This window comes from Simplicispira piscis (assembly GCF_054783455.1).
Genome location: NZ_BAAGQN010000013.1, coordinates 107,151 through 209,075 on the forward strand (window position 1 = coordinate 107,151; position 101,925 = coordinate 209,075).

Here is a 101,925-nt window from a genome sequence, read left to right on the forward strand (position 1 = left end):
CGCAGATCGAAACCCAGGTCAATGCGGTAAGCGCGTTGCATGCGCAGTTGCAAGGCGCTCAATTCCGTGGCTTCTTCGAGCGATGCCATGGCGCTGTGCACAGCGGCATCGTCGTGCCCCGTCATCACGAACCACAGGTTGTTGCGGTGCTCGCGCTGGTAGTTGTGGTTGACGCCTGGGTGGCTGGAAACGAGGGCTGCCACAGCGTCCAGCCGCTCGGGCGGCACGGCCATGGCGGCCAGCAGGGCGGCGCCGCCGGCATTGCCCGCGAACACGCCGCCGATGCGGCTCAGTGCGCCTTCTTTCTGCAGCCGGGCGTAGCTGTCCAGTACTTCCACAGCGGAGAGATTCAGCGTGGCGCCGATGTGCGCAAAAGGCTCGCGCACCAGCGGAAAGCCGCGCTGCCAGGGGTTGAGCAGCGCGAGGCGCTGTGCCGCGTGGGCTTGCATGTCAAAAGCCCAGCCGCGCGGCGCGCGACGTGAAGAAAATGCCGCTGGGCGAATCGATGGTCATGGTCGCTTGGGTGGCGAAGGTCTGTGTGTCGATCACGCTGACGCGGTGGTCGTCGCGCGAGCTGATCCACACCGATTCACCGCGCGGCGTGAACTCCATGTGCAGCACGGCCTTGCCGGGCTCCAGCGTGCGCACGATCTGCTGCGTGGTGGTGTCGATGACCTGCACGCGGTGGTAGTCGGGCACAGAAAAGTTCACCCACACCTGGCGGCCGTCGGGCCGCGCCATCACGAACACGGGCTGGCCCGCCACCGGGATGCGGCCCACCTCCTGCCAGGTGTCGGTGTCCACCACCAGCACCTCGTGGCGGCCGATGGCAGGCAGGTAGGCGCGGCGCCCGGCCACGGCCCAGCCGCGCAGGTGCGGCATCTTGTAGACCGGCAGCGGCTCCTGGCCCCGGCCGTAGCCGCCCAGGATGCGGCGCACCTGGGGCTTTTCCTCCCACAGGTCCACCATGGCGAGGCCGTCTTCGCCAAACAGCCCGGCGATGTAGTGGCGGCCATTGGGGGTGACGAGCGCGTCGTACGGCTGGTGGCCGATGTTGCGCAGCCGCGTGGTGCGCGGCTGCGCGGGGGTAGACAGGTCACTGATCCAGATTTCGTCGGCATCGAACAGGCTGTAGGCAAAGCGGCGCCCTGGCAGGTCCACCAGGCCGACCACGCGCGAGAGCTTGCCCGGTGCATATTCGGCCGGAATGTCTGCCAACAGGGTCAGCGTTGCGGCATCAAACGCCTTGATACCCCCTGGGGTGTAGTTTTGCGCTACGACCATGCTGCCGTCGGCGCTGATGGCGCCGCCAATCGAATTGCCCGCCTGCATCACACGGCCAACGGTGCGGCGGGTGAGCAGATCCACCTTGGTGAGTGCGCCGTCGCGCCCAAACACATAGGCGTAACGGCCGTCGCGAGAGAACACCACCGAGGCGTGCGAGAGGTCGCCCAGCCCTTGTACCTCGGCCAGCACCTTGCGTTCGCTGGTGTTGACGATGGCCAGCGTTCCCGTGGCGCGGGCAACGACCACGCCCAGGTCGCCCGTACCGGTGGCGGCAGGCAGACCGGCGCAGCCGGCGAGCAAAGAAGATGCGCCCATCAGGGCAAGGCAGTCGCGGCGTTTCATTGGGGGGCTTTCGAGGGTTCAGGGAAACCGGCGAGCAATTGCCCGGCGATCCACAGGGCATCCGCCTCGCTCAGCATGGCCTTCCAGGGGGCCATGGGCGTACCGGGGCGTCCACCGTAAATGGTGGCAGCCAGAAATTCGAGTGGCTTGTCTGCCAGCGCAGCACGGGTCAGGGCCGGGCCCAGGCCGCCGGTCAGGTACAGGCCATGGCACGAACCGCAGTCCTGGCGCACCATGCGCACCAGTGCGCCCTGGCGGGCGGCATCAGGGGCGGGTGCCTGCGCCTGGGCACTACTGGCAGCCAGCAGCGCCAGACCCAGCAGCGGCTTCCACAGTGCGCTGCGTTTGCGGGGAGCGGGGCCGTGCAGGCGGAAGGGGTGGAGGGACAATAGTGGCACCATGGAGGGATGTTCACCGCATTGGCTGGATGCGTCCTTGATGTGCATCAAGGACACTTGGGCAAGGGCTTTTGACAATGGCCCCACCTACAGTCTGCCTTTTTGTTCCGGAGTTTTGATGGATTTTCCCCACCCCCCAGTCCACAGTACCGTCCCGCGCGGTGCGGACGCACCGTCCGTCGCATTGGCCCCCGTGCCCCGCTCCGCCTGGGGCCGCGTGACGCTGGTCGGCGCCGGGCCGGGCGATGCAGAGCTGTTGACGCTCAAGGCCGCACGGGTACTGGCCAGTGCTAGCCTGGTGCTGTACGACCACCTGGTGTCCAAGGATGTGCTGCAGCACGTACCCGCCAGCGCAGAGCTGATCTATGTAGGCAAGCAAAGCAGTAACCACAGCCTTCCGCAAGAAGGCATCATCGACCTCATGGTGCGACTGGCACAGGCGGGCCGGTCGCTGGTGCGCCTCAAGGGGGGCGACCCCTATATTTTTGGCCGTGGCGGCGAAGAAGCCCAGGCCCTGGCCGCCGTAGGCATCGCCTGTGAAACCGTGCCCGGCATCAGTGCCGCACAAGGTGCTGCGGCTGCTACGGGTATTCCGCTCACCCACCGCGACCATGCAGGCATGCTGGTGTTTGCCACCGGCCATTTGCAGGGCGAAGGCGAGGAGCGCAGTGTCGCCCTGGACTGGGCCGCGCTGGCACGGCCCCGGCAGACCGTCGTGATCTACATGGGTGTGGGTACCTTGCCGCTCATCTGCGCCAAGCTCATCGAGCATGGTTTGCCGCCCGGTACGCCCGCAGCGTTGATCGAACGCGCCACCCTGCCCGACCAGCGCAGCATCATCGGCACGCTGCAAAGCCTGCCGGCCTTGGGCGTGGCACACCAGGTGTGCCCGCCGGCGCTGATCATGATTGGTGAAACCGTCTCGCTGCAGGCACGCATTGGCAGCCAGGCGACGGTGGTGGCAGCTCCCTAATCGGCTTGCTTTTGCGGTGCGTTCCAGCCGTGAGAGGCAACGTAAGCGAACAGAAATTCCATGAACTTTTCCACGGCAGGCGAGGGCGAGGTATTGCTGCGCACATAGACCTGGAAAGTGCGCCGCAGTTCGGGCTCGTGCAAGGGGCGCATCTGCAACTGGTACAGCCGCACCAGTGACGTGGCGTAGGGCAGGCAGGCGGTGATGCCCAGCCGCGCGCTGACCATGCTCAGTGCCGTGGTCATGAAGGCCACCTCGTTGCTCGGCTGCAGCGTCAATTTTTGCAGTGCCACATGCAGATCGAGCGCCAGGCGTTCGGTGAACTGGCCCTGCAGCGCAATGAAGGGGTGCTGCACTACATCGCTCCAGCAGATACGCGGCAGGGCTTCCAGTGCGTGGCCCTGGGGGAAAACCACCATGAAGGGCATCTCGAACAGTGGCTGGGCGGTGATGTCTGCGCTGGTAGCGCGTTCGGGGCCAATGCCGAAATCCACTTCGCCAGCGGCCACACGCATCAGCACGTTCTCGACGGCGCAGTCGGTCAGGCGCACCTGCACGCCAGGGTGCTCGGCGCGGTAGGCCGCAATCACATCGGGCAGCAGGGTGCAAGCCATCAACTGGGGCGCGGCGATGCGCACCATGCCTTTGCGCAAGGCTTTGAGATCGTCAATGCTGGCCAGGGCTCCATCGAGGTCCTGCAGGGTTTTTTCCACCAGGGGCACAAAGCTGCGACCCACCTCGGTGAGGCTGATGCTGCGGGTGTTGCGGTCCACCAGGCGCACGCCCAGCCCCAACTCCAGTTCTTTGATCAGGCCGCTGAGCGCCGATTGCGTGATGTGCAAGGAACCCGCCGCCTGGGTAAAACTGCCCGTGCGGGCCAGCGCCACCAAGGCGCGCAACTGGCGCAAGCTGACATTCATTGGAAAATCTTATGAGTGAATCAATTAATACCGTTTGAATGATAGATGGCAAAGGCTTTTAATGGCAAGCATCGCCAGACAGCCCAGGCGCGGCTGGCGAACCGCCCCGCAGCACGCAGTGTCCGTGCTGCCGCTGCGGCGGAATCTGGTTCAGGCACTGGTTCACCGACTGGAGACAAGGCATGAAGATCAAGAAGTTTCACCATGTGGCTTATCGCTGCATCGACGCCAAGCAAACCGTGGAGTGGTACGCCAAGTACCTGAACATGAATTTCATCCTCGCGATTGCCGAAGACGAAGTACCTTCGACCAAAGAGCCCGATCCCTACATGCATATCTTCCTGGATGCCGGGGGCGGCAACATCCTGGCATTCTTCGAGCTGCCGACCAAGCCGCCGATGGACCGCGACCGCAATACGCCCACCTGGACGCAGCACCTGGCCATGGAAGTGGGCAGCATGGAAGAGATGATGGAGGCCAAGGCGCGCATGGAGGCCGATGGCATCGAGGTGATTGGCCCGACGGAGCACACCATCTTCAAGTCCATCTACTTCCGCGACCCCAGCGGCCACCGCCTGGAGCTGGCCGTGAACACCGGCACGCCGGAGATGATGAAGAAACTCGACGATGTGAAGTGGGACATGCTCAACGAATGGGCACAGACCAAGAAAGCACCCAAGCACGCCGCCTGGATGCACGACGGCAGCTACGCCAAGTAACCGCCCCTCCCCCCGACGCAGCACCGAAAAGGACCCAACCATGGCCCAACGCTTTGGGCGCGCCTGCGTGCGTGCACTGGAGATCGTCATCGTCGCCTGCCTGGCGGTGATGGCGGTGCTGGTGTTTGGCAACGTGGTGCTGCGCTACGCCTTCGATTCGGGCATTGCGGTGTCCGAAGAACTCTCGCGCCTGCTCTTTGTCTGGCTGATTTTTTTGGGCGCCATCCTGGCGTCGGTGCAGCGTGCGCACATCGGTTTTGATGCACTGGTGGAGCGCCTGCCGCTGGCCGGACGCAAACTCCTGGTGGTGCTCACGGGCAGCCTGATGTTGTGGGCGTGCGGCATGTTCCTGGTGGGCGGCTGGAAGCAGATGCAGATCAACCTGGGCAACAGCTACCCGGTGCTCGGTATTTCCTACGGCTGGCTGTATGGCGTGGCGATCGTGTTTGGCGGCGGCATGGCGCTGGCCATCGCCAACAACATCTGGCAAACGCTGCGCAGCACTGGCAGCCCGGCACTGACCAAAGACCTGGGCGATCGCATTCTCGAGAAGATGCCCGAGGTAGCCGCCAGTGATAAGAAGGGAGAGCCACGGTGAGCGCCGCCATCTTCTTGGGAGCGCTGCTGTCGCTCATCGCATTGGGCATGCCGATTGCCTTTGCGCTGCTGCTTTCGGGCGTGGCCGTCATGTTCCAGATGGGCCAGTTCGATTCGCAAATCGTGGTGCAGAACGCGATCGGCGGGGCCGATAACTTCGTGCTCATGGCCGTGCCCTTCTTCATCCTGGCCGGTGAATTCATGAACGCCGGCGGGCTGTCGCGTCGCATCGTCGAAATGGCCGGTGCCTTCGTCGGCCACTTGCGCGGCGGGCTGGGCTACGTGGCGATTTTTGCCGCCATCCTGCTCGCCAGTCTCTCGGGCTCGGCCGTGGCAGATACCGCCGCACTCGCCGCCATCCTGGTGCCCATGATGCGCCAGGCCGGCTACGACCCGGCGCGCGCCTGCGGACTGATGGCGGCGGGCGGCATCATTGCGCCGGTCATTCCGCCGTCCATTGGCTTCCTGCTCTTTGGCGTGGTGGCCAATGTGTCGATCACGCGGCTTTTTCTCGCGGGCATCGTGCCGGGCGTGATGATGGGCGGCGCGCTCGTCGTCGCCTGGTGGCTGGTGTCGCGCCGCACGAGCGTGCTGGTGGCGCCGCGCAAACCCTGGAAAGAGCGCCTCGCGCTGCTGGGCAAAGGCTTCTGGGCGTTGATGCTGCCGGTGATCATCATCGGCGGCCTGAAATTCGGTATCTTCACACCGACCGAGGCGGCTGTGGTGGCGGCTGTCTATGCGCTGTTTGTCGGTGCGGTGATTTACCGCGAACTCACGATGGCCGCCATGTACCACTGCTTGCTGGTGACGGCGCGCACCACGGCCGTGGTGCTGTTGCTCGCTGCTCTGGCCATGGTGGCGTCTTACATGATCACTATTGCCGATGTGCCCGGCCAGGTGGGCGGCTGGCTCGGCGGATTGAGTGAGCATCCACTTGCACTCACTGCGGCAATGATGGCGGTGGTGTTCCTTGCCGGCATGGTGCTCGACTTCATTCCCATCGTGCTCATCTTTACGCCGGTCTTCTTGCCCATCGTGCAGCAGGCCGGTATCGACCCGGTGTACTTCGGCGTCATCTTCATCATCAACTGCTCGCTCGGCATGATCACGCCGCCCGTGGGCGTGGTGCTCAACGTCGTCAGCTCGATTGGCAAGGTGACGCTGGGCCAGGCGGCGCGCGGGGTTTTGCCCTTCCTGATGGCCGAGCTGGCCGTGTTGGTGGCGTTGGTGCTCTGGCCAGCGCTGGTCATGGTGCCCGCCAGCTGGTGGCGCTGATTCTTTGTGTTCTTTCCCTTTTTCAACCCAGGAGACAACCCCATGAAAGCCCTTTCCCAACTGATGGCTCTGACGCTTGCCGGCAGCTTTGCGGTGGTGGCCCCATTGACCGCGGTGGCCCAGGTGACGGCCAAGTTCGCTGTCACGCTGCCTGAAAAATCGCACCAAGGCCAGGGTGTGGCCAAGTTCATTGAACTGGTGGACGCCAAGAGCGGCGGCAAGATCAAGATCAAGGGTTTTTACGCCGGAGCACTGGGCAACGACGTGCAGGTCACCTCGGCGCTGCAGGGCGGCACCATTGAATTTACCGTGCCGCAAACCACCACCCTGACCGGCATGGTCAAGGAATACGAAATCCTCGACTTCCCGTTCCTGTTTGCCAATGTGCAGCAGGCCGAGAAGGTACTCGATGGCCCGGTGGGCGACAAGCTCCTGGCCATGCTGCCCGAGAAGGGCCTGATCGGCCTGGCGTACTGGGAAAACGGTTTCTTCAATGCCACCAACAGCAAGCACCCGATCAACAAGGTAGAAGATTTCGCAGGCCTGAAATTCCGCGCGGTGCAGGCCAAGATTTCGCAGGAAACGGTGAAGGCGCTGGGCGCCAATCCGGTGCCGCTGGCTGTGCCCGAGCTCTACACCGCGCTGGAGACGCGCACGGTGGATGGCCAGGGCACGCCCACGGCGGTGATCGCCGCGCTCAAGCTGGGCGAAGTGCAGAAGTACCTCTCGCTCACCCGCCACAGCTACGGCGCCTTCATTCCGCTGGTGTCGAAGAAGTTCTGGGACAAGCTGAGCGAAGGCGACCGCAAGATCCTGAAGGACGCCGCCATCGAGGCGCGTGCTTTCCAGCGTGGCGTGGCGCGTGAGCAAGAGAAGTCGGCCCAGGCGGCCATGGCCGCCAAGGGTCTGATCGTCAATGACGTGACCGAAGCCGAGCACGCCCGCATGCGCGAGAAGGTGCAGCCCGTGTGGAAGATGTTCATCCCCAGCGTGGGTGAGGGTCTCTACAAGGAAGTAACCGACCAGCTCGCTGCCAAGTAATTCCATTTCTAAACCATCCGTGTCGTTGTTGCTTCGCCTTGCCGTGCTGCAGCACTGATCGTAGGCTTCGCGCCTAGACACGAATGATTTGGAAACGGAATCAACCCCGCTAAACCAGCCCGCGCGCTGCGCGCCTGAACCGGCAGGGTGCTGTGCACCTGCTGGTTGGGCTGCTGCATGTTGGCGTGCACGGTTTCAGCACCCTGATTTTTCCAAGGTTTGCACCATGAAACTCGCCACCCTTAAAGCCGGAGGCCGCGACGGCACGCTCGTCGTCGTGCGCCGCGATCTTTCCCAATGCGTCGCCGTACCCCAGGTGGCGCCCACGCTGCAGGCCGCGCTGGACGACTGGGACCGCTGCGCACCGCTGTTGCAGGCGGTCTCTGACACCCTGAACGCCGGGAACGCCGCAGGGGCCCAGCCGTTTGACCCGGCGCAATGCCATTCCCCCCTGCCGCGCGCGTACCAGTGGGCCGACGGTTCGGCCTATCTCAACCATGTGGAGCTGGTGCGCAAGGCCCGGGGCAGCGAGGTGCCGCCGTCCTTCTGGACCGACCCGCTGATGTACCAGGGCGGATCGGACTCGTTTGTCGGCCCGCGCGATCCCATTGACGCACTTACCGAGGACTGGGGCATTGACCTGGAGGCCGAGGTCGCCGTCGTCATGGGAGACCTGCCCATGGGGGCCAGTGTGGCGCAGTGCGGCCAGGCCATTCGGCTGGTGATGCTGGTCAATGACGTGTCTCTGCGCAACCTGATTCCGACCGAGCTGGCCAAGGGCTTCGGCTTCTTCCAGTCCAAACCTGCCAGCAGCTTCTCACCCGTGGCCGTCACGCCCGACGAGCTGGGCAACGCCTGGCAAGACGCCAAGCTGCACCTGCCGCTGCGGGTCGCGCTCAACGGCCAGCCCTTCGGCTGTCCCAACGCGGGGGAGGATATGACTTTCAGCTTTGCGCAACTGGTAGCGCATGCGACCAAGACCCGCGCCATGGCGGCGGGCTCCATCGTCGGCTCGGGCACGGTATCGAACAAGCAGGGCGGTCTGCATGGCTCGAGCATTGCCAATGGCGGCGTGGGCTACTGCTGCCTGGCCGAGGTGCGCATGTACGAAGCCATCGAGGGCGGCGCGCCCGCCACGCCTTTCCTGCACTTTGGCGACCGCGTGCACATCGAGATGCTCGACGCCAGCGGTCAGAGCATCTTTGGCGCCATCGACCAAACCGTGCGCCGCGTACAGGCCCCGGTCTGAAGGGGGTTGTGGCCATGCTCCGGCTCTACACCTACTTTCGCAGTTCGGCGGCCTACCGCGTGCGCATTGCGCTGGCCCTCAAGGGGCTGGCGTACGACTCTGTGCCGGTGCACCTGCTGCGCGAGGGTGGCGAACAGCACCAGAGCGCCTACCGCGCCGTGAACCCCGCCGGATTGGTGCCCACCCTGCAGGACGATGGCGCTACGCTCACGCAATCGCTGGCCATTCTGGAATACCTGGAAGAGAGGCACCCGCAACCCCCGCTGCTGCCATTGGCCGCGCTGGACCGGGCGCGCGTGCGGGCGCTGGCGCTGGCGGTAGCCTGTGACATCCATCCGCTGAACAACCTGCGCGTGCTCAACTACCTCACGGGCCCGCTCGAGGCCAGCGATGCACAGCGCACTGCCTGGATACACCACTGGATGGCCCTGGGGTTGGAGGCCATTGAGCAGCAACTCGCACACAGCCCGCAGACCGGAGTGTTCTGCCATGGCGACAACCCTACGCTGGCCGATTGCTGCCTGGTGCCGCAGGTGTTCAATGCGCAGCGTTTCCAGGTGGACATGGCACCGTATCCCACCGTGCAGCGCATTGCGGCGCACTGCGACAGTTTGGCTCCCTTTCAAGCGGCCCATCCGGCCCAGCAGGCCGACGCTGGCTGAGTCAAGCGTTCAAACGCTCTGGCGCCCCGCCAGCAAACCGCGCACCGTGCCATGCACGATGAAGGCCTGGGCGGCGTAATAGGTGACCAGTACGCCCACCTGGGCCAGGGGCAGCGGCAGTACAAAGCGGTTGGTGGCCAGCAGCGCATCGCTCAGCATGAAAATGCAGGCCCCCAGCGCGACCTGGTGCGCTGCACGGTCGCCCAGCGCGCGGGCCCGGCCCAGGGCCTGCGCCGCCATGAGGGCAATCACCAGCACATACACCGCCACCGGCACGCGCAACGCCGGCGGCAGGCCCCCTTGCCAGAGGAACAGATACATTGCGGCGCCCACGCCCACGGTGGCCACCAGCGCGCCGCGGTGGGAAAACCAGGGCACGCCCTGTTTGAACAGGGCGATATAGGCCAAGTGCGCCAGCAGAAAACTCACCAACCCGGGGATGAAGAAACCCTCCACCATGAGAAAGGCGTCGCCCGCCAGCGAACCCACCAACGCCGCCACCAGCAGCCCCCAGGAATTTGAGAGAAATTGGCCTCTAGCGCTTATCTGGTGAGCGCTGTAAGCTGCAAAAATAATAGCGATCACCATGGTCAGTGGTTTGAACAGCCAATGCCAGTGCAGCAGTCCCATGGCGCTGGTGGCCGTGGCCAGCGCCCCGGCCTGCACCATCAGCGCCTGCAGGCAGCCGATGCGCCTGCGCAGTGCCGCCCACAGCGCCCATGCGGACGCCAGCAGCGTGACCGTCCACAGGGTGCTGTGCAGGGGTGGTGCGCTGGAGGCCTGCACGCCCAGGGCCACCAGACCGGCCAGCAGAAGGACGCTTTGCACGGCGGCAAAACCGCGCAGACCGTGAGAAAAGGGTGCAGCGACAAGAGGCATGGCAAGGTGGTTCCAGTAGAAGGAAAAAACGGCCCCGGCACCGAAGCACTCAGGTCAATGCGCCCCGGGCGTCCACGCGGAAGATGCGCTCGACCGTGCCATGCTCCAGCCCGCCGCGCACCCCGATCATGTAGTCGTGCAGATTCACCGTAGGGTCGCAGTGCCCGGGTATCAGCCACAGCATGCGCCCGATGGCAGGCAGCAGCGCCTTGGGGCCTTCGGTGGTCAGCAGCCCGTGCTCGTCGCCCCCATTGCTATAGCGCAGCGCTCGCTCGGGCGGCAGCAGCGCCACGCGGGGCATGCCCGAGTCGATGGCGTGGCTCTTGTGACCGGCGTCGCACACGGCGCGGTCGCCCTGGCGTGAGATCACCTGGGTTTTGATGAACAGCGCGTGCTCGAAGCCTGGTTGCGCGGGTTCGCGCTCGTTTTGCGCATAGCTTTCGTCCATGAACAAAAAGGAGCCAGCCTGCAACTCGCCATACAAGCCGCTGGCAGCTTCGTGCACCAGCGTGCCGGTGCCCGCGCCTGTGACCAGCGGCACCGCCAGGCCCGAGGCCACGATGAGGTCGCGCGTGTGGCGTGCCGCCTGTACCGCGGCGGCAATGGCGTCGCGGCGCCCGGCGGCGCTGCGCAGGTGCTGGGCGCCCCCGTGGTAGGCGTGCAGGCCGGCAAAGTGCAACCGTGGCTGGCGCGCCACCGTGTGGGCCAGGGCCCGTGCGGGTTCGCCGGGTGGTACGCCGCAGCGCCCCTGGCCCACGTCGATTTCCACCAGCACCCCAACATGGGCGTTGGGCGCTGCCTGGGCCATGGCTTCGGCCAGGCGGTGGATGCCGTCGGCGCTGTCCACCGCCAGCGTCAGTTGCCCGCCCTGGGCCTGCAAGCGCTCGGCCAGGCGGGCCACGCGCATCAGTTTGGGCAGGGCAATCACCTGGTTGGTGATGGTGATGTCGTGCACGCCCGCGGCGGCCAGCGCTTCGGCCTCCGCCGTTTTTTGCACGCAGGCGCCCGTGGCACCGGCGCGCTGCAGCCACAGGGCCAGTTCGGCGCACTTGTGCGCTTTGGCGTGGGGGCGCCAGCGCATCTGGTGCTTGCGTGCAAAGTCGGCCATGCGGGTGATGTTGCGCTCCATGGCGTCGAGGTCGATCACCAGTGCGGGCGTGTCGATCTGGTCTACGCGCAGGCCCATGCTGGCGCGCAGCGCTTCAGGCAGAGGTTTCATCGCGGGAGGCTGCGTTCAGGTGCAAAGTGTCGGCCCAGCCGATCAGGGTCAGGCCGTCGGGCGTCCAGAGCAGGCGGTTGATGGCGGTGTTGGTCAGTTGCCAGGTGCGCGGTGCCTGCAGCTCCTGGCCTGTGGCCAGGCGGTAGAGCACGTCGAGCACGCCGCCATGCGCTACCAGCACGATCAGCCCGCCGCTGTGCTGCGCTGCCAGGCGGTGCGTGGTGGCCTGGATGCGTTCGCGCAGCGCGGTCAGCGTTTCGCCGCCCTCGGGGGCAAAGTGCGGGTCGCGCTGGCGCCAGCGGCGCGCCTGCTCGGGTAGCTCGGTTTCGATCTCGGCGAAGGTGCGCCCTTCCAGTTGGCCAAAGCTGCGCTCGCGCAGGCCAGGTTCGACCACCAGGGGCGCGCCGGTGGCATCAGCCACGGCCTGGCCGGTGGCATGGGCGCGCTGCAGGTCGCTGGCGTAGATGATGCTGGGCGGCTCGACGGCCAGCGCGCGTGCCAGCCGGCGCGCCTGCCACTGGCCGGTGCTGTTGAGGGGAATGTCCAGGTGCCCCTGGATGCGGGTGTCCACGTTCCAGGCGGTTTCGCCGTGGCGCACGGCAATGATGCGGGTGGCTTGCATTTCAGCGGGCCGGTGGCACAAGGGGCAAGCGCACCTGGCGCGGTCCACCGGGCGGCTGCGGGAAGCCGCTCAGGGCGGCGTCGAACAGCACGCCAAAAATGGCGGGGTCGTCCGTCCACACTTCTTCGAAAAGGGCCGAGCTTTCATACACCACCTGCTGCGTGGCGGTGTCACGCAGCACCAGGCTGGCTTCGCGGCGCTGCAGCGTGGGCGGCATTTCGCGCAGCATCATCCCGGCGCGCAAGGGGTAACGCCCGCCCCAACCGGGGCCCCAGCCCCACAGGGGCGGGTAGTGGGGCCAGTCGGGCAGGGCCTGGCTGGCGCGCACGCTGACTTGCACCGCCAGGCGCGCGGCGGCATCGTCACGCTGCAAGCCGGCGCGCTGCAATGCCTGGTGCGCCAGTGCCTCGATGGAGGCAAAAGCCTTGTCGGTCGATTGCTGCGATGGAAGCTTTTCCAGCCGGTAGGTGGGGGGCACAGGCAGCGCACGCAGGGTGGACCAGCTTTGCACCTGGCTGTCCACCTCGCGCACCGTGGCGCAGCCCGCCGCCAGCACGGCGGCCAGGCCCAGCACCAGCATCTGAAACCAGCGTGAAACCATGGCGTGTCTCCTGTCTGTAGGGATAGCGGTGTGGGTGCCTTACTGTGCCAGTGTCAGGAGAGGCGCACCACCTGCAGGCCTGGTAGACCGGGCGGGGCGGGGAATTCTTCCTGGTCAAAGGCCTTGTCGCCGTCTTCGCTGGCAACGCCGGTGGCCTGGGCGCTCTTGAAATCGTACAGCGCACCGTCGAGCAGGTGGCTGGGCACCACGTTTTGCAGTGCACTGAACATGCTCTCCACGCGGCCCGGAAACTTCTTTTCCCATTCGCGCAGCATCTCACCCACCTGTTTGCGCTGCAGGTTTTCCTGGCTGCCGCAGAGGTTGCAGGGAATGATGGGGAAATTGCGCTGCGCGGCCCAGCGCGTCGTGTCCTTCTCGCTCACGAACGCCAGCGGGCGAATGACGACGTGCTTGCCGTCATCGCTGACCAGCTTGGGCGGCATGCTTTTGAGCTTGCCGCCAAAGAACATGTTGAGCAGCAGGGTTTGCAGGATGTCGTCGCGGTGGTGGCCCAGGGCAATTTTGGTTGCGCCCAGCTCGTCGGCCACGCGGTACAAAATGCCGCGGCGCAGGCGGCTGCACAGGCTGCAGGTGGTCTTGCCCTCGGGGATCAGTCGCTTGACGATGCTGTAGGTGTCTTCGTTCTCGATGTGGAAGGGCACGCCCGTGCTCTTCAAATAGTCGGGCAGCACATGCTCTGGAAACCCCGGCTGCTTCTGGTCGAGGTTGACGGCCACCAGGTCGAAGTGGATGGGTGCGCGCGCCTTGAGCTTGATGAGAATGTCGAGCAGGGCATAGCTGTCTTTGCCGCCCGACATGCAGACCATGACCTTGTCGCCTTCTTCGATCATGTTGTATTGCACGATGGCTTTGCCGACCTCGCGGCACAGGCGCTTTTCCAGCTTGTGCGCTTCGCGCTCAATCTTGAAATCGGCCGGGGCGCGGGCTGGCGCCGCCGCCATAGTGTCTTCGCCCGCCCAAGCGCTGGTATCCATTGCATTCATTGCGTTCACCACTGTCCTGTGTCCATGCGGATGGCGACCTCGCAGTCGCCAAAAATTTCGAGTTTGGCAATTTTCACGCGTACGCCCAGCACGCCGGGCAGTTGCATGAGCCGGTGCGAGAGCTTGCCGATCAGCGTCTCCAGCAGATTCACATGCTCGGCCGTGCACTCGTCGATGATGATCTGGCGCACGCGCCGGTAGTCGAGCACATGCAGGATGTCGTCGTCGCGCGGCGCCAGGGGTTGCTCGCCCAGGCTCAGTTCTGCGTCCACCTGGATGGGCTGGGGCGCATTCTTTTCGTGCGCCAGGATGCCGACGTTGGCGTTGAAACGCAAGCCGGTGAGAGAGAGGGTCTGCTGGCCCGATGCCGGAGAAGTCATGGTGCGGGTGTGGTCGGTAAAAAGGGGGCCATGGGCTTGGCCTTGAAGGCCTCGACGCCTACCGCTTCGCAGTCGTCGTACACATCGGGCTTGCGCGTGGACACACGCGCCGCCGAGACTTGTGGGTGCGCCAGCAGGGCGTCGAGCACGGCGTCGCACAGGGTTTCCTGCAGATCAATGTGGCCGCGCTCGATGATGCGGGTGACTTCGCGGCGGACAAAATCGTAGTCCACCACTTCGTCGATCTGGTCGTGCTGTGGGGTGTTGTCGCTCAGAGGCACGTACATATCGATGTCGAACAGGATGCGCTGGGCCGCAGCGCGCTCGAAATCGTGGATACCAATGCGCACCGTGCGGCACAGGCCACGCAGAAAAATACGCCGGTAGTGTGTGAGCAGCGGGTCGATCAGGAGGGGAGAGGTCATGGCTTGCCTGGGGGCGCAGTTTGCGCCAGTTGCTCGGCCACGAACATGATGTCGCGCTCCAGGGGCACCAGGTGTTGACCCTTGTCCACCGTGATGGTGATGCCGGTCATGGATGCATTTTCAGCCATAAACACCGCGGTGCGCGCCACATCGTCCGGGTCTGTCGGGCTTTGCAGCAGGTTTACGCGGCTGGCGCGATGGAAGTTATCGCCCGTTTGTGGACCGCTCACGTAAACCAGGCCCGGGGCCAGGCCGCAGACCCGCACATGCGGCGCCAGCGCCTGCGCCTGCAGCGCTACGGCGCGCTCCAGCGCCAGTTTGGTGAGCGTGTAGGAAAAATAGTCGGGGTTGAGGTTGAACACCTTTTGGTCCAGCACATGTACCACGATCGGCACCGCGCCCCCTGCAGAGGCCTGCTGCACTGCCCGCGCCAGCAGGCTGCCCAGGTGCAGCGGCGCTGCCAGGTTCACTTGCATCTGCTGCTGTAGCAGGGCGGGTGAAAAATGGACGCCCGTGTCGGCCTCGAACAGCGAGGCGTTGTTCACGATCGCATCGGGCCAGCGGCCCAGGGCTTGCACGGTGCCATCAAAAACGTGCTGCTGCGCTGCGGTATCGGCCAGCGTGCCGCCAATGGCCCAGGCCTGGCGGCCCAACGCCTCGATTTCGGCGCAGGTCTGCAGGGCTTCGTCGCGCGAGTGCTGGTAGTGGCAAGCCACATCCCAGCCGGCCCGGGCAAAGGCCAGACTGAAAGCACGGCCCAGGCGCCGGGCGGCGCCGGTGACCAGAACGGTGCGTGGAGGAAGCGGGGAGGACATTCGGGGACAATGCAGGCCGTGACAAAAGAACCCACAAGTTTAACGACCGCCCTGCAAGCCCATATCGCGCAGGCCATTGCATCGGCTGGTGGCTGGATCGGCTTTGACCGCTTCATGGAGCTGGCCCTGTATGCGCCTGGCCTGGGCTATTACGCCGGCCCCTTGCCCAAGTTTGGCACCCTGCCCAGTTCGGGCAGCGATTTTGTGACCGCTCCCGAGATGACGCCGCTGTTTGGCCAGACGCTGGCCGTGCAGGTCGAAGAAGCCCTGGAGCGCACCGGCACTGACGAAGTGTGGGAGTTTGGCGCGGGCTCGGGCGCTTTGGCGCTGCAATTGCTGGACGCCCTGGGCGCGCGCGTGCGCCGCTACACCATCGTCGATCTTTCGGGCAGCTTGCGTGCGCGCCAGCAAGCGCTGTTGGCAGGGCACGCGGAAACGGTGCGCTGGGTCGATGTGCTGCCCCCGTCTTTTGAGGGCGTGGTCGTGGGCAACGAGGTGCTGGATGCCATGCCTGTCAAACTGCTGGCGCGCCATGGCGGGGCGCAGAACGGCGTGTGGCATGAGCGCGGCGTGGTCCTGCACGATGGCGCGTTTGTCTGGGCCGACCAGCCTACGGCGCTGCGCCCACCGGTCGAAATCGAAGGCCCCCACGACTACCTGACCGAGGTGCACCCGCAGGCCGAGGCCTTTCTGCAGACCCTGGGCGACCGCCTGGTGCGCGGTGCGGCCTTCTTTGTTGACTATGGTTTTGGCGAGAGTGAGTACTACCATCCACAGCGCCACATGGGCACGGTGATGTGCCACCGTGCGCACCAGGCGGACGACAACCCGCTGGTGGACGTGGGCCTCAAGGACATTACCGCGCATGTCAACTTCACGGCCATGGCGCTGGCCGCGCAAGACCAGCTTTTGCCGCCAGGCCAGGGCTGGAGCGTGCTGGGCTACACCACGCAGGCGCACTTCCTTATCAACTGTGGGTTGCTCTCAAAAATGGAGCTGCAACCGCTGGAGGGTAGGGTGATTGCGGCCAAATTGATCATGGAGCACGAAATGGGCGAGCTGTTCAAGGTGCTGGCCCTGTGCAAGGGCGAACCGTGGGACGCCCTGGGTTTTGTGCAGGGTGACCGCACGCATCGGCTCTGACAACGATTCTCCATCGCCATGATCCGCTGGCTCATCGTTGTCTTTCTGGCGCTGGTCTTGATTAATGGCCTGTCGCCGTGGCTGCAGCGCATGGGCCTGGGGCGTTTGCCGGGGGATTTTCGGTTCCGGCTGTTCGGGCGGGAATGGTTCATTCCGCTGGCCAGCACGGTGTTGCTGAGCTTTGTATTAAGCCTGGCCGTCAAGTGGTTGTGATCGGAGCCCGGGCGCTTGAATTTCGCAGCCTGTGGCCCGATGTCGGAATGAGAACGTTCTGAAAGCACCCACCATGACCGAAGCCCTGCACATCGTCTGCCCCCATTGCCACACCACCAACCGCGTGCAAGCCGCGCAACTGGGTAGCGCACCGGATTGCGGCAATTGCCACCAGCCGCTGTTTGCGGGTGCGCCGCTGGAGCTGGATGCCACCAGCTTTGGCAAGCATGTGCAGCGCAGCCATATCCCGGTGCTGGTGGACTTCTGGGCGCCCTGGTGCGGCCCGTGTCGCCAGATGGCGCCGGCCTTTGCCCAGGCAGCGCGTGCGCTGGAGCCGCAGGTGCGCCTGGCCAAGCTCGACACCGAGGCGCATCCGCAGGTGGCGGCGCCCTACAACATCCGCAGCATCCCGACCATGGTGCTGTTCAAGGGCGGGCGCGAGGCGGCACGCATCTCGGGTGCCCTGGGCGCGGCGGACATTGAGCGCTGGGTGCGTTCGGTGCTGTGAAGCAGCGTGAGGGCAATGCTGAACCAGTCCCTCACGCGCCTTGCATCCCATCCCGATGCACGGCGCGCATCATCGCGGTGATTTATTCAGCATCGCCTTAGCGCATATTGCCCGTGTGCCCCAGCGAGTAACGCCCCGGCTGCGGCCAGACGGTCAAGCCGTGGGGCTCGGCGCCCACGCGCACCTTGGTCACTGCGCCGGTCACCGTATCGAACCGGTACACCACATCGTCATACCGACCCGACAGCCAGAGCCACTTGCCGTCGGCACTCACGTTGCCCATGTCGGGGCTGCCGCCCCCGGGGACGGGCCATTGCGCGACGACGGTCTGGGTGGCGAAATCGATCACGCTCACCCCGCCCGGGCCCTTTTTGGTGCCGTGGATCTTGTGCGTTCCGCGGTTCGCCACATACAGGCGCTTGCCGTCGCGGCTCGGGTACAGCCCGTGCGCGCCCAGCCCGGTAGAAATGAAGCCAACTTCCGTGAACGCATCACCATCCAGCACATGCACGCCATCGGCGTCCATGTCGGCCACAAAGAAGCGCTTGCCATCAGGGGATATGCGGATGTCCTGCGGCATGCCCTTGGTCGATGTGCAAATCTCGGTTTCCAGAGGGTTGAGCATGGCCTTCGACTCTGCAAAGCGCACAGCGGGCATCTTCAGCTTCAGGTAGCCCAGCACCACCCGGTTGATGAGGTCGATTTTTGCCACCGTGCCGTCAAACTCACAGGTGAAGAGCGCGAACCGGCCGTCGATCGAGAATTCGCCGTGGTTGATGCCTCCACATCGGGGCGTGCTGATCGAGTACTGCATGGCCAGCGTCTTCGGGTCTCGAAAATCCAGTCTGCGCCGGTCTTCGGCGACGACGATGAGTGAGGCGCCATCGGGCGTGAAATACACGTTGTAGGGGTCGTCCACAGGCACCGGTTTGCCGGCCTGGCCGGTTCGCGGGTCGATGGGTGTCAGGCTGCCCTCGTTGCTGCGCTCGGCGTTGTTGGCCACCCAAAGAGTCGACAAATCCCATGACGGAACAACGTGTTGCGGGCTTTTCTGCACGCGCAGGGTGTCTACCACTTTCATGGTGTGGGGGTCGATCACGGACACGGACTTGGAGCGCAGGTTGGGTACGTAGATCCGCTCAAGGTGGTCTTTCACGGCAGAACCCATGTGGTTCGGCGTGGTTTCGCTGTAGATATTTCTCGCGTCGGGCACTGGCGGCATGCCAGGTACGGTCTTGATGGGGGGCGTCTGTGCCATCGTCGCTGCCGTGCCTTGCGCCTGCGCCTGCGCCGGTGCGCTGGCCTCCTGGCGGGGGGCTGCGCTGGCGCCTAGCACGCTGAACGCAGTCAGAAAAAGGAGCGTGGCTTTCATGGGAGCAAATCTCATTTTTGGGGGATGGTTGGCGAAGGGCCAGAATTGGTAGGCGCCTGCATGAGCGCATGCAAAGCGGCCACGCTGCTGTCCAAGATCAGATCCACGCCGATGTGCCCCAGTGCAGCCGTCGCGCGGCGCGGGTCGCCGTAGACGCCGCCTCGCTTGCCGGCCTGCGCTGCGGTGGTCAGTGCACCAGCGCGCACCAGCGCGGGGTCCACCGCCAGCGCCAGCGCCGTGTCGGCCAGGCCGGCATGGGTGCCGATTTCAGCACGGGTGAAGCCTTTGTCCAGCAAACCGGCCACGTAGAGCGATTGCGTGACCTGGTAATACTCGGCCAGCGCATGCACGCGGCAGCTGGGGTCGCTCGCCCACGCGCGGTTGAGGCGGTTGGCCACCCGCGCTTCGAGCGGCTGGTAGCCGCCGTGGTCACCCAGGAACACGACATGGCGAAAGCCGTGCTGTTTGAATGAGCGCGCAGCGCCCTCCAGCACGGCTTCAAAGGCGGCATCGGGAATCGAAATCGTGCCTGCAAAGCGCATGTGTGCCTGTGGCGGGTCAATGGAACCCTCCGGCACATAGGCCAGCACGGGCGCCACCAGCACACCCCCGGCGCGCTGCGCGATCTGCCCGGCCAGGAAGTGGACGCGCGCATTGTGTTTGCCCAGCACCATGTGTGGCCCACTCTGCTCGGTGCCGCCAATCGGCACCAACACGGTGGTGCTGCCCGCGGCGATGCGGCCCTGTAGCTCGGTCCACGTCAGGTCTTCGAGGTAGACGCTGGCCGATGGCACGTCAGCCGCCATCGCAGCACCAACGCCCAGGCTGCTGCAGGCCAGCACGATGAGCCAGGCGGCGTGCCGACATCCTGGCGCAGGCCTAGTACCGCCAGTGCGGACCGCTTTGGGGGAACCGAAAGGCAGGCAAAACCGGACAACGCGAAAGAAAAGCTGAGCGAGAAGGCGCATAAGTGCTTGATGGTACAAGCCCGCAGCGTGGGATCAGGCGCCTTTTTTGCACTCGCCACAGCGGCTGTGGTAGTTTTTTGGAATCGTTCAGGCCGCAAATACGGCGGCGATGGCGCGTACCCGCGCCGCGTGAATCTGCTCCCCTACCTGCGGCCCCTTGAAGCCGCGCGCTGCGGCTTCGGTCGCGATGGGGGCCGTGTCTACCGCGCGTGCTGCGGCCAAAGCGGCTAGCAGCCGTTCGCGCTGGGGGTAGGCCGACTCTTCGAAACCCAGCCGCCCGCGCGCATCGCATTCGCAGGCCAGCAGCACGTCTTCGAAGCGCGCTGGTTTGCGGATGGCATCGCAGCGCTCCAGCAAGCGCAAAAGCGCAGCAGGTGCCAGCTCGCCACTGCGGTGGATGTTGCCGTGCTCGCGCGCCACCACGTCGGCCAGCTCGCGGCAGTCGGTGGGTATGCGCAAGCGTTCGCACAGGCCCTTGAGCAGCTTTGCGCTGCGCTGTTCGTGGCCAATGTGGCGTGGCAGCATGTCCTGGGGCGTGGTGCCCTTGCCCAGGTCGTGCGTCAGGCAGGCAAAGCGCACGGCCAGCGGTGCCTGCAGACGCGCTGCCATGTCCAGCACCATCATCAGGTGGATGCCGGTGTCGATCTCGGGGTGGTATTCAGGGCGCTGGGGAACGCCCCACAGCCGGTCCACCTCGGGCAGTACCACCCTGAGCGCCCCGCAGGCGCGCAGTACGTCGAACATGCGTGAGGGCTTGTCTTCCATCAGCCCGCGCGCCAGCTCTTGCCACACACGCTCGGGCACCAGGTGGTCTGCCTCGCCGTTGTGCACCATGGAGCGCATCAGGGCCAGGGTTTCGGACGCCACGGTGAAGTCGGTGAACCGCGCCGCAAAACGTGCCACGCGCAGGATGCGCACCGGGTCGTCATGGAAGGCGCCGGTCACATGGCGCAGTACCTTGTCGCGCAGGTCGCGCGCACCGTTATAGGGGTCAAAAATGCCTGTAACGCCCGTCCATTCTGCGCTGGAAGCTATTGCATTGATAGTGAGATCGCGCCGCGAGAGGTCCTCTTCGAGCGTGACCTCGGGCGAGCTTTGCACTACAAACCCCCGGTAGCCGCGCCCGCTCTTGCGCTCGGTGCGCGCTAGCGCGTATTCCTCGTGCGTCTCGGGGTGCAGAAAAACCGGAAAGTCGCGCCCCACGGGCAGGTAGCCCAGGTCCAGCATCTGCTGCGGCGTGGCGCCTACCACCACCCAATCGTGGTCGTTCACGGGGCGGCCCAGCAGCCGGTCGCGCACAGCGCCCCCCACCATGTAGATTTGCATGCGGGCAGTGTAGTTACTATTCACGGCCCTTCAAGGCACCCATTGTCTCTGGAGTCCGCCCATGTCCTCATCGCCCCACATCACCATCGTTCAGCCCAACCTGGACGGCAGCCTGCCCATTCCCGTGCCGGCAGCGCCCTCGGCCACCGAGGCGGCTGCCGCGCAACTGCAGCAGCGCGCCGAGGCGCTGCAGGAGCAGCTCGAAGGTTTGCAGGAATTGCTGGCCAAACCCCTGAACGAAATCCTGGCCGATCGGGACAAGGCCCTGGAGGCCGCCAGCGCGTGGGACGCCTTCGGTGCCATGTGGATGCTGTCGCAGCGCGCCATGCGCCGCGTCGCCATGGACCTGGCCGCGCAGCAGGGCGTGAGCGAGGCCGACGTGGTGGCGCGCGCCATGCAGCACGCCAACGCAGTGCTCAACACCGAGGACGAAACCCTGGGCGGCTCCATCGCCCCCGCGCAGCTGGCGCATATCGCGCGGCACAAGCCGTTTTTGCGCAAGCAGTTCCGGCCGGGGTGAGTGGCGTTTCAGCGCTGGAGCCGATAAGGCTCCTCGAACGCCCGGAAGTCCTGCTCGGCCAGGGCGCCGTCGATCCAGGCCTTGGCACCGGGCAGTTTGCGCACGCGCTGCACGTAATCCTGGATGTGCGCAGGCAAGGGTAGACCGTAGCTGTGCAGGCGCATGCACACCGGGGCGTAGAAGGCGTCGGCGATGGTGAATGCGCCGAACAGCATCGGGCCGCCATGCTCTTCCAGCAGGCCACTCCACATGTCGACCAGGCGTTGCACATCGGCGCGCACGGCAGGCTTGTCGCGCCAGATCAGTGCGCCTTGCTGGGCCAGGTCGGCCTCGATGTTCATCGGGCAGGCACCGCGCAGGGCGGCAAAGCCGCTGTGCATTTCGGCGGTGATGCTGCGGGCCTGGGCGCGGGCCGCCTTGTCCTGGGGCCAGAGCTGTTTTTCGGGATAGGTTTCGGCCAAGTATTCGGCAATGGCCAGGGTGTCCCACACCGTCAGGTCGCCGTCGACCAGTACGGGTACCTTGCCGGTGGGCGAAATACCAGCCAGCGTGGCCTTGAATTGCGAGCTGGCGTCAAAGCTGTCAAAGCGGGCCAGCACTTCCTCGAAAGGGATGCCGGCCTGGCGCAGCAGCACCCAGGGGCGCATGGACCAGGAGGAGTAGTTCTTGTTGCCGATGTAGAGCTTGAGCATGGGGCACCTGCTGAAGAAAAAATGGACCGCGAAGGAGCGGCCCATTGTGCGGCAAGGTAGGCGGGGTGCGGCGCGCAGGGGACGGATGCCGCTGACCCGGCCAGGGTCTTCAGTCCAGCCGTGGCGTGGCGCGCTCGATGATGGCGGCCACATCCACCCCGCGCGGCAATGCGCCGTAGTTGAAGCTGCCTTGCGGCGCCAAGCGCGAGGCGCAGAACGCGTCGGCCACGAAGGCCGGGGCGCTGCGCACCAGCAGGGACGCCTGCAGCGCCAGGGCCATGCGCTCGACGACGTGGCGGGCGCGGTATTGCAGGTCGGCGGTGTCGGCAAATTCCTTGCCCAGATCGCGTACATGTTCGTCCAGCAAGCGGTTCTGGCCCTGGGTGTGGCGCAGTTCGGTGAAGAAGGCCTCCACCACTTCGGGGGTCTTGCCCATGGCGCGCAGCACGTCCAGGCACTGGATGTTGCCGCTGCCTTCCCAGATGGCGTTGACCGGCGATTCGCGGAACAGGCGCGGGAACATGCTGTCTTCCATCACGCCGCTGCCGCCGATGCACTCCATGGCCTCGTAGGCGTGGCCCGGCGTGCGCTTGCAGATCCAGTATTTGCCCACGGCGGTCACCAGGCGCACCAGCAAGTCTTCGTGGCGTTCTTCGCGGTGGTCGAGCGCGCGCGCCACGCGCATGGAGAGCGTCATTGCGGCCTCGCTCTCCAGCGCCAGGTCGGCCAGCACGTTCTGCATCAGCGGCTGTTGGTTGAGGCGCGCGCCAAAGGCGCTGCGGTGCGCGCAGTGGTGCAGCGCCTGCGACAGCGCCATGCGCATGCCCGCGCTCGAACCCACCATGCAGTCAAAGCGCGTCATGGCCACCATTTCGATGATGTTGCGCACGCCGCGCCCTTCCTCGCCCACCATCCAGGCCAGCGCGCCGCGCAGTTCGGTTTCGCTCGACGCATTGGAGGCGTTGCCCATCTTTTTCTTCAGGCGCAGCACCTGCATGGGGTTCTTGCTGCCGTCCGGGCGCCAGCGCGGCAGCAGGAAGCACGACAGGCCCTTGTCGGTGTGCGCCAGCACCAGGAAGGCGTCGCACATGGGGGCCGAGACGAAGTATTTGTGGCCCACCAGCTCATAAGCCTGGCCGGGGCCGCCTTGCGCCACGGGGTAGGCGCGTGTGCTGTTGGCCTGCACGTCCGATCCGCCCTGCTTCTCGGTCATGGCCATGCCAATGGTCACGCCCTGCTTTTGCTCGACCGGAATATTGCGCGGGTCGTACACGCGGGCGGTGATTTTGGGTTCCCACAAGGCAGCCAGATCGGGTTGGAGGCGCAGCGCCGGAATGGCGGCAAAGGTCATGGTGATGGGGCAGCCGTGGCCGGCCTCCACCTGGGCTTGCAGGTAGTTGCCAGCGGCACGCGCCACGTGGGCGCCGCCCTTGGGGTCGGTCCAGGGCGAGGAATGCAAACCGTGCTCGATCGCCGTGCCCATGAACTGGTGGTAGGCCGGGTGGAATTTGACCAGGTCGATGCGGTTGCCAAAGCGGTCGTGTGTTTCCAGCTCGGGTTGGAACTTGTTGGCTAGGTTGCCCTGCTCCAGGTAGTCGGCCGAACCGGTGAGCTGGCCGAACCGGTGCAGCTCGGCGTCGGCCCAGGCCGCGCCCTCGCGCTGCACGGCTTCGCGCAGCGCGGTGTCCTGGGCGTACATGTTGTAGTTGGCGAGCTCGCAGGAGACGTTCTCGACCACATGGGTGTTGGCCAGGTAGCGGGTGTTCAGGGTGGTGTCGTCAAGGGCGTTCATGGTGTTGTCTCCGGAGTGAAATCATGTCGGTTGTCTATCGCGCCGCAAGCCACCCGCAGCCGCGCCTTGCGGGGCGCTGTGTCGGGGGTGGGCAGGGTGTCGTAGAAGCGGTTCCAGATAGCGCGGCCCGCCGCGTCGAAGGCGTGCACGCTGTGGATGAAAGCCTGGCGCAGCGCACCGTCCACCATGGGCTCGGGCAGCAGCGGGTCGTAGACGAGCTGGCGGATGGCCGCACCGCCGAGAAAGAAGGATTCGCGTGCGGCCTGTGGCGTGGGCAGGTGCGCCGCACCGGCCAGCCAGGCCTCGAGGCGCTGTTGCGTGGCGCGGTAGGCGCGGTTGAGGGCGGCGCCGTCCCACAGCAAGTCCACCGCGGCTTCGGTCGCCGCGTCGAGCGAGGTGCAGCCGCAGACCACGGCCTGTGGCTCCAGCCCCAGCGTGTGCAGACGCTCGCGGATGGCGGCTATGTCCTGCTCGATGTTGTCAGGGCGCAGGTAAAGGTCGCGCTGCAGCTCGGCAAATCCCAGCAGGTGCAGGGCGCGCTCGCGCTGTTGGGTGGCGCTGCGGTCGCTGCGTGCCAGTGCGCCGCAGTGCACGGCCACGTATTGCCCGTTCCAGGGGCGCAGGCGCTGTTCGGCGTGGCGCCAGTTCGCCACATCCCGCGCCAGGCTGCGCGCCGCCGGGCCCAGGCGGTAGGCGCCGCGCTCGGTGGTCAGCACCATGTCCTGCGCGGCCAACCGCGCCAGGGTTACGCGCACATGGTTTTCGCTGAGACCGAACACCGCGCATGCGGCCACGGCATGGCTGACGGGCAGCGGCTCGTCGCCGCTGGCCAACAGCAACTCGAGCAGCAGGTGCTTGGGCTGTACCTTGGGTTCGGGTGTGCGGCAGGAAGGCATGGCGGTAAATATTACACAAATAATATGAAATTGCAATTATGTGTAATGAAGCAGCACAAACCTCAGCGGTCCATCCTCCGGCGCGGTGCTGTCTGCTCTGTCCGAAGCGACGGCAGCCGCGCCAAAACCACCATCACCTGCGTGAACCCATCGGGTGCATGCGGGCTGCAGAAGCTGCAGGCAAACTACTGTCGGCCGCTAGCAACCGGCCTTCACGGAAGCTGGGATGGTTCCATTGCCGCTTCGCCTGCCATGGCTCTGCTAACTTCAGGCTTTTTTGGCCTCTGGCGCTTTCGCAGTAAGCGTAGCAAGCTATTATTTTGAAAGCGTTGCGCAGCCTCTCTTGCGTAGCGAGAGCGTAGGAATCGGAAATGTTGGAAGAGATACTGACCTTTTGGTTTAAGGAAATTGATCAAGACCAGTGGAGGTGTTTTGATCCGTCCTTCGATGCCTTGTTAAGGAAGCGCTTTGGGGATGTCCTGCAACAAGCCGCTGCTGGCGAGTTGTTCGTCTGGCGTGGAACCGCCAGAGGGCGTTTGGCCGAAATTGTCGTGTTGGACCAGTTCTCACGGAATATTTACCGCGGCACGCCGTTGGCCTTTGCCCAGGACTCGATGGCGCTGGCCTTGGCGCAGGAAGCAGTGTCGGCAGGCCTTCTGTTCAAACTCGGTGCAGAGGAATGCGGCTTCCTCCTCATGCCTTACATGCACAGCGAGTCCCGGGTCATTCACGTACAGGCTGAAACTTTGTTCCAACAGCATGCGCCGTCTCGGTACGAACCTGAACTGCGGCACAAGGCCATCGTCGATCGCTTTGGGCGCTATCCCCACCGGAACAAGATACTGGGCCGCGTCTCTACGGCAGAAGAAATTGAATTCCTCAAATTACCGGGGTCCAGCTTCTAGCTCTGAATAACCCAAAGCGCAAGACCGTGCCAGCTTGCCGCAGCAGCCCAGCGGGCGCCCTACACAGGCCACACCACCCCGTTGTCGTTGAGGATGCCGTCCAGCGGCAGGTCGTGTGGCTCGGGCTCAAAGTCGTCCAGATAGCCTTGGGTGTAGCCCAGCCCCACCGTAAAGGGGCGGGGCTGCAGCGTGGCCAGGGTGCGGTCGTAGAAGCCACCGCCGTAGCCCAGCCGGTAGCCGCCTGGCCCATAGCCCACGCAGGGCACGAAGAGCAGTGTGGGCACGATCAGCTCGGTGCCCTTGGGTTTGGGGATGCCGTAGGCGTCCTCTTCCATCTCGCAACCGGGGTACCAGGCGTGGAAGGTCAGCGTCTTGTGCTGCTTGTTCACCACCGGCAGGCCAATGCGGCGCAACTGCGATTCATCGAGCAGTTCTCCGTCTTCCTTCCAGCGGTGCAATGCGGGCAGGGGGTCGAATTCGCCCTTGATCGGCCAGTAGGCACCGATCACGCTATCGGGGCGCCCGATCAGCCAGATGCGCATGGCCTGTTGTAACAAGTCGGCGCGCTGTAGGCGGTCGGGCATGTTCAAGCGTTGTTCCACCAGAGTGCGCCGCAGGGCTGCTTTGTCCATCACATAATCCCCCAATGTATTCACTGAAGATTCTGACACCGCTTCTGGCCTGTGCGTGGCTGGCATTGGGAACGCCCCCGGCGCAGGCACAAAACCGTGCCGATGATGCCGTGCTGGAGATGCAGCAGGCCTTTCGCAAGGGTGACCGCAAAAAGCTCGAACAGCTCCTGCCCACCGTGCGCGGCCATGCGCTGGAACCCTGGGCGGCCTACTGGACGCTCAAGGCCCGGCTGAACGAGGCCACCGACGCCGAGGTGCAGGCCTTTCTGCAGCGCTACGCTGGCTCCTACCAGGAAGACCGCCTGCGCAACGACTGGCTGCTGCTGCTGGGCCAGCGTCGCGACTGGGCGCAGTTTGCCGCTTACCACCCCCAGTACCGCATGCAGGACGACCGCGAGGTGCGCTGCTATGCCTTGCTGGTCGATCAGATCAAAGGCACAGCCCCGGCCAACGCCGGTGACGATGTGCAGAAAGCCTGGTTTGCGCTGCGCGATGCCGACGATGGCTGCACCCATGCGGCCAGCCAGTTCTATACCGACCGCAAGATCAGCGCCCTGGATGTCTGGCGCAAGGCCCGCCTGGCGGTCGAGGCCAACCGCCCCCGCGCCGCGCGCAATGCCGTCGAAATTGTGGCGCCCGAGTCGTTGGACAAGATGCGCGAACTGCTCGATGCGCCGACCAAATACCTGCGCGCCCATTCCACGGCGGGCGGCAAGGTGCGCCAGGAACTGGTGTTGCTCGCGCTCATCAAGCTGGCCACCAGCGATGTCGATGCCGCAGTCGCGCAGCTTGACAGCAAATGGGGCGTGCACCTCTCACCCGAAGAACGCAACTGGGCCTGGGGCGTGATGGGCAAGGCGGCGGCGCAGCGGCTCTCCTCCGACGCGCCCGGCTACTTTGCCAATGTGACCCGTGACACCGACTTGAGCGACGACCAGCTCGCCTGGAAGGTGCGCGCTGCGCTGCGCGCAGGGCAGTGGACCGTGGTGCGCAAGGCAGTCGACGCCATGAGCGAAGAAGCCCGCCAGGACAGCACCTGGGTGTACTGGAAAGCCCGCGCCCTGCTGGCTGGCCGGCCCCAGGAGGCCGAGCGCGCACAGGCGCAGCGGCTGCTGCAGAACATTGCCGGAACGCGTGGTTTTTATGAGCAGCTGGCGCTCGAAGAATTGGGCCAGCGCGTCACGCTGCCCCCCGCGCCCGCGCCCCTGACCGACGAGGAAAAGGCCGCCGCCAAAGCCAACCTGGGCCTGAACCGGGGGCTGTACGCGATCTTGATGGGCTTGCGATCCGAGGGCGTGCGCGAGTGGAACTACACCACCAACCTGCACGACAACGGCGGCATGTCCGACCGCGCCCTGCTGGCCGCCGCCGACTTCGCCTGCCAGCAGCAGGTGTGGGACCGCTGCATCAACACCAGCGAACGCACGCGCAGCCTGATCGACATGCAGCAGCGCTTTCCCATGCCGTTCCAGAGCGCCGTGGTCGAGCGTGCCCAGGCCATCGGGCTGGATCCGGCCTATGTGTACGGCCTGATCCGGCAGGAAAGCCGCTTCATCATGGACGCGCGCTCGCACGTCGGTGCCTCAGGCCTGATGCAGGTGATGCCGGCCACCGCCCGCTGGACCGCCAAAAAGATCGGCCTGACCGATTTCCGGCCCGAGCAGCTCAACCAGCGCGACACCAACATCGCCATCGGCACGGCCTACCTCAAGCTGGCGCTGGACGACTTTGCCGGCTCCATGCCCCTGGCTGCCGCCGCCTACAACGCAGGCCCTGGCCGTCCGCGCAACTGGCGCAACGGCGCCGTGCTCGACGCCGCCATCTGGGCCGAGAACGTGCCCTTTGCCGAGACGCGCGACTACGTGAAGAAGGTGCTGGCCAACACCACCAACTACGCGGCGCTCATCACGGGCCAGCCCCAGTCGCTCAAAAGCCGCCTGGGCACCATCGGTCCGCGCAAAACGGCGGAGCCCGAGGCGAACAAGGACTTGCCTTGAGGTTTTGATGTTTTTGGCCTCTAGCGCTTATGGGGTAAGCGCTAGCAGCTATTTTTAGCATAGCAAATGCATTGCAGCGCAGGCCAGCGCCTTGCCGGGTTTCTGCCTAAGATGGCGACCATGCTCACCGTTCACCACCTTGAAACCTCGCGCTCGCAGCGCATCCTCTGGCTTTTGGAAGAACTGGGCGTGCCCTACGAGCTCAAGGTCTATGCGCGCGACCCGCGCACCCGCCTCGCGCCGGCGGCGCTGCGCAAGGTGCACCCGCTGGGCAAGTCGCCCGTCATTACGGACAAGGGCGAGACGATTGCCGAGTCGGGCGCCATCATCGAATACCTGGTGGAAACCTATGGCGCCAGCGCCACGGGGGACATGGCCCACCTGCAGCCCGCGCCCGGCACGCCCGAGCACCGGCGCAGCCGCTTCTGGATGCACTACGCCGAGGGCTCGCTGATGAATTGGCTGGTGATGAAGCTGGTGTTTGTCAGCATTCCGGGCCAGCCCATGCCCTTTTTCGCCAAGCCGATTGCACGGGCCTTGTGCGCCAAAGTGCAGCAGCAGCTCATCGATCCCAATGTTGAAGCAGGCCTGGCCTATATGGAAGACCACCTGGGCCGCCACCGCTGGTTTGCGGGTGAGCACCTGAGCATGGCGGATTTTCAGATGAGTTTTGCCGTCGAGGCAGCGCTCTCACGCGGCGCCAAGGCGGCCGAACGCCCCCATTTGCAGGCCTACTGCGCGCGCATGCAAGCCCGGCCTGCGTACCAGCGCGCCATCCAGAAAGGCGGGCCGGTGGTGATGGCAATGTGAGCCTGGCCTTGGTACCCAGCGACTTGCCGGGTCAGAGGTTGATGAGCAGATCGCCCTCGCGCCGTGCCGCGCCGGAGCGCACCAGTTCATTCATCAGCCCTTCCAGCCATTCGCTCTGGCTGCGATCACTGAAATGCCGTTCGTGCATAGCGCCGAAGTAGGGTGTGGCATCGGTCCAGGCGCGCAGGTCCGTCACCGAGATTTCTTGCCATTCGAGCAGCTTGTACTTGAGCAGCACCTTGGCCGCGTAGAGCGCGTGTTTGAGCGGTTGCTGCACAAAACCATCGAGCCGCTTGCGCGCTACGCCCAGAGCACGCGGGGCGTCGTGGAACACCGGGCCGTGGCCGGGGATGACGGTGCATGGCGCCAACTTCTCGATCAGGTCGAGGGTGTCTGACACCTCGGCGAAGGCCTGCGCACCCTCCAGTTCAGGGAAGACCACGCCAAAGCCGTTTTCCCACAGCGCATCGGCCGAGATCAGGATGCGGTCTTGCGGCTCGAACAACACGACCGAATGCGGGTCGTGCCCCGGGGCGGCATGCACCTGCCAGGGTGTGTCGCCCAGCAGCACCTCGGTGTCCGGCTCCAGCACCGCGTCGCAGCGGAACTGCGGGCATTCCTGGCCCGTGGGGGTGTAGCTCAGAGCGTAGGGGTCCCAATGGCGCACATGCTCGGCCTGCCCGGGAGGGATGGCGGTCTGCACACCAGGCCAGGCCGCCTGCAGCGCGGCGTTGCCGCCGCAGTGGTCGCTGTGCAGGTGGGTGTTGAGGATGCGCGTGAGCGGTTGCTCGCCCAGGGCTGAATGCACCAGTGCCACGGTTTGCGCAGCATGGCTGCAGTAGCCCGTATCCACCAGCGCATTGCCCGAACGTTTTCCCATGAACAGGATGTTGTTGGACGACAGCCAGCCGCGTTCAAAAACAGTGATTTCGGGCGGTAGCGTAGGAACAGTATGCGTCATAGGCTATTGAATAGAGAGTGAATCCATGGGCGCGGCCCAGGCCAGCGACCGCCGCGCAAGGGCCGCCAAGCCGTTCAAGCGGCGCAGCCGCTTAGGGGGTTGTCCTCAGCTCGCGCCGCAGGATTTTGCCGACATTGGTCTTGGGCAGGTCGTCGCGGAATTCGATGTACTTGGGCCGCTTGTAGCCGGTGAGGTTGTCGTGGCAGTAGCGCACCACATCGTCCTCGGTCAGTGCCGGGTCGCTGCGCACCACAAACACCTTCACGGCCTCGCCTTGCTTCTCATCGGCGATGCCCACGGCAGCGCATTCGAGCACGCCGGGGCAGGTAGAGATGACGTTCTCGATTTCGTTCGGGAAGACGTTGAAACCGCTGACCAGGATCATGTCCTTCTTGCGGTCGATGATGCGGGTGAAGCCCTCGGCGTCCATGATGCCGATATCTCCCGTGCGCATGAAGCCGTCTTGCGTGAAGGCCTTGGCATTCTCTTCGGGCTGGTTGTAATAGCCCGGGGTGACGTTGGGGCCGCGGATGCAGATTTCGCCCGATTCGCCCTGGGGCACGCTGTTGCCAGCGTCGTCCTTGATGGCGATGTCGATGCCAGGCAGCGGCAAGCCAATGTTGCCGCTGAACTCGGTGTTGTTCACCGGGTTGTTGGTGCCGATGGCGCAGGTCTCGCTCATGCCCCAGCCTTCGATCATGGTGTGGCCGGTCACCTTTTGCCACTGCTGCGCCGTGCCCTCGGACGCTGCCATGCCGCCGGCCTGCGAGACGCACAGGTGCGAGAAGTCGAGCGCCCGGAATTGGGCGTTCTGCAGCAGCGCGTTGAACAGCGTGTTCACTGCGGGCAGCATGTGGAAGGGGCGTTTTTTCAGTGTTTCGACAAACTTTGGGATGTCGCGCGGGTTGGGGATCAATGTCAGGTGGGAGCCCTGGCGGATGGCCAGCAGGCACAGCGTGAGCGCGAAGATGTGGTACAGCGGCAGCGCCGCGATATTGTTGGCCTTGGACAGGTCGCCCATCTTTGCCAGCGCCGGGGTGAACCAGGCCTCGGCCTGCAGCGTGGCGGCAACGATGTTGCGGTGCGTGAGCACCGCGCCCTTGGACAGGCCCGTGGTGCCGCCGGTGTATTGCAAAAATGCGATGGAGTCGAGGTTGGCCGGGCTGGGCTGCAGGCTGCGGCGCGCGCCCAGGGCCAGCGCCTTCTTGAAGCTGACCACCTTGCGCCCCTGGGACAGGGGCAGGCCGTAGGCCGGGACCATCTTGGCCAGGTGGCGCACGGCAAAGGTAATCCATTGGCCATACCAAAAGCCCAGCAGGTCGCCCATGGAGGCCATGACCACATGCTGCACGCCGGTGCGGTCGATGACCTCGGACAGCGTGTGGGCGAAGTTCTCCAGGATGACGATGGCAGTGGAGCCCGAGTCCTTGAGCTGGTGCTCCAGCTCGCGCGCGGTGTAGAGCGGGTTGACGTTGACGCAGGTGTAGCCCGCGCGCAGCACGGCGGCCATGGTCACGGCGAACTGCGGGATATTGGGCAGCATGATGGCCACGCGCGCACCGGGCTCCAGCCCCTGGCCTTGCAGCCAGGCCCCCAGCGCGGCGCTGAGGCGGTCGAGCTCGCGGTACGACATCCAGCGCTCCATGCACACCGAGAAGGGGTTGGCTGCATGCGTACGCATCGCCTCTTCCAGCAGGTGTGCGGCCGAGCGGTACTGCTCGGGTTGCACGTCGTGGGGTACGCCTGCGGGGTAATTCTTCAGCCAGATCTTGTCCATGCGTGGTTCAACCGTCAAAAAGGGTGAGAGAGGTGGGGCACCATTGTTCAAGCAAGCGGATGCTTGCCGTTATCGGGCTTGTCCTAGGGTGGTGGCCAGTTCGGTCGCGCAGGCGACAGCGGGGGCGTCGAACATGGTCTGCATCAGTTGTGCCTCGCGCTCGTGCACCGTGGACAAAAATTGCTCGACCGCGCCGCGCTGGCGTGCCAGGGCGCCAAAGGTGTCAAAGCCTGTTTCCAGAAAATGCTGCAGCGCGCCCAGGCCCGCCGCCTGCGCGGGCTTGCGCATCATGCGCAGCATGGTGCGCAGGCCGGGCATGCGCGTGAGGCGTGTCAGGTCTTTGCCGATGGCGAGCACGCTATCGAGTTGCTGGTGGCGCGCATGGCGCTCGCCCACGGCGCGCCAGGCTGCCACATAGCGTGCGGCATCGGGCGTGCTGGCAAGGGTGAGCCAGACGCGCCCCATGGCCTGGTCGAGATGCTCCGTTTGAGCATGCAGCACGCCCAGCGAGACGGCGGTCTGCACCACGGGCTTGGGGAACACCGTCTGCAGCGTGCCCGCGATGCGGCCAAACTGGTCGTCGCGGGCGGTGAAGTCGCCCGGGCTGTACAGCTCATCGAGAAAAAAGCGCGTGGCCGGCTCCACCATGGGGTTGGCCATGAGGTCGGCATAGGTGCCCATGAAGCGGCGGGACTGCAGTTGCTTGACCTCCAGCACCGCCTGGGCGAGTGCCGGGTCGCTCTGGCGGCTCAGGCGCAGGGCGGTCACGTCGGCGATGCAATTGCGGATGGTTTCAGCAGCGTCCATGGGCTCGGGTCAGGTTGCACAATGTGTCTTTCATTAGACCACTGCGCCACGCCATGATTGCCCGCCTGCAAACCCTTCTGACCCTGGGCATCGTGCTCGGCAACCTGGCCTGGCTGCTTGTCGTCTGGCCGCATTCGCCCGCATGGGCCTTGGGCGGCTTGGCGCTGGGCTGGCTGTTCTTTGGCCTGGTGATGGGCCTGCAGTTCATGCTGATGCACCACACCAACCGCGACGACCCGGCCCCGCGCGCCCGTGTGACCCAGGTCTGGCGTGCCTGGTGGCGCGAGCTGGGTGTGGCGCTGGCGGTGTTTTGCTGGCGCCAGCCGTTTCGTAGCCAGTCGGTGCCCGACTGGCTACCGGGCGCGCCCACCGGGCGGCGTGGCGTGGTGCTGGTGCACGGCTTTGTGTGCAACCGGGGCCTGTGGCTGCCGTGGATGGAGCGCCTGCGCGCCAGCGGCCACGCTTACGTGGCCGTCAACCTGGAGCCGGTATTCGGCTCGATCGACGACTATGCGCCCCTGGTGGAGGACGCTGTGCGCCGCGTGACCGCAGCCACCGGCATGGCGCCGCTGCTCATCGGGCACAGCATGGGGGGCTTGGCCATCCGTGCCTGGCTGCGCACGTACCAGTCCGACACACGCATGCACCACGCCATCACCCTGGGTACGCCGCATGGGGGCACCTGGGCCGGACGTTTCTCGCGTGCGGTCAATGGCCGGCAGATGGCGCTGTATGGCGATTGGGTGGGTGCGCTGGGCGGCGCCGAGCCGCCGGGGCGTGCGGCGCTGTTTACCTGCTGGTATTCCAACTGCGACAACATCGTCTTCCCGGCCAGCACAGCAGCGCTGCCGGGCGCCAGCCACCGCTTGATCGAGGGTGTGCCCCATGTAGAAATGGCCTGCCATCCCACGGTGGTGCAGGCTTGCCTGGAGGCACTGGCGTAGCTGGAGACGAAGATTGTGAGGATCAAATCACAGTTTTGTGCAGCCACTCGGCAAAGGCAGCGCATTCCCAGCGGTCCATGGTGCCGGTGCGCCAGCACAGGTAGTGCGCGTGGGGGCTGGGCACGTCGGTGTCGAACAGGCGCACCAGGGTGCCGTTCTCGATCCAGGGCGCACCCAGCTTGAGCCGTACCAGGGCCACGCCCATGCCGGCGGCGGCGGCGTCGCACATCAGGCCTACGTCGTTGAACTGCGAGCCCTCGCGCGGTTCGGGCCAGTCCAGGCCCACGGCCGAAAACCAGGTGCGCCAGGGCTCCAGGGGGCTGCGCAGCAGGGTGCCCACGTCCAGTTCATCGGGCCGCTCGAACGGGCCGTGCTCGCGCAGCCAGGCCGGTGATGCCAGGGGCGTGACCACATCGCGTGCGATTTCGGCGTGCTCCAGGTCGGCGTAGTGGCCGGTGCCAAAGCGCACGGTCAGGTCGGCATCTTCGGCGACCACGTCCAGCAGGGGGATGGAGATCTGCAGCGCCAGGTCGATCTCGGGGTACACCTCGGTGAACTGGCGCAGCCGGGGGATCAGGATGACGCGCGCAAACGTGGGCGTCACGGCCAGCTTCAGGCGCCGTTTGCCGGGGGTGCCGGTCATGCCTGGAAACCGCTGCAGCGCGCCCAGGCCTTCGCGCACATGGGCCAGGTAGGCAATGCCGTCGGTGGTGAGGGAGAAATCAGCCCGGCCAAACAGCTGCGTGCCCAGGATTTGCTCCAGCTGCTTGACACGGTGGCTGACCGCGCTTGGCGTGACGCACAACTCGTCGGCTGTGAGCGTGACGCTGCGCAGACGGGCCAGGGCCTCGAAGGTCAGCAGGCACTGGATGGGCGGAATGCGCCGTGCCCCGCTGCTGGTTGTCATGGGAGAAGAGCCCATGGTGGCAGACGGCCTTAGCGGAAGACCACGGTCTTATGGCCGTTGAGCAGCACGCGGTGCTCGCTGTGCCACTTCACGGCGCGGGCCAGCACCTGGCTTTCAGTGTCGCGGCCCCGGGCGGTCAGGTCCTCCACGGTGTCGGTGTGGTCGGCGCGGGCTACGTCTTGCTCAATGATCGGGCCTTCGTCCAGGTCGGCCGTCACGTAGTGCGCTGTGGCGCCGATCAGTTTGACGCCCCGGTCATGCGCCTGGTAGTAGGGTTTGGCGCCCTTGAAGCTGGGCAGAAAGCTGTGGTGGATGTTGATGGCACGACCCGCCAATTTGGTGCACAGGTCATTGGACAGCACCTGCATGTAGCGCGCCAGCACCACCAGTCCGGCATCCTCGGCTTCGATGATGTCGTACTGCCGTGCCTCGGCCTGGGCCTTGGTGGCTGCCGTCACGGGGATGTGGTGGAAGGGGATGTTGTAGCTGGCAGCGAGCTGGTAGAAGTCGCGGTGGTTGCTGACGATGGCGCGAATGTCCACCGGCAGCAGGCCTGACTTCCAGCGGAACAGCAGGTCGTTGAGGCAATGGCCTTCGCGGCTGACCATGATCACGGTGCGCAGCGGTTCGGCTGTGGCGTGCAGGTTCCAGCGCATCTGGTGTGGTTCGGCAAAGGCCTGCAGGCGCTCGCGCAGCGTGGCCTGGTCGTGGCGGTCGCAGGCAAATTGCACGCGCATGAAGAACAGGCCGGTGTCGTGGTCGTTGAACTGGGCGGCTTCTTCGATGTTGCCGCCGTGCTCCAGCAAAAAGCCGGAAACAGCGTGCACCAGCCCCAGTCGGTCGGGGCAGGAGAGGGTGAGAACGTAGGCGGGGAGTTTCATAGCAGCGCCATTGTCGCAGCACCGCCCGAGCGTGCGTGCTCAGCGTGCTGGCGCGGGTTGCCAGCGCTCGCGCAGGGTGGCGCAGGCATCGTCGGGCGGCAGGCTGGGCGTCTGCTGTACCAGATGCGCTGCGTTTTTGATAGCTGGTTCCGCTGTTCCAGCATGCGCTATGACCACTTTTTGCTTGATATTTTCAGGCAGGTGCAGCGGCACACCCAGGCCGCGCTCGACATGGCCTGCGCCCGCCACCAGCAGCACCACTTGGCCGCTGTGCAGGGCAGATGCGACGGTGCGGGCCATGTTCAGGTCGCGTGCCACTTGTACGCGCACCATGCCCGGGATACGGCTCTCGGGCAGCAGGCCGCAGTGGCCGTCGCGCACGGCCTGCTGCTGGCGTGCCCGCTGGGCGGGGGTGAGCAAGGCGTCGAGTGGGGTCTGGTCCAGCGTGGCGCGCAATGTGCTGCGGGGCAGGTTGCCGCCCAGCACGGGCACTCCGGCGCGTACGGCTGCCATGACCACGGGGCCATACGCAGACCAGGGCCAGGCGTTTGTGTCCCAGGCGAGGGCCGTTTGCACCTGCGCTTCGTCAGCGCCGGACGCCAGCGCACGGGTGTCGTGGCCTTGTTCGGCCATCTCGATGACCAGGGCGGCCAGCAGTCCGCGTTCGGCCAGCCAGGCCACAGCCTGCCGCTCCAATTGCTGGTGCTGCGGAGCATCGTGTTTTTCGCCCAGCAGCAGCACATCTGTGGGCAGCAGGGTCTGCAGAACGCCGGGCCAGGGGGGTGTGGGCGGCGAAGCCGTGCGCAGTGCGCAGCCGGAGGCCAACACCAGCAGCGCCAGGAGGGCGGTGTGGCGGCGCCAGCGAGGGAGAAGCGGAAGAGACAGCATGGCTGCGCATGCTACGCGCACCGGGCCGGGCCTGGCGTTTAAAACCCCATCTCTTACACTGCGCCCATGCGCGCGAAAACCACCCTCACCACCAAGCTGCTGGCGACCGGGTGCGGCTTTTTGCTGCTGGCGCTGACGTCCATCGGCCTGACGCTGTGGATCACCTGGAAGCTCGAAGGGGGCGCCGCCGCAGTGAACGAGGCGGGACGCCTGCGCATGCTCACGGTGCGCATGGCGTTGGCCATACAGACGAACGTCCCCGACGAACTGCGCGTGCTGGCGCAGCGCTTTGACACCAGTCTGGAACTGCTGCGCACAGGTGACTCGTCGCGCCCGCTCTTCGTGCCCTGGAGCGACGATGCGCGTGGGCACTTTGCAGAGATTAACGATGACTGGCAACTCACGCGGGCGCAGTGGTTGGGTGCGACGCTCCCGCCTGCGGCCGAGGCCGTAACGCACGCTGACGCAGTCGTTTCGCGCATGGACCGGTTCGTGGAGGCGATTGAAGTGCAGATCGCCCGCTGGACAGCGGCGCTGCATGTGTTTCAGCTGTTCATGATGGGGCTGGCCATCTTTGCCGCTGTGGCTTTCATGGCGGTGAGTTTTTTGGTGGTGCTGATACCGGTGGCACGGCTGCAGCAGGCATTGGCAATGGTGCGCCAGGGTGACCTGGGCACCCGCCTGCCGGTGGACACGGAAGACGAGTTTGGCCAGCTGGCTGCCGGGTTCAATTTGATGGCGCATGCCCTGCAAACCTCGCACGACGACCTGGAGGGCAAGGTGCGCGAGAAGACGGCCAGCGTCGAAATCAAGAACCAGCGGCTGGCCGCGTTGTACGAGGTGAGCGCCCAGGCCGCTGAGGCGGGCAGCCTGTCCGTGCTGGCCAATGGTTTTGTGCAGCAGGTGCGCCGTGTGGTAGGCGCTGATGCGGCGGTGGTGCGCTGGTCCGACGAGGGCAATGAGCGTTATGTGATTTTGGCGGCGGACGGCATGCCCGAGTCCATGGTGGAGCAGGAGCATTGCCTGCACGCGGGCAACTGCCTGTGCGGGCCTACGGCCGAACGGGCGCACACCCGGGTCATTCCCATCACCCCTCAGCAGACCATGGTGCTGCCGCATTGCCAGGAGGCTGGCTACCAGACCATGGTGGCCATTCCCGTGGTGCTGCAGCACCGCTTGTTGGGCGAGATCAACCTGTTCTTCCGTACGGCCGTGGAATTGACGACAGAGATGCGCGAATTGGTGGAAGCCATGGTGCGCCACCTGGCCAGCTCCATGGAGAGCTTGCGCGCCGCCGCGCTGGAGCGTGAGGCCGCCGTGTCCGAGGAGCGCAGCCTGCTGGCACGCGAACTGCATGATTCGATTGCCCAGTCGCTGGCTTTTCTCAAAATACAGACCCAGCTGTTGCGCGATGCCGTGGCCAAGGGCAACATCCAGGCGCGTGACCGCAGCATGGCCGAGCTGGACGTGGGGGTGCGTGAATGCTATTCCGACGTGCGCGAACTCCTGGTGCACTTTCGCACCCGCACCAGCGAGGAAGATATCGAGGCGGCCCTGCGCTCAACGCTGTCCAAGTTCGAGCACCAGACCGGCGTGGCCACGTCACTGAGCATGTCGGGCCATGGCCTGCCACTGGCGCCGGATGTACAGATCCAGGTGCTGCACATGCTGCAGGAATCGCTCTCCAACGTGCGCAAGCACTCGGGCGCCAGCCGCGTTGAGCTGCGCGTGTACAGGCACCCCCGTTGGCGCTTCGAGGTGCAGGACAACGGCACAGGTTTCGAGGTAGCCGAGCACTCGCCCGACTCCTTGCACGTCGGCCTGGGCATCATGCGTGAGCGCGCCCAGGGTATTGGCGCCCAGGTGCAGGTGCGGTCTGCCGTGGGCGACGGAACCACCGTGGTCATCGAATTGCCCGAGATGCCGGGCCACACCCGCCCGGTGGTGGCGCCGCTCGCCATGCCCAACCCCGAAGCCCATGCCTGACATGCAGAATGTTTCCATTTTGGTGGTGGATGACCACACCCTTTTCCGCCGCGGTCTCATTGCCCTGCTGGAGCAGTACCCGGGCCTGCAGGTGGTGGGCGAGGCGGGAGACGCCGCGCAGGCACTGCGGCTGGCACCCGCGCTGCAGCCCGACATCATCTTGCTGGACAACCATCTTCCCGGGGTGGCCGGGATCGATGCGGTGCAGGATCTGCGCAAACTCGCGCCCGCTGCCCGCGTGCTGATGCTCACGGTGAGCGAGGACGCGCAGGATCTGGCTACGGCCCTGCGCAATGGCGCGCAGGGTTATCTGCTCAAGACCATCGATGGCGACCTGCTGGCGCAGGCAATCCGCCGCGCCGCGTGCGGCGAGCCGGTGGTCAGCCCGGAGCTTATGGGCAAGCTCGTGGCGGCCTTCCAGTCCCAGGGTGAGCCGGTGCCAACGCTGCCTGCCGTGCAGGTGCCCGTGCCCGAGGATTCCACGCCACTGTCGCCGCGCGAGGAAGAGGTGCTGCGCGAAATCGCCCGGGGCGCCAGCAACAAGGAAATTGCCCGCACGCTGGACATCGCCGAGACCACCGTCAAGATCCATGTCCAGCACATCCTGCGCAAATTGGGCTTGTCGTCGCGCGTCCAGGCGGCGGTGTATGCGTCGGATCGGGGGCGTGTCGAATAACCCACTGGTGCGGCCATAGTTCTTTCGAACGATGGTCTTGGGTATCCCCCTAGTTCTTTTGCCCTGCCTGAACCTCCCAGGCGAAGGATAGGCAAACCTTGGGTGATGCATCACGATACAAGCACTCATATTTGAGAGGTATCGTGCACATGGCAAAAACACCGCTTCCCGCGGGCGACAGTCCGCAAAGAACCCGCCAGGCGTGGTCCGTGCTGATCGTCAGCACCCTGTCCTTCACAGTCTGCTTCATGGTCTGGATGATGTTTGGCGTCATCGGCATTCCGATCAAGAAAATGCTGGACCTCAATGCCACCCAATTCGGTTTGCTGATGTCCATGCCGGTGCTCACCGGCTCGCTGTCGCGTGTGCCCCTGGGCATCTGGACCGACCGTTACGGTGGCCGTATTGTCATGGCGGGTGTGATGGCCGCCACCATTCCGGCCATCTGGCTCATGAGCTATGCCACCCAGTACTGGCACTTTCTCACCATTGGCCTGTTCGTCGGCTTGGCAGGAGGGTCTTTCTCGGTGGGCACGCCCTATGTGGCCCGCTGGTTTCCTAAAAACCGCCAGGGCACGGCCATGGGCGTGTATGGCGCGGGCAATTCGGGTGCTGCTGTGAACAAGTTCGTGGCCCCTGTTTTGCTGGTGGCCTTTGGCTGGACCATGGTGCCGCAGGTGTACGCCGCCATCATGTTGGGCGCGCTCGTGCTGTTCTGGATGTTCAGCTACAGCGATCCTGCCCACCTGGTACCCAGCAACGTCAAGTTCACTGACCAGCTCAAGGCCCTCAAGGACCCCAAGGTGCTCAAGTACTGCCAGTACTACAGCATCGTTTTCGGTGGCTATGTGGCGCTGTCGCTGTGGATGGTGCAGTACTACGTGGGTGAATACGGGCTCGACATCCGTGTCGCGGCCTTGCTGGCCGCATGCTTCTCGCTGCCCGGTGGTGTGCTGCGTGCCATTGGCGGCGTGCTGAGCGATAAATTCGGCGCGCACAGCGTGACCTGGTGGGTGATGTGGGTGAGCTGGATCTGCCTGTTCCTGCTGAGCTATCCGCAAACCGATTTCACCATCCTCACGGTCAACGGTGCCAAGACCTTCCATCTGGGTCTGAATGTGTATGCCTTCACCGCGCTGATGTTCATCCTGGGTATTGCCTGGGCCTTCGGCAAGGCCAGCGTGTTCAAGTACATCAGTGACGACTATCCATCCAATATTGGCGCCATCAGCGGCATCGTGGGGCTCGCCGGAGGCTTGGGTGGCTTTGTGCTTCCCATTGTCTTTGGCGCCCTGATGGACCTGACCGGCGTGCGCTCCAGCGCTTTCATGCTGATGTACGGCGTGGTCTGGGTCTCGCTGATCTGGATGTACTTCACCGAGGTGCGTCGCACCAACCTGCTTGGCAATGCCCCATCGCCCCAAGCGCGCTCGGCGACCTGATCTTTAACCTAAGGACAACACCATGTCTGCTTCCACGACTCCCGCAGCGCGCCCCGGAGGTACGCTGCACTTATGGACCCCGGAAGACAAAAACTTCTGGGAGCGCGAGGGCGAGGCGGTTGCCAAACTCAACCTCTGGATTTCGGTGCCGGCACTTTTCTTGGCCTTCGCCATCTGGCAGGTCTGGAGCGTGGTGGCCGTGAGTCTGCCCGGCCTGGGCTTCAAGTACTCCACCAATCAGCTGTTCTGGCTGGCTGCGGCACCGGCGCTCAGTGGTGCCACGTTGCGCATCTTTTATTCGTTCATGGTGCCTGTGTTCGGTGGACGCCGGTGGACGTCGATCTCGACCGCCACGCTGCTGATCCCCGCCATCGGTATCGGCTACGCGGTGCAGGACAACTCCACCAGCTACCCCACCATGCTGGTGCTGGCGCTGCTGTGCGGCTTGGGCGGGGGTAATTTCAGCTCCAGCATGGCCAATATCAGCTTCTTCTTTCCGAAGGAGCGCAAGGGCTCGGCGCTGGGTGTGAATGCTGGCCTGGGTAACCTGGGTGTGTCGGTGGTGCAGTTTCTGAGTCCCCTCGTAGTGACCGCTGGCATCTTCGGCATCTTTGGTGGCGAAGCCCAGACGATCGTCAAGAACGGCAACACCATCCAGGTGTGGACGCAGAACGCTGCGTTCATCTGGGTGCCATGGATTGCACTGGCGTCGCTGGCCGCGTGGTTTGGCATGAATGACATTGCCGATGCCAAGGCCTCTTTTGCCACACAGGCCGCTATCTTCCGCCGTAAGCACAACTGGCTGATGTGCCTTTTGTATCTTGGCACCTTCGGCTCGTTCATTGGTTATGCCGCCGGTTTTCCTCTGCTGATCAAGAGCCAGTTTCCGGGCGTCAACCCCCTGGCTTATGCCTGGCTGGGCCCGCTGGTGGGTGCTGTCGTGCGCCCCTTTGGTGGCTGGCTGGCCGACAAATTTGGCGGTGCGCGCGTGACTCTGTGGAACTTCGTCGTCATGGCCCTGGCTGTGGTCGGTGTGATCGTGTTCCTGCCCCAGGGCGGCGTGGGCGGCAGCTTTGGTGGCTTCTTTGTCTGCTTCCTGTTCCTCTTCTTGACCACAGGCATTGGCAACGGTTCGACCTTCCGCATGATCCCCGTGATCTTCCTGACGGAAGCCATGCGCGGTGTGAATGTCCATGATGCGCAGGCTGTGGCTAACGCTACCAAGGAAGGCAATACCCTGGGCGCGGCCACGCTGGGCTTCACCGCAGCTTTCGCTGCCTATGGTGGATTTTTCATTCCGAAGAGCTATGGCAGTTCCATTGCCTTGACGGGCGGGCCAGAACTGGCACTATGGACCTTTGCTGTTTTTTACGTTGTGTGCATCGCAGTGACCTGGTGGTACTACGCACGCAAGCACGCCGAAATGCCGTGCTGATTCTTGATTACCAGATTAGAAACAGGAGCCCCCGATGAGTCATTTTCTTGACCGCCTGACGTATTTTTCCCAGCCCAAAGAGTCGTTTTCCGACGGCCATGGCCAGGCCAACGGTGAGGACCGTACCTGGGAAGATGCTTACCGCGACCGGTGGGCGCACGACAAGATCGTGCGCTCCACGCACGGTGTCAACTGCACTGGCTCCTGCTCCTGGAAAATTTATGTCAAGGGCGGTATCGTTACGTGGGAAACGCAGCAGACCGACTACCCGCGTACGCGCCCCGATCTGCCCAACCACGAGCCCCGTGGCTGTGCCCGTGGCGCAAGCTACAGCTGGTACCTGTACAGCGCCAACCGCGTCAAGTACCCCATGGTGCGTGGCCGTCTGCTCAAGCACTGGCGCGCCGCACTGGCCGTGGCCAAAGGCCCGGTAGAAGCCTGGACCAGCATCGTCGAAAATGACGCTGCACGCCGCGAATGGCAAAAGCAGCGGGGCCTGGGAGGTTTCGTGCGCAGCACCTGGGACGAGGTCAACCAGATGATCGCGGCGGCCAACGTCTACACCATCAAGAAGCACGGCCCGGACCGCATCATCGGGTTCTCGCCGATCCCGGCCATGTCCATGATCAGCTACGCCGCAGGCAGTCGCTATCTGAGCCTGATTGGCGGTGTGTGCATGAGCTTCTACGACTGGTATTGCGACTTGCCACCGTCCAGTCCCCAGGTGTGGGGCGAGCAGACGGATGTGCCCGAGTCGGCCGACTGGTACAACTCCACCTTCATCATCGCCTGGGGCTCGAACGTGCCGCAGACGCGCACCCCCGATGCCCACTTCTTTACTGAAGTGCGCTACAAGGGCGCCAAAACCGTGGCGGTCACGCCCGACTATTCCGAGGTAGCCAAGCTGGCTGACCTGTGGATGCACCCCAAGCAGGGTACGGATGCCGCCGTGGCCATGGCCATGGGCCATGTGATCCTCAAGGAGTTCTATTTCAACAAGCGTTCGGCGTACTTTGACGACTACGTCCGCCGCTACACCGACCTGCCTCTGCTGGTCGTGTTGAACGAAAAGACCCTGCCCGACGGCCGCAAGGTCTTGGTGCCCGGCCGCTATGTGCGCGCCAGCGACTTCCCGGACCAACTCGGCCAAACCAACAACCCCGACTGGAAGACCGTGGCCTATGGGCTGGACGGCAAGGTGGCCCTGCCCACCGGCTCCATCGGCTTCCGCTGGGGTGACAACGAGCGGCCTGACCTGGGACAGTGGAACCTGGAGAGCAAGGACGCCCGTACGGCCAACGAGACACCCCTCAAGCTATCGGTGATCGAGGATGGTGCACAGGCGCACGAGATTGTCGACGTGGCGTTCCCGTATTTTGGTGGCGTGGCCACGCCCAACTTCACTGCCAATGAACAGCTCGGCGGCGACATCATGCTGCGCCGCGTGCCGGTCTCGCGCCTGGCGCTCGACGGCGACGGTGTTTCGGGCGAGGTCATGGTGGCAACCGTGTTCGACCTGCAGGTGGCCAACTACGGCGTAAACCGTGGTCTGGCGGGCGAAGCGGTGGACGGCGGCTACGACGCCGATGCGCCCTACACCCCGGCCTGGCAGGAAAAAATCACTGGTGTGCCACGTGACCAGATCATCACGATTGCACGCCAGTTTGGCGACAACGCTGACAAGACCCGTGGCAAGAGCATGGTGATCATCGGCGCGGCCATGAACCACTGGTACCACTGCGACATGAACTACCGCGGCATCATCAACATGCTGATGATGTGTGGTTGTATCGGCCAGAGTGGTGGTGGCTGGGCGCACTACGTGGGCCAGGAAAAGCTGCGTCCGCAAACCGGCTGGACGGCATTGGCCTTCGCGCTGGACTGGATTCGTCCTTCGCGCCAGATGAACAGCACCAGTTTCTTCTATGCGCACACCGACCAGTGGCGCTATGAAAAACTGGGCATGGAAGAAATCCTCTCGCCCCTGGCGGATGCCAGTGCGTACCACGGTGCCCAGATCGACTACAACGTGCGCGCCGAGCGCATGGGCTGGTTGCCATCGGCGCCGCAACTGGAGGTCAGCTCCTTGCAGGTCTTCAAGGATGCGCAGGCCCGGGGCATGGACGCCAAGGACTACGTAGCCAAGTCCCTGCAGGATGGGTCGCTCAAGATGAGCTGCGAAGACCCGGATAACCCGGCCAACTGGCCGCGCAACATGTTCGTTTGGCGCTCGAACATCCTGGGTTCCTCGGGCAAGGGACACGAGTACTTCCTCAAGCACCTGCTAGGCACCACCAACGGTGTGCAAGGCAAGGACCTGGGTACGCAGGATGCCAAGCCGGAAGAGGTGCGCTGGCACGCCCAGGCCCCCGAAGGCAAGCTGGATTTGCTGGTCACGTTGGATTTCCGCATGAGTACGACCTGCCTGTATTCGGACATCGTGCTGCCCACGGCCACCTGGTACGAGAAGAACGACCTCAACACCAGCGATATGCACCCCTTCATCCACCCGCTGTCCACGGCGGTGGAGCCCGCCTGGCAGGCGCGCAGCGACTGGGAAATCTATAAGGGCTTTGCCAAGGCCGTGAGCGAAGTCAGCGTGGGCCACCTGGGCGTGGAGAAGGATGTGGTTCTCACACCCATCATGCATGACACGCCTGCGGAAATGGCGCAGCCCTATGGCGTGCGCGACTGGAAGAAGGGCGAAGTCGCCTTTATTCCAGGCAAGACCGCCCCGCAAATCACGGTTGTCGAGCGTGACTATCCGAACCTGTTCAAGCGCTTCACGGCCCTGGGCCCGCTGATGGACAAGGTGGGTAATGGCGGCAAGGGCATTTCCTGGAACACGCAGACAGAGGTGGGCCAGTTGGGCGATCTCAATGGCCGGGTACGCGACGAAGGTGTCACACAGGGTATGCCACGCATCGTGACCGACATCGATGCGACCGAAGTGGTGATGATGCTGGCGCCGGAAACCAACGGCCACGTGGCCTGCAAGGCCTGGGAGGCCCTGGGCAAGCAGACCGGGCGCGACCACGTTCACCTGGCGCTGCACCGCGAGGACGAAAAAATCCGTTTCCGCGACATCCAGGCGCAGCCGCGCAAGATCATCAGCTCACCGACCTGGAGCGGCCTGGAGAGCGAGAAGGTCAGCTACAACGCCGGCTATACCAACGTGCATGAGCTGATTCCATGGCGCACCCTGACGGGCCGTCAGCAGTTCTACCAGGATCACCCATGGATGCGTGACTTTGGCGAGGGTTTCTGCAGCTACCGTCCGCCGGTCAACCTCAAGGCAATGCACGAGGTGCAGGGCAAGATGTCCAACGGCAACACCGAGATTGCCCTGAACTTCATCACGCCGCACCAGAAGTGGGGTATCCACTCAACCTATAGCGACAACCTGCACATGCTCACGCTCAATCGTGGTGGGCCGGTGATCTGGTTGAGCGAGGACGATGCCCGCAGCGCAGGAATCGTGGACAACGACTGGGTGGAGCTGTTCAATTCGAACGGTGCCATTGCAGCACGTGCCGTGGTCAGCCAGCGCGTGAAAAACGGCATGGTGATGATGTACCACGCACAGGAAAAAATCATCAACACCCCCGGTTCGGAAATCACCGGAACCCGTGGTGGTATCCACAACTCGGTGACCCGTATCGTGCTTAAGCCCACGCACATGATCGGCGGCTATGCGCAGTACAGCTACGGTTTCAACTATTACGGAACCATTGGTACCAACCGTGATGAGTTCGTGGTGGTGCGCAAGATGAATCGCGTGGACTGGATGGACGAACCGGCCGAAGCCGCAACGTCCCACGCTTAAGCAGCCCCGCAAGAAGGAGAACACGATGAAAATTCGCGCACAAATCGGCATGGTGCTGAACCTGGACAAGTGCATCGGCTGCCACACCTGCTCGGTCACCTGCAAGAACGTCTGGACCAGCCGACCCGGTGTGGAGTACGCCTGGTTCAACAACGTCGAGACCAAACCCGGTATTGGTTACCCCAAGGAGTGGGAGAACCAGGACAAGTGGAACGGCGGCTGGAACCGCAATGCTGACGGCAGTATCGTGCCGCGCCAGGGGGGCAAGTGGAAGATGCTCATGCGCATCTTTGCCAACCCCAACCTGCCGCAGATTGATGATTACTACGAGCCTTTCACGTTCGACTACGACCACCTGCAGTCGGCGCCCGAGATGAAGGCGCCGCCGACGGCCCGCCCGCGCAGCCTGATCACCGGCCAGCGCATGGAAAAGATCGAATGGGGCCCGAACTGGGAGGAACTGCTGGGCGGCGAGTTCAGCAAGCGCAACATCGATCGCAACTTCGACAATGTGCAAAAGGACATCTACGGGCAGTTCGAAAACACCTTCATGATGTACCTGCCGCGTCTGTGCGAGCACTGCCTGAACCCGGCCTGCGTGGCGTCGTGCCCTTCCGGCTCGATTTACAAGCGCGAGGAAGACGGCATCGTCCTGATCGACCAGGACAAATGCCGCGGCTGGCGCATGTGCATCTCAGGCTGCCCCTACAAGAAGATTTACTACAACTGGCAAACCGGCAAGGCCGAGAAGTGCATCTTCTGCTACCCGCGCATCGAAGCCGGTCAGCCCACGGTGTGCTCGGAAACCTGCGTGGGCCGTATCCGCTACCTGGGCGTGCTGCTGTACGACGCAGACCGTATCCAGGAAGCCGCCAGTGTGGAGCGCGACCGCGATCTGTACCAGGCCCAACTCGACATTTTCCTCGACCCCAACGACCCCGAAGTCATCAAGCAGGCCCGAATCGACGGCATCCCCGACAACTGGATGGACGCCGCACGCAACAGCCCGGTCTACAAGATGGCGGTGGAATGGAAGGTCGCCCTGCCGCTGCACCCGGAGTACCGCACGCTGCCCATGGTCTGGTATGTCCCGCCGCTCTCGCCGATTACAGCGGCGGCCAATGCGGGGCAGGTCAGCACCAATGGCGAAATTCCGGACGTGTCGCAACTGCGCATTCCCGTGCAGTACCTCGCCAACCTGCTCACCGCGGGCGATACCGCTCCTGTGGTGCGCGCGCTGGAGCGCATGTTGGCCATGCGGACCTACCAGCGCGAAAAGCATGTGGAGCAGCGCCAGAACCTGTCGGTGCTCAAACAGGTCGGTCTGACGCTGCACGAAGCCGAAGACATGTACCAGATCATGGCGATTGCGAATTATGAAGACCGTTTCGTCATCCCCACGACGCACCGCGAGTATGCGGAAAACGCCTTCGATATTCGGGGTGGTTGCGGTTTTTCGTTCGGCAATGGCTGCTCGGACGGCGCCAGCGAAGTCAGTCTGTTTGGCGGCAAGAAGCCGCGCACCATCCCGATCAAGGCCACCGTCTGAGGAGCCGCCATGTTCAAGAAAAAACCGGAGTCCTTGCGTCTGACGCTGCGGGCGCTGGCGCATTTGCTGAGCTACCCCGACGCAGAGTTGCGCGCGGAAATGCAGCAACTGGCCGATGCCTTGCAGGTGGAACAGGCGCTCAAGACGGACCGCCTGGCCGAGTTGGTGGCCCTGTGCCGCCAGCTCGCTACATCCGACCCGATGGAGGCAGAGTCCCGCTATGTCGAGACCTTCGACCGTGGGCGCTCGTCATCACTGCACTTGTTTGAACACGTGCATGGCGACTCGCGCGACCGGGGCCCAGCCCTCATCGATCTGCTGCAAACCTATGAGCGCGCCGGCCTGCAGTTCAGTGCCCCTGAGCTGCCCGACCACCTTCCGGTGGTGCTGGAGTTTGCTTCGACGCAGCCGCCCGAGGTGGCATGCGGATTCTTGGGCGAAATGGCCCATATCCTGACCTCGCTTTTTAGTGCACTGGTGGCGCGTGGGAGTCCCTACGCCAGCGTGATTGGCGCCATCCTCGAGATCGCCGGGCAGCAGGCGCAGGCCGTGCCCGTGCCGGAGGAGCCCGAGATCGATGATTCCTGGGATGAACCCGTCGCCTTTGACGGTTGCAGCACCCGTGGCCAAGCCAAGCCTGGTCAGCCGCAACCCCTGCATTTTGTCCGTAATCCCCGTGCACCAGAAGGAGCGCCCCTATGACCGCCTGGCTTGATACCCTGCTGTTTGGCATCTATCCCTATATTTGCCTGGCTGTGTTCTTCATTGGCAGCCTGATCCGTTTTGACCGCGACCAGTACACCTGGAAAAGCGATTCCTCGCAGTTGCTGCGCACTGGCAGCCTGCGCTGGGGCAGCAACCTGTTCCACATCGGCGTGCTGTTCCTGTTCTTCGGGCATTTCGTCGGCATGCTCACGCCGCACTTCATCTATGAGCATTTCATCGGTGCGGGCGCCAAGCAACTGATGGCGATGGTCAGCGGCGGCATTGCCGGCGTTCTGGGCATCATCGGCCTGTCGCTCCTGCTGCATCGCCGCCTGACGGATCCCCGGATCCGTGCGACCTCCAAGACCAGCGACATCGTGCTGCTGTGGCTGTTGTGGGTTCAGCTGGCCCTCGGTCTGGCCACCATTCCGCTGTCGGCACAGCATCTGGATGGCTCCATGATGATGCGCCTGGCCGAATGGGGGCAGCGCATCGTCACCTTCCGCACGGGCGGTGTGGAGCTGTTGGCAGGAGCCGGCTGGGTCTTCAAGGCCCACATGTTCCTGGGCATGACCGTGTTTCTGATCTTCCCGTTTACCCGCCTGGTGCACGTGTGGAGCGGATTTGGCACGCTGGCCTACGTGCTGCGCCCTTACCAGTTGGTGCGTGCACGCCGTTTGAATCTTCCCGCAGGGCACAACCAGCCTGCGGCCAAGTAATCGATCTTGAGCGACTCTTGAGGAGAAACCCATGAGTGGATGTGGATCAGGCGGTTGCGGCTGTGCAACCACCGCCCCTGAAAAAACCAACCCGTTGACACCCGAGCAGCAGGTCGCCTACGACGCATTGGTGAGCAGTTTGGCGGCTGCGGCCCCTCTGGCCGAGCCTGCGGCGGCGACCCGTGTGGAGCCCATGGGCCATGGGCCCGTTGCGCGGGTCAATGGCGTGAGCTTGCATGAGGCAGGCCAGTTGCTCGACCCCGAAATGCTGCGCCAGCGCGCCTGCACCGAGCTTCTGCGCCAGGCTGCACAGGAGGCGGGCTTGCTGTCTGCACAAGACCTGCCCGCGACCGATGGCACCACCAGCGAGGCCGCGGCAGCGGCCATCGAGCAGTTGCTGGAACGCGAGCTGCAGGTGCCAGATCCTTCCGAGGAAGCCTGCCGCCGCTACCACGAAGCCCATCCTGGTGCCCATGTGCAGGGAGAGCGCGTGCAATTGCGGCACGTGTTGTTTGCCGTCACGCCTGGCGTTGATGTCAAGCAACTGCGCTTGCGTGCCGAAGCGCTGCTGCTGGAGCTGCGCTGTGCCGACGATGGCGGAGCTACCTTCCAAACGGCTGCGCAGAAGTGGTCCAACTGCCCCAGCGGAGCGCAAGGCGGTGAGCTGGGCTGGCTGACGCGCGCCGACTGTGCGCCCGAGTTTGCACGGGAGGTTTTTGGCGGTGCCGAGATTGGCGTGCTGTCCCGTTTGGTGCACAGTCGTTTCGGCCTGCATGTCGTGGAAGTGGTCGCGCGCGAGGCGGGCGAGCAGCCTTCGTTCGAGCAGGTGCGGGGTGCTGTGGCGCTGTCCCTGCGCCAGCAGACCTGGATGAATGCCTTGCGCCAGTACCTGCAATTGCTTGCCGGTGCGGCCACGCTGGAAGGCGTGGATATCGAAGGCGCAGACACGCCACTGGTTCAATGAGTGGGTCGCCCGCCCGGCTTTGCCGGCGGGCAGAAAGCCGGCCATGCCCGATGACGATCTATTGGAGCGCCTGCGTAGCTTTAACCAGGACGCCTTTCCGCAGTACCGGCAGCAGTTCAAAACCCTCGTCGATGAGGGGCAGCATCCGACCACGCTTTTCATAGGCTGTTCGGATTCCCGCTTGGTACCGCATCTGCTGACGGGTGCGGGGCCGGGAGAGCTGTTCCTGGTGCGCAATGTGGGGGCGTTTGTGCCGCCCTACGACGGATCGTATGGCCTGCATGGAACCGCTGCCGCCATTGAGTTCGCGGTGTTGAGTCTGGAGGTGAGCCGTATCATTGTGTGCGGGCACAGCCATTGCGGGGCCATCAAGGCCATCTATGGAGAGGTTCCCGCCGAAGCGCACAACCTGCGGCGTTGGCTTGATCTTGGACGCAAGGCGGCACTGCCGGTGGTGCCCGGCCCCGAGGCCCTTCGCCGCACCGAACAGCGCGCGGTGGTGCTGCAACTCGAACGTCTGATGGACTACCCCATGGTGCACAGGCGAATCCAGGACGGGAGCATTACCTTGCACGGCTGGCATTACGTGATCGAAGACGGCGAAGTGCATGTCTTCGATGTGCAGACCGGGGGGTTTGTTGCCGCTTCGGTGGCCACCACCTGTGGCACGGGCCCCTATCACCCCTACGTGGAACACGATGGTCAGGTGTTGGGCGATGAATAGCCCGGATGCCGGGCTGGGGTATCGGAGTCGTAACAATAATTTACACTTGGCGCAAAACAAGGCTGGACGCCAGATGGGCGCAGGCGGCAGGTAAACCCCTGACGGTCTGCTGGAATCAAGGCGCTACACTGCCGGCTGACTGGCACCCGGCCGATCCGGCTTGGGCCTGCCGCACCTCCGAGCCGCGTGGCTACAGCGAGGTCTTGTCTCCAGCAATATCTACGGGATTGGCACCATGAAGCGAGAAAACCTGGGTCGTGCACACGATCTGACGGCAACCCAACCCATCAGCCTGGATGTGTTGAAGGAAAAATACCTCAAGGCGGGTGAAACCAGCGCCGAAGACCTCTTTCGCCGCGTGGCGCGCGCGCTAGCGTCGGTAGAAGCCGAGGCCGACCGCGAAAAATACGAGGGCTTGTTCCTCGCCAACATGCATGCCGGTGCCATTGGTGCCGGGCGCATCATGAGTGCTGCCGGTACCGACATCCAGGCGACGCTCATCAACTGCTTTGTTCAGCCCGTGGGCGATTGCATCCAGGGCATGGACGACGAAGGTTTTCCCGGCATCTACGAGGCCTTGCGCGAAGCGGCCGAAACCATGCGCCGGGGCGGTGGCGTGGGCTATGACTTCTCACGCATTCGTCCCCGCGGTGCCGAGGTCAAAGGCACGCACTCGATGGCCTCGGGCCCGTGCAGTTATATCAATGTGTTTGATCAGTCCTGCTCCACCGTCGAGAGCGCGGGCGCGCGCCGTGGCGCGCAGATGGGCGTGCTGCGCATCGACCATCCCGATGTGCTCGATTTCATCACCGCCAAGCGCACGCCAGGCCGATGGAACAACTTCAATGTGTCGGTGGGTGTGAGCGATGCTTTCATCCAGGCAGTGCAGGACGACCGGCCTTGGGAGCTGGTGCACAAGTCCCGTCCGGGCGTTACCGTGATGGAGCAGGGGGCCTACCAGCGCGCCGACGGTCTGTGGGTGTACCAGAGCCTGTCCGCGCGCGAGCTGTGGGACACCATCATGAAGTCTACCTACGACTTCGCCGAGCCGGGCATCCTGTTCCTGGACCATATCAACCAGGACAACAATCTGCGTTACTGCGAGAAGATCGCCGCCACCAACCCCTGCGGCGAGCAGCCTTTGCCGTCCTACGGCTGCTGCGACCTCGGCCCCATCATCTTGACGCGGTTCGTGCGCAACCCCTTCGGTTTTGACGGTGCTGCCGCTTTTGATTTCGAGTCGTTTGCGAAATCGGTCGCGCTGCAGGTGCGTGCGCTCGACAACGTGCTCGACGTGACTTTCTGGCCGCTGCCGCAGCAGGACGCCGAGGCCAAGGCCAAGCGCCGCATTGGCGTGGGTTTTACCGGCATGGGCAATACCCTGGCCATGCTGTGCCTGCGCTACGACAGCGATGAGGGGCGCGCCATGGCCGCACGCATCGCCGAGCACATGCGCGATTGCGCCTATGCCGCATCGGTGGAGCTGGCACGCGAGAAGGGTGCCTTCCCCCAGTTCAACGCCGACGGTTACCTCGCCGAAGGCACCTTCGCCAGCCGTCTGCCCGCAGCGCTGAAGAAACAGATTCGCCAGCACGGCATCCGCAACAGCCACCTGTTGTCGATCGCCCCGACCGGCACCGTGAGTCTGGCCTTTGCCGACAATGCGTCGAACGGCATCGAGCCGCCGTTCTCCTGGATGTACAAGCGCAAGAAGCGCGAGGCCGACGGCAGCATGGCCGAGTACGCGGTGGAAGACCACTCCTGGCGCCTGTACCGCGAGCTGGGCGGCGACGTCAACAAGCTGCCCGAGTACTTTGTCTCGGCGCTGGAGATGTCGGCACAGGACCACATCGCCATGATGAAGGTTGTGCAGCCTTTCGTGGACACGGCCATCTCCAAGACGGTCAACATCCCGGCCGACTATCCCTACGAAGATTTCAAGGGGCTGTATTTGCAGGCCTGGCGTGCGCGCCTCAAGGGTCTGGCTACCTACCGCCCGAACAGCATTCTGGGCTCCGTGCTCGAAGTGCACTCGGCGCCGCAGGCCGACCATTCACCAGCCGCTGCGCTCGACGCGCCGCCGGTCGACCCCATGCGAACGGTGATTGAAAGCCGTCCCAAGGGCGCCCTTTCGGCCGTGGCCGAGAAGGTGGACTACTGGACTCAGGAAGGCCAGAAGCGCCTGTACCTCATCGTCTCGTTCTTGCCGGTTCCCAATGCCGAGGGCACCGGTACGGTCGACCGTGCGATCGAATTTTTCATGCCCGTGGGCCAGAGTGGCGAATCGCAGCAATGGGTCACGTCGAGCATGCGTCTGCTGTCGCTGGCCGCACGCGGCGGTTTCCTGGAACGTGCGCTCTCCGACATGCGCAAGGTCGCCTGGGACCGTGGCCCCGTGCGCCTGGGGACGCACCAGAAGGACGACGGCACGCAGGTGCCCAAGTGGCATGACTCCGAAGTGGCCGCGATTGCCTACGCCATCCAGAACATCCTGGCCCGCCGTGCACGACAGCACGGCCCTGTTGTGCAGGAGTCGGTGCAGGGCGATGCGCCGCTGGCCGCCATGCCCCCTGTCATGGCCGGCAAGAAGTGTTCAGAGTGTGGCGCCCATGCCATGATCCGCAAGGACGGTTGCGACTATTGCACCCAGTGCGGTCACCTGGGAACCTGTGGGTGATACAGATTTTCCTTCAACCGTATAGCGTCGTTGGGTCGCCTTGCCGTGCCAAAGCACTGTCTGCGGCTCCCCGCCTAGTTATCCGGCTGAATGCAAATCCGTATGAGTGAGCGGCCGGTCATTCCGGTGCGGCCCGTTGCGGGCAAACCCTCCGCCGAAGCAGTGGCGCAGCAAGATCGGCTCTGGCGTTGGCGTTACTTGATGCTCGCACCGCACCGGCTGGGGTTCTTCCTGGCTATGGTGCTGCTGGTGGCTTCGGGCGCATGGTGGACGCTGGTACAGGTCTCTCGTGTCTCTTCTTGGCCAACGCTGGCCTACCCGCTCTCTCCCTCGGTGGTGCATGCGGCCGCCATGGTGTTCGGTTTCATTCCGCTGTTTTTTTCCGGCTTTCTTTTTACCGCCGGGCCCAAATGGCTAGGCGTTGAGCCCTGGCCGACGCGCACCCTGCGCGCTCCTTTGGTGTTGCAGGCAGTGGGTTGGCTGACCTGGCTGGCTGGCGCGCACCTGTCGGCCGCGGTGTGCCTGCTGGGCGCGGCGCTGGCGTGGTTGGGGCTGACCTCCATGGGTGTGCTGTTCTGGCGTCTGGTGCTGCGCAGCCGGGCCGAAGACCAGGTCCATGCACGGGCGATTGGCGTGGCCACGATCGTCGGCAGCTTGAGCCTGCTGGGCCTGTGTGCCAGCCTTGTGTGGGACGCCCAGGACACCGCACGGGTATTCGTTCTGACCGGGTTGTGGGGCTTTGTGCTGGTGGTGTACGTCACCGTAGCGCACCGCATGATTCCGTTTTTCACCTCCAGCGCGATGCCGCTGGTGACGGTGTTCCGCCCGCTCTGGCTGTTGTGGCTGATGCTGGGGGCCGCGGCCTTTGAAGCAGCCGCCGTCTGGGTGGAATTTGAAGGGCCGCTGCGCGGCCCCGTGGCGCCCGTCTGGATGCTGCTGCGCGGCGTGCTGGAGCTGGGCGTGGGCGCTGTGCTGTTGTGGTTGGCCGGGGTGTGGGGGCTGGTGCAAAGTCTCAAGAACCGTCTGCTGGCCATGCTGCACATTGGTTTTCTCTGGTTGGGCCTGTCCTTTGTGCTGGCCGGTGCTTCCCAGTTGCTGGGGCTGGTGCAAGACACGCCTTTCCTCGGCCTGGGGGCGCTGCATGCCCTCACCATGGGGTGCCTGGCGTCGCTGATGCTGGCCATGGTCACCCGTGTTTCGTGTGGACACAGTGGGCGCGCCCTGGTGGCCGACCGCATTGCCTGGTCCTTGTTCTGGGTGTTGCAGGCGGCCACCGTGCTGCGTATCGTGGCAACCCTGCCGACGGCTTTCTCGGGCAGCCTGCTGCTGGTTGCAGCGCTGCTGTGGACGGGGACCATGGGCGTTTGGGGCGTGCGGCTGGGCATCTGGTATGGGCGCTTGCGCGTGGATGGGCGTCCGGGCTGAGGCCGCACGATGGAAAAACAGGCCTTCACGCAAGCAATGCCGTTTTCGGCAGATTTCGCCGCCATGGCGGCGACGCTCATGCAGGCGCGGCAGACGATTTTGCCCAAGCGGCTGGGCGATCCAGGGCCCGATGCGCAGCAGCTCGACCGTATCGTGGCTGCGGCAGCGCATGCGCCCGACCACGGCCAGTTGCTGCCCTGGCGATTTGTGCTGGTGCCACAGGCGCAGCGCACATTTTTGGCGGATGTTTTTGCCGATGCCTTGCAGGAGCGCGATGCGATGGCCTTGCCCGAACAGTTGGAGCAGGCGCGCGAAAAGGCGTTCCGATCGCCTGTGCTGCTGCTGGCCGTGGTGGATGGCCAACGTGGTGATCCCGAGGTGGATCTGTACGAGCGCCTCATCTCCACCGGCTGCGCCCTGCAGAACATGCTGCTGATGGCCACTGCGCTGGGCTTTGGGTCTGCGCTGACGAGCGGCAAAGCGCTCAAGTCAACGGCTTTGCGCCGACTTTTCGGCCTGCAGGAGAGCGAGCATGCCCTGTGCTTCGTCAGCCTGGGGACGGTACTCTCGCGCAAGAGCGCGCGGGTTCGGCCGAGCCCAGCCGACTATGTGCGCACACTGGGCGATCCCCCGCCTGCTAGTGCGGCCCGCTGATTTTTTGGATACCTGGAGTGACCATGGAAATTGCAAGTTTTGATGACCTGTTGCACGCGGCCCGTGCGCAGCCCGAACCCCAGCGGCTGTTGTTTGTTTTTGCCGGTGTGGAACTGCCCGACGACGCCACTCCCGCCCAGCGCGAACGCTTTGCCGCAGGGCAAGGGGGCGCGCTGGTGCCCATGATGTGCGTGGACAAGCGCCCCGAGGAGATTGCCTCCTTCCAGGCGCTGGCCGAAGAGTCTGGCCAGTTCGGGCACGAATGGGCCATGGTGTTCGTTGCCGCCATGTCCGGCACGCTGGACAAGGCGCCCACCAGCGAAGAGGCTGAAGCCCCCCTGCAGCGCATGGTGGACTCCATCAAGCAGGGCGCGCACAGCGCCTTTATCCCGTTCAACCGGCAGGGTGAGCCGGTGCGCTTTGGTTAAGCCACCATGGCCAGCACAGTGCACCTGCCTGGCTTTGGCGCAGCCGCCGTCGGGTTTGATACGCCGTTTGAAATGCTCGAAGCCTGCCACGAGCGCGTGCAGCGCTCGCTGGACTTGCTGCAGCGCCTGATCGACTACCTGCACACCCATGCGTGTGACGACTCGGCCCGCCAGGCTGCGCGCGACGTGCTGCGCTACTTCGACATCGCGGCCCCCTTGCACCATGAGGACGAAGAACTCCACGTCTTTCCCCTGTTGCTGGAACGCGGCACCGCCGAGGTCGCTGCGATCGTGCGGCAGCTGCAGGGCGATCACGTTCGCATGGAGACCCACTGGAAGGCTGCGCGCGGGCTTTTGCAGGCGCTTGCTCAGGGTGAGGTTGAATGCTGGAGCACGCAGGACGAAGCCGTGCTGGCCCGGTTTGCGCAGGGTTACGACGCCCACATCCGCAGCGAGGAAGACGTGGTGTACCCGGCTGCCCGTGCGCTGCTGGCACCGGATGCCTTGCAGGCCATGGGGCAGGAAATGCGCCAACGCCGCGGTGCTGCGGTGTAGAGTGCTACTGAATAAATAGCTGCTGACGCTTGTCAGTAGGGCGTTTGGGCCTGTTTTTGCCTAAAGTCCACGGACATTCAATGCACCACCACCGGGTTCTGGGCCAGGCCGGTGTAGCTGTCGAGCGTGTCTTCCACCTCCTCCTGGGTGGGGGCATCGCGTTGCCAGGCGATGATTTGCTGCTGGAACATCTCGGCCCAGGAGCCGTCCAGGTACACCTCTTTGCCTGAGCGCTTGTCCACGATCTCAAAGCCGTGGCGTGCCAGTTGCGGCGGCGTCGGTACGGCGTCCTGGGTTGAGTGGGCGTGGGGTGCAATGGCGTCGGGCAGCATGTGCACCACCACAAAAGATTCCGAGTCGTAGAGCATGTGCATGGTGTGGGTCTCCCTGGTCTGAGTCCTTGTCAGATGGCCGCAGTGGCGGCAAGTTCAAGGCCTGTATGTCTACCGGGCCCAGTATTCCACGAAAACCAGGGATCTGCTGCCGATCAGGGCGCAGCGCGTTCGCGCAGGCTCAGCTCGGCATAGTCGCCGTTGGACTGCGTGATGCGGATGCGCACCGGCAGGTAGCCCAGTTCCGGCGCCAGCCAGAGCTGGGCTTTCTGGTCGTAGTCGCGCCGCGGCAGGCGCTGCAGCGGCACCGCGCGGATGTGGCCCATGGGCAGGTCAAGCTGCTCCGTTTCGCCCACGGTAAACACCCAGGTGTCGGCGGCGCGCGCGCTGACCGTGGGGATGCTGATCTGCGTGCCCGCTGGGTAATGCTCAGGGGCGGCGGCGAGCATGGCGCCCAGTTGCACGAAAACGCTGAGCCGGTCCTGGGCGCCCGGCGCAATGGGCGCCGAGGGCGTGTTGGCGCTGAAGCTCACCTGACCCTGGGCAAAATCGAAGTGCGCGGCCTTTTCGCTGCGCGAGCGGTCGCCAAAGCGCCGGGGCTGCAAGCCCAAGGGTGTGAGCTCGCCCACGCTGGTCTGCGACCGCGAACCCAGAAACAGCACGCTGATCTCCTGGCGCGCCTGGTATTGCTGGCCGTCGTGCTGCCACACCAGTTCGGCCCGGGCGCTGTACTGGAAACCCTTGGCCTGGCCCGTGACATCGAACCCCAGGCGCGCCGGTGCGGGCAATAGCACCGGGGCAGGCTGGGTGCTTCCCGGGGCGTCGTCCGCACCGGGGGGCGCAATGGCGATGGCACTGCCGGGTGCAGCCTTGGCAGCGGGCGCTTCGTCGGCGGGTGCGCTGGCTGCGGCAGCAGCCGGGGTTGCCACGGCTTCCTCGTGGGGCATGCCGGGCGTTTCAAGGTCTGCCGCTGCAACGACCTCGGGGCTTTCCAGTGCCGTGGAGGGGGGCGGCGGCAGGCTTGTCTCTTTCGCATCGGCAGAGGCGGGTCGCGGGGTCCCGGGGCGTGGTTTTTTACGCACGGCGCGCACGGCGGTCTTGGTCGTCTGTGCGGTGGTCTCAACTGCGGCCGGTGCCGCAACGGGAGCGGGCGCAGCAATGGTGCGCGTCATAAAACGCGGAATGGGGGCCGCCTGGCTGGCGCCCCAGTCGGGCAGTGCAACGCCCAGTACCAGGGCGTGCAGCGCCAGCACCAGGGCGAAGATAGTCAGCAGGGAGCGGCGCGGAATCATGGGCAATGCATCGAAAGAACAGGCCAAAGGTTAACCCACGCCCCCGGGCATCGCCCGGACACGGCGCGTATGCGCCCTCGCTGCAGCGGGACATGCGGCGCCCGCTCTGTCCTAGAATGCGCCGTCTGCAACCCGGTGCCCTGGCGCCGCCGCTTTCTTCCACGAATACTCCGCCATGAAACTTGCCACCTTGCAGGACGGTTCTCGCGATGGCCAGTTGGTACTCGTCTCGCGCGACCTGGGCATGGCCCACTACGCCACCGGCATCGCCAGCCGCCTGCAGCAGGTGCTGGACGACTGGGGCTTTTACACTCCGCAGTTGCAGGACCTGTACGACAGCCTGAACGCGGGCCGCGCACGCCACGCCTTTCCTTTTGACCCCCGCCACTGCATGGCGCCCCTGCCGCGCGCCTACCAGTGCCTGCAGGGCAACGCCTACCTGCACGCCACTGAACTGGAATGCAAGGTCCGCAACGTGGAGATGCCCGCCAGCCTGCGCCGTGAGCCGCAGCTGCAACAGGCCGCCAGCGATGCCAGCCTGGGCCCGTGTCACGACATCGTCGTTCCCAGCGCCGCCATGGGCATCGACTTTGGTGCGGGCCTGGCCGTGGTCACGGGCGACGTCGAGCGCGGCTGCACGCCCGCGCAGGCGCTCGATGGCATCCGCCTGCTGATGTTGGCCAACACCGTGTCGCTGCGTGCGCTGGAAACCATCGAAAGCGAGCGCGGCCAGGCGCCGCTGCTCAGCCGCCCCGCCATTTCTTTCAGCCCTGTGGCCGTTACGCTCGACGAGCTGGGCGCTGCCTGGGACCAGGGCAGGGTGCATCTCACGCTGCAGACCACCTGGAACGGCCGCAAGGTGGGTTTGTGCGATGCCGGGCCGGAGATGGGTTTTCACTTCGGCCAGCTCATTGCCCAGGCCTGTACCACGCGCCCGCTGCGCACGGGCAGCATTGTCTGCAGCGGCCCGGTCAGCAACCCCGCCGTGCAGGCCGCCAAAGGCCGCAACGATTGGCCCCGGGGCTACAGCAGCATTGCCGATAAACGCACGATGGAAACCTTGCAGGACGGCAAGGCCGCTACCCCTTTCATGCAGGAGGGCGACACCATCCGCATCGAGATGAAGGGGCGCGATGGCCACAGCCTGTGCGGCGCCATCGATCAGAACGTCGTGGTGACGCCCGAACGCACTGCGGCGGGTTTGCGGGACGCGCGCTGAGAAGTTTCTTCCACCTGCGCTGGTGCTCCGCAAAAAATCAAGCGAAACAAGGCGCAAAGGCATATACCATAAGCGCAAGCAGCTCCTGAAAACGGAGTGCATTGGTGCGATAAACGCTTTCGCAAAGGGGGCTTGTATCGGTTGAGTGCGGGTGGCGTACGCCGCGCGCTACAGTCCAGCGTCGATCAGAACAGGATCGTTTCCATGTTCCACGTCGGCATTCTGTCCCCACGATCTTCTCAAGGAGAAAACATGGCCGATACCTGGTTGCCCTCGCTCATCACCGCCACGCCGCAAGAAGGCTTTGAACTGGCCATCACGCTCAGCCGCCGTGGCGTGAAGTACACCCAGCCCGACATGGAGACGCTCAAGCAGCTGCGCCCCGAGTACGCCCAGTCGGCCGACGGTCTGACGGCCGCTTCGCAGGTGATTGCCATCAACTTCCAGACGGTTTCGGCCGCCAACAACTACTGGCGTGGTTGAGTCGATCGCCTGGAAAAATATGAAAAAATGGCTCTGGCGCTTATTGGGTAAGCGCTAGCAGCTATTTAATTGATAGTACTTTGGGGCGCTGTGTCGCGCTCCACCTCTACCAGGCAATCGTAGAAGGTCGGGCCGCGCCCCAGGTCGGTCAGCGCCTGGCTGGTGAGCTGGTTCACGTTGGTGCCGTCCAGCCCCATCTTGCGCCACCAGATGCCCAGGCCATTGACCACACCGGGCCGGGCGCGCTCGCTCACCGTGGCGTGGCAGCGGTAGCTGCCCCGGTCGTTGAACACGCGCACCACGCCGCCCTCGTGAATGCCGCGCGCGGCGGCGTCTTCGGGGTGGATCTCCAACAGGGGGCGCTTCTCGATGCCCTGCAGGCTGGGTACGTTCACGAAGGTGGAATTGAGAAAGTTGCGCGCGGGCGGCGAGATCATCGCCAGCGGGTACTGTGTTGATGTGCCCGCAGCCTCGTGGTTGGGCACATGGTTCGGCAGTCCGTCCAGGCCCTGTGCGGCCAGGCGTTCGCTGAAAAATTCGCAGCGGCCCGAAGGCGTGGGAAAGCCGCCTTCGGCAAACGGCGCGTCCGGCCCGCCCAGCGGGGCGAAGCCCTGCGCCAGCAACCGGTTGAAATCTACCTGGGCGCCGTAGGCCTGGCGGCACAGGTTTTCGTCGCTGTCGGCGAAGCACGGCTCGGTGAAACCCATGTGCGCCGCCAGGGCGCGGAAGATGTGCGCGTTGCTGCGGGCCTGGCCTTGCGGAGCAATGGCCGGTTGGTTCAGCAACACATCGGTGTGGCCGTAGGCCAGGTGTACGTCCCAGTGTTCCAGCTGCGTGGTGGCGGGCAGGAGGTAGTCGGCGTAGTCGGCGGTGTCGGTCTGGAAATGCTCCAGCACCACGGTGAACAGGTCTTCCCGCGCAAAGCCCTGCACCACCTTGCCCGACTCGGGCGCCACGGCCACGGGGTTGCTGTTGTAGACCACCAGCGCCTCGATTTTCGGGCCGAAGGCGGGCGAGGCTGTGCGCAGCAGGTCATCGCCAATCGTCACCATGTTGATGGTGCGCGGGCTGCGGCCGACCAGCAAATCCGGGCGCTGCAGCGCGGCGCGGTCCACGGGAAAACTGCCGGAGCTCGACAGCAGCACGCCGCCCGCCCGGTGGCGCCAGGCGCCCGTGAGCGCGGGCAGGCAGGCAATGGCACGCACTGCGTTGGCGCCGCCGTGCACGCGCTGCATGCCGTAGTTCAGGCGGATGGCGGCGGGCCGCGTGGTGCCGTAATCGCGCGCGAGCTGGCGGATCTGCTCCACCGGCACGCCGCACACCTGCGCGGCGCGCTCGGGCGGCCATTGCAGGGCGCGTTCGCGCAGTTGCGCCCAGCCCACGGTGTGGCGGGCGATGTAGTCGTGGTCGAGCCAGTCGTGCGTGATGAGCTCGTGCATCAGCGCCAGTGCCAGCGCCGCGTCGGTGCCGGGCAGGAGCTGGATGTGCTCCTGGCATTTCTCGGCGGTTTCGCTCTTGCGCGGGTCGATGCACACCAGCTTGGCGCCGCCCCGCTTGGCCTGCTGGGCGATGCGCCAGAAATGCAGGTTGCTGCCGATGGAGTTGCTGCCCCAGATGAGGATGAGTTTGGCCTCGGCAAAGAACTCCACCTTCATGCCCACCTTGCTGCCCAGCGTGTGCGCCAGGCCCTCGCCACCCGCCGTGGCGCAGATGGTGCGGTCCAGGAACGACGCGCCCAGGCGGTGGAAGAAGCGCCGGTCCATGCTCTCGCCCTGCACCAGGCCCATGGTGCCGGCGTAGCTGTAGGGCTGGATGGCCTGCGGGTCGCGCGCGGCGATCGCGCCCAGGCGCGCAGCAATATCCTGCAGCGCCTCGTTCCAGCCCACGGGTGTGAACTGGCCGCTGCCCTTGGGGCCGCTGCGTTTGAGGGGCGTGAGGATGCGCTCCGCATGGTAGGTGCGCTCGGGGTATTTGGAGACCTTGGCGCACAGCACGCCGCCCGTCTGCGCGTGCGCGGGGTTGCCTTGCACACGCACGGCCACGCCGTTCTCCACCGTGGTGAGCAGGGCGCAGGTGTCGGGGCAGTCGTGCGGGCAGGCGCCGCGCACCTGCCGGGACGGTGTGATGGGGGCGATGTTTTCGCTGGCGGTCGCAGGGGCCGGGGCGGCGGGGGCTTGCACGAGGGTCATGGCGCCATGGTAATGATTCTCGTCCTGGGCCGTAGAATCCTGGGGCTTTCCCCATGAATTCCCGTCTCCACGCCGCTCCCCCTGTGCACTTTGCGCTGCTGCGCCGTGCGGTGTGGTTGTGGCTGGCCGTGTTGCTGGCGGTATTTGGTGCGCTGGGCTCGACCGTATCGCACGCGCTGGCGCCCAACCGCACGCCGGTGGGCATGGAGATTTGCACCAGCATGGGCATGCAGTGGGTGGATGCGTCGGGTGCATTGGATGCGTCCTCGGGGCAACCGCTGACGGAAATGCCGGTGGACTGCCCGATGTGCCTGCTCTGTGCCGATCGCCTGGCACCCGTGCCTGCATCGTCGCCATGGAGCCTGCAACGGGCTGCGCTGGGCGCTGCTCCCTTGCCGTCCTACACACCCGTGGCCGCACTCGCGGCGGGCCGGGTCACTGTGCCGCCGCCGCGTGGCCCGCCTGTGCTCTCCTGAACTATCGTTTTTATAGCTGCTTGCGCTCATGAATAGGGCGTCAGAAGCTTTTTTGACTGGTATTTCTGGAGTGCATTCGTGCGAAACCCCCGTTTTTCTTCCGGCCCGGTCCTGCGCCTGGCCCCTCTGGCTGCGGCCCTGGCTTTGTTCCCCGCCTGGGGCCTGGCCCAAGGCATTGCCACCGAATCCCAATTGCAAACCATCAGCGTGACCGAAACACGCTCGCAGCTGGACCCCAATCTGCCCAACAGCACCGCCAGCAAAACCGCGCAAGAGCTGGAGGCGCAAAACATTTTCAACCCGGAAGATGCCGCCAGCCTGCTGCCCAGCACCACCGTGCGCAAGCGCTACCTGGGCGACCGCAATGCCAACATTGGCGGGCGCAGCTTTGGCACGCTGCAACCGGGCCGCGCGCTGGTGTACCTCGATGGCTATCTGATTTCCAATTTTCTCGGGCGCTTTGACGCACCGCGCTGGAACATGATCAACGTGGAGGCCATCGAACGGGTCGATGCCTTGTACGGCCCGTACTCGGCCATCTACCCCGGCAACTCCATCGGCACCACCATGGTGGTGACCGAGCGCAAGCCCCGGGGGCTGGAGGCGTCGGCCAGCATCAAATACAACCGGCAATCTTTCGACGAGTACGGCACCCACGAGAGCTACGGCAGCAAGCAACTGTCAGCGCGCATTGCCTCGCGCCTCGATTCCGGGCTCTGGGTGGCGCTGGGTGTGCAGCACCAGGACAGCGCAGGCCACCCCATGGGCTACGCCAATGCGGTGCGGGGCGCCACCAGCGGTGCCTTTGCCGCGCCCACCACGGGCACCCCCGTCACAGGCATCCGCTACGACCGCGACCCGCAGGGCCGCGAGCGCGCCATTTTTGGCGCCACAGGCAGCGACCACAGTCTGCAGGACACCGTGAACCTGCGCATGGGCTACGACATTTCTGCCACCCAGGAAATCGAAGGGCGCGTGTCGCTGTGGCGCAGCGACAGCACGGTGCGCAACATGACCTACCTGCGCGACGCCGCAGGCAAGCCCCTCTGGAGCGGGGTGGTGAACGATGGCGTCAACCGCTTCAACGTGGCGGCCAACGCTTTTGCCCCAAACCAGCGCGACGAACGCCACCGCCAGCTCGGAGCCACCTGGAAAACAAAGCACGCGACGGGCTGGAACGCCTCCGTGATGCTGACAGATTACAAAATGCTCAGCGATGCCAACCGGCAGGCCGATCTGGCGCAGCCCCTGGCCGACCTGGGCGGCGCGGGCACGGTGACGCGGCGTGACGGCACGGGCTGGAACACGCTGGAACTGCAAACCACCTACACCCCCACGGCCGGCGACTTTGGCGCAGGCCGCCATGCTCTGGTGTTTGGTCTGCACCGCAACCAGTACCAGTTGAACAACGTGGTGAACCTGGCCAGCGACTGGCGCACGACCGAGACGACCCTGGACCAGCGCTTCAAAGGTACCACCACCATCACGGCCCTCTATGGCCAGGACGCCTGGCGCCTTACGCCCGACCTGGTGCTGACCTCGGGTGTGCGGCTGGAGACTTTTGAAGCAACCGATGGCTCGCAATTCTTCGCTGGGCCGCCCGTGGTGCAGCAGAACTATGCCAAGCGCAGCCTGCATTCCACCAGCCCCAAGCTCTCGCTGGCCTGGACGGTGGCCGATGACCTGCTGCTGCGGGCCAGCTATGGGCGTGGTGTGCGCTTTCCGAACGTGGACGAGCTGTTCAACGGCACCAAGACGGGCAGCAGCATCACCACCAGCGACCCCAACCTGCGCCCTGAAGTGTCCCGCTCGTTCGAGTTGGCGGCAGAAAAATTCTGGGGTGAGCATTGGCTGCGCACCAGCTACTTCCGTGACGATGTGAAGGACACCATCCTGCGCCAGACCGACGCTACCGTCACTCCGAGCATCACCCGCGTGAGCAACGTGGACCGTGTTCTGACCCAGGGCATCGAGATGGTGTGGCAGGCGCGCGATGTGGGCATCCGGGGGCTGGACATTGGCGGCAGCGCCACCTGGACGGACGCTGTGGTCAAGGCCAACGCCGCCAATCCGGCGCAGGTGGGCAAACAGTGGCTGCGCATCCCCAAGCAGCGCTACGCCGTGCAGGCCAGCTACCGGCCCAATGCGCAATGGCTGCTGGGCGCCGCCTGGCGCTGGAGCGGCCGTGCGTACAACACCGAACTGAACATCGACAGCAACCCCGACACCTATGGCGGCGTCTCGCGCGTGAACCAGCTCGATCTGAAAGCGGTGTGGAAATTTGCCCCGCACTGGGAATGGGCGCTGGGCGTGAACAACGTGACCAACCAGCAATCCTGGCAGGCGCACACCCTGCCCCAGCGTTCGGTGCAGACCGAACTGCGTTACAGCATGAAGTAGGAGCGGACATGAATCGATCGAAATCGGCTTTGCAATCCTCTGGGCGTTGGGCTTGTGGCCTGGCCCTGGCGCTGTGCTGCAGCGTCGGCGGGGCCCAGCATATGCACTCTGCAGCAGCTGTGGCCGCGCCAGCGGCCAACGCTGCGCCCACCGCCGCAGCCACACAGCGCGTGGCCCGCAAGCCCCGCACGCCGTTGGGGGTGGGGGTCGCGATGGCGCCCGATGGCGCGCTGTGGCTGGCAGGCCTCGATGGCCAGGGGCGCCTGTTTGTGCAAAACGCGCCGGCACCGCAGGGCACAGCGCCTTTGCGCTGGAGCGCACCGCGCGTGCTGGATACGGCGGGCGATGCGGTCTCGGCCGACGGCGAAAACCATCCCAAACTGGTTTTTGGCCCCCAGGGCACGGTGCTGATTGCCTATACCCAGCCGCTGGCCAAGCCCAATACGGGCTATGTGCGGCTGCTGCGCTCGGTGGACGGGGGGCAGCATTTTGCGGCGCCCGTCACAGTGCATGCCGACCGCCAGACCATCACCCACCGTTTCGAGTCCATGGGCTTCGACGCCGAAGGTGTTTTGCACACCGTTTGGATCGACAAGCGGGACTTGGAAGCGGCGCCCAAGGTGGGCGGCAAATCCAGCTACCGGGGGGCCGCCATTTACCGCAACATCTCGCGCGATGGTGGTGCCACCTTTGGCCCGGACACCAAGGTGGCCGACCACTCTTGCGAATGCTGTCGCATTGCGCTCGGTGTAGGCAGTGATGGGGCCATGCGGGCCCTGTGGCGGCATGTGTTCGAGCCCAATGTGCGCGACCATGCCTTTGCCGTGCTGCGCGGGGAGGCTCCGGCCGACGTGGTGCGTGCCACCTACGACGAGTGGCGGGTGGATGGCTGCCCGCACCACGGCCCTGCCCTGGCTGTGGCGGCCGATGGTTTTCATACGGTCTGGTTCGGTATCCGCCAGCAAGGCGAGGACAAGGTGCCCGGTGTACGCTATGCACGGCTGGCCCCTGACGGTACGCCCCGGCTGCAAACGGTGCGCATGCTTCCGGATGCGCGCGCTGAACATGCCGACGTGGCCGCGCAGGGCGAGCGGGTGGCCGTGGTCTGGCGCAGTACCGATGGCATGACCAGCACGCTCAAGGCCTGGATTTCCCTCGACGGGGGGCAGACGTTCCGCGAGCAGGTGCTGGGCCAGGTCGATGGAGACAACGATTTTCCGCGCCTGGTGCAGCAGGACCAGCGCATGGTGGTAGTGTGGCGCAACGCAGCAGAGGTCAGAGTCCATGAAATCGAGTTCTAAACAGCGGCGCAGTGCCTGTGTGACCCTGGCGGTCGGGGCATTGTTTTTTGGCTTCAATCTGCCTCTTGCGCTTGCCAGGTCGCCGTCAATAGCTATCAGTTCAGTAGCGCATTTTGACGAAACCACCTGGGCCCGGCTGGTGGAAAAAGGCCCACGGCCTGCGGCGTACATCTTCACCACCACTTACTGCTCTACCTGCCCGGACGCCTTCGAGAAGCTGCGCAGTTTTGTCATGGATGCGCACCGGCCAGTCGAGCTGGCGGCCGTGATGATGGATGTGCAAGGCGTGCGCGCCGTGGAACATGCCCGCCACTATCTGGGGCTGACGCGGCTGTATGCCTTTGAGGGGTTTGAGCCCGCGATCCGGCAAAGCGTAGACCCCACATGGCCCAACGTCACGCCCTACGTCGTACTGCTGGGCCGCGATGGATCGGTGCAGCGCAGCATTGGTGCGCCCGATGCTGCCCTGCTGAAAAAATGGCTGCCTTGAAGCGACCAGCGCACGCAGCGGAGTAAAGTGTTGTTACGAGGCCGTGCGCCGCACTGCCCGGGGTTTTTCACCACGACGAAGAGGAGTCTGCATGTTTCCTGAATTCCGCGAACTGATCACCCAGCTCAAGACAACGGACCGTCATTTTGTGCGCCTGTTCGATCAGCACAACGAGCTCGACCAGAAAATCAAGAACATGGAAGCCACCATTTCACCGGCCTCGCACGACGAAATTGAAACCCTGAAGAAGGAAAAGCTGCAGATCAAGGACCAGCTTTACACCATTCTGAAAAAAGCCGCCTGAGCGGCTGCCGGGGCGCAGGGGCTGGTCGTCAGACGGTCTTGCGCCGCGGCATCTGGCTGGCATCGAGCAGGTTCTCGATGCGGGCAAATATTTCGAAGCGCGAGAACGGCTTCTTCATGAAATCGTCGGCCCCGATGCGGTTGGCGTAGAACTGTTCCGTGGCGTGTTCGTTGCCACTGATCATGATGACCGGAACGTGCTGGGTGGCCGGGTTCTTGCGGATCAGCCGCAAGGCGTTGAAACCATTCATGCCGGGCAGGATGATGTCCAAAAAAACCAGATCGGGCGGTTCCTGCTCCATCAGCGCCAGCCCCTTCTCGGCGTCCAAAGCCTCCAGGGTGTTGTAGCCGGCAGAGCGCAAAATTTTGCGCAATGCGGCCACGACGGTGGGCGAGTCGTCAATGATCAGCGCTTTGATGCCTTTGCGCGCATCCTTGCGCTCGCGCTGGCGCCGCTCCACCGTTTCTGCCGGTTCCATGCCGTGCACCGGTGCGCTGGCCGGTGTGCTGGCGTCAGGCTGGGGGGCGGGCTTGCGCGAGGCGCCCCAGAGCCGGTCAAAAATACCCATGGTGCAGTCTTGCCTTGTATGGTCGGTCGATAGTGGCGATTGTCCGCCAAGCAGGGTGGTGGTGGGAAGCGCCCTGTTGCACGGCCACAAATTCAGCCCAGGGCATCGTTCACCTGGTCATTGAATTCCGCCAGGCTTACGGCGTCGCCGATCTCGCGTGGTAGGGCGTCGCGCACCGAAAAAACGCCGAGGATCTTGTCTGCAGGCGACACTATGGGCAGGTGCCGAAAACCCCGCTCGATCATGATCAAAACCGCCTCGGAGACCTTCATGTCCGGGCCCACGGTCTGTGGATGGGGGGTCATCACATCGCAGACCAGGGTGGTTTCGGGGCTGAGCGCCTTGGCCAGCACCCGCGTCATCAGGTCGCGCTCGGTCAGGATGCCCAGCAGGGTGCCCAGGGTGTCGAGGATGAGCACGCTGCCGCAGTTGGCGCGCGTCATCACGCAAGCCGCCTCCCACACGCTGGCCTGGGGCCCCAGGCTCACCACGTGGCGCTGCGAGATCGACTGGAAGACGGTGCGTTCGGCCATGGCAGGGCTCCTTTTGCAGCGGGGCGGTAAGGTCAGCGCAGCGATGCGTTGAGTTTTTCCAGCACCTTCGAGCCGGGGCAGAGTTGGGTCGGCCCCAGGCTATTGAGCGGTGCGTCGCTGGTGTTGAGCGACAGGTGCAGGTCGGTGGCCTGCGGGTCGAGGTAGAGCAGGCCCGTCACTACCTCGCCGCGCGCCTGGTGGGCGTTCATGTAGCTGAGCGCGGCGTAGCGGTCGGTGGGGTCGTAGTCGGTGTGCAGCTTGCGCAGGCGCAGCAGGGCGCCGTCGTGCTGCTGCACGTCGATCACTTCGCCGGGCGCGTACTGCGCCGTGATTTCGCTGTGCCGGGGCATGAAGTCGATGCGGCTCACGGCCTCGTTGTGCTGGCGCACGTAGTCGTAGCTCTTGGTGCTGCCGCCGTGGTTGTTGAAGGTCACGCAGGGGCTGATGACGTCGATGAACGCCGCTCCACCATGGCCGATGGCGCCCTTGATGAGCGGTACGAGTTGCTCCTTGTCGCCCGAAAAGCTGCGCGCCACATAGGTGGCGCCCAGTTGCAGCGCCAGGCCCACCAGGTCCACTGGGCTGTCGTTGTTGACCACACCCTTCTTGCTGCGCGAACCCCGATCCGCCGTGGCCGAGAACTGGCCCTTGGTCAGGCCGTAGACGCCGTTGTTTTCGACGATATAGGCCATGCGCACGCCCCGGCGCATGGCATTGGCGAACTGCCCAAGGCCGATGGAGGCCGAATCGCCATCGCCCGAGACGCCCAGGTACAGCAGGTCGCGGTTGGCCAGGTTGGCGCCGGTCAGCACCGAGGGCATGCGCCCGTGCACGGTGTTGAAGCCGTGCGAGGCGCCCAGAAAGTAGTCTGGCGTCTTGGAGCTGCAGCCGATGCCCGAGAGCTTGGCCACGCGGTGCGGCTCGATGTCGAGCTCCCAGCATGCCTGGATGATGGCGGCCGAGATGGAGTCGTGCCCGCAGCCCGCGCACAGGGTAGAGATGCGGCCTTCGTAGTCGCGCCGCGTGTAGCCCACCTTGTTGTGGGTCAGCGTGGGGTGGTGCAGCCGGGGCTTGGCGAGGTAGGTCATGCGGCCTCCTTGATCAACGCCTGGGCGCCTTGCAGATGGGTCTGAATCGCCTGGGTGATGAAGCGCGCCGTGATCGGCGTGCCGTCGTAGTGCAGCACCTTGACGAGGCGCGCTGGGTCCACGCCCAGCTCGTTGACCAGCAGGGCGTGCATCTGGGCGTCGCGGTTCTGCTCCACCACAAACACCTGCTCGTGCGTGGCGATGAAGCGGTCCACCGAATCGGGGAAGGGAAAGGCGCGCAGGCGCATCGCGTCGATGTCGGTGCCGGAGGCCGTCAGAACGTCCAGCGCTTCCTGCATAGCCGGGCTGGTGGAGCCGAAGTAGATGACGCCCAGCGGCGTGGCATGCGCCGCGCTGCGCAGCACGGGCTGGGGCACCAGGTCAGCGGCAGTGCGGAATTTGCGCAGCAATCGCTCCATGTTGTAGATGTAGTCCGGCCCGCGTTCCGAGTAGCGGGCATAGGGGTCGCGCGTGGTGCCGCGCGTGAAGAAGCTCCCCTTGGTGGGGTGCGTGCCGGGGTAGGTGCGCCAGGGAATGCCGTCGCCGTCCACGTCCTTGTAGCGGCCAAAATCCTTGCCCGCCTCCAGCTCTTCGGCGGTCATCACCTTGCCCCGGTCGTAGGTACGTGTGTCGTCCCAGGCAAAGGGCTTGCACAGTCGTTGGTTCATGCCAATGTCCAGATCGGTCATGAGAAAAATGGGGGTTTGCAGCCGGTCGGCCAGGTCCAGTGCCGCCGCCGCGTGTTCAAAGCATTCGTGCGGGTCTTCGGGAAACAGCAGCACATGCTTGGTGTCGCCGTGCGATGCGTAGGCGCAGGCGAGCAGGTCCGACTGCTGGGTGCGCGTGGGCATGCCGGTGGACGGCCCGCCGCGCTGCACGTTGATGATGGTGACCGGAATTTCGGCAAAGTAGGCCAGGCCGATGAACTCCGTCATCAGCGAAATGCCGGGCCCCGAAGTGGCCGTGAAGGCGCGCGCGCCGTTCCAGCCGGCGCCCACCACCATGCCGATAGAGGCCAGTTCGTCCTCGGCCTGGACGATGGCGAAGTTGCTGCGGCCGGTGTCCGGGTCGATGCGGAACTTGTCGCAGTATTTCTGGAAGGCCTCGGGCACCGACGACGAGGGCGTGATCGGGTACCAAGCCGCCACCGTGGCGCCGCCATACACGCAGCCCAGGGCGGCTGCGCTGTTGCCGTCGGTAAAAATGAGGTCGCCCACTTCGTCGGCCCGGCGCACGCGGATGCCCAGGGGTGCCTGGAGGTGGGCTTTGACGTAGTCGCGCCCTAGATGTAGGGCGCGCACGTTGGAGTCGAGCAGCATTTCCTTGCCCTTGTACTGCTCGGCAAAGAGCTTCTCAAACACCTCTGCCTCCACGTCGAGCAGCACCGAGAGGGCGCCCACGTAGATGATGTTCTTGAACAACTGGCGTTGGCGCGGCTCGGTGTAGGCGTTGTTGCTGATCTCGGTCAGCGGGACGCCAATGACGGTGATGTCCGTGCGGAATTTGGACGCAGGAATAGGCCGGGTGCTGTCGTAGAACAGGTAGCCGCCGGGCGAGATTTCGGCCACGTCGGCGTCCCAGGTCTGCGGGTTCATGGCCACCATCATGTCCACGCCGCCGCGTCGCCCCGAATAGCCGTGCTCGCACACCCTGGCCTCGTACCAGGTTGGCATGCCCTGGATGTTGCTGGGGAAGATGTTGCGCGGGCTCACCGGAACGCCCATGCGCAGGATGGCCTTGGCGAACAGCTCGTTCGCCGAAGCCGAGCCCGAGCCGTTGACGTTGGCGAACTTGATGACAAAGTCGTTGACGGCTTCAATGGGCTTCATGCGGCCTCCAGCGTGTGGCGGGTGATCTGGGCATCGCGGCATTGCGGGCCGGCCTGGGTGGTATCCAGGCGGAACTTCTGCATGTCCCAAGCGCCGGTGGGGCAGCGCTCGGCGCACAGGCCGCAGTGCAGGCAGACGTCTTCGTCCTTGACCATGACGCGCCCGGTTTTGAGCGGCGCGGAAACCATCAACGCTTGCGTCAGGTTCCCGGCGGGGGCCTTGAGCCGCTTGCGCAGATCTTCCTCTTCGCCATTGAAGGTGAACGTGATGCTGTCCATGGGGCAAATGTCCACGCAGGCGTCGCACTCGATGCAGGTGGAGCGGTTGAACACCGTCTGCACGTCACAGTTCAGGCAGCGGCTGGCCTCTTTGAAGGCGGTGGCGGCGTCGAACCCCAGCTCCACCTCTACCCGGATGCTGGCCAGTGCCACCTCGGCCTTGGCCCATGGCACCTTGAACCGCAGGTCGTTCGAGATGTCGTTGTTGTAGCTCCACTCGTGGATGCCCATTTTAGTGGACATCAGGTTGGTGTGCGGTGCCGGGCGCTGGCGCACGTCTTCGTCGTGCAGATAGCGGTCGATTGACACCGCCGCCTCGTGCCCCTGTGCCACGGCGGTAATGATGTTTTTCGGGCCGTAGGCCGCGTCGCCGCCGAAGAACACCTGGGGCAGCGTGGACTGGAAGGTGCCCTGTGTGAGCTGCGGCAGGCCCCAGCGGTCGAAGGCAATGCCCAGATCGTCCTCGATCCAAGGAAACGCGTTTTCCTGGCCCACGGCGATCAGCACCACATCGCAGGGCACGCGCACCTCGGGCTCGCCCGTGGGCACCAGGCTGCGGCGGCCTTGTGCGTCGTACTGGGCCTGCACCACCTCGAAGGTCATGGCGGTAAGCTGGCCGTTGTCGTGCTCAAAGGCCTTGGGCACATGGAAGTTCAAAATCGGAATGCCCTCGTGCAGGGTGTCTTCCTTTTCCCAGGGCGAGGCTTTCATCTCGTCAAAGCCGCTGCGCACGATGACTTTGATGTCGGTGCCGCCCAGGCGCCGCGCCGAGCGGCAGCAGTCCATGGCGGTGTTGCCGCCGCCCAGCACGATGACGCGCGGTGCGATGCGGGTGATGTGCCCAAAGGACACCGAAGCCAGCCAGTCGATGCCGATATGGATGTTGTCGGTGATATCGCGCCGGCCTGGAATCTCCAGATCGCGCCCGCGCGGCGCGCCGCTGCCCACAAACACCGCGTCGTAGCCTTGCTGCAGCAGCGCGCGCAGCGAGTCCACGCGTTCCTGGTTGCGAAACTGCACGCCCATGTCAAGGATGTAGCCGGTTTCTTCGTCGATCACCGATTCGGGCAGCCGAAAACGCGGAATCTGGCTGCGGATGAAGCCCCCCGCCTTGGCCTCGGCGTCGAACACCGTCACCTCGTAGCCCAGCGGCGCCAGGTCGCGCGCCACGGTCAGGGACGACGGTCCGGCGCCCACGCAGGCCACGCGCTTGCCGTTGCGGGCTGCGATGGCGGGCATGCGCGCCTTGATTCCGCTGCTCTTGTTGTCGGCTGCCACGCGCTTCAAGCGGCAGATCGCCACGGGCTCGGGGTGGGCTCCATTGCTTTCTTCGACCCGGCCGCGCCGGCAGGCAGGCTCGCAGGGCCGGTCGCAGGTGCGGCCCAGAATGCCGGGAAACACGTTGGATACCCAGTTGATCATGTAGGCGTCGTCGTAGCGGCCCTGGCCGATCAGGCGGATGTATTCGGGTACGGGGGTGTGGGCAGGGCAGGCCCACTGGCAATCGACGACCTTGTGGAAGTAGTCCGGCTGCGTGGTGTCGGTAGGTTGCAAGGCAAGCTCCAGTCCTCGGGCCTGCGGCCACGGCGGCGCAGGAATCCACAGTCTATGACCGCGATGTGCGAACGCGCCCTCAGGTGAATCCCTCAGATGCGGCGCCTTGCGCAACAATGTTGACTACGGTCATGCCAACGCAACAGGGAGGGGAGGTGCCGATCAGCAATCAGCGCTTGCGGGCCATGGGATCGAGAGGGCGCTGTGTTGTCTGGCTACAGCCCGCATAATGGCCTTTCGCCGGAGATCGCCGTCATCGCGAGGTGATCCCGCCCCTTACTTAGACCGAGCCGCGATGCAAGCCCGACTACAGAATATTCCGATTGGACAGCGCATTGCGTTGGCGTTGGCTTTGCCGATGGCCGGTTTTCTGTTCTTTGTGGTGTGGGTGCTGGCCAGCCATCAGCGCACGGCCAACGACATGCGCAGCCTGCGCGAAATGGCTGAACTGGCCTCATTTGCCGGGAGCCTGGTGCACGAGGTACAGCTTGAGCGCGGCCTGTCGGCGGCCTATCTAGGTTCGGGTGGCACCGATTTCGTCCTGAGCCAGGCGGTCCGCCATGCTCGGACGGACGAGCAACTGGCTGCGCTACAGCAGGCGCTGCAGCAGCTGGATCTGGACCATTACGATGACCGCCTTCGTTTGCGCATCGAGGATGCGCGGGTGCAATGGAATGCCTTGCCTGCGTGGCGCAGGGAGGCGGCGGCACACGATGTGACACCCGAGGTGCAACTGGCACGTTACAGCGCCGCCATTCATGCGCTGATTGGCATCGTTCAGGAGATGTACTTTTGGGGCGGCGATGCGGATATTTCGCGCACCATCTATGCCTTTGTGAATCTCATGCAGGCCAAGGAACTGGCAGGCATGGAGCGTGCGTTGGGCGCCACTTATTTCGCGGCCCCCCAGGTCAATGCACTTTCGCGCCAGGTGTTTGTTGCGCAGGCCGATCGGCAGGCACATTTTCTGGAGCAGTTCCGTTTTTTTGCCGATGCGGCATCCATGCAGCAACTGGAGCAGTTGCTGGCCGACATGAAGGCCGCAGAGATCGAGCGGTTGCGCGGCTGGATTTTTCAGCGGATGCCAACGCGGCAGGAGTCTGCAGAAGGCACGACGGCGCACTGGCTGGCCGTGATGACGTGGAGAATCGACCAGCTCCGCCTGGTAGAAGACCGCATGGCGCAGGCGCTGATCGTGCAAGCGCGCAGCGCCGAGGAGGCGGCGCGCCAAACCGTTTTCTGGAGCGGTGCTGTCGCCTTCGCGGGGATCTTTCTGACGGTGCTGATGGCGGGTGCGTTGGCGCGGGGCATTATTTTTCCGATGGAGCGCATCACCCGCGCCATGAACCGGCTGGCAACGCAGAAGGCCGGAGACACCGATGTCGAAATCATCGACCACCAGCGTGGCGATGAAATTGGCGAGATGGCGCGGGCCACCTTGGTGTTCCGTGACAACTTGGTCCGTATTGCACAGGCAGAAGAGCGACTCAAAAATGAAGACATCTTGCGGTTGCATCACAAGGCGCTGAGCTCCATCTCTCAGGGCGTGCTGATCGTCGATGCGCAAGGCCTGGTCACCTTTGCCAATGCAGCGTTGAGTGAAATCACAGGGTATTCCTCCGGCGAGATTCTGGGCCGGAATCCGGATTTTTTATGTGCGCAGGCGCAGGACAGAGCCTGTCTGGACCGCGGGGACGGAACCCCGTGCATCCTGGAAGGCCAGCGCCGCGATGGGCAGTCGTTCTGGTTCGAGGCCATGGTCAGCCCAGTACAGAATGGTGAGGGCGTGGCCACGCATCGCGTAGTGGTGCTGCGGGACATCACCGAAAGTCGCCGGGTTGAACAAGAGATGCGCATCGCCGCTACGGCATTTGAATCGTTGCACGGCATGATCGTGACCGATGCCCGGGGCACCATCCTGCGCGTCAACCGCGCCTTCACCCGCATGACCGGCTATGGGGCCGACGAGGTGATTGGGCGCACACCGGCGATGTTCAAGTCCGGGCGCCATGACGCGGCGTTTTACGTCCAGATGTGGAAGTCGCTGGCTGACCGGGGTGCCTGGTTTGGTGAAATCTGGGATCGACGCAAAAGCGGCGAGGTGTACCCCCTGCTGCAGAGCATTTCTGCAGTACATGGAGGTGACGGCCAGATCACGCACTACGTGGCTGCGTTCTCTGACATCAGCGAACGCAAGGAAGCCGAGGAAAAGATTCGCCACCTGGCCTTCTACGACCCCCTCACCCACTTGCCCAACCGGCGTCTGCTGCTCGACCGGTTGCAGCAGGCGATGGCCTTGGGCGAGCGCACGGGCGGGCGAGGGGCGTTGCTGTTCATCGACCTGGACCAGTTCAAGGCCCTGAACGACACCCTGGGCCACGATGTGGGCGATTTGCTGCTGGTGGAGGTGGCCCGGCGCCTGCAAGATTCCATCCGTGCCAGCGATACGGCCGCACGCCTCGGGGGGGATGAATTTGTCGTCATGCTGGAGGAGCTTGCCCACGATGCGACCGAAGCCGCTGAGCAGACGCGGGTGGTTGCAGAGAAGGTGCTCACAGCACTCAACCAGTCCTATGTGCTGGCAGGGCATGAACTGCGCAACACGCCCAGCATTGGTGTGACCCTCTTCCATGGGCAGGCGGCCACTGTCGATGATCTGCTGCGCCAGGCTGATTTGGCGATGTACCAGTCCAAGTCGGCGGGGCGCAACGCCCTGCGCTTTTTCGACCCGCAGATGCAGGCCGTCGTATCACAGCGGGTGCAGCTCGATGCGGATTTGCGCACCAGCCTGGAGCAGGGCCATTTTCGGTTGCACTACCAGGCGCAGGTTGACCGCCACGGGCGCATGACCGGCGCTGAGGCGCTGCTGCGCTGGGAGCATCCGCAGCGCGGCACCGTGCTGCCGGGTGATTTCATTCCACTGGCCGAGGAGACCGGCTTCATCCTGCCGTTGGGTGACTGGGTGCTCAAGGCCGCCTGCCTCCAACTGGCTGAATGGGCCGCGAGCCCGACCACCGCAAGCTTGTACCTGTCGGTCAACGTCAGTGCGCGCCAGTTCCAGCAATCGACGTTTGTTGATGGCGTTTTGGCTGCGCTGCGGTTGACCGGCGCCAACCCGCTTCGTTTGCGGCTGGAGCTGACCGAGAGCCTGTTGCTCAGTGACGCTGAAAACGTCATCGCCAAAATGCTGGAACTCAAATCCCACGGCATCGGGCTTGCGCTCGATGATTTCGGCACCGGCTATTCGTCCCTGGCCTACCTTCGGCGCTTGCCGCTGGACCTTCTCAAGATCGATCGCGCCTTTGTGCACGACATTTTGATCGACCCGAACGTCGCCGCCATTGCCCGCACCATCGTGGCATTGGCCCACAGCCTGGGGCTGACCGTGGTCGCCGAAGGTGTGGAGCAGCAAGGGCAGTTTGACTATCTGGTGGAACAGGGTTGCACGGGCTACCAAGGCTACCTGTTTGGTCGGCCTGTGCCCGTACAACAACTCATTTCGTCGCGATTGTCCTGAGGCGTTCCGGGGGGAAAGCCTTATCCTCGGGGCTTGCTATGAACCAACTTCAACTCTTTTTACCCTGCGCCGCTGGCGTGGAGGGTTTTCTGGCCGACGAGGTGCACCGTATCACTGGCCTCACGGGAAACGATCTGCTCACCGGACGCGGCGGCGTGCTGCTGCGTGCGTCCTGGCGCGATGCGATGCTGCTCAACCTGCACAGCCGCCTTGCGCAGCGTGTGCTGGTGCAGCTGGCCCACCGCCCCTACCGCAACGAAAACGACCTGTACGAAGCGGCCAGCAGCGTGGCCTGGGAGATCTGGTTTACCACGCGCCAGACCTTCAAGGTCGAGGTGACGGCGCAGCACAGCCCGCTCACCAGCTTGAACTTTGCCGGTCTGCGCGTGAAAGACGCGGTGGCGGACCGTTTCCGTGCCAAGAGCGGCGTACGCCCGGACGTGAACACCCAATGGCCGGACATGCGCATCCACCTGCACCTGACCACAGAAGAGGCCACGGTCTATATCGACACCTCGGGCGAGCCCCTGTTCAAGCGCGGCTGGCGCGAGGACAAGGGCGACGCACCGCTCAAGGAAACCCTGGCCGCCGCCATGATCGCCGCCAGCGGCTGGGATCCGCATGGCGATGCGCCCATGCCACTGTATGACCCTTGCTGCGGCAGCGGCACCGTGATCATTGAGGCGGCGCAGATCGCCTGCCGCATCGCGCCGGGCCTGCGTCGCCGGTTTGCTTTTGAGAAACTTCTGCCTTTCCAGTCCCATGTCTGGAATGCTATAAAAAATGCAGCACATAACGAAGAACAGAAAAGCGCTGTAGCCATTTTTGGCAGTGATGTATCGCACCGCATGGTCGATTTTTCCCAGCGTAACGCCGAGCGTGCGGGCGTGGCTGGTGCCATACAACTGCGTGGCGGCGACGCGCTGCAACGCATGCCACCGTGCGATGCACCAGGCCTGATGCTGCTGAACCCGCCCTACGGTGAGCGCATTGCGGCCGCTGGCGCGGCGGGGCAGAACGCCTCTGAGCGTGCTGCCCAGCGCGCCCAGGGCGACGCCGTAGGACGCGAGGCGGCGCACACCGACGATGGCGGCGAATTCTTCAGCCAACTGGCCGCGCACTGGAAGAAAAATTATGCAGGTTGGACGGCCTGGATGCTGACGCCCGACCTCAAGCTCCCCAGCAAGATGCGCCTGAAAGAATCGCGCCGCGTGCCCATGTGGAACGGCCCGATCGAGTGCCGCCTGTTCCGTTTCGACATGGTCAAGGGCGCCGCGCGCACTCGGCCGGGCAGTGCCGCAACCGAGGCGGTCGATGGCGATTGAGTCGGCAGCGACCATTGCGCGGTCGGTGGTGATCGACACCAATATCGTGCTTGATCTATTGGTGTTTTCCGACGAAACCGTGGCTTCTCTCAGACTCTTACTGGCCAGCGGCGCTTTGCACTGGATTGCTGCGCCGGCCATGCGTGTTGAACTTGCGCGCGTTTTGGGTTATCCGCAGATCGCGCCACGCCTAGCCCACTACGGACTCAATGCGCAGCAGGTGTTGCAGGCTTTTGATGCGAAGTCCTGTGCCGTGCCCCCCGCGCCCCGCGCCAGCGCCGTGTGCAAGGATCCAGACGATCAGCAGTTTATCGACTTGGCGGTGCAGCACAACGCTCTCTTGCTCAGCAAGGATCGTGCTGTGCTCAGCCTGCACAAGCGGCTGCTGGTGTTGGGCGTGCATGCCATGCCGACCATTGCGGCGGAGGTGGATTCGTGCAGACTTGGCATCGTGACGTTTTAGTCCAATCCTATTTGGTCGCTTGTGAAATTTTGAGATAAGTCGACTTTTCTTGCGGCGAAGATCCAGTAGCTAAAAATTAAGAGGTGCTTGGTGGGGGGGGATAAAAATATTAAATATAGAGCGGATATTGATGGTTTGCGTGCTATCGCTGTGTCTATGGTGCTTGCGGTGCATGCTTTCCCCAAATTACTTCCCAACGGATATGTGGGTGTGGATGTATTTTTTGTAATATCAGGTTATTTAATTACATCGATTTTATTGGGAGAGTTGAATCAAGAGAAATTTTCAATTAGAAATTTCTATATTCGAAGGGTCAATAGGATATTCCCAGGGTTGTTGCTGGTGTTGTGTTTTTGCATATTTTTTGCACCGCTGGTGATGTACCCTGATGAGTACCGATTGATGGGGGGATCTGTTCTTTACAGTGTGTTTTTTGCTGCTAATATAAATTTTTATTTAGAGGCTGGATATTGGGATATTGCGAGCAAATTAAAGCCACTTTTGCATTTGTGGTCGCTGGGGGTGGAGGAGCAATTCTATCTAATATGGCCATTGGTATTATTTTTGGCCCATTGGAAAAAACGCTCGGTTGTCGCGACATCTTTGGTGATTTTGTTTGGTTCTCTTGTGGTGAACCTTGTTCTGACGAGTAAGAGTCAGCCTGCAGGGTTTTATTTGCCCATGGGAAGATTTTGGGAGTTGGCTTCGGGTGGGTTGCTTGCCTGCATTCAGTGGCGCAGAGAGAATGTACGGATGAATGAGGATTCCCTGTTGAGGGAGCGTGGCGTCCAAAATGCTCTGGGATGGTGCGGCATTGGAATGCTTGCGGCGACGCAATGGACGCCCATGCATGCTGACGCCTTTCCTGGTTTTTATGTCATAGCGGTCGTTGCAGCAACTGTCATGCTCATGCTTGCAGGCCCTGAAGCCTGGTTCAACCGCAAGGTACTTTCTTATCCTGCCGTTGTCTACATCGGAAAAATAAGTTATCCACTGTATTTGTGGCATTGGCCCTTGCTGGTCTTTGCCCGGCTGATTGGTGATGGGCAATGGACATCTACTCACCGAAATCTAGCCCTTTTGGGTGCGATGGTGTTGGCAATGCTGACTTACCATTGTGTGGAACGGCCTTTGGTGAAGCGCGTAACGCACAAAAATCTTCTCGCCCTAGTGCTATTGGGTCTGATGGTTTTGATGGGCATGCTAGCTGGATTGATTTATAAAAATAAACTTTCACTCACGCCGGCGCCCTATGCAAATACGCCCTTGCTGGAGTATGAAAGGCCTGCGATCCAGAGTCGGAACAAAGTGGTCTTGTTGGGCGACAGTAATGCGGGGCACTTCTCCTACGGACTTTCTCTGCTGTATGGTGATCGATTAGAGACTATTGCTACTCCAGGGTGGCCTTATTTGGAAGGTACTAAATATCGTGAGGGCTATGTTCCGCATCATGATCATCGGGGATCGCCAGAGTTGACTCGGCAGGCATTGGCGCGTATTGAATCAGACCCAGATGTTAAGCTGGTGATTTTGTCTAATGCTTACTTGATGTATTTGCCGGCAGATAATATTCGCAGTATGGAGAGAGCACAAACGGAAACGGTTGCGCAAGCTTATGAGGCAGGTCTTCGTAAAACCATGGAGAGATTGTTGGCGCAGCAGAAAAAAATAATACTTGTCAAATCTATTCCAACCTACCCGATGCTCTCTACGGTGACTGCGTGTGCAAGTGAGGTTCGACCGGCCTGGAGGCGACAACCTGCTGACTGCATCCGTGACCGAGATGTTGTTGATTTCGAGCGTCGTGAATACGATGCGCTGGTGGGGCGCGCTGTAGATGGCCTGCATGATGTGAGTATTTTCAATACGTTGGATGAGCTATGTGATGCGCGGTATTGCTATGTCAATCGAAATGGAATTTTGATGTATATAGACTCAGGACACTTCACCACAGCAGGCAGTCAGCTAATGGCGGCCGCGTTGGCTCGTCAGATCGAAGTGGCAATGCAGAAAAACCATTGAGTGATTTTCAGAAAATACCTTCGGAGGCGGACATGGCATTAATATTGCTTGAATTCCCGTATGCCGCCCCAAGCTTCGAACGGAAGGCTCCCAGCGTTCCTGGGCGCAGGTGTTCCAGTTCCGCGCGGTGACCGGCAGTGTCTGCGTACGCGCTGCACGCTGATGACACAGACGCTGTCACGTCCATTGCTCTCATGGGCGTGGTGTGAGCTGGCTCGATTGCAGAGAGCCTTGCTTCACTCTGCGAATTGAAAGTCAGCAGCGGCGTTGAGCTGCCAGGCACCGTCGTCCTTGAACTCCAGCACATGGCTGTGGTACTGCAGCACCGCATGCCGGTGCGCAATGCTTACCAAGGTGATGCCGCTTTCGCGCAGCCGCTGGTAGAGCGCGGTTTCGTTGGCACTGTCGAGCGCGCTGGTGGCTTCGTCCAGAATCACCATGCGGGGACTGCATGCCAGCACCCGCGCAAACGCCAGGCGTTGCTGCTCACCGGTGGACAGCAGTTTTTCCCAATCGTGCACTGCATCGAGCCCGCCGACCCGCTCGGCCAGCGTCTCGAGGTGCACCGCCTGGAGCAGTTCCAGCAGCCGCTCATCTGCAAGTTCGGTCGTGGCCGCCGGATAAACGATCTGGCTGCGCAGCGTGCCACTTTGCATGTAAGGGCGTTGTGGCAAAAAGAACATGTCTTCGATAGGCGGGTGCTGCACCATGCCGCTGCCGCTGTTCCACAAGCCGGCAATGGCGCGCAGCAGCGAACTCTTGCCACAGCCGCTCGGGCCTGTGATAAGTAGCGCCTCTCCGGATGCGATGTGCAGCGACAAGTTCTGTATCAACATGCGGCGGAAATCGGGCGTATACAGTGTGAGCCCCTCGATGGCCAAGGTGTCGCCAGCGCGCCTCCCAATCGTGGGCGAGGGATCTGTCTTCATGACGGCTGCTACCCCGTCCATCGCTGGTGGCTCGGCCCACGGTGTTGGAGCGGCCGGGGTTTTGAGCACTACCTGCGAGAGCGCGTGCAGCCGGTCAATACCCGCCACAAAGCGGCTCAAGCTCTCGAAGTTGTCCACGATGAGCGAGACGGCCGCCAGCACCGCAGTGAAAGCGCCCGCCGCCTGCACCGCGCGGCCCACTTCCATTTCGCCCGCCAGCACAGTGCCTGCCAGCACGACGCTGGGCACTACCAGGGTGAGTTGGCTGAAGGCGCGCTGGAACAGGTTGAGCGAGAGTTGCTTCTTGATCATTCGGGCAAAGTTGCTGAATGCGGCGTCAAAGCGTTGATTGAGCTGCGCGCGCTCTTGTGCTTCACCGCGGTAGAAGGCTATCGATTCAGCGTTCTCGCGCAGTCGCATCAGGCTGAAACGGAAATCAGCCTCACGGCGCAACTGCCAGAAGTTCAGGCGAATGAGCGGCGTACCGAACAAGTACAGGGCGCCGAAGGTTCCGAGAAAGGCGTAGACAGCCAAGATGGCGACCAGCGTGTGCGAAATGGACCAAAGTACGGCGCTGAAGGCGACGAGTTGCATCAGGGAGCCAATGAAAACCAGCAGAAAGTGGGTGGAGCGCCCGGTGAACGTGTTGATGTCCTCGCTGATGCGCTGGTCCGGGTTGTCGATGTCGCCGCGCGCGCCAATTTCGTAGTACTTGCGCTCACCCAGGTAGCCATCCAAAAAACGCAGCGTTAACCAGCGGCGCCAATAGTTGGAGAACGCATCGCGCATGTAGTAGTAAAACGCATAAACCGGTACCGCAAAGGCCAGCACGTAGAGCGTGGTGCGCACCGCAGCCCAGAAGCGATCCGCATCCCTGCTGGCCAGCGCGGAGGTCATTTCTCCGCTTTTGTCGACCAGCATGACCGCTAACTGCGTCTCGAAGACCATGAGGCCAATCAGCAACGCCAACAGCCCCCACGCCGTGCGTTTCTTGTCGCCCTGCCAATAGGGTCTTGCAACGCCCATGAACTGCTTCCAGGCGGAAAGCGACAAGGCTGGCGTGCGCCTGGGCCGGATTTTTGGGGGTTTTGAGGGATCGCCTGCGCCACGGCCGTCGGGAGGAGTGCCCGACGAGGCAGAGGTAGATAAGGGTGTGGGCATGAAGGTGTGCGGATACGCGGAGCCAAAAAGGTATCCGGCCCAGAGTGTAGAGCGGCGGCTAGTGCGGTGTGGTTCGTCAACGCACGCAGCCGTGTAGGTGGGCGCCGCGACTTGCGCAGACGCGCAAGAGGCTTTGAAGCCTGGGCCGTTCAGTTGCCCGCGAATCCCCGCATTTGTGCAAACTCTTCGAAAGGCACGCGCGTCGTGCGCATCTGGTTGATGGCGGCAGATTCGTCCGCATAACCCAAGGCAATGCCTGCAAACAGTGTCTGGCGGGCTCCCAGGCCCAGGAATGCCTTCGCCGGTTCAGAGCAGAATGCCCAAAACTCTTGCGGGCAGGTGCCAAGGCCTTGCTCTACCGCGAGCAGCATCACGTTCTGCAGATAGCAGCCCAGGTCGGCCCATTGCGGCGCGCCCATGTCACGATCGATGCTGAGAAAAATACCCACGGGCGCGCCAAAGAACCGAGCATTCTTCGCCATTTGCTGCAGGCGTGCGCTCTTGTCTTCGCGCGGGATACCGAGCGTGGCGTAAAGCTGCTCGCCGTTCTCGAACCGTCGGGTGCGGTAAGGCTCCCACAGGTTGGGTGGATAGACCGCATATTCGGGCTTTGCCTGCAGCGGCGCAGCGGCCACCTTCGCCAACAGTTCGGCCAGGGGAGTGCCGGTGAGCGCATGCACGCGCCAGGGCTGGAGGTTGCCGCCCGAAGGGGCGCGTGCGGCGGTTTCCAGAATGCCGCGCACGGTGGCAGCGGGTGGCGCCTCTGGGCGAAAGGCGCGCACCGACATGCGCCGGGTGATGGCGTCGGTCACCTTCATGGGCGATGCGGGGCGGTGCTGGCGCCAGGCTCCAGCTGCACGGCGCGTTGTGCTGCGGTGTTGACGGCCAGCTGGAACACGTCGGGCCGCGCGTAATGGCCCACGGGGTCGAAATCCATCTGCGCGCGGGGAATGTCGTCGAGGTCGATCTCGGCGGTCAGCAGTACATCCTCACCATAGACGGGCCCGGCCAGCACCTTGCCTGCGGGGCTGATGATGCAGCTGCCGCCACGCATGAGCAGCGTTTCGGGGTCGTCGGGGAGGCGGTTGTGCATCGATGCGCTGGGGAACTGTGCGCGGCGCAGGTGCTGGCAGCTCGACAGCACAAAGCAGCGCCCTTCCATGGCGATGTGCTGCATCGTGCTGATCCAGCTGTCGCGGTCGTCGGCCGTGGGCGCGCAATACAGCGCCACGCGCTGCTGGTACATGGCCATGCGCAGCGCGGGCATGTAGTTCTCCCAACAGATCACGGCGCCGAGCTTGCCAAAGGGGGTTTCCACTGCCTGCAGGGTGGAGCCGTCGCCGTAGCCCCACACCAGGCGCTCCAGTGCCGTGGGCATGAGCTTGCGGTGGTGGCCCAGCACGGTGCCCTCAGGCCCCAGGTACACGGCGGTGCAGTACAGCGTGCCGCCCTCGCGCTCGATGATGCCGACGCAGACGTAGAGCTTGTGCGCGCCTGCGGCCTGGGCCAACTGCGCAATTTCGGGGCCGTCCAGCGTCACGGCCGCCTCGTAGTATTTGAGAAAATCCTGGCGCCCTTCGGGAGTGCGTGCGCCGATGAAGATGTGAAAATCGGCCCCCTTGGGGTAGCCGCCGATGAAGGCCTCGGGAAACACCAGCACCTGTGCGCCACGCGCTGCGGCTTCTGCCATCAGGGTTTCGGCCTTGGCCACGGTCGCGGCGGTGTCGAACATTACGGTGGCGGTCTGCGCCACGGCGGTAATCAGTTTCATTGGGTGTCTCCTATGGGTTGGCAAACGCCAGTGTGCCGCCGTATGCGCACACGGGCTGTCATGCGGGTATCACTGGCGTCAAAAGGGCGTACGCGGCGCGTGCGCGCTGCAGGTCACGCCCCAGGCGACGATTTTGTGGCAGATGGCGCAGCCAGGCCAGGCGTGCAATGCTGTGGGTCAGTGTGGTCTGCACGCTGGCGGGCTGCTGCGCCACCCAGGCCGCCCATAGCAGGCGAGCCGACTCCAGCGCGCCGCTCTCGCGCAGATAGAGGGCGGTGGAATGCACGAAGCACAGCGCGTCGCGCACCTGGCAGTGCGCCAGGGGCAGGGCACTAGTGGGGTCGTCCTCGAAGTCGATGAAACCCACCACACCGTCGGGGCAGCGCACGAGGTTGCGCGCAAAGGCCTGGCTCAGGCTGGTGCCCGTGCTGTGCACCTGTTGCAGTGCTTCCAGGCCCTGGCGCCACAACTCCTGCACGGCCGCAGGGCCCTGCGCAATGGCTGCCTGCATCTCGTCGCCCAGTGAGGGGGCCGGTTCGCCCGGGCGGCCCAGATGGCGCAGCAGCAGGCCGTCATCCTGGCGGGCCAGCAGCACGGGAACCCGCAAGCCCCGCGCTGCCAGGTCGTGCAGGCGCCGGGCTTCGGTGGCTATGGCCGCCGTGCCACCCAGATTGGGGACAGGACGCAGCACCTCCAGTTGCGTCCATCGGGCCAGTGCGCCCAGCACGCGGTAGCGCCCCATGCCGTGGCGTGCACCAGCCTTCTTGAGCCAGACCTGCTCTTCGCTGAGCATGTAGCGCGCCACGGTGGGTTGCTGCAGGGCCAGTTGTTGGCGCAGGAAAGCGGCGTAATCGGGGCGATGGGGGGTGTCGGTGTCGTGCGGCATGGGCAGTGCGATAGGGGTTCGGCCAGCGGGCGTGGGGCGCTACACTTGCCGCCGTGCGTGGGCTGGCCCTGCGCGCCAGCCCCCACGGCGCTGCCATGTGGCACCACCCGGGGCATCATAAAAGCCTTTGCACCATGAACGGAGCCCCCATGACTGAACCCACCACTCCCGACGCCGGTGCACCGGCCCTTGGCCCCGACGAGCTCGATGAACTCGACGTCCTGCTGGACGATTTGCGCACACGCGGCGAAGAGATTCCGCAGTGGGAGTTTTGCGACGGTTTCATGGCCGCGCTGGTGTGCACCCGGCGGCCCATTGGTCCCGCAGAATACCTGCCCATGCTGTTGGGCGACGGTGAAGCCCTGGAAGTGGCCGAGGGCGAACCCCTGCCGCTGCTGCCGGTGTTTGCCGATGCGGCGCAGCAGGCACGTTTTATCGAACTGTGGATGCTCCGGTGGAACGAAGTGCAGCAGCAACTCGATGCCGATGTGAAATCGCTGGACGAAGACCAGGCCTACGCCCCCGAAGCCATGGATATGCGCGGCGCTGTGGCCTGCTTGCCCGAGGATGAGCGTGCTGAACTTGAAGGCCAGGAAATTCCCTCTTTTGCCCAAGTGTGGGCGCTGGGTTTCATGTTTGCCGTGGAAAACTGGCCCGACGAATGGGCCGCGCCGCGCGACAAGGAAGCCGCGCAGTGGCTCGATGATGCGATGGGGCACATCGTTGCGCTGACCGAAGACGATACCGGCAAGCCCGAAATCTGCATGTACAGCGACGACGGCCCGCCCAGCACCAGCAAGGCCCGTGTGGAAGCCTTTGGCGAAGCCATCTGGGCCGTGTACGACCTGCGCCAGATCTGGAAAAGCATGGGCCCGCGCGTAGAAACCTTGCGCAAGCCGCCCGAGCCCGGCCGCAACGACCCTTGCTGGTGCGGTAGCGGCAAGAAGTTCAAAAAGTGCCACGGCGCCTGAGGCGCCTTGGCCTTTAGGATGCCATCGCTAGGTTGCGCCCCGCACCTTTGGCTTGGTAAAGCGCCTTGTCTGCGCGCTCGACGATCGCATGGGCGTGGGTGTCGGTGGGGTTCCATACGCTGGCACCGATGCTGACCGTCATGTGGCCGATTTCCGGGAAGTCGGCTGCGGCGATGGCCGCGCGTATTTTTTCTGCCGCCGCCATGCTGCCCTCGCCCCCTGGGGTGTGTGGCAGCAGCACTGCGAATTCTTCGCCGCCATAGCGGGCTACAAAATCGACCGCACGGGTGTTTTCATCCAGCAGGTGCGCCAGTTGTTGCAAGACGGCGTCCCCTGCAGGGTGGCCGTGGGTGTCGTTGACCTGCTTGAAATGGTCGGCGTCGAGCAGCAGCACGGCAAACCCCCTGCCGGTGCGCTGGCTGGTCTGGAAGCATTCGAGAAGCTTGGTATCGAAGTGCCGCCGGTTGTGCACGCCGGTGAGCGGATCGCGGGTGGCCAGCCGTTCGAGTTCGAGGTTGGCGGTTTCCAGCGCTTTGGTGCGCTGCAGCACCTGGGTTTCCAGCGACTGGTTGACGGTGGCCAGTTCGCGTTCATGGGCCAGCAGCGCCGTGGTCATCGACTGGAGGGACTGGCCCAATTGTTCGACTTCGGCCAGGCGATGGTCCACCGGAAAGTCGGCATGGCGGTCGCCCCGCTCGATCTGACCCGCGGCCCGCGCCAACTGCTCAATGGGGCGGCTGAACGAACGGGCCAGCCACAGCGCCACCAGGCTGAACACCATGGCCGCCAGCAAGCCCAGCGCCAGCAGCCTGCTGCGCAGCGCGTGTGCCGGCTGCAGGGCCTGCTCCAGCGGCTGGCGCACCACGATGCGCCATCCCAGACCGTGGGGCGTGCGGGTGTCAACCGTGACCTGGCTGGTGAGGTATTCCTGGCCATCGTCCCAGCGCAGCCGAGCGTAGCGTGCGCCCGTACCCTGGGGCGCTACGGGGGCCAGGTGCGAGTGGTGGACCAGCGACTGCGGGTAAAGCACCTCGCCGTCGGCGTTGGCAATCAGAATCTCGGTGCCCTGGTCCCGGGCGTGCTGGTCGAAGGCGGCCTGCACCGTCTGCGTGACCCAGCGCCAGTGGATGTGGGCGCCCACCACGCCGACCAGGGTGCCTTCCAGGTTGCGGACAGGGGCGGCAATGTCGATGAAGCGCAGCGGTTCGGAAGACGCTTGCTGCGGCAGCAGCTTTTCCAGCAGCAGGGCTTTGTGTACATCACCGGCATAGATCCGCTTTTTCCCTTCAATAAACCAGGGCCGCTGTGCAACGGATTGGCCTTGCAGAATACCGTCCACCGCCTGCACCACGGTGCCTTGGGGGCTGACCACGCCCATCCAGGCATATTCCTCGCGCAGTTGGCGCCGTTGCTCCAGCGAACGCAGCACGGCAGGCTGGGTCAGCTCGCCGCGGGTGAAGTGCGGGGCCAGGCTCAGCAGCACAATGTCGAGCTCGTGTTCGCGCAAGCTGGCCCCCAGCAGATCGGCGGCGGCGCGTGCGGTGGCGTGAATGGAGGCGCCCGCCGTGGCAGCCACCTGCTGTGTGGTCAGCCGACCCACATACAGGCCAACGCTGAGCAGCGTGAGCAGGGAGAGTCCGCCAAACCACAGGGCCAGCTGGCCCCGAAGGCTGCGGAAGAAAAAAAGACGAGCGCGTGGCATCCAGTGCAGCTGTGTGAGCACCCTGTCTCCCGCACCGGTTCTGTGCCGCAAGGTGTGCCGGGCGGGGGCGAAGGCCCATTAAAGCAAGTGTGGCGCTGAATGCAAGCGGGTTGCCCCCCAGTGCGTAACCGCTCGCTACGTGTCGCTAGGAGTCTGTTGGGCTTGGAGCGTCGAAAGCGAGAATGGACCGCTGCGGCCGATGTGCAGCCGACGATTTCCAAGGCCGACAGGCTTCTAGGGCCCCAGCAGGTGCGCCAGCTGCACCAGCGCATGCCGCACGGTGGCGGCGCGTACGGCGGCGCGGTCGCCTGCGAAATGCTGGTGCTCGCTGTAGGTGCGCCCGTGCACACACCACGCCAGCCACACCGTACCCACGGGCTTGTCAGCGCTGCCGCCTGTGGGCCCGGCCACGCCCGTCACGGCTACGCTGGCCTGGGCGGCAGAGTGCGCCAGGGCCCCTTCGGCCATGGCGCGGGCCACAGGCTCGCTCACGGCGCCGTGCTGGTCGATGAGCGTGCGGGGCACGGCCAGCATCTCGGACTTGGCGGCGTTGGAATACGTGACGAAGCCGCGCTCGAACCACTGGCTGGAACCGGCCCGGTCGGTGCAGGCCCCAGCAATCAGGCCGCCCGTGCAGCTTTCGGCCGTGGCCAGCATCTGGTTCTGGGCCAGCAGGAAATCGGAAATATTGGTCAAAATGGCCTCTAACGCAATACCATCAAGCGCTAGCAGCTCTTTTTTTGATAGTAATTGGTGGTGTGGGTTCACCAGAACCTCCACAGTGCAATCACCAGCAGGGTGCAGAAAGCCGCGACAAAGTCATCCCACAAAATGCCCCAGCCGCCACGCCAGCCAAAGCCTTTGAACAGACTGTCGGCCCAGCCCACGGGCCCCGGCTTGGCGGCATCAAAGAAACGGAACAGTGCAAATGCCACCAGTTGGCCCCACAAGCCCATGGGCATGGCCAGCCACAGCACCAGCCAGAAAGCCACCACCTCGTCCCAGACGATGCTGCCGGGATCGGACACGCCCATGTGGCGCGCGGTGACAGTGCAGGCCCACCAGCCGCCCAGCGTGCTGGCGACGATCAAAAGGCCCATTTGCAGTGGCGTGGCAAACCACGGCTGCAGCACCAGGAATGCCAGCCAGGCCCACAGGGTGCCCACCGTCCCGGGCGCCTTGGGCGACAGGCCCGAGCCAAAGCCCAGCGCAATGAAGTGCGCGGGGTGGGCCAGCAAAAAGCGCACCGTGGGGCGCAGGGGGAGGGCGCTGCTCATGGGCGCTCCAGCAGCTCAATGTCCTTGGGGTAGCGGATGGTGTGCTCGGCGCTGAACTGCGCCGTGGCCCCGGCCGCCAGGGGCTGCAGCCAGGCGATGGTGCCTGGCTGCTGGTTCCAGGCCAGGCTGGTGGGCTGCGGCTGGTAGCGCGATTCCACCTCGATTTTTTCGTTGCGCGAGACCGGTGTGGCGTGCAGCACCTGCAGGTCGATGCTGCTCTTGTGGCGGTTTTCTACCTGGTAGCTGCGGCGTGTCTGGCGCTCGGTGCGCGAGCCGGTCAGGCCGGTGGTGCTGGTCATGTCCTGGGGTGCCTCGGTGCGCACCAGTACCAGTTCATCGCGGCCAAACGAAAGGCTGGTGGTGGGCGGCGCGCCCGGCGTGCGGGCGGCGCTGGCGCTGAAATCCAGGCGCCCGGTGCCCACAAAGGCGCCGTCGCGGTACAGGCCCACGGCGCCAGGCGGCCAGACGCCTGGCGGTGGCGCAATCTCGGCCACCAGGTAGGCGGCTTCTTCCACGCCCGGTGCGGTGCGGGTGAGCAGTTGGGCACTGGTCAGCTGCATGCCCAGCGCCAGCGTGACGCGCTGTCCGTTCGAGGGCACGGTGATGCGCTGCGGCACCGCAAATTCGGTGGCAAAACCCTTGTCGAGGGTGCTGACGTCAAAGCTGGGCATGGTGTCGGGCACTGCGTTGCCGCGCTCGCGCATTATCGGTGCCGGTGTGGCGGGTGCCATGGCCATCGCCTGGGCTGCCCTCTGGGGCGGCGGTGCCACGTCCAGGGTCCAGGGATGGGGCAGGCGGCCCTGCGTGGCGCGGTTAGGTTGGCCGGTGGAGAGCGTGAGCTGCACATTGCTCCAGTCCTCGCCGCTGTTTTGCGCCACCAGCGCCAGGCGATCCAGCTGCACGCTGGCCTTGGGGGCATCGAGCGTGGCGCGGTAGCTGGGTTGCCAGCCGGGGCCGCGCACCTGGTAGGTCAGGCGCAGTTCGGCGTCGCGCTCGGTGGCCAGGTTGACGGTGACCGATACCACGCGCGTGCGCTGGCTGGCCACGCGGTCGCGCTCGGCCGCCAGGGGCTTGAGCGCCAGTTCCAGCGCCTCCTGACGGCGCTTGAGCTGGTGGGCGCGGGCCAGCGCATCCTGGCCGGATTTGCGCAGCACATCGGCGGTGGCACTGATCTGCGCCGGGGAGGCGGGCAGGGCGCGGCCCCCCGCGGCGGCCTCGCCCGCGCTGCCAGCGGCAACCCCTTTGAGGTAGCTGTCCACCAGTTGCAGCGCGCCCGATTCAGCCTTGACGGCAGCGATCTGGTCTTCAAGCTCGCGGATGCGACCGTCGAGTGGGCTGGCGCAGGCCGAGGCGACGTCGCGGTCTTCGGTCAGCACATTGAACTCACCCACGCGCACGCCCGCTTCGGCGCTGATCTGCAGGCTTTGCGGGTCCAGTGTGGCGGGCAGGCAGGCCATGGTCAGGCTGCGCGCACCCGCAGCCACCTTGGCGACACGCTCTACGGTGGCGCTGCCAGGGTAGACCGTGACACGGGCGATGCGCGAGGCGCTCTCTTGGGCTGCGACGGCGCCTGCGCTGCACAGCAGCGCGGTGCAGGCCAGTGCGAATACCAGCGGCTGCGGGGAAAACGATGGGAGGTTCACGGGGCGCTCCTGGGATGTGCGGAGTAAAAACTTGCCGCACATGCTACCCCGGGTCATACCTTATTGGGCTGCGGCCCGCGCGGCAGTGGCCTTGGCCTTGGCTTCATCGGCTTTGCGTTGCAGCTCCTGGGCTTCTTTCTCGGCGGCCTGGGCTTCGGCGGCTTTGGCGGCCTTGGCATCCTTCTCGGTGGAGCTGCCACTGGCCAGCGCATTGCCGGCCATGGTGCCGGCCACCGCGCCCACAGCGGCTGCGCCCATGGTGCCCATCATTCCCGGGCCGCGTGCGGCAGGAGCCGCTGCCGCTGCCGGTGCTGCCGCAGCGGCCGGGGCTGCAGGGGCCTTGGGCGCCACCGGGGCCGCAGGGGTGGACGGTGCCTTGCCGATGCTGGCCGGAGGAATGGAGCGTGCTTTACTCCCACCCATGCGTTTGGCGTGCGCCAGCGTGGGGGCGGCCAGGGCGGCGACGGTCAGTGCGATGACAGCGGTAGTGGTGCGGTAGGTGTGGGTCATAAAGGTTCCTTGGGGATTAGTCGTTGCTGCCGAAGCCGAACAGGCTCAGCAGGCTGGTGAACAGGTTGAAAAGCGAGACGAAGAGACCCACGGTAGCCAATACGTAATTGGATTCGCCGCCGTTGACGATGCGGCTGGTCTCGAACAGGATCAGCCCGGCCGACAGCAAGGCCACCATGGCCGATACCGCCAGGCCCAGCGCCGGGATCTGGAAGAACATGGCCGCCAGCCCGGCCAGGATGGCGATCACCATGCCGGCGAACAAAAAGCCACCCATGAAGCTGAAGTCGCGCCGGGTGGCCAGCACCCAGCCTGACAGGGCCAGGAAAGTGGCGCCTGTGGCGCCCAGCGCCAGAGCGATGGTGTGTCCGCCGCCCGGCAAGGCCAGGTGTGCCGAGAGCACCGGCCCCAGGGTATAGCCCATGAAGCCGGTGAGCGCAAAGACGGCCCCCAAGGCCCAACCGCTGTTTTGTACCTTGTGCACCAGGAACAGCAAGCCGAAATAGCCCGCCAAAGTAAGAATCAAGCCCGGTGCGGGCAAACGCAGGGCGACGGCTGTGCCTGCGACGGCGGCGCTGAACAGCAGCGTCATGGACAACAGGGCATAGGTATTGCGCAGCACCCGATGTGTCGACAGGGTGCTGCCCAGAGAGCTACGGGTGGTGCTTCCCTGGTAGGTGGCAGGATGGTTCATGGGGATTTCCAAAGTCAGAAGAAATCGGAGGATAGAGGATGTGTGACTTCTAAAAAAGCAGATTGAATATGAGATTCACTTCTGTAATATCGGAATATGAGCGCAAACTTCAATTACCGCCATCTCTACTATTTCTGGATGGTGGCCAAGGCGGGCAGCATGTCGCAGGCCGCTGTGCGGCTGGATATGGCGGTCCAGACCGTGAGCACCCAGGTGCGTGAACTCGAGCGCGACCTGGGTTGCCAACTGCTGCGCCCGGCGGGCCGCGGGCTGGCGCTGACCGAGGCGGGGGTGGTGGCCTTGCGGCAGGCCGAGCAGATCTTCCAGTTGGGCGAGGCCCTGCCTGAATTGGTGCGCGCCGCCGCCCAGAGCCCCTCGGTACGGCTGGTGGTGGGCATTGCCGATGGCCTGCCCAAATTGGAGGTGCAGCGCCTGTTGCGGCCCGTGCTCCAGGTGGATGGGCTGCGACTGGTGTGCCTGGAGGGTGAAATGCCCGACCTGCTGGCCGAACTGGCTGTGCACAAGCTGGATGTGGTGTTGTCCGACCACCCGGCGCCCTTCAATCCGCGGCTCAAGGTGCACAACCACCCGCTGGGCAGCTCGGCCATGGGCTGGTATGCGGCGGCGCAGTGGTGGGCACAGGCGGTCGAGGGGTTTCCAGAGTCGCTGCAGTCGCTGCCCGTGCTGTTGCCCACGATGCACTCCATCGTGCGCAATCCTATTGATCAGTGGCTGGCCCAGAAGGGCCTGCGCCCGCGGGTGGTGGGTGAGTTCGAGGACAACGCGCTGCTGGAGGCGTTTGGTGGCACCGGTCTGGGCGTGTTTCCTGGTGCGGTGGCGGCCCAGGATGAATTGTTGCAGCGCTGCAAAGTGCGGCTGGTCGGCGCCTGTGACGGGGTGGAAGAGCACTATTACGCCATCAGCACCGAACGCAAGGTGGCGCACCCACTGGTGCTGCAACTGCTCAAGCACTCCCATAGACCTGGCTCTTTGAAATGATCCGTGCGTAGTGCGCCACAACCGGGCTCGGCCCCCGGTGTCCTGGGTCTTAGCCATTGACCGCGTGGGCCGGTCACCCGATACTGAAATGAGCAGGGCCAGCAGGGCTTTTGGTTTTCTTCCACGGCAGGTACCAGTCATCCAGAAACCATGGCAGAACAGCAGCACACACATATCGGTGTTCGCAGGCGCGAGTTGGCATGCCTGATGGGTTTGCTGTGCGGCGGCTGGCGCTTGGCGGGTGCGACGGGTGGGCCGGTGCGCATCCTCACGGAAGAGTTTCCGCCCTATAACTACACCGACGGCGGCAAGATCACCGGCCTGGGTACTGAGGTGGTCGAGGCCGTGCTTCAGGAATTGGGCTTGCAGGGGCAGTTCCAGTCGATGCCCTGGGCGCGCGCCTATGAAACGGCCAGCAACATCCCCGACGTGCTGATCTATTCCATGGTGCGCACGCCAGAGCGCGAAAAGCGCTTCAAATGGGTGGGCGTGATTGCACCGTCCGAGTACTACCTGTTTTCTTTGGCGGACAAGGCGCTCTCCCTTTCGTCGTTGGAGAAAGCAAGGGGCTTGCAGATCGGCACAGTGAACCAGAGTGTGGGCGAACAGTTCTTGCTGTCCAAGGGATTTGTCAAAGGCAAGAACCTGCAAGCCAGCGCCAAGAACGAACTCAACTACGAAAAACTGCGGCTGGGCCGTATTGATTTGTGGATCATGAACCAGCTCACCGCTTATCACCTGGTGCGCCAGGCGGGCCAGAACCCGGAAAAAGCACTGCACAAGGCCTTGGCCATTCCGGAGCTGAGCTCGCAGAGCTACTACATGGCGTTCGGTGCCCAGACGTCCGATGCCACTGTGGAGCGCTTTCGCAAGGCGCTGGAGTCCCTCCAGCGCAATGGCAGCTTTGACAGGCTGCAGCGCAAGTGGCAGTGAGCCCGCCGCCAGAGACGGGCGCGCCCCCTGCACCGGTGCGCCAGCGCTCCCTGGGATGGCGGCTGGTGTGGGCCACGCTGGTGTTTTGTGCCTTGTTCATCCTGGCATCGGTCATGGCGCTGACCTGGTCGGCATGGAATGAAGGCCTGAGCCGGATGGATGCCGAACTGGCGCAGATCGAACAGATTTACGGTGACACCCTGTCCAAGGCCATCTGGGAACTTGACCGGGAGGCACTGCAAGCACAGGTGCAAAGCGCCAAGGGCATTCCGGCAGTGGGGAAAATCGTGTTGAAGGTCACTCTGGCGAATCGTCCGCCTGAAATTTTCGAGAGCGCGCACGAAAGCTGGTCCGGCCTGGGCTGGGCGCCAACGCGCAGCATGCGACTGACCTATTCTCCCTATCCCGGCGCCCGCGAAGAGGTCGGTGAACTGGTTTTGTACGGCGACAAGCATGTCTTATGGCAGCGTCTGCGTAGCCAGTTGTTCACCATCGTGGTGGCGCAGTTGCTGCAATCCCTGATGCTGGCGGGCCTGATCATGCTGGTGTTCAATCGCATGGTTACGGTGCATGTGCGGCGCATCGCATCGCATTTGGAGGGCGTGCGTCCCGGTAACCTGGGTACCCGCCTGAGCCTGCAGCGCAACAGCCAGAACCAGGACGAATTGACCCAACTGGTCTCGGGTGTCAACCAGTTGCAGGGCAGTCTGGCAAACCACCTGGAGCGCCAACAGCGCTATGAGCAGGAACTGGCCGAGCACCGGGATCGATTGGCCCACTTGGTCGATGAGCGCACCGCTGAGTTGCAGGCGGCCAATGGCCAGTTGCAAAGCCTGGCGCGCACCGACCCGATGACGGGCCTGCCCAACCGGCGGCATTTCGACGAAGCCCGAATCATCGAAATGCGCCGCGCTCGGCGGGAGCAACAAAGCCTGGCCCTGCTCATCTGCGATATCGATGATTTCAAGGACTACAACGACCACTATGGCCACGCCATGGGCGACCAGTGCCTCGTTGTCGTGGCCCATGCTTTACAAGCGCAGCTGGGCAGAGCGGGTGATTTGGTGGCGCGCATTGGCGGCGAAGAGTTTGCTGCGCTGCTGCCCGCGACGAGCCGCTCTGCAGCCTTCAAGATGGCCGAGCGCATGCGCGCCGCCGTAGCGGCGTGCGCCATCGAACACCTGCATTCGCAGGCAGCCCAGGTGGTGACGATCAGTTTCGGGTTGGCTGTACTGGAACCCGGCGCGGACCGTGACTTCGAGGCCTTGTTCGAAGAGGCGGATCAGGCGCTGTACCGCGCCAAGGCTGCGGGGCGCAACCAGGTTGCCGGGCCCGATGTGTCGGCACCTTCCGACCCTGTGGGAGAGACCGCATGAAACGTGCCATTCTGTTGTTCTGGATTTTCTGGGCGGGTGCGGCAGCATGCCAAGCGCCGCCCATCCGGGCGGTGACCGAAACGACGCCCTACACCTCCATAGAGGGCGGCAAGGTGGTGGGGAGCGCCACCGAAGTGGTCGAGTTAACCTTGCAGCGCGCCGGTCTCAAAGACTACACAGTGCACCTGTACCCCTGGGCGCGGGCCTATGACATGGCGCTCAAGGAGCCCAATGTGCTCATCTTCCTGATAGCACGCACTCCGGCCCGTGAATCGCAGTTCCGCTGGGTGGGCGAGATCATGAAAATCCAGTACCACCTGTACCGGCTCAAATCCAACGTGCTCGATATCAGTTCCCTGGAATCGGCCAAGACGTTCACGATTGGCGTCATGCGGGACGATGTGCGGCAGCAGTATCTGCGCGCCAAGGGGTTCAAGCAGCTGGTGGTCTCGGCCCAGCCTCTGGACAATTTCCGCAAGCTGCTGAGCGGCCAGGTGGACCTGGTGCCCCTGACCACCGGCGATGCCCGCCTGATGTGTCAGCAGGCCGCATTCGACTGTGCCGACCTGGAGCGGGTGCTGACGCTGGAGGAAGTCTCTGCCGGGCTGTACATGGCCTACAGCCTGCAGACCCCGCTGGAGGTCGCGCAGCGCACGCAGCAGGCCTTCGACCGGCTCAAAGCCGAGGGGCTGGTGCAGCGTGCCATGGCGCGCACGCCCTGAGATCGTGCTGCTCCCCATTCGCGGGGTTGTCAGGCAAAGTGGTCGAACGAGGCGTAGCGGTGGAGCACCGGCTGCCCCTGGCCATCGATCAGACGCACACCGGGTTCGGCCTCGATACGGCCGATGCGTGTGACCGGTGTGCTGCAGGCTTGGCCCGCCGCGGCCACGGCGGCACGGGCGGCAGGGGGCGCGGTGAACAGCAATTCGTAGTCGTCGCCACCAGCCAGGGTGCACTGGTGCAGAAATTTAAGGTCAAAATGGCTTGGAACGCTTTCTGATAAAGCGCTACAAGCTATCAAATTAATAGTTATTGAGGTATCTACACAGGCCCCGACACCCGAGGCGCGCAGGATGTGGCCCAGGTCGCCCAGCAGGCCGTCGCTCACGTCCATCGCCGCGCTGGCCACGCCGCGCAGCGCCAGGCCCAGGGCCACGCGCGGCGTTGGCGCTTCCAGGCGCAGGCGTGCGGCGGCGAGGGTTTCGGCGGGCAGGGCGGCTGCGGCGGCCTGGTCTTGCAAAGCCTCCAGCGCCAGGCGCGCATCGCCCAGCGTGCCGCTCACATAAATGTCGTCGCCGGGCCGCGCACCGCTGCGCAGCAGCGCCTGGCCGGCCGGCACTTCGCCAAAAATGGTGATGCAGATAGTGAGCGGCCCCTGCGTGGTGTCGCCGCCCACCAACTCACAGCCGTGCGCATCGGCCAGCTGCAGCAGGCCGCGCGAGAAGCCCTCCAGCCAGGCTGCGTCCACCTGCGGCAAGGCCAGTGCCAGCGTGAACGCCAGCGGCCGCGCACCGCAGGCCGCCAGATCGGACAAATTGACGGCCAGTGCCTTGTGGCCCAGGCGCTCGGGGTTGGTGCCGGCAAAAAAATGCCGGCCTTCGACCAGCATGTCGCTCGACACCGCCAACTGCATGCCCGGCGCGGGCGCCAGCAGCGCGCAGTCGTCGCCCACGCCCAGGGCCACAGCACCATCGGGGCGCACCGGGCGCGTGAAGTAGCGTGCGATCAGGTCAAATTCACCCATGGTGTGGATTGTGGTGGTGTTGAACAAGTCCGCTGCGTGCGCGCAGGCGCGGCCCAGGCCAGCGGTCGCCGCGCAAGGGCCGCCCCGCCGCGCAGGCGGCGTCCCCCTGGGGGGAAGGCGCCGCAGGCGACGCAGGGGGGAGTCAATTCACTCCGCGAAAACGCAGCGCTGCCTGGCGGCTGACCTCGGCCAACAGTTGCTCTTCGCGCTGGCGCTCGCGCAGCCAGCGCGCGTCGTTCTGGCCCGCCTGGGTTTCATTGCGCAGCAGGTGCAGCGCCCCGGTTGCGCCATGGGCGGCGGCGTGTCCTGCGATCTGGTCCATGGTCTTGAGGATGTGCTCACGCAGCGGCATGTGGTCGCCCGTGGCTGGGTCGACATACACCGCATCCATGCCGAAGCGGCAGGCCTGGAAGCGGTTGTAGGTGTAGACGAGGTAGTCGTCCTCGCTGGGCGTGAACGGCTGCTCGGCCAGGAACCAGGCGCCCAGAGACTGCACGAAGCCCGACAGCGCGGCGGCGCGTTCGATGGTCAGCGGGGTGTCGAATACGCGGATTTCGATGGTGCCGAATTCGGGCTTGGGGCGGATGTCCCAGTAAAAATCCTTCATGCTCTTGACCACGCCGGTGCGTGTCATCTTGTCGAAATACTGCTCGAACTCGGTCCAGGTGAGCACGCAGGGCGCGCGGCCCGAGAGCGGGAAGGCAAACACCGAATTGAGCCGGGCCGAATCGAAGGCTGTGTCCTGACCCTGCACGTACGGACTGGACGCCGACAGCGCGATGAAGTGCGGGATGTAGCGCGACATGCGGTGCAGCATGAGCAGGGCGGCGTCGGCGTTGGGGCAGCCAATGTGCACATGCTGACCGAAGATGGTGAACTGCTTGCTCAGGTAGCCGTAGAGCTGTGAGAGCTCCTGAAAGCGCGGCTTGTCGTAGATGCGCCGCTCGTGCCACTGCTGGAACGGGTGCGTGCCGCCGCCGACCACGGCGATGTTGAGCTTGTCGGCACTTTTCACCAGCGCATCGCGGATTTGGCTCAGCTGCCCCAGCACCTCGCTCGACGAGTGGCAGATGCCGGTGGAGATCTCGATCATGCTGTTCGTCATCTCGGGCACCACGCTGCCGGGCAGCGGCGTCTTGTGCATGAGCCGCAGCATGTCCTCGGCATAGGGTGCCAGGTCGTAGTCGTGCGTATTGACGAGTTGCAGTTCCAGTTCGACACCCAACGTCAGCGGTTCGGAATGGTTGAAGGCTTCAAGACTCACGGTTGTCTCCCCGGTTGCCACGGGCCAAAGGCGCCCAGGGCTTGGAACTTTCTCCCGCACGGTAGATGGCCACTGTGGCAATCACCGCGCCCAGCACCTCCATCAGCAAAATGGCGGGCAGGGCCACGCGCGCAATCAGGTGGCCCGTGGAAGGCGAAGCCAGCACAAACTGCGAAGCAATCAGCAGCGCGATGGCTGACATGGGTGTCATCGCACAGCCTACCCACAGTGCCTGCAGCCAACTCGAACCGCTGCCCACATTGCCCACGGCCACCCCCAGCGCCTTGGCCAGCAGGCGCACCACGATCAGGGCCAGTACAGCACCGACCACAGGGCCGCTCCAGTCGGCCTGTGCGGCCACGGTGGACACCAGCACGAACATCAGCATGGTCAGCAGCGACGAGGCATTGCCCAACTGGCGTGGCCAGGCCCAGGGGCGTGGGTTGAGCTGCTTGAGCAGCATGCCACTCAGTAGCGCGGCCAAGGGCGCGGACCCGCCCATGTGGGCGGCCACGGCAGCCGCAGCGGCGATCAGGGCCAGCAGCAACATGGAGGTGTTCTCGCTCGTCGGGCTCATAAAACGCAGTGCCATGCGCAGCACCAGCGCCAGCACGGCGGCCACGATGATGGAGACGCCCAGCACCACGACGACAGGGTAAACCGTGTCCATGAAGGTGATGCTGGAGCGGTTGATGAGCTCAGCCCGGGCGCTGCCCAGTGTCAGCGCATACAGCGTCGAGAGTGTGGCCAGAACGATGGCGCGCTCTGTCACCGGGCCGGCGGCCCCGGTGTCGGCCACCACGCGGGTCAGCACGGCAGGCGAAGCCGCCAGGGCCACCAGAGCCAGCGGGCCTGCGACCCGGGCGGGCACATCGAGCCACAGCAGCACCCAGTACACCGCGAAATAGGTCAGCGCAGATTCGGCCACGCTTTGCACCAACACCATGGGGTTGTGGCGGAACCAGCGCAGCGGAATCCGTCCACCGCATTCAAACAGCACGATGGAGATGCCCAGTTCCAGCAAGAACAGGCCAATGCCCTGCAGTGGCCAGACCGCACCGCTGAAACCGGCCAGCCCGGCCACCGCGCCCACCAGCGAGTAGCCCACCACCTTGGGCAGGCCGGTGTGGCGCTGCAGCAGATAGCCGGTCATGGCCGCCACGGCGAGCAGCAGCGACCATTGCACCGTGGGTAACCCTGCCGAAGGGCGCAGCCATTGCGCCCAGAAGCTCAAAATCTCGTTCATGTCATGGATTCCTCTCGATCAGGCGGTCAGTCGGCTGCCATGGTGGGGCCGTTCGCCAAAGGCATGTGTTGCGGCCGACATCGCCGGACACCAGCGAATTTACCGTTAGATACTAAAGACGCTTGTAGGACTGTGACACAAGCGGTCGTGGCCCCGTGGCGATCTCTGGATCAACTCCGGAGAAGCCTTTGCGCAGGCTGTGGAGTATCGCCGCATGCCGGAGATCATCGCCCATGTGCCACCAGGGCGCCTCTGGCATGGATATTTTCAACGGGGCCGCGCAGGGGATGGGGCGGGCCCGTCAGCGGATCTCAAGGCGCAGGAACGTCGGGCGCGCTGGCGATTCCATGTGCGCAGACGTCGCCCGTGTCCGGCGCAGGGGTGTTGTCCGCAGCGCCATTTGCGTCGAGCCGATCTCCAGACCAGCGCAGTGCACGGGCCGCGATGGGCGGCCCTATTGTTTCCAGAATGGCCACGGCCGCAAGCACGGTGGAGCCCACAATCAGCCCCTCGTTAGGGAACAGCGTCGTGGTGGTATTGACGAGACCGATGGCGAGACCGGCCATGGGCATCAGCAGGAGGCCGCTGGTGGCCGCTTGTCGCAGGGGCGTACGGCATGCAGACGCGGCCAGCGTGACCCCCAGCCACTTGGCGCCGCTGCGCGCAAACACAAACGCCAATGCAGCGGGCCAGTACTGGAGCATCTCCGACACATGCATATTGGCGCCGGCATAGACGAAGAGAACAATAAAGAACAGTTCGAACGAGGGGCCGAACTCAATGTCTGCCACCAGGTTGGTGCGCTCCAGGCTGCGTACGACCATACCGAGCATCAAGGGGGCGAACAAGGGGGACAAATTGAGCACGAGGGCGGCCCCCACTGTCATCATCACGGCGCCGATCACGAGAGCGAGCTGGTATTGGTGCGCTGCTTTGGTTTTGCGCGCCGCCACGTGCAGTGCCCACCCCATGATGGCACCGAGCGCCGCCGACCCCAGTACCTGGTAGAGCGGCGCGCCGATCATGATGGACACGGGCGCTTCGGCCTGCCCGTACAAGGCTGGCAATACCGCAGCGAAGGCCATGAAGGCGATGACGTTATTCAAGGCGACCAGCGACATGGACCGATTCGTCACCGGCCCGGATGCACCCAGCTCGTGGGCGACGTGGATCAGAACCGCAGGCGAGGAAGAAATCGCGATGGTCGAAATCACCGCTGCAGGCAGCCCCGAGATACCGATCCATTCCAGGCAAAAGTAGACGGCCACAAAGGTGAGGGCGCTCTCCGCTACAGAAATCACCACCAGAGAGCGGTCGTTGATGAAGCGCTTGACGTCCAACGAAAGACCCAGCCGGTACAGAATCAGCGCCAGCGCGACATCCACAACGATGCGCGATTGCGCCAGCGCCTCGGGGCTGATCAGTCCCAATACGTTGGGGCCAGCGAACAGCCCCACCACCATGAACCCCGTGATACTGGGCAGCCAGGGCCAGCGGTGGGCCACATATCCACCCAGCGAGCCGCAAAAAAGCAAAAAACCGAAAAAAAACAGGGTGTTGACCGGTAGCGGCCAGACAGGGAGGAATTCCATGGGAAACGTGGAAATCAGTGCAATACGTGGGGCTTGGCGCTGTCCGAGGCATCCAGGTAGAAGCGCTCCACGGGCACCTCGAAGGGGGTGCCTTCTTCTGTCACGAAATGAAAGCTCCCGCGCATGGTGCCCGTTGCGGTGCGAAGCCGACAACCGCTGGTGTATTCAAAGGCCTGCCCGGGCTGCAACAGCGGCTGCTGGCCCACCACGCCCAGGCCCTTGACTTCCTCGACATGCCCCAGCGCGTCGGTAATGATCCAGTGGCGGGAAATCAACTGCGCCGGTGTGCCGCCGGGGTTGGCAATCTCGATGGTGTAGGCAAAGTGGTATTCGCAAGCATCGGGATCGGACTGCTCCGCCAGGTATTCGGGGCGCACGTGAACGTCGATGGTAGGTTTCGGCATCCCGGAATGGTAACTGCGACAATGGCGGTATGAGCCGTACCTTTCGCATTGCCCCTTCGATCCTCTCTGCCGACTTCGCACGTTTGGGTGAAGAAGTGCAGAACGTCGTCGCCGCCGGCGCCGACTGGATCCATTTCGACGTGATGGACAACCATTACGTGCCCAACCTCACTTTTGGTCCCATGGTGTGCCAGGCCCTCAAGCCCCATGCAAAAACGCCCTCGGGTGTCGCCGTGCCTATTGATGTGCACCTGATGATCCAGCCTGTGGACGCTTTGGCGGCGGCCTTTGCCGAGGCAGGCGCTGATTACGTCAGCTTCCACCCGGACGCATCGGGCCATGTGCACCGCAGTATCCAGGCGATCCGCTCCAAGGGCGTCAAACCCGGGCTGGTGTTCAACCCTGCCGAGCCGCTGGATGTGCTGGACTGGGTGATTGACGACATCGACCTCATTCTCATCATGAGCGTCAACCCCGGTTTTGGCGGCCAGAGCTTCATCGACTCGGCGCTGCGCAAGATTGAGGCCGTGCGCAAGCGCATCGATGCCAGTGGCAAGGACATTCGCCTGGAGGTGGATGGCGGCATCAAGCAGGACAACATCCGCCGCGTGGCCGATGCCGGGGCCGACACTTTTGTGGCGGGCAGCGCCATTTTCGGCAAAACCGACTACCGTGGTGTCATCGACGCCATGCGTGCGCAACTGGCGGCTTGAGCCGCTTTGATCCCGGGCGCTGAAACGCCAGCGTTGCTACCCGGTCTGCGCAGCGGCATTCAGATGTGCCGCGCCATGCTGTGGCCAGCAGGCCCGCAAGGACATCCACAGCCCAGCCGTGATTGCACCGGCCGCCCGGGCGCTGACTGTCTTTGTCGGGGTGAGCAAAAAAGACCCGTCCGACGAAGACCAGAGCGCCTACAACGACGCGGCCATGCAGGTGGGTGCCGTGCGCTGGGCGCGGATGCGGATCCGGATAATCCATCACCGTATGAAAAAAGACCTTTATGACGCCGCCATCATCGACCTTGATGGCACCCTGATCGACACCCTGG

General features: G+C 64.3%; 95 protein-coding genes and 1 pseudogene. 48 read left to right on the top strand and 48 right to left on the bottom strand.

Annotation, left to right across the window (positions count from 1 at the left end; genetic code table 11):
- From ACYVOC_RS07895 to ACYVOC_RS07905, 3 genes and pseudogenes are all read right to left on the bottom strand, one after another.
- A pseudogene (locus tag ACYVOC_RS07895) lies at positions 1–449 on the bottom strand (Lrp/AsnC family transcriptional regulator); the annotation flags it as partial.
- A gap of 1 nt (position 450) precedes the next feature.
- A complete protein-coding gene (locus ACYVOC_RS07900; RefSeq protein WP_461161411.1) occupies positions 451–1,629 on the bottom strand; it encodes a cytochrome D1 domain-containing protein in 1,179 nt (392 codons plus the stop codon).
- Complete coding sequence (locus ACYVOC_RS07905; RefSeq protein ID WP_370453688.1) at positions 1,626–1,952, bottom strand: c-type cytochrome; 327 nt, start codon at positions 1,950–1,952, stop codon at positions 1,626–1,628. Before ACYVOC_RS07905 ends, ACYVOC_RS07900 begins: the two co-directional genes overlap by 4 nt.
- A 193-nt stretch (positions 1,953–2,145) precedes the next feature.
- Between ACYVOC_RS07905 and cobA the strand changes: the two genes are divergently transcribed.
- Complete coding sequence (cobA, locus tag ACYVOC_RS07910; RefSeq protein ID WP_116005083.1) at positions 2,146–3,000, top strand: uroporphyrinogen-III C-methyltransferase; 855 nt, start codon at positions 2,146–2,148, stop codon at positions 2,998–3,000.
- On the opposite strand, the gene ACYVOC_RS07915 is transcribed toward cobA, so the two are convergent.
- Positions 2,997–3,920 carry a LysR family transcriptional regulator gene (locus tag ACYVOC_RS07915; RefSeq protein WP_116005082.1) on the bottom strand — a complete coding sequence of 308 codons (924 nt, stop codon included), beginning with the start codon at positions 3,918–3,920 and terminating at the stop codon, positions 2,997–2,999. The two genes, cobA and ACYVOC_RS07915, sit on opposite strands and share 4 nt — an antisense overlap.
- Before the next feature lie 182 nt (positions 3,921–4,102).
- On the opposite strand from ACYVOC_RS07915, the gene ACYVOC_RS07920 reads away from it, so the two are divergent.
- The 6 genes from ACYVOC_RS07920 to maiA all read left to right on the top strand — a co-directional run bounded on the left by ACYVOC_RS07920 (position 4,103) and on the right by maiA (position 9,463).
- The gene (locus ACYVOC_RS07920; protein WP_461161412.1) at positions 4,103–4,639 is read left to right on the top strand and encodes a VOC family protein; all 537 of its coding nucleotides are present in this window, start codon (positions 4,103–4,105) and stop codon (positions 4,637–4,639) included.
- A gap of 40 nt (positions 4,640–4,679) precedes the next feature.
- Entirely contained in the window at positions 4,680–5,237 is a 558-nt protein-coding gene (locus ACYVOC_RS07925) for a TRAP transporter small permease (RefSeq protein WP_116005080.1), read from the top strand.
- Positions 5,234–6,511, top strand: a complete 1,278-nt coding sequence (locus tag ACYVOC_RS07930) for a TRAP transporter large permease (protein WP_116005079.1) — start codon at positions 5,234–5,236, stop codon at positions 6,509–6,511. The genes ACYVOC_RS07925 and ACYVOC_RS07930 overlap by 4 nt, the downstream gene beginning before the upstream one ends.
- Positions 6,512–6,553: 42 nt before the next feature.
- Positions 6,554–7,552 carry a TRAP transporter substrate-binding protein gene (locus ACYVOC_RS07935; protein WP_116005078.1) on the top strand — a complete coding sequence of 333 codons (999 nt, stop codon included), beginning with the start codon at positions 6,554–6,556 and terminating at the stop codon, positions 7,550–7,552.
- 226 nt (positions 7,553–7,778) lie between these two features.
- The gene (locus tag ACYVOC_RS07940; RefSeq protein WP_461161413.1) at positions 7,779–8,801 is read left to right on the top strand and encodes a fumarylacetoacetate hydrolase family protein; all 1,023 of its coding nucleotides are present in this window, start codon (positions 7,779–7,781) and stop codon (positions 8,799–8,801) included.
- Between the two features lie 14 nt (positions 8,802–8,815).
- Positions 8,816–9,463 carry a maleylacetoacetate isomerase gene (gene maiA / locus ACYVOC_RS07945; RefSeq protein ID WP_461161414.1) on the top strand — a complete coding sequence of 216 codons (648 nt, stop codon included), beginning with the start codon at positions 8,816–8,818 and terminating at the stop codon, positions 9,461–9,463.
- A 9-nt stretch (positions 9,464–9,472) separates the two neighbouring features.
- Here maiA and ACYVOC_RS07950 read toward each other — a convergent pair whose 3' ends face one another.
- The 8 genes from ACYVOC_RS07950 to ACYVOC_RS07985 are packed head-to-tail and all read right to left on the bottom strand — an operon-like array spanning position 9,473 to position 15,408.
- Entirely contained in the window at positions 9,473–10,342 is an 870-nt protein-coding gene (locus tag ACYVOC_RS07950) for a lysoplasmalogenase (RefSeq protein ID WP_461161415.1), read from the bottom strand.
- Positions 10,343–10,391: 49 nt separating this feature from the next.
- Positions 10,392–11,561 carry a DSD1 family PLP-dependent enzyme gene (locus ACYVOC_RS07955; RefSeq protein ID WP_461161416.1) on the bottom strand — a complete coding sequence of 390 codons (1,170 nt, stop codon included), beginning with the start codon at positions 11,559–11,561 and terminating at the stop codon, positions 10,392–10,394.
- A complete protein-coding gene (locus tag ACYVOC_RS07960; protein ID WP_461161417.1) occupies positions 11,545–12,183 on the bottom strand; it encodes a histidine phosphatase family protein in 639 nt (212 codons plus the stop codon). The genes ACYVOC_RS07955 and ACYVOC_RS07960 overlap by 17 nt, the downstream gene beginning before the upstream one ends.
- 1 nt (position 12,184) lies before the next feature.
- Entirely contained in the window at positions 12,185–12,784 is a 600-nt protein-coding gene (locus tag ACYVOC_RS07965; protein ID WP_116005072.1) for a DUF4136 domain-containing protein, read from the bottom strand.
- 53 nt (positions 12,785–12,837) lie between these two features.
- A complete protein-coding gene (gene ttcA, locus ACYVOC_RS07970; RefSeq protein WP_461161476.1) occupies positions 12,838–13,746 on the bottom strand; it encodes a tRNA 2-thiocytidine(32) synthetase TtcA in 909 nt (302 codons plus the stop codon).
- A gap of 47 nt (positions 13,747–13,793) precedes the next feature.
- Entirely contained in the window at positions 13,794–14,168 is a 375-nt protein-coding gene (locus ACYVOC_RS07975) for a dihydroneopterin aldolase (RefSeq protein WP_116005071.1), read from the bottom strand.
- Positions 14,165–14,593, bottom strand: a complete 429-nt coding sequence (locus ACYVOC_RS07980; RefSeq protein WP_461161418.1) for a dihydroneopterin aldolase — start codon at positions 14,591–14,593, stop codon at positions 14,165–14,167. Before ACYVOC_RS07980 ends, ACYVOC_RS07975 begins: the two co-directional genes overlap by 4 nt.
- Positions 14,590–15,408, bottom strand: coding sequence for an SDR family NAD(P)-dependent oxidoreductase (locus ACYVOC_RS07985; protein ID WP_461161419.1), 819 nt, complete (start codon positions 15,406–15,408; stop codon positions 14,590–14,592). Before ACYVOC_RS07985 ends, ACYVOC_RS07980 begins: the two co-directional genes overlap by 4 nt.
- A 9-nt stretch (positions 15,409–15,417) precedes the next feature.
- Between ACYVOC_RS07985 and ACYVOC_RS07990 the strand changes: the two genes are divergently transcribed.
- The 3 genes from ACYVOC_RS07990 to trxC all read left to right on the top strand — a co-directional run bounded on the left by ACYVOC_RS07990 (position 15,418) and on the right by trxC (position 17,272).
- Positions 15,418–16,551, top strand: coding sequence for a class I SAM-dependent methyltransferase (locus tag ACYVOC_RS07990; protein ID WP_461161420.1), 1,134 nt, complete (start codon positions 15,418–15,420; stop codon positions 16,549–16,551).
- 18 nt (positions 16,552–16,569) lie between these two features.
- Entirely contained in the window at positions 16,570–16,764 is a 195-nt protein-coding gene (locus tag ACYVOC_RS07995) for a DUF2905 domain-containing protein (RefSeq protein ID WP_024813073.1), read from the top strand.
- Positions 16,765–16,837: 73 nt separating this feature from the next.
- Positions 16,838–17,272 (top strand): thioredoxin TrxC, encoded by a 435-nt coding sequence (gene trxC / locus ACYVOC_RS08000; protein WP_116005067.1) that lies wholly within the window; start codon positions 16,838–16,840, stop codon positions 17,270–17,272.
- Between the two features lie 97 nt (positions 17,273–17,369).
- On the opposite strand, the gene ACYVOC_RS08005 is transcribed toward trxC, so the two are convergent.
- From ACYVOC_RS08005 to ACYVOC_RS08015, 3 genes are all read right to left on the bottom strand, one after another.
- Positions 17,370–18,644: a YVTN family beta-propeller repeat protein gene (locus ACYVOC_RS08005; RefSeq protein WP_461161421.1), complete on the bottom strand. Its 1,275-nt coding sequence runs from the start codon at positions 18,642–18,644 to the stop codon at positions 17,370–17,372.
- An 11-nt stretch (positions 18,645–18,655) separates the two neighbouring features.
- Positions 18,656–19,486, bottom strand: coding sequence for a creatininase family protein (locus tag ACYVOC_RS08010; protein WP_461161422.1), 831 nt, complete (start codon positions 19,484–19,486; stop codon positions 18,656–18,658).
- Between the two features lie 213 nt (positions 19,487–19,699).
- The gene (locus tag ACYVOC_RS08015) at positions 19,700–20,938 is read right to left on the bottom strand and encodes a multifunctional CCA addition/repair protein (protein ID WP_116005065.1); all 1,239 of its coding nucleotides are present in this window, start codon (positions 20,936–20,938) and stop codon (positions 19,700–19,702) included.
- Between the two features lie 61 nt (positions 20,939–20,999).
- On the opposite strand from ACYVOC_RS08015, the gene ACYVOC_RS08020 reads away from it, so the two are divergent.
- Entirely contained in the window at positions 21,000–21,458 is a 459-nt protein-coding gene (locus ACYVOC_RS08020) for a hypothetical protein (RefSeq protein WP_116005064.1), read from the top strand.
- An 8-nt stretch (positions 21,459–21,466) separates the two neighbouring features.
- Here ACYVOC_RS08020 and ACYVOC_RS08025 read toward each other — a convergent pair whose 3' ends face one another.
- The 3 genes from ACYVOC_RS08025 to ACYVOC_RS08035 all read right to left on the bottom strand — a co-directional run bounded on the left by ACYVOC_RS08025 (position 21,467) and on the right by ACYVOC_RS08035 (position 24,838).
- Positions 21,467–22,150: a glutathione S-transferase family protein gene (locus tag ACYVOC_RS08025; RefSeq protein ID WP_461161423.1), complete on the bottom strand. Its 684-nt coding sequence runs from the start codon at positions 22,148–22,150 to the stop codon at positions 21,467–21,469.
- 109 nt (positions 22,151–22,259) lie between these two features.
- Entirely contained in the window at positions 22,260–23,942 is a 1,683-nt protein-coding gene (locus ACYVOC_RS08030) for an isovaleryl-CoA dehydrogenase (protein ID WP_461161424.1), read from the bottom strand.
- The gene (locus ACYVOC_RS08035) at positions 23,939–24,838 is read right to left on the bottom strand and encodes a PaaX family transcriptional regulator C-terminal domain-containing protein (RefSeq protein ID WP_461161425.1); all 900 of its coding nucleotides are present in this window, start codon (positions 24,836–24,838) and stop codon (positions 23,939–23,941) included. Before ACYVOC_RS08035 ends, ACYVOC_RS08030 begins: the two co-directional genes overlap by 4 nt.
- Before the next feature lie 371 nt (positions 24,839–25,209).
- Here ACYVOC_RS08035 and ACYVOC_RS08040 point away from each other — a divergent pair, with 371 nt between their 5' ends.
- The gene (locus tag ACYVOC_RS08040; RefSeq protein WP_461161426.1) at positions 25,210–25,743 is read left to right on the top strand and encodes a DUF924 family protein; all 534 of its coding nucleotides are present in this window, start codon (positions 25,210–25,212) and stop codon (positions 25,741–25,743) included.
- A gap of 59 nt (positions 25,744–25,802) precedes the next feature.
- Here ACYVOC_RS08040 and ACYVOC_RS08045 read toward each other — a convergent pair whose 3' ends face one another.
- Positions 25,803–26,375, bottom strand: coding sequence for a 5-formyltetrahydrofolate cyclo-ligase (locus tag ACYVOC_RS08045; protein ID WP_461161427.1), 573 nt, complete (start codon positions 26,373–26,375; stop codon positions 25,803–25,805).
- Positions 26,376–26,389: 14 nt separating this feature from the next.
- Here ACYVOC_RS08045 and ACYVOC_RS08050 point away from each other — a divergent pair, with 14 nt between their 5' ends.
- Complete coding sequence (locus ACYVOC_RS08050) at positions 26,390–28,372, top strand: lytic transglycosylase domain-containing protein (RefSeq protein ID WP_461161428.1); 1,983 nt, start codon at positions 26,390–26,392, stop codon at positions 28,370–28,372.
- A gap of 120 nt (positions 28,373–28,492) precedes the next feature.
- On the top strand, positions 28,493–29,182 hold the full coding sequence (locus ACYVOC_RS08055; RefSeq protein WP_461161429.1) for a glutathione S-transferase family protein: 690 nt from the start codon (positions 28,493–28,495) through the stop codon (positions 29,180–29,182).
- 31 nt (positions 29,183–29,213) lie between these two features.
- On the opposite strand, the gene ACYVOC_RS08060 is transcribed toward ACYVOC_RS08055, so the two are convergent.
- From ACYVOC_RS08060 to ACYVOC_RS08070, 3 genes are all read right to left on the bottom strand, one after another.
- A complete protein-coding gene (locus tag ACYVOC_RS08060; RefSeq protein ID WP_461161430.1) occupies positions 29,214–30,143 on the bottom strand; it encodes an MBL fold metallo-hydrolase in 930 nt (309 codons plus the stop codon).
- Positions 30,144–30,234: 91 nt separating this feature from the next.
- Positions 30,235–31,920, bottom strand: coding sequence for an AMP-binding protein (locus ACYVOC_RS08065; protein ID WP_461161431.1), 1,686 nt, complete (start codon positions 31,918–31,920; stop codon positions 30,235–30,237).
- Positions 31,921–31,989: 69 nt separating this feature from the next.
- Positions 31,990–32,727: an FFLEELY motif protein gene (locus tag ACYVOC_RS08070; protein WP_116005054.1), complete on the bottom strand. Its 738-nt coding sequence runs from the start codon at positions 32,725–32,727 to the stop codon at positions 31,990–31,992.
- Between the two features lie 53 nt (positions 32,728–32,780).
- Here ACYVOC_RS08070 and ACYVOC_RS08075 point away from each other — a divergent pair, with 53 nt between their 5' ends.
- Positions 32,781–33,671 carry an esterase/lipase family protein gene (locus ACYVOC_RS08075; protein ID WP_461161477.1) on the top strand — a complete coding sequence of 297 codons (891 nt, stop codon included), beginning with the start codon at positions 32,781–32,783 and terminating at the stop codon, positions 33,669–33,671.
- 22 nt (positions 33,672–33,693) lie between these two features.
- Here the strand turns inward: ACYVOC_RS08075 and ACYVOC_RS08080 are convergent, their stop codons facing one another.
- From ACYVOC_RS08080 to ACYVOC_RS08090, 3 genes are read right to left on the bottom strand one after another with little or no spacing between them, the layout of a single operon-like run.
- Positions 33,694–34,578, bottom strand: a complete 885-nt coding sequence (locus tag ACYVOC_RS08080) for a LysR substrate-binding domain-containing protein (RefSeq protein ID WP_116005052.1) — start codon at positions 34,576–34,578, stop codon at positions 33,694–33,696.
- A 29-nt stretch (positions 34,579–34,607) separates the two neighbouring features.
- Positions 34,608–35,459, bottom strand: a complete 852-nt coding sequence (purU, locus tag ACYVOC_RS08085) for a formyltetrahydrofolate deformylase (protein WP_116005051.1) — start codon at positions 35,457–35,459, stop codon at positions 34,608–34,610.
- A 39-nt stretch (positions 35,460–35,498) separates the two neighbouring features.
- Positions 35,499–36,347, bottom strand: a complete 849-nt coding sequence (locus tag ACYVOC_RS08090; RefSeq protein WP_461161432.1) for a ChaN family lipoprotein — start codon at positions 36,345–36,347, stop codon at positions 35,499–35,501.
- A gap of 66 nt (positions 36,348–36,413) precedes the next feature.
- Between ACYVOC_RS08090 and ACYVOC_RS08095 the strand changes: the two genes are divergently transcribed.
- The 15 genes from ACYVOC_RS08095 to ACYVOC_RS08165 all read left to right on the top strand — a co-directional run bounded on the left by ACYVOC_RS08095 (position 36,414) and on the right by ACYVOC_RS08165 (position 56,112).
- Positions 36,414–38,333 (top strand): type IV pili methyl-accepting chemotaxis transducer N-terminal domain-containing protein, encoded by a 1,920-nt coding sequence (locus ACYVOC_RS08095; protein WP_116005050.1) that lies wholly within the window; start codon positions 36,414–36,416, stop codon positions 38,331–38,333.
- A 1-nt stretch (position 38,334) separates the two neighbouring features.
- Entirely contained in the window at positions 38,335–39,009 is a 675-nt protein-coding gene (locus tag ACYVOC_RS08100; RefSeq protein ID WP_461161433.1) for a response regulator, read from the top strand.
- Positions 39,010–39,158: 149 nt separating this feature from the next.
- Positions 39,159–40,451, top strand: coding sequence for an MFS transporter (locus ACYVOC_RS08105; protein WP_461161434.1), 1,293 nt, complete (start codon positions 39,159–39,161; stop codon positions 40,449–40,451).
- Between the two features lie 22 nt (positions 40,452–40,473).
- A complete protein-coding gene (locus tag ACYVOC_RS08110; protein ID WP_461161435.1) occupies positions 40,474–41,886 on the top strand; it encodes an MFS transporter in 1,413 nt (470 codons plus the stop codon).
- Positions 41,887–41,920: 34 nt separating this feature from the next.
- Positions 41,921–45,712 (top strand): nitrate reductase subunit alpha, encoded by a 3,792-nt coding sequence (locus ACYVOC_RS08115; protein ID WP_116005047.1) that lies wholly within the window; start codon positions 41,921–41,923, stop codon positions 45,710–45,712.
- Positions 45,713–45,737: 25 nt separating this feature from the next.
- Complete coding sequence (gene narH / locus ACYVOC_RS08120) at positions 45,738–47,261, top strand: nitrate reductase subunit beta (RefSeq protein WP_116005046.1); 1,524 nt, start codon at positions 45,738–45,740, stop codon at positions 47,259–47,261.
- A 9-nt stretch (positions 47,262–47,270) separates the two neighbouring features.
- Positions 47,271–47,963 carry a nitrate reductase molybdenum cofactor assembly chaperone gene (gene narJ / locus ACYVOC_RS08125; RefSeq protein ID WP_461161436.1) on the top strand — a complete coding sequence of 231 codons (693 nt, stop codon included), beginning with the start codon at positions 47,271–47,273 and terminating at the stop codon, positions 47,961–47,963.
- Positions 47,960–48,685: a respiratory nitrate reductase subunit gamma gene (gene narI / locus ACYVOC_RS08130; RefSeq protein ID WP_116005044.1), complete on the top strand. Its 726-nt coding sequence runs from the start codon at positions 47,960–47,962 to the stop codon at positions 48,683–48,685. Before narJ ends, narI begins: the two co-directional genes overlap by 4 nt.
- A gap of 193 nt (positions 48,686–48,878) precedes the next feature.
- Positions 48,879–49,649 carry a peptidylprolyl isomerase gene (locus tag ACYVOC_RS08135; RefSeq protein ID WP_461161478.1) on the top strand — a complete coding sequence of 257 codons (771 nt, stop codon included), beginning with the start codon at positions 48,879–48,881 and terminating at the stop codon, positions 49,647–49,649.
- A 43-nt stretch (positions 49,650–49,692) separates the two neighbouring features.
- Entirely contained in the window at positions 49,693–50,373 is a 681-nt protein-coding gene (locus ACYVOC_RS08140; protein WP_116005042.1) for a carbonic anhydrase, read from the top strand.
- 235 nt (positions 50,374–50,608) lie between these two features.
- A complete protein-coding gene (locus ACYVOC_RS08145) occupies positions 50,609–53,050 on the top strand; it encodes an adenosylcobalamin-dependent ribonucleoside-diphosphate reductase (protein ID WP_461161437.1) in 2,442 nt (813 codons plus the stop codon).
- 102 nt (positions 53,051–53,152) lie between these two features.
- Positions 53,153–54,475 carry an NnrS family protein gene (locus ACYVOC_RS08150; RefSeq protein ID WP_461161438.1) on the top strand — a complete coding sequence of 441 codons (1,323 nt, stop codon included), beginning with the start codon at positions 53,153–53,155 and terminating at the stop codon, positions 54,473–54,475.
- A 9-nt stretch (positions 54,476–54,484) separates the two neighbouring features.
- The gene (locus ACYVOC_RS08155) at positions 54,485–55,129 is read left to right on the top strand and encodes a nitroreductase family protein (protein WP_199562999.1); all 645 of its coding nucleotides are present in this window, start codon (positions 54,485–54,487) and stop codon (positions 55,127–55,129) included.
- Positions 55,130–55,152: 23 nt separating this feature from the next.
- Positions 55,153–55,557 (top strand): ribonucleotide reductase subunit alpha, encoded by a 405-nt coding sequence (locus ACYVOC_RS08160; protein WP_116005040.1) that lies wholly within the window; start codon positions 55,153–55,155, stop codon positions 55,555–55,557.
- 6 nt (positions 55,558–55,563) lie between these two features.
- A complete protein-coding gene (locus tag ACYVOC_RS08165) occupies positions 55,564–56,112 on the top strand; it encodes a hemerythrin domain-containing protein (protein ID WP_461161439.1) in 549 nt (182 codons plus the stop codon).
- A 77-nt stretch (positions 56,113–56,189) separates the two neighbouring features.
- Here the strand turns inward: ACYVOC_RS08165 and ACYVOC_RS08170 are convergent, their stop codons facing one another.
- Positions 56,190–56,486, bottom strand: coding sequence for a BTH_I0359 family protein (locus ACYVOC_RS08170; protein WP_116005038.1), 297 nt, complete (start codon positions 56,484–56,486; stop codon positions 56,190–56,192).
- A gap of 113 nt (positions 56,487–56,599) precedes the next feature.
- Positions 56,600–57,736, bottom strand: coding sequence for a DUF3108 domain-containing protein (locus tag ACYVOC_RS08175; protein WP_461161440.1), 1,137 nt, complete (start codon positions 57,734–57,736; stop codon positions 56,600–56,602).
- 175 nt (positions 57,737–57,911) lie between these two features.
- On the opposite strand from ACYVOC_RS08175, the gene ACYVOC_RS08180 reads away from it, so the two are divergent.
- Positions 57,912–58,955 carry a fumarylacetoacetate hydrolase family protein gene (locus ACYVOC_RS08180; protein ID WP_461161441.1) on the top strand — a complete coding sequence of 348 codons (1,044 nt, stop codon included), beginning with the start codon at positions 57,912–57,914 and terminating at the stop codon, positions 58,953–58,955.
- A gap of 252 nt (positions 58,956–59,207) precedes the next feature.
- Entirely contained in the window at positions 59,208–59,438 is a 231-nt protein-coding gene (locus ACYVOC_RS08185) for a hexameric tyrosine-coordinated heme protein (protein ID WP_106446443.1), read from the top strand.
- 65 nt (positions 59,439–59,503) lie between these two features.
- On the opposite strand, the gene ACYVOC_RS08190 is transcribed toward ACYVOC_RS08185, so the two are convergent.
- Entirely contained in the window at positions 59,504–61,627 is a 2,124-nt protein-coding gene (locus ACYVOC_RS08190; RefSeq protein ID WP_461161442.1) for a molybdopterin-containing oxidoreductase family protein, read from the bottom strand.
- A 53-nt stretch (positions 61,628–61,680) separates the two neighbouring features.
- Between ACYVOC_RS08190 and ACYVOC_RS08195 the strand changes: the two genes are divergently transcribed.
- The 5 genes from ACYVOC_RS08195 (at position 61,681) to ACYVOC_RS08215 (ending at position 66,598) form a co-directional block, all read left to right on the top strand.
- The gene (locus tag ACYVOC_RS08195) at positions 61,681–62,103 is read left to right on the top strand and encodes a DUF2946 family protein (protein ID WP_461161443.1); all 423 of its coding nucleotides are present in this window, start codon (positions 61,681–61,683) and stop codon (positions 62,101–62,103) included.
- Positions 62,104–62,181: 78 nt separating this feature from the next.
- Positions 62,182–64,503, top strand: a complete 2,322-nt coding sequence (locus ACYVOC_RS08200) for a TonB-dependent receptor (RefSeq protein WP_461161444.1) — start codon at positions 62,182–62,184, stop codon at positions 64,501–64,503.
- Positions 64,504–64,511: 8 nt separating this feature from the next.
- Entirely contained in the window at positions 64,512–65,804 is a 1,293-nt protein-coding gene (locus ACYVOC_RS08205) for a hypothetical protein (protein ID WP_461161445.1), read from the top strand.
- Entirely contained in the window at positions 65,788–66,294 is a 507-nt protein-coding gene (locus ACYVOC_RS08210; protein ID WP_461161446.1) for a hypothetical protein, read from the top strand. The genes ACYVOC_RS08205 and ACYVOC_RS08210 overlap by 17 nt, the downstream gene beginning before the upstream one ends.
- Positions 66,295–66,385: 91 nt before the next feature.
- The gene (locus tag ACYVOC_RS08215) at positions 66,386–66,598 is read left to right on the top strand and encodes a YdcH family protein (protein WP_116005031.1); all 213 of its coding nucleotides are present in this window, start codon (positions 66,386–66,388) and stop codon (positions 66,596–66,598) included.
- A gap of 28 nt (positions 66,599–66,626) precedes the next feature.
- On the opposite strand, the gene ACYVOC_RS08220 is transcribed toward ACYVOC_RS08215, so the two are convergent.
- The 5 genes from ACYVOC_RS08220 to ACYVOC_RS08240 all read right to left on the bottom strand — a co-directional run bounded on the left by ACYVOC_RS08220 (position 66,627) and on the right by ACYVOC_RS08240 (position 72,448).
- Positions 66,627–67,166, bottom strand: coding sequence for a response regulator (locus ACYVOC_RS08220; RefSeq protein WP_116005030.1), 540 nt, complete (start codon positions 67,164–67,166; stop codon positions 66,627–66,629).
- A gap of 92 nt (positions 67,167–67,258) precedes the next feature.
- Positions 67,259–67,699 (bottom strand): CBS domain-containing protein, encoded by a 441-nt coding sequence (locus ACYVOC_RS08225; RefSeq protein ID WP_116005029.1) that lies wholly within the window; start codon positions 67,697–67,699, stop codon positions 67,259–67,261.
- A gap of 32 nt (positions 67,700–67,731) precedes the next feature.
- Positions 67,732–68,787, bottom strand: coding sequence for a 2-oxoacid:ferredoxin oxidoreductase subunit beta (locus ACYVOC_RS08230; protein WP_116005028.1), 1,056 nt, complete (start codon positions 68,785–68,787; stop codon positions 67,732–67,734).
- Positions 68,784–70,616, bottom strand: a complete 1,833-nt coding sequence (locus ACYVOC_RS08235) for a 2-oxoacid:acceptor oxidoreductase subunit alpha (protein ID WP_461161447.1) — start codon at positions 70,614–70,616, stop codon at positions 68,784–68,786. Before ACYVOC_RS08235 ends, ACYVOC_RS08230 begins: the two co-directional genes overlap by 4 nt.
- Positions 70,613–72,448 (bottom strand): FAD-dependent oxidoreductase, encoded by a 1,836-nt coding sequence (locus tag ACYVOC_RS08240; RefSeq protein WP_461161448.1) that lies wholly within the window; start codon positions 72,446–72,448, stop codon positions 70,613–70,615. The genes ACYVOC_RS08235 and ACYVOC_RS08240 overlap by 4 nt, the downstream gene beginning before the upstream one ends.
- Before the next feature lie 295 nt (positions 72,449–72,743).
- Between ACYVOC_RS08240 and ACYVOC_RS08245 the strand changes: the two genes are divergently transcribed.
- The 4 genes from ACYVOC_RS08245 to ACYVOC_RS08260 all read left to right on the top strand — a co-directional run bounded on the left by ACYVOC_RS08245 (position 72,744) and on the right by ACYVOC_RS08260 (position 79,775).
- Positions 72,744–75,965, top strand: coding sequence for an EAL domain-containing protein (locus ACYVOC_RS08245; protein ID WP_461161449.1), 3,222 nt, complete (start codon positions 72,744–72,746; stop codon positions 75,963–75,965).
- Positions 75,966–76,003: 38 nt separating this feature from the next.
- The gene (locus tag ACYVOC_RS08250; protein WP_461161450.1) at positions 76,004–77,290 is read left to right on the top strand and encodes a THUMP domain-containing class I SAM-dependent RNA methyltransferase; all 1,287 of its coding nucleotides are present in this window, start codon (positions 76,004–76,006) and stop codon (positions 77,288–77,290) included.
- A 25-nt stretch (positions 77,291–77,315) separates the two neighbouring features.
- Positions 77,316–77,753 carry a putative toxin-antitoxin system toxin component, PIN family gene (locus ACYVOC_RS08255; protein ID WP_461161451.1) on the top strand — a complete coding sequence of 146 codons (438 nt, stop codon included), beginning with the start codon at positions 77,316–77,318 and terminating at the stop codon, positions 77,751–77,753.
- A gap of 90 nt (positions 77,754–77,843) precedes the next feature.
- A complete protein-coding gene (locus ACYVOC_RS08260) occupies positions 77,844–79,775 on the top strand; it encodes an acyltransferase family protein (protein ID WP_461161452.1) in 1,932 nt (643 codons plus the stop codon).
- A gap of 236 nt (positions 79,776–80,011) precedes the next feature.
- Here ACYVOC_RS08260 and ACYVOC_RS08265 read toward each other — a convergent pair whose 3' ends face one another.
- The 4 genes from ACYVOC_RS08265 to ACYVOC_RS08280 all read right to left on the bottom strand — a co-directional run bounded on the left by ACYVOC_RS08265 (position 80,012) and on the right by ACYVOC_RS08280 (position 84,522).
- Positions 80,012–81,730 (bottom strand): ABC transporter ATP-binding protein/permease, encoded by a 1,719-nt coding sequence (locus ACYVOC_RS08265; RefSeq protein ID WP_461161479.1) that lies wholly within the window; start codon positions 81,728–81,730, stop codon positions 80,012–80,014.
- Between the two features lie 284 nt (positions 81,731–82,014).
- Complete coding sequence (locus ACYVOC_RS08270) at positions 82,015–82,683, bottom strand: nitroreductase (RefSeq protein ID WP_461161453.1); 669 nt, start codon at positions 82,681–82,683, stop codon at positions 82,015–82,017.
- Positions 82,680–83,636, bottom strand: a complete 957-nt coding sequence (locus tag ACYVOC_RS08275; RefSeq protein ID WP_461161454.1) for a carbon-nitrogen hydrolase family protein — start codon at positions 83,634–83,636, stop codon at positions 82,680–82,682. The genes ACYVOC_RS08270 and ACYVOC_RS08275 overlap by 4 nt, the downstream gene beginning before the upstream one ends.
- A gap of 58 nt (positions 83,637–83,694) precedes the next feature.
- Positions 83,695–84,522 (bottom strand): BUD32 family EKC/KEOPS complex subunit, encoded by an 828-nt coding sequence (locus ACYVOC_RS08280; protein ID WP_461161455.1) that lies wholly within the window; start codon positions 84,520–84,522, stop codon positions 83,695–83,697.
- A 149-nt stretch (positions 84,523–84,671) separates the two neighbouring features.
- Here ACYVOC_RS08280 and ACYVOC_RS08285 point away from each other — a divergent pair, with 149 nt between their 5' ends.
- Positions 84,672–85,493 carry a YecA/YgfB family protein gene (locus tag ACYVOC_RS08285; RefSeq protein ID WP_116005017.1) on the top strand — a complete coding sequence of 274 codons (822 nt, stop codon included), beginning with the start codon at positions 84,672–84,674 and terminating at the stop codon, positions 85,491–85,493.
- Between the two features lie 13 nt (positions 85,494–85,506).
- On the opposite strand, the gene ACYVOC_RS08290 is transcribed toward ACYVOC_RS08285, so the two are convergent.
- The 6 genes from ACYVOC_RS08290 to ACYVOC_RS08315 form a co-directional block, all read right to left on the bottom strand.
- Positions 85,507–87,195, bottom strand: coding sequence for a sensor domain-containing diguanylate cyclase (locus tag ACYVOC_RS08290; protein ID WP_461161456.1), 1,689 nt, complete (start codon positions 87,193–87,195; stop codon positions 85,507–85,509).
- A 234-nt stretch (positions 87,196–87,429) separates the two neighbouring features.
- Positions 87,430–87,852 carry a CinA family protein gene (locus ACYVOC_RS08295; protein WP_461161480.1) on the bottom strand — a complete coding sequence of 141 codons (423 nt, stop codon included), beginning with the start codon at positions 87,850–87,852 and terminating at the stop codon, positions 87,430–87,432.
- 107 nt (positions 87,853–87,959) lie between these two features.
- Entirely contained in the window at positions 87,960–88,472 is a 513-nt protein-coding gene (locus ACYVOC_RS08300) for a phosphatidylglycerophosphatase A family protein (RefSeq protein ID WP_461161457.1), read from the bottom strand.
- Positions 88,469–90,157 (bottom strand): DUF4139 domain-containing protein, encoded by a 1,689-nt coding sequence (locus tag ACYVOC_RS08305; protein WP_461161481.1) that lies wholly within the window; start codon positions 90,155–90,157, stop codon positions 88,469–88,471. Before ACYVOC_RS08305 ends, ACYVOC_RS08300 begins: the two co-directional genes overlap by 4 nt.
- Positions 90,158–90,175: 18 nt before the next feature.
- Positions 90,176–90,625 (bottom strand): ABC transporter substrate-binding protein, encoded by a 450-nt coding sequence (locus ACYVOC_RS08310; RefSeq protein WP_461161458.1) that lies wholly within the window; start codon positions 90,623–90,625, stop codon positions 90,176–90,178.
- Between the two features lie 16 nt (positions 90,626–90,641).
- The gene (locus ACYVOC_RS08315) at positions 90,642–91,319 is read right to left on the bottom strand and encodes a Bax inhibitor-1/YccA family protein (protein ID WP_116005011.1); all 678 of its coding nucleotides are present in this window, start codon (positions 91,317–91,319) and stop codon (positions 90,642–90,644) included.
- A gap of 96 nt (positions 91,320–91,415) precedes the next feature.
- Here ACYVOC_RS08315 and ACYVOC_RS08320 point away from each other — a divergent pair, with 96 nt between their 5' ends.
- The 4 genes from ACYVOC_RS08320 to ACYVOC_RS08335 all read left to right on the top strand — a co-directional run bounded on the left by ACYVOC_RS08320 (position 91,416) and on the right by ACYVOC_RS08335 (position 95,349).
- On the top strand, positions 91,416–92,318 hold the full coding sequence (locus tag ACYVOC_RS08320; protein ID WP_116005010.1) for a LysR family transcriptional regulator: 903 nt from the start codon (positions 91,416–91,418) through the stop codon (positions 92,316–92,318).
- Positions 92,319–92,468: 150 nt separating this feature from the next.
- The gene (locus ACYVOC_RS08325) at positions 92,469–93,251 is read left to right on the top strand and encodes a substrate-binding periplasmic protein (RefSeq protein WP_199562998.1); all 783 of its coding nucleotides are present in this window, start codon (positions 92,469–92,471) and stop codon (positions 93,249–93,251) included.
- A complete protein-coding gene (locus ACYVOC_RS08330) occupies positions 93,248–94,627 on the top strand; it encodes a GGDEF domain-containing protein (RefSeq protein WP_461161459.1) in 1,380 nt (459 codons plus the stop codon). Before ACYVOC_RS08325 ends, ACYVOC_RS08330 begins: the two co-directional genes overlap by 4 nt.
- Positions 94,624–95,349, top strand: a complete 726-nt coding sequence (locus ACYVOC_RS08335; RefSeq protein WP_461161460.1) for a substrate-binding periplasmic protein — start codon at positions 94,624–94,626, stop codon at positions 95,347–95,349. The genes ACYVOC_RS08330 and ACYVOC_RS08335 overlap by 4 nt, the downstream gene beginning before the upstream one ends.
- A gap of 29 nt (positions 95,350–95,378) precedes the next feature.
- Here the strand turns inward: ACYVOC_RS08335 and thiL are convergent, their stop codons facing one another.
- From thiL to apaG, 5 genes are all read right to left on the bottom strand, one after another.
- Positions 95,379–96,371, bottom strand: a complete 993-nt coding sequence (gene thiL, locus ACYVOC_RS08340) for a thiamine-phosphate kinase (protein WP_461161461.1) — start codon at positions 96,369–96,371, stop codon at positions 95,379–95,381.
- A gap of 142 nt (positions 96,372–96,513) precedes the next feature.
- The gene (locus tag ACYVOC_RS08345) at positions 96,514–97,635 is read right to left on the bottom strand and encodes a YbdK family carboxylate-amine ligase (protein ID WP_461161462.1); all 1,122 of its coding nucleotides are present in this window, start codon (positions 97,633–97,635) and stop codon (positions 96,514–96,516) included.
- A complete protein-coding gene (locus ACYVOC_RS08350) occupies positions 97,625–98,881 on the bottom strand; it encodes a cation:proton antiporter (protein WP_116005006.1) in 1,257 nt (418 codons plus the stop codon). The genes ACYVOC_RS08345 and ACYVOC_RS08350 overlap by 11 nt, the downstream gene beginning before the upstream one ends.
- 311 nt (positions 98,882–99,192) lie before the next feature.
- Positions 99,193–100,473 (bottom strand): cation:proton antiporter, encoded by a 1,281-nt coding sequence (locus ACYVOC_RS08355; RefSeq protein ID WP_116005005.1) that lies wholly within the window; start codon positions 100,471–100,473, stop codon positions 99,193–99,195.
- 14 nt (positions 100,474–100,487) lie between these two features.
- Positions 100,488–100,877 carry a Co2+/Mg2+ efflux protein ApaG gene (apaG, locus tag ACYVOC_RS08360; RefSeq protein ID WP_116005004.1) on the bottom strand — a complete coding sequence of 130 codons (390 nt, stop codon included), beginning with the start codon at positions 100,875–100,877 and terminating at the stop codon, positions 100,488–100,490.
- Positions 100,878–100,906: 29 nt separating this feature from the next.
- Here apaG and rpe point away from each other — a divergent pair, with 29 nt between their 5' ends.
- Positions 100,907–101,590 carry a ribulose-phosphate 3-epimerase gene (gene rpe / locus ACYVOC_RS08365; RefSeq protein ID WP_116005003.1) on the top strand — a complete coding sequence of 228 codons (684 nt, stop codon included), beginning with the start codon at positions 100,907–100,909 and terminating at the stop codon, positions 101,588–101,590.
- A gap of 118 nt (positions 101,591–101,708) precedes the next feature.
- On the top strand, positions 101,709–101,925 hold a 217-nt coding region (locus ACYVOC_RS08370; protein WP_461161463.1), incomplete at its 3' end, for a hypothetical protein.

Coding starts and splice junctions, on each gene's coding strand:
- ACYVOC_RS07900 (WP_461161411.1), bottom strand. CDS start 1,629: ATGAAACGCCGCGACTGCCTTGCCCTGATGGGCGCATCTTCTTTGCTC.
- cobA (WP_116005083.1), top strand. CDS start 2,146: ATGGATTTTCCCCACCCCCCAGTCCACAGTACCGTCCCGCGCGGTGCG.
- ACYVOC_RS07915 (WP_116005082.1), bottom strand. CDS start 3,920: ATGAATGTCAGCTTGCGCCAGTTGCGCGCCTTGGTGGCGCTGGCCCGC.
- ACYVOC_RS07920 (WP_461161412.1), top strand. CDS start 4,103: ATGAAGATCAAGAAGTTTCACCATGTGGCTTATCGCTGCATCGACGCC.
- ACYVOC_RS07925 (WP_116005080.1), top strand. CDS start 4,680: ATGGCCCAACGCTTTGGGCGCGCCTGCGTGCGTGCACTGGAGATCGTC.
- ACYVOC_RS07935 (WP_116005078.1), top strand. CDS start 6,554: ATGAAAGCCCTTTCCCAACTGATGGCTCTGACGCTTGCCGGCAGCTTT.
- ACYVOC_RS07940 (WP_461161413.1), top strand. CDS start 7,779: ATGAAACTCGCCACCCTTAAAGCCGGAGGCCGCGACGGCACGCTCGTC.
- maiA (WP_461161414.1), top strand. CDS start 8,816: ATGCTCCGGCTCTACACCTACTTTCGCAGTTCGGCGGCCTACCGCGTG.
- ACYVOC_RS07950 (WP_461161415.1), bottom strand. CDS start 10,342: ATGCCTCTTGTCGCTGCACCCTTTTCTCACGGTCTGCGCGGTTTTGCC.
- ACYVOC_RS07955 (WP_461161416.1), bottom strand. CDS start 11,561: ATGAAACCTCTGCCTGAAGCGCTGCGCGCCAGCATGGGCCTGCGCGTA.
- ACYVOC_RS07960 (WP_461161417.1), bottom strand. CDS start 12,183: ATGCAAGCCACCCGCATCATTGCCGTGCGCCACGGCGAAACCGCCTGG.
- ACYVOC_RS07965 (WP_116005072.1), bottom strand. CDS start 12,784: ATGGTTTCACGCTGGTTTCAGATGCTGGTGCTGGGCCTGGCCGCCGTG.
- ttcA (WP_461161476.1), bottom strand. CDS start 13,746: ATGGCGGCGGCGCCAGCCCGCGCCCCGGCCGATTTCAAGATTGAGCGC.
- ACYVOC_RS07975 (WP_116005071.1), bottom strand. CDS start 14,168: ATGACTTCTCCGGCATCGGGCCAGCAGACCCTCTCTCTCACCGGCTTG.
- ACYVOC_RS07980 (WP_461161418.1), bottom strand. CDS start 14,593: ATGACCTCTCCCCTCCTGATCGACCCGCTGCTCACACACTACCGGCGT.
- ACYVOC_RS07985 (WP_461161419.1), bottom strand. CDS start 15,408: ATGTCCTCCCCGCTTCCTCCACGCACCGTTCTGGTCACCGGCGCCGCC.
- ACYVOC_RS07990 (WP_461161420.1), top strand. CDS start 15,418: ATGCAGGCCGTGACAAAAGAACCCACAAGTTTAACGACCGCCCTGCAA.
- ACYVOC_RS07995 (WP_024813073.1), top strand. CDS start 16,570: ATGATCCGCTGGCTCATCGTTGTCTTTCTGGCGCTGGTCTTGATTAAT.
- trxC (WP_116005067.1), top strand. CDS start 16,838: ATGACCGAAGCCCTGCACATCGTCTGCCCCCATTGCCACACCACCAAC.
- ACYVOC_RS08005 (WP_461161421.1), bottom strand. CDS start 18,644: ATGAAAGCCACGCTCCTTTTTCTGACTGCGTTCAGCGTGCTAGGCGCC.
- ACYVOC_RS08015 (WP_116005065.1), bottom strand. CDS start 20,938: ATGCAAATCTACATGGTGGGGGGCGCTGTGCGCGACCGGCTGCTGGGC.
- ACYVOC_RS08020 (WP_116005064.1), top strand. CDS start 21,000: ATGTCCTCATCGCCCCACATCACCATCGTTCAGCCCAACCTGGACGGC.
- ACYVOC_RS08025 (WP_461161423.1), bottom strand. CDS start 22,150: ATGCTCAAGCTCTACATCGGCAACAAGAACTACTCCTCCTGGTCCATG.
- ACYVOC_RS08030 (WP_461161424.1), bottom strand. CDS start 23,942: ATGAACGCCCTTGACGACACCACCCTGAACACCCGCTACCTGGCCAAC.
- ACYVOC_RS08035 (WP_461161425.1), bottom strand. CDS start 24,838: ATGCCTTCCTGCCGCACACCCGAACCCAAGGTACAGCCCAAGCACCTG.
- ACYVOC_RS08040 (WP_461161426.1), top strand. CDS start 25,210: ATGTTGGAAGAGATACTGACCTTTTGGTTTAAGGAAATTGATCAAGAC.
- ACYVOC_RS08045 (WP_461161427.1), bottom strand. CDS start 26,375: ATGGACAAAGCAGCCCTGCGGCGCACTCTGGTGGAACAACGCTTGAAC.
- ACYVOC_RS08050 (WP_461161428.1), top strand. CDS start 26,390: ATGTATTCACTGAAGATTCTGACACCGCTTCTGGCCTGTGCGTGGCTG.
- ACYVOC_RS08055 (WP_461161429.1), top strand. CDS start 28,493: ATGCTCACCGTTCACCACCTTGAAACCTCGCGCTCGCAGCGCATCCTC.
- ACYVOC_RS08060 (WP_461161430.1), bottom strand. CDS start 30,143: ATGACGCATACTGTTCCTACGCTACCGCCCGAAATCACTGTTTTTGAA.
- ACYVOC_RS08065 (WP_461161431.1), bottom strand. CDS start 31,920: ATGGACAAGATCTGGCTGAAGAATTACCCCGCAGGCGTACCCCACGAC.
- ACYVOC_RS08070 (WP_116005054.1), bottom strand. CDS start 32,727: ATGGACGCTGCTGAAACCATCCGCAATTGCATCGCCGACGTGACCGCC.
- ACYVOC_RS08075 (WP_461161477.1), top strand. CDS start 32,781: ATGATTGCCCGCCTGCAAACCCTTCTGACCCTGGGCATCGTGCTCGGC.
- ACYVOC_RS08080 (WP_116005052.1), bottom strand. CDS start 34,578: ATGACAACCAGCAGCGGGGCACGGCGCATTCCGCCCATCCAGTGCCTG.
- purU (WP_116005051.1), bottom strand. CDS start 35,459: ATGAAACTCCCCGCCTACGTTCTCACCCTCTCCTGCCCCGACCGACTG.
- ACYVOC_RS08090 (WP_461161432.1), bottom strand. CDS start 36,347: ATGCTGTCTCTTCCGCTTCTCCCTCGCTGGCGCCGCCACACCGCCCTC.
- ACYVOC_RS08095 (WP_116005050.1), top strand. CDS start 36,414: ATGCGCGCGAAAACCACCCTCACCACCAAGCTGCTGGCGACCGGGTGC.
- ACYVOC_RS08100 (WP_461161433.1), top strand. CDS start 38,335: ATGCAGAATGTTTCCATTTTGGTGGTGGATGACCACACCCTTTTCCGC.
- ACYVOC_RS08105 (WP_461161434.1), top strand. CDS start 39,159: ATGGCAAAAACACCGCTTCCCGCGGGCGACAGTCCGCAAAGAACCCGC.
- ACYVOC_RS08110 (WP_461161435.1), top strand. CDS start 40,474: ATGTCTGCTTCCACGACTCCCGCAGCGCGCCCCGGAGGTACGCTGCAC.
- ACYVOC_RS08115 (WP_116005047.1), top strand. CDS start 41,921: ATGAGTCATTTTCTTGACCGCCTGACGTATTTTTCCCAGCCCAAAGAG.
- narH (WP_116005046.1), top strand. CDS start 45,738: ATGAAAATTCGCGCACAAATCGGCATGGTGCTGAACCTGGACAAGTGC.
- narJ (WP_461161436.1), top strand. CDS start 47,271: ATGTTCAAGAAAAAACCGGAGTCCTTGCGTCTGACGCTGCGGGCGCTG.
- narI (WP_116005044.1), top strand. CDS start 47,960: ATGACCGCCTGGCTTGATACCCTGCTGTTTGGCATCTATCCCTATATT.
- ACYVOC_RS08135 (WP_461161478.1), top strand. CDS start 48,879: ATGGGCCATGGGCCCGTTGCGCGGGTCAATGGCGTGAGCTTGCATGAG.
- ACYVOC_RS08140 (WP_116005042.1), top strand. CDS start 49,693: ATGCCCGATGACGATCTATTGGAGCGCCTGCGTAGCTTTAACCAGGAC.
- ACYVOC_RS08145 (WP_461161437.1), top strand. CDS start 50,609: ATGAAGCGAGAAAACCTGGGTCGTGCACACGATCTGACGGCAACCCAA.
- ACYVOC_RS08150 (WP_461161438.1), top strand. CDS start 53,153: ATGAGTGAGCGGCCGGTCATTCCGGTGCGGCCCGTTGCGGGCAAACCC.
- ACYVOC_RS08155 (WP_199562999.1), top strand. CDS start 54,485: ATGGAAAAACAGGCCTTCACGCAAGCAATGCCGTTTTCGGCAGATTTC.
- ACYVOC_RS08160 (WP_116005040.1), top strand. CDS start 55,153: ATGGAAATTGCAAGTTTTGATGACCTGTTGCACGCGGCCCGTGCGCAG.
- ACYVOC_RS08165 (WP_461161439.1), top strand. CDS start 55,564: ATGGCCAGCACAGTGCACCTGCCTGGCTTTGGCGCAGCCGCCGTCGGG.
- ACYVOC_RS08170 (WP_116005038.1), bottom strand. CDS start 56,486: ATGCACATGCTCTACGACTCGGAATCTTTTGTGGTGGTGCACATGCTG.
- ACYVOC_RS08175 (WP_461161440.1), bottom strand. CDS start 57,736: ATGATTCCGCGCCGCTCCCTGCTGACTATCTTCGCCCTGGTGCTGGCG.
- ACYVOC_RS08180 (WP_461161441.1), top strand. CDS start 57,912: ATGAAACTTGCCACCTTGCAGGACGGTTCTCGCGATGGCCAGTTGGTA.
- ACYVOC_RS08185 (WP_106446443.1), top strand. CDS start 59,208: ATGGCCGATACCTGGTTGCCCTCGCTCATCACCGCCACGCCGCAAGAA.
- ACYVOC_RS08190 (WP_461161442.1), bottom strand. CDS start 61,627: ATGACCCTCGTGCAAGCCCCCGCCGCCCCGGCCCCTGCGACCGCCAGC.
- ACYVOC_RS08195 (WP_461161443.1), top strand. CDS start 61,681: ATGAATTCCCGTCTCCACGCCGCTCCCCCTGTGCACTTTGCGCTGCTG.
- ACYVOC_RS08205 (WP_461161445.1), top strand. CDS start 64,512: ATGAATCGATCGAAATCGGCTTTGCAATCCTCTGGGCGTTGGGCTTGT.
- ACYVOC_RS08210 (WP_461161446.1), top strand. CDS start 65,788: ATGAAATCGAGTTCTAAACAGCGGCGCAGTGCCTGTGTGACCCTGGCG.
- ACYVOC_RS08215 (WP_116005031.1), top strand. CDS start 66,386: ATGTTTCCTGAATTCCGCGAACTGATCACCCAGCTCAAGACAACGGAC.
- ACYVOC_RS08220 (WP_116005030.1), bottom strand. CDS start 67,166: ATGGGTATTTTTGACCGGCTCTGGGGCGCCTCGCGCAAGCCCGCCCCC.
- ACYVOC_RS08225 (WP_116005029.1), bottom strand. CDS start 67,699: ATGGCCGAACGCACCGTCTTCCAGTCGATCTCGCAGCGCCACGTGGTG.
- ACYVOC_RS08230 (WP_116005028.1), bottom strand. CDS start 68,787: ATGACCTACCTCGCCAAGCCCCGGCTGCACCACCCCACGCTGACCCAC.
- ACYVOC_RS08235 (WP_461161447.1), bottom strand. CDS start 70,616: ATGAAGCCCATTGAAGCCGTCAACGACTTTGTCATCAAGTTCGCCAAC.
- ACYVOC_RS08245 (WP_461161449.1), top strand. CDS start 72,744: ATGCAAGCCCGACTACAGAATATTCCGATTGGACAGCGCATTGCGTTG.
- ACYVOC_RS08250 (WP_461161450.1), top strand. CDS start 76,004: ATGAACCAACTTCAACTCTTTTTACCCTGCGCCGCTGGCGTGGAGGGT.
- ACYVOC_RS08265 (WP_461161479.1), bottom strand. CDS start 81,730: ATGGGCGTTGCAAGACCCTATTGGCAGGGCGACAAGAAACGCACGGCG.
- ACYVOC_RS08270 (WP_461161453.1), bottom strand. CDS start 82,683: ATGAAGGTGACCGACGCCATCACCCGGCGCATGTCGGTGCGCGCCTTT.
- ACYVOC_RS08275 (WP_461161454.1), bottom strand. CDS start 83,636: ATGAAACTGATTACCGCCGTGGCGCAGACCGCCACCGTAATGTTCGAC.
- ACYVOC_RS08280 (WP_461161455.1), bottom strand. CDS start 84,522: ATGCCGCACGACACCGACACCCCCCATCGCCCCGATTACGCCGCTTTC.
- ACYVOC_RS08285 (WP_116005017.1), top strand. CDS start 84,672: ATGACTGAACCCACCACTCCCGACGCCGGTGCACCGGCCCTTGGCCCC.
- ACYVOC_RS08290 (WP_461161456.1), bottom strand. CDS start 87,195: ATGCCACGCGCTCGTCTTTTTTTCTTCCGCAGCCTTCGGGGCCAGCTG.
- ACYVOC_RS08295 (WP_461161480.1), bottom strand. CDS start 87,852: ATGCTGGCCACGGCCGAAAGCTGCACGGGCGGCCTGATTGCTGGGGCC.
- ACYVOC_RS08300 (WP_461161457.1), bottom strand. CDS start 88,472: ATGAGCAGCGCCCTCCCCCTGCGCCCCACGGTGCGCTTTTTGCTGGCC.
- ACYVOC_RS08305 (WP_461161481.1), bottom strand. CDS start 90,157: ATGTGCGGCAAGTTTTTACTCCGCACATCCCAGGAGCGCCCCGTGAAC.
- ACYVOC_RS08310 (WP_461161458.1), bottom strand. CDS start 90,625: ATGACCCACACCTACCGCACCACTACCGCTGTCATCGCACTGACCGTC.
- ACYVOC_RS08315 (WP_116005011.1), bottom strand. CDS start 91,319: ATGAACCATCCTGCCACCTACCAGGGAAGCACCACCCGTAGCTCTCTG.
- ACYVOC_RS08320 (WP_116005010.1), top strand. CDS start 91,416: ATGAGCGCAAACTTCAATTACCGCCATCTCTACTATTTCTGGATGGTG.
- ACYVOC_RS08325 (WP_199562998.1), top strand. CDS start 92,469: ATGGCAGAACAGCAGCACACACATATCGGTGTTCGCAGGCGCGAGTTG.
- ACYVOC_RS08335 (WP_461161460.1), top strand. CDS start 94,624: ATGAAACGTGCCATTCTGTTGTTCTGGATTTTCTGGGCGGGTGCGGCA.
- thiL (WP_461161461.1), bottom strand. CDS start 96,371: ATGGGTGAATTTGACCTGATCGCACGCTACTTCACGCGCCCGGTGCGC.
- ACYVOC_RS08350 (WP_116005006.1), bottom strand. CDS start 98,881: ATGAACGAGATTTTGAGCTTCTGGGCGCAATGGCTGCGCCCTTCGGCA.
- ACYVOC_RS08355 (WP_116005005.1), bottom strand. CDS start 100,473: ATGGAATTCCTCCCTGTCTGGCCGCTACCGGTCAACACCCTGTTTTTT.
- apaG (WP_116005004.1), bottom strand. CDS start 100,877: ATGCCGAAACCTACCATCGACGTTCACGTGCGCCCCGAATACCTGGCG.
- rpe (WP_116005003.1), top strand. CDS start 100,907: ATGAGCCGTACCTTTCGCATTGCCCCTTCGATCCTCTCTGCCGACTTC.